The sequence below is a fragment of the Kaistella sp. 97-N-M2 genome (genome assembly GCF_021513235.1).
Taxonomy (GTDB): Bacteria; Bacteroidota; Bacteroidia; order Flavobacteriales; family Weeksellaceae; genus Kaistella.
In genome coordinates this window covers 806,500-921,842 of record NZ_CP090976.1, presented here as the reverse complement: position 1 = coordinate 921,842, position 115,343 = coordinate 806,500, and the positions used below count along the sequence as shown (strand labels likewise).

The 115,343-nt window shown below is 41.3% G+C and carries 84 protein-coding genes, 4 tRNA genes, 3 rRNA genes, 1 other RNA gene and 3 pseudogenes (2 of these 95 only partly in view); 58 read left to right on the top strand and 37 right to left on the bottom strand.

Going from position 1 to position 115,343, the window contains the following annotated elements; genetic code table 11:
• The 8 genes and pseudogenes from L0B70_RS04450 to glk form a co-directional block, all read left to right on the top strand.
• Nucleotides 1–1,034: the 3' portion of a RagB/SusD family nutrient uptake outer membrane protein gene (locus tag L0B70_RS04450; RefSeq protein ID WP_235143090.1), read on the top strand. The gene continues 403 nt to the left of window position 1, outside the view; 1,034 of the gene's 1,437 nt are visible here — the last part of the coding sequence; its start codon lies beyond the left edge, outside the window; it ends in the stop codon at nucleotides 1,032–1,034.
• Nucleotides 1,035–1,340: 306 nt separating this feature from the next.
• Nucleotides 1,341–3,260: a putative porin gene (locus L0B70_RS04445; protein ID WP_235143089.1), complete on the top strand. Its 1,920-nt coding sequence runs from the start codon at nucleotides 1,341–1,343 to the stop codon at nucleotides 3,258–3,260.
• A gap of 6 nt (nucleotides 3,261–3,266) precedes the next feature.
• Entirely contained in the window at nucleotides 3,267–4,853 is a 1,587-nt protein-coding gene (gene bshC, locus L0B70_RS04440; protein ID WP_235143088.1) for a bacillithiol biosynthesis cysteine-adding enzyme BshC, read from the top strand.
• Nucleotides 4,854–4,891: 38 nt separating this feature from the next.
• Nucleotides 4,892–6,829: a LysM peptidoglycan-binding domain-containing protein gene (locus tag L0B70_RS04435; RefSeq protein WP_235143087.1), complete on the top strand. Its 1,938-nt coding sequence runs from the start codon at nucleotides 4,892–4,894 to the stop codon at nucleotides 6,827–6,829.
• A 92-nt stretch (nucleotides 6,830–6,921) separates the two neighbouring features.
• Nucleotides 6,922–7,797, top strand: coding sequence for an ACP S-malonyltransferase (gene fabD, locus L0B70_RS04430; protein WP_235143086.1), 876 nt, complete (start codon nucleotides 6,922–6,924; stop codon nucleotides 7,795–7,797).
• 5 nt (nucleotides 7,798–7,802) lie between these two features.
• The gene (locus L0B70_RS04425; RefSeq protein ID WP_235143085.1) at nucleotides 7,803–8,714 is read left to right on the top strand and encodes a GYDIA family GHMP kinase; all 912 of its coding nucleotides are present in this window, start codon (nucleotides 7,803–7,805) and stop codon (nucleotides 8,712–8,714) included.
• Nucleotides 8,715–8,840: 126 nt separating this feature from the next.
• Entirely contained in the window at nucleotides 8,841–10,445 is a 1,605-nt protein-coding gene (gene pckA, locus L0B70_RS04420; protein WP_235143084.1) for a phosphoenolpyruvate carboxykinase (ATP), read from the top strand.
• Nucleotides 10,337–11,700: pseudogene (gene glk, locus L0B70_RS13520) on the top strand (glucokinase). Before pckA ends, glk begins: the two are co-directional and overlap by 109 nt.
• Before the next feature lie 85 nt (nucleotides 11,701–11,785).
• Here the strand turns inward: glk and pgl are convergent.
• The 6 genes from pgl to tkt all read right to left on the bottom strand — a co-directional run bounded on the left by pgl (nucleotide 11,786) and on the right by tkt (nucleotide 19,257).
• Nucleotides 11,786–12,517: a 6-phosphogluconolactonase gene (pgl, locus tag L0B70_RS04405; RefSeq protein ID WP_235143081.1), complete on the bottom strand. Its 732-nt coding sequence runs from the start codon at nucleotides 12,515–12,517 to the stop codon at nucleotides 11,786–11,788.
• On the bottom strand, nucleotides 12,510–14,039 hold the full coding sequence (zwf, locus tag L0B70_RS04400) for a glucose-6-phosphate dehydrogenase (RefSeq protein ID WP_235143080.1): 1,530 nt from the start codon (nucleotides 14,037–14,039) through the stop codon (nucleotides 12,510–12,512). Before zwf ends, pgl begins: the two co-directional genes overlap by 8 nt.
• Nucleotides 14,040–14,077: 38 nt before the next feature.
• Complete coding sequence (gndA, locus tag L0B70_RS04395) at nucleotides 14,078–15,502, bottom strand: NADP-dependent phosphogluconate dehydrogenase (RefSeq protein ID WP_235143079.1); 1,425 nt, start codon at nucleotides 15,500–15,502, stop codon at nucleotides 14,078–14,080.
• 74 nt (nucleotides 15,503–15,576) lie between these two features.
• Nucleotides 15,577–16,677 (bottom strand): transaldolase, encoded by a 1,101-nt coding sequence (tal, locus tag L0B70_RS04390; protein ID WP_235143078.1) that lies wholly within the window; start codon nucleotides 16,675–16,677, stop codon nucleotides 15,577–15,579.
• A 56-nt stretch (nucleotides 16,678–16,733) separates the two neighbouring features.
• Entirely contained in the window at nucleotides 16,734–17,198 is a 465-nt protein-coding gene (locus tag L0B70_RS04385; protein WP_235143077.1) for an RpiB/LacA/LacB family sugar-phosphate isomerase, read from the bottom strand.
• 49 nt (nucleotides 17,199–17,247) lie between these two features.
• Nucleotides 17,248–19,257: a transketolase gene (gene tkt, locus L0B70_RS04380; protein ID WP_235143076.1), complete on the bottom strand. Its 2,010-nt coding sequence runs from the start codon at nucleotides 19,255–19,257 to the stop codon at nucleotides 17,248–17,250.
• 17 nt (nucleotides 19,258–19,274) lie between these two features.
• On the opposite strand from tkt, the gene L0B70_RS04375 reads away from it, so the two are divergent.
• On the top strand, nucleotides 19,275–19,511 hold the full coding sequence (locus L0B70_RS04375) for a hypothetical protein (protein ID WP_235143075.1): 237 nt from the start codon (nucleotides 19,275–19,277) through the stop codon (nucleotides 19,509–19,511).
• 118 nt (nucleotides 19,512–19,629) lie between these two features.
• On the opposite strand, the gene ssrA is transcribed toward L0B70_RS04375, so the two are convergent.
• Nucleotides 19,630–20,028, bottom strand: a transfer-messenger RNA (tmRNA) gene (gene ssrA, locus L0B70_RS04370).
• Nucleotides 20,029–20,593: 565 nt separating this feature from the next.
• Between ssrA and L0B70_RS04365 the strand changes: the two genes are divergently transcribed.
• The 3 genes from L0B70_RS04365 to L0B70_RS04355 all read left to right on the top strand — a co-directional run bounded on the left by L0B70_RS04365 (nucleotide 20,594) and on the right by L0B70_RS04355 (nucleotide 23,026).
• Nucleotides 20,594–21,391: a hypothetical protein gene (locus L0B70_RS04365; protein WP_235143074.1), complete on the top strand. Its 798-nt coding sequence runs from the start codon at nucleotides 20,594–20,596 to the stop codon at nucleotides 21,389–21,391.
• Nucleotides 21,391–22,155: a carboxypeptidase-like regulatory domain-containing protein gene (locus L0B70_RS04360; protein WP_235143073.1), complete on the top strand. Its 765-nt coding sequence runs from the start codon at nucleotides 21,391–21,393 to the stop codon at nucleotides 22,153–22,155. The genes L0B70_RS04365 and L0B70_RS04360 overlap by 1 nt, the downstream gene beginning before the upstream one ends.
• 139 nt (nucleotides 22,156–22,294) lie before the next feature.
• Nucleotides 22,295–23,026 carry an SIMPL domain-containing protein gene (locus L0B70_RS04355; protein ID WP_235143072.1) on the top strand — a complete coding sequence of 244 codons (732 nt, stop codon included), beginning with the start codon at nucleotides 22,295–22,297 and terminating at the stop codon, nucleotides 23,024–23,026.
• Nucleotides 23,027–23,102: 76 nt separating this feature from the next.
• Here L0B70_RS04355 and L0B70_RS04350 read toward each other — a convergent pair whose 3' ends face one another.
• The 3 genes from L0B70_RS04350 to L0B70_RS04340 form a co-directional block, all read right to left on the bottom strand.
• Complete coding sequence (locus tag L0B70_RS04350; protein WP_235143071.1) at nucleotides 23,103–23,618, bottom strand: N-acetyltransferase; 516 nt, start codon at nucleotides 23,616–23,618, stop codon at nucleotides 23,103–23,105.
• A gap of 69 nt (nucleotides 23,619–23,687) precedes the next feature.
• Nucleotides 23,688–23,909 carry a PspC family transcriptional regulator gene (locus tag L0B70_RS04345; RefSeq protein WP_235143070.1) on the bottom strand — a complete coding sequence of 74 codons (222 nt, stop codon included), beginning with the start codon at nucleotides 23,907–23,909 and terminating at the stop codon, nucleotides 23,688–23,690.
• Between the two features lie 38 nt (nucleotides 23,910–23,947).
• Nucleotides 23,948–26,233 carry a GH92 family glycosyl hydrolase gene (locus L0B70_RS04340; protein WP_235143069.1) on the bottom strand — a complete coding sequence of 762 codons (2,286 nt, stop codon included), beginning with the start codon at nucleotides 26,231–26,233 and terminating at the stop codon, nucleotides 23,948–23,950.
• A 152-nt stretch (nucleotides 26,234–26,385) separates the two neighbouring features.
• Here L0B70_RS04340 and L0B70_RS04335 point away from each other — a divergent pair, with 152 nt between their 5' ends.
• From L0B70_RS04335 to L0B70_RS04310, 6 genes are all read left to right on the top strand, one after another.
• Nucleotides 26,386–27,003, top strand: coding sequence for a hypothetical protein (locus tag L0B70_RS04335; RefSeq protein ID WP_235143068.1), 618 nt, complete (start codon nucleotides 26,386–26,388; stop codon nucleotides 27,001–27,003).
• Between the two features lie 78 nt (nucleotides 27,004–27,081).
• Complete coding sequence (locus tag L0B70_RS04330; protein ID WP_235143067.1) at nucleotides 27,082–27,372, top strand: transcriptional regulator; 291 nt, start codon at nucleotides 27,082–27,084, stop codon at nucleotides 27,370–27,372.
• 66 nt (nucleotides 27,373–27,438) lie between these two features.
• Nucleotides 27,439–27,726, top strand: a complete 288-nt coding sequence (locus L0B70_RS04325) for a hypothetical protein (RefSeq protein WP_235143066.1) — start codon at nucleotides 27,439–27,441, stop codon at nucleotides 27,724–27,726.
• Between the two features lie 33 nt (nucleotides 27,727–27,759).
• On the top strand, nucleotides 27,760–29,115 hold the full coding sequence (locus L0B70_RS04320) for a DUF4173 domain-containing protein (protein ID WP_235143065.1): 1,356 nt from the start codon (nucleotides 27,760–27,762) through the stop codon (nucleotides 29,113–29,115).
• Nucleotide 29,116: 1 nt separating this feature from the next.
• Nucleotides 29,117–29,647, top strand: a complete 531-nt coding sequence (locus tag L0B70_RS04315) for a hypothetical protein (protein WP_235143064.1) — start codon at nucleotides 29,117–29,119, stop codon at nucleotides 29,645–29,647.
• Between the two features lie 141 nt (nucleotides 29,648–29,788).
• Nucleotides 29,789–30,292, top strand: coding sequence for a hypothetical protein (locus tag L0B70_RS04310; RefSeq protein ID WP_235143063.1), 504 nt, complete (start codon nucleotides 29,789–29,791; stop codon nucleotides 30,290–30,292).
• A gap of 292 nt (nucleotides 30,293–30,584) precedes the next feature.
• On the opposite strand, the gene L0B70_RS04305 is transcribed toward L0B70_RS04310, so the two are convergent.
• Both L0B70_RS04305 and tilS read right to left on the bottom strand, forming a co-directional pair.
• Complete coding sequence (locus L0B70_RS04305) at nucleotides 30,585–32,561, bottom strand: protein-disulfide reductase DsbD family protein (RefSeq protein ID WP_407929697.1); 1,977 nt, start codon at nucleotides 32,559–32,561, stop codon at nucleotides 30,585–30,587.
• A 38-nt stretch (nucleotides 32,562–32,599) separates the two neighbouring features.
• Nucleotides 32,600–33,901 (bottom strand): tRNA lysidine(34) synthetase TilS, encoded by a 1,302-nt coding sequence (tilS, locus tag L0B70_RS04300; protein WP_235143062.1) that lies wholly within the window; start codon nucleotides 33,899–33,901, stop codon nucleotides 32,600–32,602.
• Between the two features lie 87 nt (nucleotides 33,902–33,988).
• Here tilS and L0B70_RS04295 point away from each other — a divergent pair, with 87 nt between their 5' ends.
• The 4 genes and pseudogenes from L0B70_RS04295 (at nucleotide 33,989) to L0B70_RS04280 (ending at nucleotide 37,557) form a co-directional block, all read left to right on the top strand.
• A complete protein-coding gene (locus tag L0B70_RS04295) occupies nucleotides 33,989–34,825 on the top strand; it encodes an OmpA family protein (protein ID WP_235143061.1) in 837 nt (278 codons plus the stop codon).
• Between the two features lie 100 nt (nucleotides 34,826–34,925).
• Entirely contained in the window at nucleotides 34,926–35,573 is a 648-nt protein-coding gene (locus tag L0B70_RS04290) for an O-methyltransferase (RefSeq protein ID WP_235143060.1), read from the top strand.
• Between the two features lie 15 nt (nucleotides 35,574–35,588).
• Nucleotides 35,589–36,302, top strand: coding sequence for a C40 family peptidase (locus tag L0B70_RS04285; protein WP_235143059.1), 714 nt, complete (start codon nucleotides 35,589–35,591; stop codon nucleotides 36,300–36,302).
• Nucleotides 36,303–36,316: 14 nt separating this feature from the next.
• Nucleotides 36,317–37,557 (top strand): annotated as a pseudogene (locus L0B70_RS04280) (3-deoxy-D-manno-octulosonic acid transferase).
• A 21-nt stretch (nucleotides 37,558–37,578) separates the two neighbouring features.
• Here L0B70_RS04280 and L0B70_RS04275 read toward each other — a convergent pair.
• Both L0B70_RS04275 and L0B70_RS04270 read right to left on the bottom strand, forming a co-directional pair.
• A complete protein-coding gene (locus L0B70_RS04275) occupies nucleotides 37,579–38,190 on the bottom strand; it encodes a deoxyuridine 5'-triphosphate nucleotidohydrolase (protein WP_235143058.1) in 612 nt (203 codons plus the stop codon).
• The gene (locus tag L0B70_RS04270) at nucleotides 38,190–38,942 is read right to left on the bottom strand and encodes a glycosyltransferase family 2 protein (RefSeq protein WP_235143057.1); all 753 of its coding nucleotides are present in this window, start codon (nucleotides 38,940–38,942) and stop codon (nucleotides 38,190–38,192) included. Before L0B70_RS04270 ends, L0B70_RS04275 begins: the two co-directional genes overlap by 1 nt.
• Nucleotides 38,943–39,039: 97 nt before the next feature.
• Here L0B70_RS04270 and L0B70_RS04265 point away from each other — a divergent pair, with 97 nt between their 5' ends.
• The 13 genes from L0B70_RS04265 (at nucleotide 39,040) to rrf (ending at nucleotide 55,419) form a co-directional block, all read left to right on the top strand.
• On the top strand, nucleotides 39,040–39,573 hold the full coding sequence (locus L0B70_RS04265) for a lipocalin family protein (RefSeq protein WP_235143056.1): 534 nt from the start codon (nucleotides 39,040–39,042) through the stop codon (nucleotides 39,571–39,573).
• Nucleotides 39,574–39,724: 151 nt separating this feature from the next.
• Nucleotides 39,725–43,108: a DUF559 domain-containing protein gene (locus L0B70_RS04260; protein ID WP_235143055.1), complete on the top strand. Its 3,384-nt coding sequence runs from the start codon at nucleotides 39,725–39,727 to the stop codon at nucleotides 43,106–43,108.
• 258 nt (nucleotides 43,109–43,366) lie between these two features.
• On the top strand, nucleotides 43,367–44,236 hold the full coding sequence (locus L0B70_RS04255; RefSeq protein ID WP_235143054.1) for a MotA/TolQ/ExbB proton channel family protein: 870 nt from the start codon (nucleotides 43,367–43,369) through the stop codon (nucleotides 44,234–44,236).
• A 77-nt stretch (nucleotides 44,237–44,313) separates the two neighbouring features.
• On the top strand, nucleotides 44,314–44,916 hold the full coding sequence (locus L0B70_RS04250) for a biopolymer transporter ExbD (protein WP_235143053.1): 603 nt from the start codon (nucleotides 44,314–44,316) through the stop codon (nucleotides 44,914–44,916).
• A 7-nt stretch (nucleotides 44,917–44,923) separates the two neighbouring features.
• Nucleotides 44,924–45,493, top strand: coding sequence for a biopolymer transporter ExbD (locus L0B70_RS04245; protein WP_235143052.1), 570 nt, complete (start codon nucleotides 44,924–44,926; stop codon nucleotides 45,491–45,493).
• A gap of 31 nt (nucleotides 45,494–45,524) precedes the next feature.
• Nucleotides 45,525–46,358, top strand: a complete 834-nt coding sequence (locus tag L0B70_RS04240) for an energy transducer TonB (RefSeq protein ID WP_235143051.1) — start codon at nucleotides 45,525–45,527, stop codon at nucleotides 46,356–46,358.
• Between the two features lie 262 nt (nucleotides 46,359–46,620).
• Nucleotides 46,621–47,493 (top strand): PstS family phosphate ABC transporter substrate-binding protein, encoded by an 873-nt coding sequence (locus L0B70_RS04235; RefSeq protein ID WP_235143050.1) that lies wholly within the window; start codon nucleotides 46,621–46,623, stop codon nucleotides 47,491–47,493.
• A gap of 101 nt (nucleotides 47,494–47,594) precedes the next feature.
• Nucleotides 47,595–49,259: a hypothetical protein gene (locus L0B70_RS04230; RefSeq protein ID WP_235143049.1), complete on the top strand. Its 1,665-nt coding sequence runs from the start codon at nucleotides 47,595–47,597 to the stop codon at nucleotides 49,257–49,259.
• Nucleotides 49,260–50,014: 755 nt separating this feature from the next.
• A 16S ribosomal RNA gene (locus tag L0B70_RS04225) occupies nucleotides 50,015–51,531 on the top strand.
• A gap of 218 nt (nucleotides 51,532–51,749) precedes the next feature.
• Nucleotides 51,750–51,823 (top strand) — tRNA-Ile (locus tag L0B70_RS04220).
• A gap of 93 nt (nucleotides 51,824–51,916) precedes the next feature.
• A tRNA-Ala gene (locus L0B70_RS04215) sits at nucleotides 51,917–51,990 on the top strand.
• Between the two features lie 368 nt (nucleotides 51,991–52,358).
• A 23S ribosomal RNA gene (locus L0B70_RS04210) occupies nucleotides 52,359–55,124 on the top strand.
• A 187-nt stretch (nucleotides 55,125–55,311) separates the two neighbouring features.
• Nucleotides 55,312–55,419, top strand: a 5S ribosomal RNA gene (gene rrf / locus L0B70_RS04205).
• The 16S, 23S and 5S rRNA genes sit together here with 2 tRNA genes alongside, the layout of an rRNA operon.
• Before the next feature lie 181 nt (nucleotides 55,420–55,600).
• Here the strand turns inward: rrf and L0B70_RS04200 are convergent.
• The 3 genes from L0B70_RS04200 to L0B70_RS04190 form a co-directional block, all read right to left on the bottom strand.
• On the bottom strand, nucleotides 55,601–59,488 hold the full coding sequence (locus tag L0B70_RS04200; protein ID WP_235143048.1) for a hypothetical protein: 3,888 nt from the start codon (nucleotides 59,486–59,488) through the stop codon (nucleotides 55,601–55,603).
• Between the two features lie 26 nt (nucleotides 59,489–59,514).
• Complete coding sequence (locus tag L0B70_RS04195; protein WP_235143047.1) at nucleotides 59,515–64,392, bottom strand: hypothetical protein; 4,878 nt, start codon at nucleotides 64,390–64,392, stop codon at nucleotides 59,515–59,517.
• Nucleotides 64,393–64,611: 219 nt separating this feature from the next.
• Complete coding sequence (locus L0B70_RS04190) at nucleotides 64,612–66,216, bottom strand: hypothetical protein (protein ID WP_235143046.1); 1,605 nt, start codon at nucleotides 66,214–66,216, stop codon at nucleotides 64,612–64,614.
• A 211-nt stretch (nucleotides 66,217–66,427) separates the two neighbouring features.
• On the opposite strand from L0B70_RS04190, the gene nadD reads away from it, so the two are divergent.
• The 3 genes from nadD (at nucleotide 66,428) to L0B70_RS04175 (ending at nucleotide 69,995) form a co-directional block, all read left to right on the top strand.
• Entirely contained in the window at nucleotides 66,428–67,012 is a 585-nt protein-coding gene (gene nadD, locus L0B70_RS04185; RefSeq protein WP_235143045.1) for a nicotinate (nicotinamide) nucleotide adenylyltransferase, read from the top strand.
• Between the two features lie 74 nt (nucleotides 67,013–67,086).
• Entirely contained in the window at nucleotides 67,087–67,425 is a 339-nt protein-coding gene (locus L0B70_RS04180) for a DUF3817 domain-containing protein (RefSeq protein ID WP_235143044.1), read from the top strand.
• A 353-nt stretch (nucleotides 67,426–67,778) separates the two neighbouring features.
• The gene (locus L0B70_RS04175) at nucleotides 67,779–69,995 is read left to right on the top strand and encodes a TonB-dependent receptor domain-containing protein (RefSeq protein ID WP_235143043.1); all 2,217 of its coding nucleotides are present in this window, start codon (nucleotides 67,779–67,781) and stop codon (nucleotides 69,993–69,995) included.
• A 155-nt stretch (nucleotides 69,996–70,150) separates the two neighbouring features.
• Here L0B70_RS04175 and ctlX read toward each other — a convergent pair whose 3' ends face one another.
• Nucleotides 70,151–71,077, bottom strand: a complete 927-nt coding sequence (ctlX, locus tag L0B70_RS04170) for a citrulline utilization hydrolase CtlX (RefSeq protein ID WP_235143042.1) — start codon at nucleotides 71,075–71,077, stop codon at nucleotides 70,151–70,153.
• Nucleotides 71,078–71,150: 73 nt separating this feature from the next.
• Here ctlX and L0B70_RS04165 point away from each other — a divergent pair, with 73 nt between their 5' ends.
• Nucleotides 71,151–71,813: a copper homeostasis protein CutC gene (locus L0B70_RS04165; protein ID WP_235143041.1), complete on the top strand. Its 663-nt coding sequence runs from the start codon at nucleotides 71,151–71,153 to the stop codon at nucleotides 71,811–71,813.
• Between the two features lie 16 nt (nucleotides 71,814–71,829).
• Here the strand turns inward: L0B70_RS04165 and L0B70_RS04160 are convergent, their stop codons facing one another.
• Nucleotides 71,830–72,744, bottom strand: a complete 915-nt coding sequence (locus L0B70_RS04160; protein ID WP_235143040.1) for a dimethylarginine dimethylaminohydrolase family protein — start codon at nucleotides 72,742–72,744, stop codon at nucleotides 71,830–71,832.
• Between the two features lie 285 nt (nucleotides 72,745–73,029).
• Between L0B70_RS04160 and L0B70_RS04155 the strand changes: the two genes are divergently transcribed.
• From L0B70_RS04155 to L0B70_RS04140, 4 genes and pseudogenes are all read left to right on the top strand, one after another.
• Complete coding sequence (locus L0B70_RS04155; RefSeq protein WP_235143039.1) at nucleotides 73,030–74,541, top strand: Do family serine endopeptidase; 1,512 nt, start codon at nucleotides 73,030–73,032, stop codon at nucleotides 74,539–74,541.
• A gap of 564 nt (nucleotides 74,542–75,105) precedes the next feature.
• A pseudogene (locus L0B70_RS04150) lies at nucleotides 75,106–75,873 on the top strand (DUF899 domain-containing protein).
• 82 nt (nucleotides 75,874–75,955) lie between these two features.
• A complete protein-coding gene (locus L0B70_RS04145) occupies nucleotides 75,956–76,417 on the top strand; it encodes a VOC family protein (protein WP_235143038.1) in 462 nt (153 codons plus the stop codon).
• A gap of 218 nt (nucleotides 76,418–76,635) precedes the next feature.
• Complete coding sequence (locus L0B70_RS04140; RefSeq protein WP_235143037.1) at nucleotides 76,636–77,067, top strand: VOC family protein; 432 nt, start codon at nucleotides 76,636–76,638, stop codon at nucleotides 77,065–77,067.
• Nucleotides 77,068–77,110: 43 nt separating this feature from the next.
• Here L0B70_RS04140 and L0B70_RS04135 read toward each other — a convergent pair whose 3' ends face one another.
• From L0B70_RS04135 to L0B70_RS04110, 6 genes are all read right to left on the bottom strand, one after another.
• A complete protein-coding gene (locus L0B70_RS04135) occupies nucleotides 77,111–79,333 on the bottom strand; it encodes a DUF4838 domain-containing protein (protein ID WP_235143036.1) in 2,223 nt (740 codons plus the stop codon).
• Between the two features lie 8 nt (nucleotides 79,334–79,341).
• Nucleotides 79,342–80,205: a YaiO family outer membrane beta-barrel protein gene (locus L0B70_RS04130; protein WP_235143035.1), complete on the bottom strand. Its 864-nt coding sequence runs from the start codon at nucleotides 80,203–80,205 to the stop codon at nucleotides 79,342–79,344.
• An 18-nt stretch (nucleotides 80,206–80,223) separates the two neighbouring features.
• On the bottom strand, nucleotides 80,224–81,681 hold the full coding sequence (locus tag L0B70_RS04125) for a glycosyltransferase (RefSeq protein ID WP_235143034.1): 1,458 nt from the start codon (nucleotides 81,679–81,681) through the stop codon (nucleotides 80,224–80,226).
• Between the two features lie 4 nt (nucleotides 81,682–81,685).
• A complete protein-coding gene (locus L0B70_RS04120; protein WP_235143033.1) occupies nucleotides 81,686–82,672 on the bottom strand; it encodes a HEAT repeat domain-containing protein in 987 nt (328 codons plus the stop codon).
• Between the two features lie 73 nt (nucleotides 82,673–82,745).
• Entirely contained in the window at nucleotides 82,746–83,135 is a 390-nt protein-coding gene (locus L0B70_RS04115; RefSeq protein WP_235143032.1) for a PleD family two-component system response regulator, read from the bottom strand.
• Between the two features lie 123 nt (nucleotides 83,136–83,258).
• A complete protein-coding gene (locus tag L0B70_RS04110) occupies nucleotides 83,259–84,938 on the bottom strand; it encodes a hypothetical protein (RefSeq protein ID WP_235143031.1) in 1,680 nt (559 codons plus the stop codon).
• Between the two features lie 314 nt (nucleotides 84,939–85,252).
• On the opposite strand from L0B70_RS04110, the gene L0B70_RS04105 reads away from it, so the two are divergent.
• On the top strand, nucleotides 85,253–85,507 hold the full coding sequence (locus L0B70_RS04105; RefSeq protein ID WP_235143030.1) for an autorepressor SdpR family transcription factor: 255 nt from the start codon (nucleotides 85,253–85,255) through the stop codon (nucleotides 85,505–85,507).
• Between the two features lie 3 nt (nucleotides 85,508–85,510).
• Nucleotides 85,511–86,158, top strand: a complete 648-nt coding sequence (locus tag L0B70_RS04100; protein WP_235143029.1) for an SdpI family protein — start codon at nucleotides 85,511–85,513, stop codon at nucleotides 86,156–86,158.
• 77 nt (nucleotides 86,159–86,235) lie between these two features.
• On the opposite strand, the gene L0B70_RS04095 is transcribed toward L0B70_RS04100, so the two are convergent.
• The 3 genes from L0B70_RS04095 to L0B70_RS04085 are packed head-to-tail and all read right to left on the bottom strand — an operon-like array spanning nucleotide 86,236 to nucleotide 89,720.
• Nucleotides 86,236–86,694, bottom strand: a complete 459-nt coding sequence (locus L0B70_RS04095) for a hypothetical protein (RefSeq protein ID WP_235143028.1) — start codon at nucleotides 86,692–86,694, stop codon at nucleotides 86,236–86,238.
• Nucleotides 86,695–87,075 (bottom strand): RidA family protein, encoded by a 381-nt coding sequence (locus tag L0B70_RS04090; protein WP_235143027.1) that lies wholly within the window; start codon nucleotides 87,073–87,075, stop codon nucleotides 86,695–86,697.
• Nucleotides 87,076–87,128: 53 nt separating this feature from the next.
• Nucleotides 87,129–89,720 (bottom strand): putative LPS assembly protein LptD, encoded by a 2,592-nt coding sequence (locus tag L0B70_RS04085; RefSeq protein WP_235143026.1) that lies wholly within the window; start codon nucleotides 89,718–89,720, stop codon nucleotides 87,129–87,131.
• 55 nt (nucleotides 89,721–89,775) lie between these two features.
• Between L0B70_RS04085 and L0B70_RS04080 the strand changes: the two genes are divergently transcribed.
• From L0B70_RS04080 to L0B70_RS04065, 4 genes are all read left to right on the top strand, one after another.
• Complete coding sequence (locus tag L0B70_RS04080; protein ID WP_235143025.1) at nucleotides 89,776–91,071, top strand: N-acetylmuramoyl-L-alanine amidase; 1,296 nt, start codon at nucleotides 89,776–89,778, stop codon at nucleotides 91,069–91,071.
• Between the two features lie 60 nt (nucleotides 91,072–91,131).
• Nucleotides 91,132–91,203: transfer RNA gene (locus L0B70_RS04075), tRNA-Glu, on the top strand.
• Between the two features lie 89 nt (nucleotides 91,204–91,292).
• Nucleotides 91,293–91,547 (top strand): 30S ribosomal protein S20, encoded by a 255-nt coding sequence (rpsT, locus tag L0B70_RS04070; RefSeq protein ID WP_235143024.1) that lies wholly within the window; start codon nucleotides 91,293–91,295, stop codon nucleotides 91,545–91,547.
• Between the two features lie 22 nt (nucleotides 91,548–91,569).
• Nucleotides 91,570–91,641 (top strand) — tRNA-Glu (locus L0B70_RS04065).
• Nucleotides 91,642–91,991: 350 nt separating this feature from the next.
• Here L0B70_RS04065 and L0B70_RS04060 read toward each other — a convergent pair.
• Genes L0B70_RS04060 through L0B70_RS04050 form a run of 3 tightly spaced genes read right to left on the bottom strand, consistent with a single transcriptional unit; the run spans nucleotide 91,992 to nucleotide 100,338 of the window.
• On the bottom strand, nucleotides 91,992–92,936 hold the full coding sequence (locus tag L0B70_RS04060; RefSeq protein WP_235143023.1) for a YihY/virulence factor BrkB family protein: 945 nt from the start codon (nucleotides 92,934–92,936) through the stop codon (nucleotides 91,992–91,994).
• Nucleotides 92,937–92,950: 14 nt separating this feature from the next.
• The gene (locus tag L0B70_RS04055) at nucleotides 92,951–95,296 is read right to left on the bottom strand and encodes a BamA/TamA family outer membrane protein (RefSeq protein WP_235143022.1); all 2,346 of its coding nucleotides are present in this window, start codon (nucleotides 95,294–95,296) and stop codon (nucleotides 92,951–92,953) included.
• Nucleotides 95,296–100,338, bottom strand: coding sequence for a translocation/assembly module TamB domain-containing protein (locus L0B70_RS04050; protein WP_235143021.1), 5,043 nt, complete (start codon nucleotides 100,336–100,338; stop codon nucleotides 95,296–95,298). The genes L0B70_RS04055 and L0B70_RS04050 overlap by 1 nt, the downstream gene beginning before the upstream one ends.
• Before the next feature lie 147 nt (nucleotides 100,339–100,485).
• Between L0B70_RS04050 and L0B70_RS04045 the strand changes: the two genes are divergently transcribed.
• Genes L0B70_RS04045 through L0B70_RS04035 form a run of 3 tightly spaced genes read left to right on the top strand, consistent with a single transcriptional unit; the run spans nucleotide 100,486 to nucleotide 102,785 of the window.
• Nucleotides 100,486–100,896, top strand: coding sequence for a type II 3-dehydroquinate dehydratase (locus tag L0B70_RS04045; RefSeq protein ID WP_235143020.1), 411 nt, complete (start codon nucleotides 100,486–100,488; stop codon nucleotides 100,894–100,896).
• A gap of 5 nt (nucleotides 100,897–100,901) precedes the next feature.
• On the top strand, nucleotides 100,902–102,272 hold the full coding sequence (locus tag L0B70_RS04040; RefSeq protein ID WP_235143019.1) for an alpha-amylase family glycosyl hydrolase: 1,371 nt from the start codon (nucleotides 100,902–100,904) through the stop codon (nucleotides 102,270–102,272).
• Nucleotides 102,273–102,302: 30 nt separating this feature from the next.
• The gene (locus tag L0B70_RS04035; RefSeq protein WP_235143018.1) at nucleotides 102,303–102,785 is read left to right on the top strand and encodes a hypothetical protein; all 483 of its coding nucleotides are present in this window, start codon (nucleotides 102,303–102,305) and stop codon (nucleotides 102,783–102,785) included.
• A gap of 1 nt (nucleotide 102,786) precedes the next feature.
• Here L0B70_RS04035 and L0B70_RS04030 read toward each other — a convergent pair whose 3' ends face one another.
• Nucleotides 102,787–104,619 carry a monovalent cation:proton antiporter-2 (CPA2) family protein gene (locus L0B70_RS04030; protein ID WP_235143550.1) on the bottom strand — a complete coding sequence of 611 codons (1,833 nt, stop codon included), beginning with the start codon at nucleotides 104,617–104,619 and terminating at the stop codon, nucleotides 102,787–102,789.
• On the bottom strand, nucleotides 104,619–105,140 hold the full coding sequence (locus L0B70_RS04025) for an NAD(P)H-dependent oxidoreductase (RefSeq protein WP_235143017.1): 522 nt from the start codon (nucleotides 105,138–105,140) through the stop codon (nucleotides 104,619–104,621). The genes L0B70_RS04030 and L0B70_RS04025 overlap by 1 nt, the downstream gene beginning before the upstream one ends.
• Before the next feature lie 81 nt (nucleotides 105,141–105,221).
• On the opposite strand from L0B70_RS04025, the gene L0B70_RS04020 reads away from it, so the two are divergent.
• A complete protein-coding gene (locus L0B70_RS04020; RefSeq protein WP_235143016.1) occupies nucleotides 105,222–106,373 on the top strand; it encodes a hypothetical protein in 1,152 nt (383 codons plus the stop codon).
• Between the two features lie 3 nt (nucleotides 106,374–106,376).
• On the opposite strand, the gene recJ is transcribed toward L0B70_RS04020, so the two are convergent.
• Nucleotides 106,377–108,086, bottom strand: coding sequence for a single-stranded-DNA-specific exonuclease RecJ (recJ, locus tag L0B70_RS04015; RefSeq protein ID WP_235143015.1), 1,710 nt, complete (start codon nucleotides 108,084–108,086; stop codon nucleotides 106,377–106,379).
• Between the two features lie 293 nt (nucleotides 108,087–108,379).
• Between recJ and L0B70_RS04010 the strand changes: the two genes are divergently transcribed.
• Nucleotides 108,380–109,090 carry a ferritin-like domain-containing protein gene (locus L0B70_RS04010; protein WP_235143014.1) on the top strand — a complete coding sequence of 237 codons (711 nt, stop codon included), beginning with the start codon at nucleotides 108,380–108,382 and terminating at the stop codon, nucleotides 109,088–109,090.
• A gap of 26 nt (nucleotides 109,091–109,116) precedes the next feature.
• A complete protein-coding gene (locus tag L0B70_RS04005; RefSeq protein ID WP_235143013.1) occupies nucleotides 109,117–109,932 on the top strand; it encodes a ferritin-like domain-containing protein in 816 nt (271 codons plus the stop codon).
• A gap of 126 nt (nucleotides 109,933–110,058) precedes the next feature.
• On the opposite strand, the gene L0B70_RS04000 is transcribed toward L0B70_RS04005, so the two are convergent.
• Entirely contained in the window at nucleotides 110,059–111,681 is a 1,623-nt protein-coding gene (locus L0B70_RS04000; RefSeq protein ID WP_235143012.1) for an ABC-F family ATP-binding cassette domain-containing protein, read from the bottom strand.
• A gap of 167 nt (nucleotides 111,682–111,848) precedes the next feature.
• Here L0B70_RS04000 and smpB point away from each other — a divergent pair, with 167 nt between their 5' ends.
• From smpB to L0B70_RS03985, 3 genes are all read left to right on the top strand, one after another.
• Nucleotides 111,849–112,307: an SsrA-binding protein SmpB gene (gene smpB, locus L0B70_RS03995; RefSeq protein ID WP_235143011.1), complete on the top strand. Its 459-nt coding sequence runs from the start codon at nucleotides 111,849–111,851 to the stop codon at nucleotides 112,305–112,307.
• A 77-nt stretch (nucleotides 112,308–112,384) separates the two neighbouring features.
• Nucleotides 112,385–113,845 (top strand): OmpA family protein, encoded by a 1,461-nt coding sequence (locus L0B70_RS03990; protein WP_235143010.1) that lies wholly within the window; start codon nucleotides 112,385–112,387, stop codon nucleotides 113,843–113,845.
• Between the two features lie 92 nt (nucleotides 113,846–113,937).
• A complete protein-coding gene (locus L0B70_RS03985) occupies nucleotides 113,938–114,678 on the top strand; it encodes a YebC/PmpR family DNA-binding transcriptional regulator (RefSeq protein WP_235143009.1) in 741 nt (246 codons plus the stop codon).
• A 245-nt stretch (nucleotides 114,679–114,923) separates the two neighbouring features.
• Here L0B70_RS03985 and L0B70_RS03980 read toward each other — a convergent pair whose 3' ends face one another.
• Nucleotides 114,924–115,214 carry a GNAT family N-acetyltransferase gene (locus L0B70_RS03980; RefSeq protein ID WP_235143008.1) on the bottom strand — a complete coding sequence of 97 codons (291 nt, stop codon included), beginning with the start codon at nucleotides 115,212–115,214 and terminating at the stop codon, nucleotides 114,924–114,926.
• An 82-nt stretch (nucleotides 115,215–115,296) separates the two neighbouring features.
• A protein-coding gene (locus tag L0B70_RS03975) for an RDD family protein (protein WP_235143007.1) crosses the window boundary here: on the bottom strand, nucleotides 115,297–115,343 show its 3' portion. The gene runs 706 nt beyond the window's last position; 47 of the gene's 753 nt are visible here — the last part of the coding sequence; the start codon falls outside the window, past its right edge — the gene reads right to left on this strand; its stop codon occupies nucleotides 115,297–115,299.

The window sequence follows — 115,343 nt, the reverse complement described above, 5'->3', positions numbered from 1 at the left end:
ATTTTGAAGCTGAAGCCCGTGGTATTCGTGCAATATCTCATTTTGATATCGTAAGAAGTTACGCTAAAATACCAACGCAGTCTGCAGACGCGGGAAGTTCTTTAGGTATTGCTTACGTTGATACGTATGATCCCTTTCAACTTGTTACCCGTAATTTAACCGTGAACGAAGTTTATGATAAAATACTGGCCGACTTATTGTTCGCAGAGCAGAATATCACACAGTCAACAACCGTAGGTAAACTAAATAAAGCTGCAGTGCAAGGTTATCTTTCCAGAGTATACTTGTACAAAGGTGATTATGATAATACCATCCTTTGGGGACAAAAATCATTACAGTTAAGCCCAAGTGTTGGTTCAATCGCGAATTTCAAAAATATTTGGAATGACACTTCAAGTGATGGCGTTTTATTCAAAGTCCTAAACTCAAGTCTGGAGAATATCAAGACGGGATCCGCTTACAATCAAACAGTAGGAGGACAGATTAAAAGCGAGTATGTTGTTGATTATGATTTTTTCACAAAATTCGCTAACAACGATATCAGAAAAAGCTCTTACATCAATACCTCAGAATTTTCCGGTAATATCTATAACAACGTCATTAAATATAAACAAGCAACCGGAAAACCTGTTGAAGCAGTTGACGTTAAAGTTATTAGATCTGCAGAAGTTTTATTAAATGTTGCGGAAGCAATGTATAAGAAAAGCAATGAAGCTGGTGCTTTACTCTTATTAAACAAATTGCGTGCACAGCGTTACAGTGATTTTGTGGACGGAACGGAAGCTGGTGTCGCCCTTTTGAATGCAATTATGCTCGAGCGTCGTTTGGAGCTTGCTTTCGAAACGGATAGATTCTTCACCCTCAAAAGATTGGGTCTGCCGATTGAAAGATCCGCTTATGGTCCTTACGCAGATGGTAGTGGAAACCCTGCCAATGTTCGGAACCTGGAAGCCTCAAGTTATAAATGGCAGCTTCCGATTTCTCAAACAGCGATCGATAATAATCCAGGCATTGTTCAGAATCCTGGGTATTAAGTCTTGTACTATTTTTAGTTAATGACTAATTACTTGTCTAAACAAGGTTGCTCTTAAGCAGCCTTGTTTTTTTTGAATATAAGAAGGGTAGAATAGTGCAGTTGTAAATAATATTTTTCAGCCTGGATCGATGTATAAAGACAGCTTGAACATAAAATCTTGTGATCACTTACGGCTGAGTTGATAAATCATGCAAATCCTAAACAAAACTCTTATTAATTAATACCAATCGTAAAATTAAACCCTGCGCTGCGCAGGGGTTTTTATTTCCTCATAATTCTTACATTTGTACCTCAAAGCAAATAAATGAAATATATTCTTCTTTGTCTTTTTTTCTGCGCTTATTTTGTCCGCGCACAGGTTGTTAATAAAACCGATTCCAACCAGGTGGATAACGATAGTCTTGTTATCGACTCGGGCCGCAAAGATTCCCTTGCGATTTTTAAACCCACCATTTACGACTACACTTTTCAAACCCAGTTGTCCGAAAAGAAAATTTTCGACACGGCCTTTACACCGAATAAAACTTTTATTTTTTCGCAGTATAACAACAAAGATAATTTTGGTAAAATTCAGTTCGCCAACATCGGGTCCGGCTTTCAGGATCTGGTCTTCGATGTAAATACAGAGCAGAATCTTGCCCTGCTTCCTGCTAAAAAATCCCACTTCATTCTCGGGATTAATGATATTAAATATTACGATGTAAAAACGCCAACCGTCGCTTTTATTTATCATAATGCGGTGAGCAGCGGTGCTGCACTGCAATCTACCTACACGCAGAATATTGGCAAAAACTTTAATTTTGCGGTGGAATATATGGGTCTGCGTTCTCTCGGGTTATATCAGAACTCCCTCGCCTCCAATAATACGGTCAGCTTTTCGGGGCACTATACCTCTGCAAACTCAAAGTACGAGGCTTTTGCGCATTATATCCATCAAAATGTAAACAATCAGGAAAATGGCGGTGTTGCGGATGTCACGCTTTTGGAGAGCGACGATTTCGATAACCGCTTAAATCTTCCCGTGAATCTTACGGCTTCGGATTCGCGTTTTGCGTACCGCCGTTATTATTTCAGCCATCAGTTTCGGCCTTTTGCTTCGGAAAAATTTCCCTTCAAAATTCGTCATACTATTTTTCATCAAGCCAATAAATACTACTATAATCAATCCGCAGCGGAACCTTTCTACTTCGATGTTCCAGCCGATCTCATCGATTATCCGCTTTCTTCCAAAAAATACTCCACAAATTTAAGCAATACAGTAAGCGTGCTTTTCGATAAAGAAAATTTTAAGCTGGACGCCGGCGTTCGTTACCAGAACATCAAACTCGGCCTCGGAAGAGCCCTACCGGATTATATTAACATTCCGCAGGAACTTTCGGAAAGCCGAATTGGCGCCGTCGGAAATCTTCAAATTAACCTTTGGAATAAAGTAGCGCTCAACTCCAATCTCGAAATATCGGGCGGCAGCGAATTTGGCAGTTATTTCCGCTCTCAGAATTTGCTGAAATTCGAACCCGTGAAAGATTATTTCGTGCAGGCAAAAGTAAATTTCCAAAGTGCTTCTCCCAGTTTTAATCTGCTCCTGAATCCGTCGGTGTACCGAAAATTTAATTATTATCTGGAAAATCCAGACAATGAAACTGTGACGCAGATTGGCGGCGACGTTAATTTGAAATGGTTCAACACGATTCTTTCGGGTACCTATTTTCGGATCGATCATTACACCTATCTGAATGCAGAGGCGCTTCCCCGGCAAAGCAGTGTCGCTTTGAATATTTCTCAGATCGGTGGCGAAGCAACCTTTTCTTACGGCAAGTTTCACTTGAATCCGAAAGTGCTGTTCCAAAGTGCCATCAACAATAAAGATCTTTTGCCCATGCCCAATTTTATCGGCAGAGCAAACCTTTACTGGCAGTCCAAAGCCTTTAAGGACGCCGCAGAAATCCAGGCCGGGATTAAGGTTTATTATTTCACCAAATTTGCTTCGCGCGAATATTTCCCCGTGTTGAACGAATTTATTTTACCGAATTCCTCCTCTACGTCTATCGGTGGGCAACCTATCGCCGATGTTTATTTCAACATGAAAGTAAAGCGCATGTTCTTTTTTATCGAAGCGCAGCATATTAACAATACGTTTATGAAAAACAGATCCTTTACCGCACCTAATTATCCAATCTACGATTTCCGCCTGAATTTGGGAATTGTTTGGTACTTATTCTCCTAAATTATTTTGAAAAAAATTTCCACCATATCTTTTTTAAATATTGACGGCATTCCGAAGCTCATCAAAGATTTCCTGACGCAGAAAATTCCGGCTTTTGAAGAGCAAGTTTTTAATCTTAAAAATGTTGAAAACCAGTTTCAGAAGAAGGAAAACTCTTTTTCTGCCGCGAAAAGAGAATTATTGTCCGCTGTTTTAAAAAAGCAACACTCCACTTCGTCCCTGTCCGAAAAGCAAAATGCAAATTTGAACTTTTTGACGGATCAAAATACCTTCACGGTGACAACCGGTCATCAGCTTAATCTTTTCAGCGGTCCCGTTTTCTTTATTTATAAAATTCTGCAGACCATCAAACTGGCGGACTTTCTCAACGAAAAGTTTCCCGCAAGAAAAACGGTTCCCGTGTTTTGGATGGCGTCCGAAGATCACGATTTTGAAGAGATCAACCATTTTAAAACGGAAAGCCAATACTACGAAACGCATGCAAAATCGGGCGGCGCTGTTGGAAATATTACCGTGGACGATCAGTTTTTTATTACGCAGTTCGAAGAAGAATTTAAAGATTCAGTTTTTGGGACGGAATTGATTTTACTTTTAAAGAAAGCCTACAAAAAAGGAAATTCCCTTTCGCAAGCTACGCGCATTTTAGTGCAGGAATTATTTGCGGAGCACGGTTTGCTCATCATCGATGGTGATGATGCTTCCTTAAAAGCGCAGATGAAAGATACTTTCAGAAATGAACTGCTGCATCAAAATTTGTTCGAAACCACAAAATATACGGTCGACCACCTCGCCACCGAATATGGAAAAGTTCAAGTAAATCCGCGGGAAATCAACCTTTTTTACCTCTCGGAAACACGCAACAGAATTGAATTCGCCAACGATAAATATAACATTGTTGATACAGAAATAAAATTTTCGCCGGAAGAGCTCTTGCGCGAACTGGAAGAACATCCCGAAAAATTCAGTCCAAATGCTTTAATGCGGCCCGTTTATCAGGAAACTATTCTTCCCAATCTCGCATACATTGGCGGAAATGCCGAAATAATGTACTGGCTGGAACTGAAAGATTATTTTAATTTCCTGGCTCTTCCGTTTCCGCTTCTTATTCCCCGGAACTCCATGCTTTTTGTAACGGAGAAAACCATATCAAAAGCGCAGAAATTAGGTTTAGAAATTGAGGATTTTTTCAAAAATTTTGCGCAAGTCACCAAAGAGATTTTACTGAAAAATAACGATCTGCTTTCGTTGCTGAATAAAGATGAATCTTTTCTGAAAGAACATTTCGAGGAACTGGCCTCGAGCGCCGAAAAAACCGATCCAACCTTTGGAAACCTGGTAAAAGCGGAGAAAACAAGACAGTTAAAATCTTTTATACGGATGCGAAAACGCCTTTTGCGTGCGGAAAAAATCAAGCAGAAGGAGAAACTACAGCGCTTGGAAAATCTGTTTTTAACCATTCATCCCGGGAAAAACTGGCAGGAAAGGAGTTATAACTTTTCGGTATTCTACAGCGATTACGGTAAAGAATGGCTTCAAAGTTGTTATGAGGGCATCGACGTGCAGAATTCGGAATTAATTATTTTCACGATTTAATATTAAAGCACTATTTTTGTAAATATTTTCCATAAAAGATGATCAAAAAACTTTTCATAATATCCAGTTTAATCGCGTTCTCGGGCATATACGCACAAAAAACGCATACCGTAGTGAAGGGTGATAATCCTTACAATATTTCGAAGAAATATGGGATGAGCATGGACGAATTGTACCGCCTTAATCCCCGAACAAAAGACGGAAAACTGGCAATCGGAGATGTTTTGGTTATTAATACAACGTCCAAAGCCTCAACTTCAAAAACCGTAGCAACTCCCGGAAAAAATGCCGCTTCTACGCAAGTGGGAAAAATTGTTTTGCAGCCGAAACAAACGATTTATGGCCTCACCAAACAATATCAGATTTCCGAAACAGAGTTGCGCCGCTTAAACCCGGATTTGGATTCGCACATGAAAATTGGCGATGAAGTGGTTTTACCCTTAGAAAATCTAAATAAATATGGCAGTTCGCAGGTTGCATCAGCAACAGTGAATGAAGTAAAAACAGACGCTGTGGAAACCGAAGTTGCCCAGTCGACCGCGGTTAAAACTGCCGTTGATCCTGATTCTTACGAAATTCAACCTAAAGATAATTATTACAAATTAAGCCGAAAGTTCAATATCTCCCAAGCTGAGCTTTTTGCCATGAATCCTGGTTTGGAAGCCAAAGGATTACAGCCGGGTGAAACGATAAAAATAAAAGGACCCACAACTGCCGCTGTTTCTGCTACTGAACCGCAAGCAATACCAACTTCCTCGACAGACGCCGCGAATACCTATACTTCAACTGCGGTTGCTGATGATTATGTAACGTACACGGTGCAAAGTGGTGATACCGTTTTTGGGATTTTAAATAAGTTTGGTATCGATCTGGACCAACTTCTTACGCTTAATCCCAGTCTTTCCGCAGGATTAAAATCCGGCATGGTTTTAAAAATTAAAAAACTGGATGCAGCTTATGTGAAAAAATCCGGCGATGCGCTGAATGTAGTCATGATGTTACCTTTTGGTTTTGATACGAACGATTCGAAATATAGAAGCATGTCGCTCGACTTTCTTTCCGGTGCAAAGCTAGCCATCGAAAGAAACGTGAAAAAAGGTCAAAAACTCGACATAAAAGTGATTGATGCGGGTAATGAAGGCAGTTTTAAAAACTCTTTAACGCAGATTAATGCAGATAATACCGATCTTATTATCGGCCCCTTCTTCAAATCAAGTGTTTTGCAGGTGCTCGATTATGTAAAAGGTAATAAAATTCCGGTGGTAGCTCCATTTGCAAACACGCCGGATTTGCTGAACTTTGAGAATCTCATCCTTATCGAAACCAACGAATCGGTTTACGCCGAACGCATCGCAAAGGAAGTGAAAGATGTCTATTCCGATCAAAAAATCTATATCGTCGCGGATGCTGATCAAACAAAAGCCAACATTTTAAAAACAAAGCTGGAAAAAGACCTTAAAAATCCTGTCGTAGTTTTAGTGAAGTCACCGGCGGATATTCAGTTAGACCAAAATATGATGACGGGCCAAAGTGCGCCTGTAATCGCCATTTTAGCTAATGATAACGATTCGGTTGGCGAGGCTTTTGGAAATAAAATGATCGCTTTATCGAAAGAAGTTGCCAATGTAAAAGCTTTTAGCATGTATTATTCGCCTATTTTCGAGAAGAAAGTAGATGAACTGAGCCAGGCCAATCTGGTTTATTTAATGGACAGAAAAATTAATACGGAGGGCGACTTCGAAAAGGAAATTCTGGCAGAATATAAAACCAAATATTGTAAAACACCTTCAAAATATTCCGTAATTGGGTTTGATGTGGTAAACGATATGCTCAGTCGCGAAAATAAAAAAGGCGAGATCTTCAAACAGATGAACAAAGTGCAAACGCAGTTAGCCACCAAATTCGAATTTGAAAAAACAAAGAACGGCGCATACGTTAATACGGGTTACAGAGTCGTGCGGTTAGTGCCGAACTAAAATGTCTTCCTTCAAATTAATCTCATTATTCAAGACAAAAAATTAAGAAGGATTTTTATTCTTCCAAAAAATTATATTTCTAAAAAACGATTATGAAAGCACTTGTATTTCCTGGGCAGGGTTCGCAGTTTGTCGGCATGGGAGAAGAGTTGTACAACTCCCGCAAAGACATTAAAGACCTTATGCAGTTTGCTAATGAAGTTCTGGGTTTCGACATCCTTTCTCTTATGTTTAAAGGTACTGATGAGGATTTAAAGAAAACCGAAGTTACGCAGCCTTCTATATTTATCCACTCCGTTGCAGTACTGAAAACCCTCAATGGGCAGGGCGCAGAAATGGTCGCGGGACATTCTCTTGGCGAGTTTTCTGCCTTGGTGGCCAATGGCGTTCTTTCTTTTGATGACGGCTTAAAATTGGTTTCAGCGCGTGCAAATGCCATGCAGGAGGCGTGTGACGCCAATCCAAGTTCCATGGCTGCTATTTTAGGACTTGCCGACGAAAAGGTGGAAGAAATTTGTTCTCAGATCGACGGAATTGTTGTTCCTGCCAATTACAACTGTCCCGGACAACTTGTTATTTCGGGCGAAACATCAGCTGTAGAAATGGCCTGCGAAAAAATGAAAGAAGCCGGCGCAAAAAGAGCTTTAATGCTTCCTGTAAACGGAGCCTTTCATTCCCCGTTGATGCAGCCTGCACAGGAAAAGCTGGCCGCTGCCATCGAAAATACAAAGTTCCGCAATGCCACTATTCCCGTTTATCAAAATATAACCACAACAGGAGTTTCCGATCCGGAAGAGATCAAGAAAAATTTGATCAAACAGCTAACCGGACCCGTAAAATGGATACAATCTGTCCAAAACATGATCAAAGACGGTGCAACACATTTCGTCGAAGTCGGACCCGGAAAAACATTACAGGGTTTGATTAAAAAAATCAACGCCGAGGTTATGGTCTCATCTGCAAATTAAAAAAAATGAAGGGTAAAATTTTTTCCCCCGGAAAATTGTTGCTCACCTCCGAATATGTCGTTCTCGACGGCGCTTTAGCTCTTGCAATTCCCACCAAATGGGGGCAGGAGTTTTTTTTTGAAGAAATTATGGACGGGCAGTCTCGTGTCCACTGGACCGCGCTTCACGAAGGTCAAACTTGGTTAAATGCGGAGATCGATTATGAAAAAGGAAGCCTTATATCTGCCAATCTTCCCGAAGCTGCGACTTTTATTTTAAAGGTTTTGATGAGGGTAAAAGAACGTTCGGAAGTCCGGTTCAAAAATAATTCTTCTTATTCCATCACGACCAATCTACAGTTTCCCGCCAATTTCGGTCTTGGAAGCAGCTCGACTTTAATGACGAATATTGCAGAGTGGGCCGGTATTGATGCGTTCGACCTGAACGAAGCCTGTTTAGGCGGAAGCGGTTACGATATTGCCGTGGCAAAAGAGAAATCGGCTCTGCTTTACCGAAATTTAAAAACGGATAGAAACGTGCAAACCGTTAAGTTTGATCCTTCTTTTAAAGATGACCTTATTTTTGTCCATCTCAATCAAAAGCAAAACAGCCGTGAAGGCATCGCTCTTTACAGAAGCCGGGAGAAATCGTCGGACCTCATCGCAGAATTTTCTGCCCTTACAGTAGAGATCTTCGAAACCGATAATTTAGAAGATTTTTCGCGTTTGATGACGCTTCACGAAAAGAAATTAAGTTCGTTTCTGAAAATCGAAACGGTGAAAGAAAAATATTTCGAAAACTGCCCGGTTTTCGTTAAAAGTCTCGGCGCTTGGGGCGGCGATTTTGTGCTGAGCAGAAAATTTCCCGGTTTTGAGGCGTATTTTCGGGGCAAAGGTTTTTTAACACTTTTTGCCTGGGACGACCTAATTTCCTCATAACTAGCTCCTTGCCGAATTTTAATTTTCTTGGTAATTCTGACGAATATCAGTATTTTTAAGCAATCATTAATACACATTAATGTTTAGATTTGTTTTTTAGTAAAAATCAGAAAATAAAAAGTCGTTATGAAGAATATCAAAATTATTCAGCAATTACATGATTTAGGAATTACGGGTTACCAGGAAGTGGTTTACAATCCATCTTATGAAGAACTCTTTAAGGCGGAAATGTCCGACAAAAACAAAGGTTTCGAAAAAGGAATGCTTACCGAGTCAGGTGCTGTTTCTGTAAAAACAGGCATTTTTACCGGCCGTTCGCCAAAAGACAGATTCATCGTAAAAGATGATGTAAGCGCAGATACCATTCACTGGGACGGAAAAGTAAATTTACCAACCACTGCTGATATTTTTGATAACTGCAAAAATTTAGTTTTAAAACAGCTGTCTTCCTCGGAGAAATTATATGTTGTTGATGCATTTTGTGGTACCAATCCGGATATCCGACTTAAAGTAAGATTTATTATGGAAGTGGCGTGGCAGGCGCATTTCGTTACAAACATGTTTATCCGTCCGTCCAATTATGAACTCGAAAACTTTGGCGAGCCGGATTTTATGGTCATGAACGGTTCCAAAGCAACCAATCCAAACTGGAAAGAGCAGGGTTTAAATTCCGAGAATTTTGTTATGTTCAACCTCACGCAGCGAATCCAAATCATCGGTGGAACGTGGTACGGTGGGGAAATGAAGAAAGGCATGTTCGCCATAATGAATTATTATCTTCCTTTGAAAGGTATGGCCTCCATGCACTGTTCTGCCAACGTGGGCGAAGAAGGCGATGTTGCGTTGTTTTTCGGGCTGTCCGGAACAGGGAAAACCACACTTTCTGCAGATCCAAAAAGATATTTAATAGGTGACGATGAGCACGGTTGGGACAACAATGGTGTGTTTAATTTTGAAGGCGGCTGTTACGCAAAAGTTATCGACCTTTCCGAAGAAAAAGAACCCGACATTTTTAAAGCCATCCGCCGGGATTCTTTATTGGAAAACGTAGTGGTGAACGAAAACGGAAAAGCAGATTACACCGATAATTCCATCACCGAAAATACACGTGTTTCTTATCCAATTTACCACATCAGCAAAATTGTTTTGCCTTCAAAAGCGGGACATGCGAAAAAAATAGTTTATTTATCTGCCGACGCCTTCGGTGTTTTGCCGCCGGTTTCACTTTTAAATGAAGATCAGGCGCAATATCATTTCCTGTGTGGCTATACCTCAAAATTAGCCGGAACTGAAAGAGGAATTACAAAACCCGAACCTTCGTTCTCTCCGGCCTTCGGTGAAGCCTTCTTAACGCTGCACCCAACAATGTATTCGAAAACGCTTATTGGGAAGATGAAAGAGCACGGTGCGAAAGCCTATCTCGTTAACACGGGCTGGAATGGCACCGGAAAAAGAATTTCCTTGAAGGATACGCGCGCAATTATTGATGCGATTATCGATGGCTCTATTGATGCTGCCGAAAAGACGACCATTCCTATTATGAACCTGGAAATTCCAACGGCTCTGCCAAATGTTTCGGAAGGTATTTTAGATCCGCGAGCAACGTATGCCGACGCTTCGGAATGGGAAGAAAAAGCCAAAGATCTGGCTGCGCGCTACATCAAAAACTTCGAGCAGTATTGCAACAACGACGAGGCCAAGAAATTGGTGGCTGCCGGTCCGCAACTTTAAGACATATTTTAATTAGAATTCAAATCCTCAATTTTATAGTTGAGGATTTTTTGTGGTCCATGGCAGTATCTTTGCACTTGAAAATTGCGTTAATCTGCACAACACCTTGTAGAAAGTTCGTTCCCGAATCTGCAGATTTTAAACTTGCGAAAATTAACATCTCCCCTAAGATAATTACGATGGAAAACTTTAAACCCATTTCCTTGCCCGATATTTCCGATGCTGAAATACCGATGGCCTATCCGTGCGACAAAAATAAGTTACCAACTTCCGGAACCGTTTTAGCCGCAGACGTTGGCGGGACGAAAACGCATCTGGCCCTTTTCGAAATTCGAAATAAAAAACTGGTCTCCATTAAGGATCAGGTTTATCCCACCAGCGATCACGATTCTTTTGTAAAAGCCATCCGCGAGTTTCACGGCGATAAATCCTCTACGATCGACTGTGCATGTTTGGGCGTGGCGGGGCCAGTGGAAGGCGATAAAGTTCGCGGCGTAAATTTCGCCTGGGAAATAGATGCAAAAAAATTGGAAAAACAGCTGGATATAAAAAAGTTTTGCTCATCAACGATCTCGTAGCGAACGCTTTCGGCTTGTCTGCCCTGGACGGAAAAGATTTAAAAATTCTGAAAGAAGGCGAGGGTGGGGCAAGAAACGCCGCCATTATTTCTCCCGGAACAGGCCTCGGCGAGGCCGGAATGTTTTGGGACGGTACAAAGTATCAACCATACGCGACCGAAGGCGGACATTGCAGCTTTTCCCCAAGCGATGAAGTAGATATTGAACTGTTGAAATATTTAAAGACAAAAATGACGCACGTCAGTTGGGAGCAGGTGATTTCCGGCCAGGGAATTCATCATATTTATCAGTTTTTAAGAAAATTTCGTGATGTAAAGGAACCCAATTGGCTCACGAAAGAATTTGAAAAAGAAGATCCTGCTATCGCCATCTCCGCGGCGGCTCTGGAAAAGAAAGATCCGGTTTGCGAAGAAACGATGCAGCTTTTCCTGAAATATCTCAGCATCGAAGCCGCACAACTTGCGCTGAAAGCAAAAGCGACGGGCGGAATTTATATCGGCGGCGGAATTGTACCGAAAATTCTTGGCTTGATCGACCAAGACAAGTTTTATACTAACTTTATCAGCTTCGGCCGGATGGAACATTTATTAAAAACGATTCCTGTGCATATCGTTCTCAACGATAAAACCGCGCTTATGGGTGCGGCGTACTACGCTGCCATGGGAATTGTGGAGTAAAAAATATATTGATCCGAATGGTTTCAAAACGTATTGCTTTAAAGTATTCGTTGATCTTAAAACATTCATCAAAAATCTTTTCTGCCTATCTCTTTAGGTCAGAAGCCGCTGCTTCTTCCAGAAACCACGTCACTTTTTTCTCGTCTGTCGTAATCAAACGCGCAGGATATTCATTTGCAGTGCCGGATTTATCTTCTAAAACACGAAAAACTGCTTCGGCTTTGCCTTTACCAAAAACCAGGAACGTAATATGTTTTGACTGGTTAATTAAAGGCGCCGTCATGGTAATGCGGTACATATCAACTTCTTCCACGTAAACCGCTTTCACCGTGGCTTCGCTTTCCTTTAAGATGGACGTATGGGGAAACAATGAGGCTGTGTGCGAATTGTCGCCAAGTCCCAGAAGATTAAAATCAAATTCCACAGGTTGATCCTGAAAGTGCGCCGCGATAGTTTCGGCATACTTCTGCGCCGCTTCTTCGGGAGAACCGGAAGTATCCACTTCGAAGATTTGTGCTGCTTTAATTTTTAATGGTTTAAACAGGGCGTCTTCGGCCATCACGGAATTCCGCTGCGCATCATTTTCCGGCACAAACCTTTCGTCGCCAAAGAAAAAATAGGTTTTATCCCAGTCGATCCTGTTTTTGTAATCTTCAGAAGCCAGTAATTCATACAGTCTTTTGGGCGAGCCGCCGCCCGACAGCACGAAATTAAACCGTCCGCGCTCCCGGATCGAGTTATCCGCCACATCGCAAATATAATCCGCTAAAGCGGTCATCAAAGCATCCACATCCGTAAAAATCCTCAAATTATCCATCTGTTCTTTTGTTTTTTTCCGGAAGATTAAACCAATGAAAACCATCTTTCGCGATGAGTGCTTCTGCATTTTCCGGTCCCCAGGAATCTGCCGGATAGTTCGGGAAGTTGGACATCCTGTTCTTTTCCCAATATTCAAGCACGGGCATAATGACTTCCCATGCGGTTTCCACCTGATCTGCACGCATAAATAAAGTTTGGTCGCCGGAAATAATATCGAGCAAAAGCGTTTCATAAGCTTCGGGCGAATCTACTTTCGTTTTCCCGGCATAATCGAAAACCATATCAACGGTATTCAGGCTCATGTCCAGACCCGGCGTTTTGCTCTGCAGCTGAAAACTGATGGCCATATCCGGCTGAATGCTGATAACCAGTCGGTTCTGTTTCGGAACATTTCCTTCTCCTTTATTGAAAATATTGTGCGGAACTTCTTTAAACTGGATCGTAATCGCAGAGGCAGATTTAAAAAGCCTTTTTCCCGTGCGAAAATAGAATGGAACTCCTTGCCAGCGCCAGTTATCGATGTAAAACTTCAAAGCTGCATAGGTTTCTGTATTCGAGTTCGCATCCACATCTTCTTCTTCGCGGTAACCCAAAACCTCTTTCCCCTGAACCCAGCCCGGACCGTACTGGCCGCGTGCCGACATCGTATCCACTGTGCCGGGAAGAATTTTTTGAACGGCTTTTAAAACATCAACTTTTCGGTCGCGCACCTCATCCGCTTCAAAATTAATGGGCGGTTCCATGGTGATGATGCAGAGCAGCTGCATTAAATGATTCTGAATCATATCGCGTAAAATTCCGGCTTTATCGAAATAATCGCCACGCGCTTCCACACCGATCTGTTCTGTGACGGAAATCTGTACGTGTTCGATGTGATTGCGGTTCCAAAGCGGTTCCATGATCGAATTGGCGAAACGGAAAGCCATTACATTCTGCACAACCTCTTTGCCTAAATAATGATCGATACGGTAAATTTGATTTTCATTAAAAATCGTGAGGAGCCTCGCATTGAGATCTCTGGCACTTTCTAAATCGCGGCCGAAAGGTTTTTCAATAATAATGCGCGTCGTCTCCGGATCGTTTTCGATTTTACTTTTATTGATGTTCTCGGCGATCGTGCAAAAAAAGTTCGGCGAAACCGCGCAGTAGTAAGTGACGGAGGGGATCTGCTTCCATTCTTTTTTCAACGATTCGATTTTTTTACCGAATTCTTTGTATTCGGCGGCATCTTTAATATTCGCAATTTGATAAGTAATATTGGCGGAAAACGTCGACCATTTTTCTTTGTCTGCTTTTCCCGTGCGCGAAAATTCGTTAATCCCTTCCAACAGAGCGTTTTGGTATTTGGTGTCGGTTAACGTGCTCCGTCCCGTTCCGATGATCGCAAATTTTTCGGGAAGTTGGTTGTCCAGAAATAAGTTATAAAGCGCAGGAATAATTTTTCTTTTCGTCAGGTCGCCCGTGCCCCCGAAAATGATAAAAATGGCGGGAATGTTTTCTTTATTGGATGTTTTGGTCATAATTTTTTAAATTTTAAATCTGAAGACGAGCAATTATTTTAAATATTGTCTGCTTCCCAGTCGGTGTGAAAGACGCCGTTTTTGCCTTTAAGTTCGTAGGTATGTGCGCCAAAGAAGTCGCGTTGTGCCTGAATGAGGTTTGCAGGCATATTTTCCGTCCTGAAATTATCAAAATAACCTAAAGAAACAGAGAAAGCCGGCGCGGCAATGCCGTGTTTTGCCACATCGGATACAAAAGTGCGGATTCCCGGAATGCTTTTCACAAGGCTTTTATGGATTTTATCATCCAAAAACAAGTGCTGAAGTTCCGGATTCTTTTTATACGCCGCGTAAGTATCTTCCAGGAATTCGGAACGGATGATACAGCCGCCCCGCCAGATTTTAGCAATCATGCCGAGGTCAAGATTGTATTTGTAGTCTTCGTTCGCGCGGAAAAGCAAGTGCATTCCCTGCGCGTAGGCCGAAACCATGGCAAAGTAAAAGGCTTCTTCCATGCTCGCGATGTACTTTTCGTTATCGTCGGAATACTTTTCTGCTTTTGCATTGGGAAAAACTTCAGAAGCTTTGGTCCGCAACTCCTTATACTTCGAAAGATCGCGCATCGACACGGAAATATCGATGATCGGGATTGGCAAATTAAGATCCATCGCAGCCTGCGAAGTCCATTTTCCCGTTCCTTTTGCTTTGGCTTCGTCTTTAATATCGTTTAAGAGTAAATGATCTTCGCCATCATTTTTAAAGGCAAAAATATCGCGTGTAATTTCGAGCAGATAAGACTGCAAACGGCCGTCGTTCCATTTTTTGTAAACTTCGTGCATTTCCGGGTCGCTTAGTTTCAGCCCATGTTTTAAAACTTCGTAGGTCTCTGAGATCAGCTGCATCAAAGCATATTCAATTCCGTTATGCACCATTTTCACAAAATGTCCCGCGGAACGCTCGCCCATATACGCAACGGTAGGGTCGCCGTTCACCTGCGCCGCGATTTTTGTTAGAATGGGTTTGACGACTTTGTACGCATCTTTATCGCCGCCGGGCATCATGCTCGGACCTTTTCTTGCGCCTTCTTCGCCGCCGGACACGCCCATGCCGATAAAATGAAATCCTTTTTCTTCTAAATATTTGAAGCGGCGGTCGGTATCCACAAAGTGGGAATTTCCACCGTCGATAATAATGTCGCCTTTGTCGAGAACTGCCAATAATTCTTCAATTACGCTGTCGACAATCGGTCCCGCAGGCACGAGCATCATCACGATTTTCGGGCTATTCAGGCTCATCACAAATTCTTTCATATCGGTAAAGCCGTGGATTGCGTCCGGATTTAACAGGTTCAGCGCGACAACTTTATCAGGACTGATGTCGTAACCGGAACAGGTGTATCCGTTATCGACAATATTGAGGAGGAGATTGGAACCCATTGTTCCGAGGCCGATCATTCCGAAGGCGCTTTTATTTTCTTCTTTCATTGTTTTAATATCTGTTTAAAATTTACAAATGCATACTTTTTTGGGAAATATCCGTGAAATAAATTTCTGCTTTTTTATTTCTCGTCAGCTTTTTCGCGGATTTGGTCGCGGATACTTTTGAGGAGTTTTTCGTAAGCTTCGTTGAATTTCTCAATTCCCTCGTTTTCCAGCTTCTGCGTGATTTCGTCCATATCGATACCTTTTTCTTGCACTTCTGCCAGGATTCGGTCGGCTTCGTCGAGATTTGTGGTTAATGTATCCGTTGCTTTCCCGTTATCGCGAAACGCATCGATGGTTTCCAAAGGCAATGTATTAATGGTGTCTTTTCCGATAAGACTTTCTACATATAAAACATCACTCAGCGCCGGATCTTTCGTGCTCGTACTGGCCCAAAGCACGCGTTGGCGCTGTGCGCCCTGTTCTTCGAGTTTCTTAAAGCGGTCGCTTGCTATCATTTCAAGATAAATTTGATAGGCTTTTTTCGCAGAAGCGATGGCCACCTTACTTTTTAGATTTTGCGCGCCTTTTTCTTCGAGGAGCGGATCGACCATTACATCAATTCGGCTGAGGAAGAAACTTGCAACTGAAGAAATATTTTCAATCGAATTTCCATCTTTAAGCCGGTCTTCGAGGCCGCCCAAATAAGCTTCCGTGATCTCTTTATAGCGCGGAAGTCCGAAGAGCAGCGTAACATTAATGTTGATGCCTTCGCGCAAACATTCCCGAATGGCCGTTAAACCTTCTTTGGTTCCGGGGATTTTAATCATCACATTTTTGCGGTCCACTCTTTTCCAAAGATCCCGCGCCTGTTCGATCGTACCGTCGGTATCCCGCGCTAAGAAGGGTGAAACTTCCAGACTCACAAATCCATCTTTTCCGCCCGTTTTGTCGTAGACCGGTTTGAAAAGATCCGCGGCCCGTTGAATGTCTGCGATGGCTAAATCCAGAAAAATAGCCGGATTATTATCTGTTTCTTTGGATAATTTCAGGATGTCTGCATCGTAATCTTCACTGCCGCTGATGGCTTTTTGAAAGATAGATGGGTTTGAAGTCAGTCCGCGCAGGTCGTCGTTATCGATTAAATTTTGAAGCTTGCCCGAGTTCATTATTTCGCGGTCGAGCAGATCGAGCCAAATGCTCTGATCAAGTTGTCGTATTTCGTTTAATGGATTCATTTTCTTTTATTTTTAAAATTTTATTTGAAAAGAGCAGCACTGCTGCGTACTTTTCACTAGCTTATTTCGAGGTTCTGAATTTTTCGCAAGCGCCGCAGATGTCTTTCGGCACCGATAAATTTAGCATTCAAAAAAGCCAAAACCAATTCTTCTGCGCTCGCAAATCCCGTAATTCGGCCGCCGAGACAGATTAAATTCATATCATCATCTTCCACGCCCTGGTGTGCAGAAAAATGCTCGGTGATCAAGGCTGCGCGTACGCCGGCGATCTTGTTCGCTGCAATACTCGCGCCGACGCCGCTTCCGCAGATCGCAATTGCACGAAAAACTTCCTCCGACGCCACTGCTTTAGCGAGCGGAATCACATAATCCGGAAAATCATCAGCATTATCTAAAGTTTCAGCCCCAAAATCCACGACGTCAAAGTTATTTTCCTTTAAAAAAGATTTGATCTTTTCTTTCAGGTCGAAACCGCCGTGATCTGCGCAGATGCCTATTGTGTTTAATGATTGTTGGGACATTTTTATTTTTGTTTGAAAAGTTTTAAATGAAATTTAATTTCACCGGAATTTAAACTTTTAAAGAAAGGAGTGCTTTGGCGCGCTTCACTACATTTTCAACGGTAAAACCAAATTCTTTCATCACTTCTTCTCCAGGCGCCGATTCGCCGAATCGATTAATGCCAATAACATCGCCGTCATCGGTCGTATATTTCATCCAACCGACAGGCGAGCCGGCTTCTACGGCTAATCTTTTCCGGATGTTTTTGGGAAAAACCTCTTCTTTATAGGTGTCGTCCTGTTTATCAAATAAATTCCAACTCGGCATACTTACCACGCGCGCCTGAATGTTGCTCTTCTTTAACTCTTCCTGCGCTTCTAAGATCAAATGAACTTCCGAACCTGTCGCGATGAGAATAATTTGCGGTTCTCCCTCTGAATCCGACAGGATGTACGCGCCTTTTTCCAGGTTTTGGGCACCCGAATATTTCTTTTGATCGATGATGGGAATTCCCTGCCGCGTCAACGCAATTACCACGGGTCCATCGGTATGTTTAATGGCGACGCGCCAGGCCTGTGCGGTTTCATTGGCATCAGCGGGGCGGATGACCGTTAAATTGGGCACGGCTCGCAGTCCAATCAACTGCTCAACGGGTTGATGCGTTGTGCCGTCTTCGCCCAAACCAATGCTGTCGTGCGTGAAAACCATAATTGTCCGGACTTTCATAATGGCAGCCAGGCGCAGTGGCGGGCGCATATAGTCAGAAAAAATTAAAAACGTTGCACCGTACGGGATGAGGTAATTACTCAGCACCATTCCGTTAAGAACGGCTCCCATGGCATGTTCTCTGATGCCGAAATGAAAGTTTCGGCCCTCCCGGTTTTTGGGGGAGAAAGATTTATACGCTTCGAGATTGGTATCCGTAGAAGGTGCCAAATCAGCAGAACCGCCAATGAGTTGTGGAAGAAATTCGGCAATAGCATTTAAAGTTTTACCGGAAGCTTTACGGGTCGCCAGTTCCTCCCCGGCTTCGAAGACGGGCAGTTTTTCCTCCCAACCTTCAGGCAGTTTGCCGGAAGTTATGGTTTCATATTCTTTCGCAAGATCGGGATGTCTTTCCTTATACTTTTTGTAGAGTTCGTTCCAGTCGCTTTCATTCTTGGCTGATTTTTCCGCGACAGTATGGTAATAACCGAGAACTTCTGCCGGAACATCAAAATCCTTATCCCGATCGAAGCCGAAATTTTCTTTTACCAATCGCACCTCATCTTTTCCCAGAGGCGAACCGTGGGCGTCGGCGCTGTTGTGTTTGTTTGGACTTCCGTAGCCGATAATGCTTCGAACTTTGATGAGAGACGGCCGGTCGGTTTCGTTTTGTGCATTTTTAATGGCTTCCGAAAGCGCATCGAGATCGTTGATGTCGGGCAAATTTTGAACATGCCAACCGTAAGCTTCAAACCTTTTCGAAACATCTTCGTCGAACGCAAGGTCGGTATCGCCTTCTATCGTAATGCTGTTACTGTCGTAAAAATAAATCATATTTCCCAAGCCCAGATGTCCCGCGAGAGAAGCGGCTTCCGCGGTGACGCCTTCCATAATGTCACCGTCACTGCAGATGGCGTAAATTTTATAATCAAAAAGATTAAAATCCGGTTTGTTGTATCGCGCTGCCATATATTGCTGTGCGATCGCCATTCCGACGCCGTTTGCGAAGCCCTGACCTAAAGGACCCGTTGTAACTTCAATTCCGGGGGTTAAACCATATTCCGGATGACCGGCGGTAATGCTGTGGAGTTGTCGGAAATTTTTGATGTCGTCCAGGGAAATTCCGTAACCGGTAAGATAAAGGAAGCTGTACTGGAGCATACAGGCGTGGCCGCAGGACAGGACAAAACGGTCGCGGTTAGGCCAGTCGGGATTTTTTGGATTGTAATGCATTGTGTCTGCCCATAAAACATGGCCGAGCGGCGCGAGCGCCATGGGTGTGCCGGGATGTCCCGAATTTGCTTTTTGAACGGCATCGGCGGACAATACCCGTACGGTATCGATACTTTTCTGAATTAAATCTTTGTTTTCCATGAGAAGGGTTCTTTATAGTGAGTTCTTCAATTATTTTTAAGATTTGGCTCGATATCGAAACGGGCTGGCAATGGGCCTATCCCATTAAAACAATCGAAACGACTGAAGAAGTTATGATGAGTTTCTGCGGCGAATGTTTAGTTGATTTATACAGACAGAAATGGTACGCTTTGCAGAGTTTAAGACCTAATAAATATGCAAATATCTCTCCAAAAAATAAGAATTTTGGAAGTGCGTCATCAGGTAAAAATTAGGGTAAAGATTGCCGGAAAACATTACAGTAGAAGGAAACCATATCGCTCTTCATAAAAAAGTAAAAATGGTATTGTTATCATAAAAAAAACCCTGTAAATATTTGATTTACAGGGTTTTAAGTGGAGTTGGAGGGATTCGAACCCTCGTCCAAACAAGCAACACATAAGACTTCTACATGCTTATTCTGCAATTAATTTTCGATGGCAAACAGAGCACAGACACCCAATTTACCACTTAACTTCTTTGGTTTTCGATCCCGAACCGAAGTCTTTCGGGACTTATTTCCGCATTGCTATGCCTCAAAATCAAACGCCGCAGAACGAAGCATTTGGGAGACATCTTGCTTCCGTACTATCTTCGGGAAAGCGCTGAATCCTACTGTAATTCGGATTAAGCTGCAAGAGCAAACTCTTGGTCGCCAGTTAAAATTTTGTGACAAGGGATTAAAGAGATCGCGTCACGGTTCTCTGCATGCTACCTTACCCATTGATCTTGCTGTCGAAACCAGTCAACCCCAATTTGTAAGACCACAAAGATACAGAATCGCAACCATATTCACAAAAGGAAACATTCAACAACTCATCCACTCAAGCGCTCATCCACTCAAGCGCTCAACAACTCAATAACTCCACCACTCAATAACTCAACAACTCAATTTGGGCGTAACCCTCAGTCGGTCATTACGGCTCGTCTTAAAACGAGCCTCCGTTTCCTCCTTCAGGTCGGGCTTTCCGTTGCAATTCCTCATTCCGCTTTGCTTCATTCCGGGATTTCCACTTCAATCCCTTACGCAGATCGCGCTTCTTCATAATTTTGTGATCAATATCAAACTCCCAGTTCTTTCTGAGCATTTTCAAAATTCAAATCCCCATCCAACCTTGACAAGGTTCCCAAAATCCACAATCTTTCGAAGAATTTGCGGAAAAAATCTCCCACGAGAATCGAAAATTTTAACAAAATCAAAAAGCAAAAATTCCAAAAAAATCATAAAACGCGTTAAAGTCAATTAAAATTTTAAAAACTCAAACCCAGAAGCGCGAAAGCGCTGCAATTACAAATTACATTTACTCAAATATTCTGTATGAAAACAAAACTACTATTTCTTCTCTTTTTTCAACTTTCAATGCTGGCCTCTGCGCAGGAGTATATCTTCGGCAAGGTTTCCTCGGACTTCGGGACCGAACTCTCCGGCGTCGTTATCCTCAACGTACGCACCGACGAAAAAACCCTTACGGATAAGGACGGAAATTACATGATCGCCGCACGGAGATTCGACGAACTGCGCTTTGTGAAAAGTGGCTACGACCGAAACAGTATCAAAATTTCTGCGGAGAGTTATTCCAAACCGCTGAATGTTGCGCTTCTTAAATCGCCTTATCTCATTCCCGAAGTTCAGCTCGCTTTTCAGGCCACGGGAAATTTAAAAAAAGACATCAAAGCGCTGGAACCTGCCAAGCGGGTAGTAGCGCTCAATTCAACAATGACGTCCTATATGAAATCGAAGCCTACCGAAGTTTATCCGCAGCTGCGCACACCTTCGGCATTTGCAAATCCGAACATGAATGCAGGTCAGGTTAACATGCTCGGCATCGCCTCGGCTTTATCCGGACTATTTGGAAAAATAAAGAATCCACCGCTCACGACGGCCAATTATGCAGAAACGCAGGATTTTTACCGCCGAATAAAAAATACTTTAGATTTAAGTTTCTACACGTCGCGTGGTTTTGACGAAGAAGAGATCGACCGCTTTCTGATTTACGTCGACCAATCTTATTCTTTGGCCAAAAAATACCGCAAAAATTTTGATGTCGCCGCCATTACTGCCGATATGAAAATGGCTTACATGGAATATATTAAAACGCATAAAGTAGGATCTTGATGAGGCGGTATTTTGTTCTTTTATTTCTAAACTTTTCAGCCTTTCTTTTGTCTCAAAACGTCTCCGGTGTTGTAACCGACGAAGATGAAAATACGCTTCCTGCCGTAATTGTTTTTAATATGCAGACGGGAGAAAAGGCCTACACCGATACCGGCGGCAAATTCAGCATTAAAGCTGCGGCTGAAACTGAATTGCGGTTTGTACGGAAAGGTTTTGAAAGAAATTTTAGAGTAGTAAATCAAAGTGATTTCAAGAATGTTTTCAATGTTGTTTTAACACGACGGCCGGAAGAAATAGAAGAAGTGGAAATATCGCATATTCCTACAGGTGTTTTAGACCAAGATCTTAAAAATGTTGGAGACAAAAAACCTACTGCAAAACTAAAAGGGGAAACCGCAAAATACATCCGTTCAGATTCTGCACCGGAAGTTCTGGCGGCAAAACCAGGCGAATTTGTGCAACCGGTCGGCTCTGGTTTTTTTGTTGGTAAGATTGATAACCAATGGGATGACGTTGATTTTATGAACTTTCTGGTGGCAAATATTCATCCATCTTTTTTTCTGGAAGATTTGAAATTAACGCCGTCGGAGATTCAGCCTTTCATTTATTACATTTTTCGCAACTTCGACCGGAAGGAGATTTTGTTTCGCGGCTACTGCACCTCTTACGATCTTTCGCGTTTTATGCGCGAGTGCTACCGGAAAATTGAGGCATATCGAAAAAACCTGCCCAATGAACCATCAAAAAAGAAAAGTAGAAAATAGATGCGTCAATTTTAGAACTAAAGATATATTAGAATTTTAAATATGGTCTTTAGGGCAATTCGAAAGGAAAGCCGTCAGGAAAAAATTCAGCTACAGAAAAAATAATACTTAACTTTAATTTTTAAAGACAAAAAAAATTATGAACAGAAATATCATCGCCATCGCCATTGCTGCCGCCGGATTTATCATCGGTTTGGCTTTTCTCGGGAATGCCATTAAAAACAGAAATAAAGCCGACAATACCATTTCCGTCACGGGTTTGGGCACGAATAAATTTACATCGGATCTCATCGCCTGGAGCGGAAATTTTTCGCGAAACAGTTTTGAGTTGAAATCCGCTTACGACGAATTGGCCAACGATAAGAAAGTCATCGAAAACTATTTAACTTCAAAAGGAATTCCGAAAAACCAAATGGTTTTTTCCGCAGTGGATATTCAGAAACAGTTCAATTACGGCAGCGATGCCAATGGTCGAAGCACGCAGACTTTCGCTGGATATCAGCTTTCTCAAACCGTGTCCATCGACAGCAAAGATGTCGCAAAGGTGGAAAATCTTTCCAGAAATATTACAGAAATCATCAATTTAGGCATCGAATTTACGTCCTCGCCCCCGAATTATTTCTACACCAAACTCGCCGACGTGAAGCATCAAATGATCGCCGACGCCACAAAAGATGCGAAACAGCGTGCCGAAAAAATTGCAGAAAATGCCGGCGCAAAATTGGGGAATCTGAAAAAAGCCACCATGGGAATCACGCAGATTACCGCGCCCAATTCGACGGAAGAATATTCCTACGGCGGAACTTTTAATACTTCCTCCAAAGACAAGGAGGCAAGCATTACCATCAAGCTCGAGTACGAAGTTGATTGATTATTTCTTTCGTCAGGGATTTTTTAAGTAAAAAAAAGTGAGTAAAAATTAGAAATTTTCTAAATAAAAAAGATATTTAAAAACAGTAAACAACATCATAAATTTCTTCCTTCACAAACTGCACATTATCAGGTTCCCAGTTCGCGAGAAGCCAAAGATCCAAATCGTTTTTTCCATGCTCGTAACACGGCTGTACGTAATTTTCGTCGATGATGTGGAAGCCGTTCCGTTCGTAAAATCCAATTCTTCTTTTGGCGTCCTCACCCTGACTTTCGGGCTCAACTTCCAAAACGATGTGGGAATAATTTTTAAAAAGGTCGCCAATGATTTCCGAACCGTACTTTAAACTGCGGAACTCAGAGAAAATTTCGAAATGCTCCACAAATACAAAGTTCGTGAGTTCCCAGGAGACGAGATAACCAATATTTTTCAGGTCCTTTAAAACTGAAAAAACTTTGGCTTTCGGGTTCGTCAAAAGACTGCGGAACTGCGCTTCGCTGCGTCTTTCATCTTCGGGAAAAGTCTCGCAATAGGATTTGAAGATTTCCGCTGTGCCGAAATCATCGAAAGAGGTCACCTGAATATATTCCATGAATTGCTTTTCAAAGTGTTAATGGAAACTTCCAAACAAATTTTAAGCCGTTAAAACCAAATTTTTTAGCTACAGATCGAAAACACTCGGTCGTCGCGTAATAAACATATCTTTGATCCAAAGGGTAAAGGCAAGACCCAAATAGATTAAAAAGAAAACGCCGGCGGTCGCGAAAGTGGAGTAGATGAAAAAGACGCGCAGTTTCGACACGGGGATGCCGAGTTTTGCGCCCATGCGTGTGAGGACGCCAAACCATTGCCTTTCCATTTTATGACGAAGATTGTTCAGCATTGTTTTATTTGAGGGTCAAAGGTAATTATTTTAAAATATTATTTTGAATGTTTTGAGCTCATTATAAAAACGATTTCGCCGCCATTCGCGATATCTGCATGCTTCAAAATGTGATTTTTGACTTCTTTCCCATTTACCGTTATTTTTGAAACGTACACATTTTTCTCCGCCTGGTTTTGGGTTTTGATGGTTAAAATTTTGCCGTTTTCTAAATTGATCTTCGCCGATTTTACGTTGGGCGAGCCGAACTGATATTCGTCGGAACCCGGCAAAACGGGATAAAATCCCAGCGCTGAAAAAATATACCACGCGCTCATTTGTCCGGCATCATCGTTTCCGCAAAGTCCGTCCACGCCGGACGAATACATTTTCTGCATAATGTTTCTGACGCGCTCCTGCGTTTTCCACGCGTCATTTGTATAATTATAAAGGTAAGGAATATGATGGCCCGGTTCGTTGCCGTGAACATAATTCCCGATAATTCCGTCGCGTGTAATGTCTTCGTTTTTTTCGATATATTTTTCTGCAATTTCGGTGGTGAAAATTTCATCCAGATGTTTGGAGAATTTTGCTTTTCCGCCCATCATTCTGATCATTTCGGGAACATTTTGCGGAACATACAAGCCATAGTTAAAAGCATTACCTTCAATAAATCCCTGTCCGTGCGTATCCATGGGATCGAATTCTTTTTTAAAAGTTCCGTCGGCAAGTTTCGGATGCATAAATCCGGATTTTGGATTGTAAACGTTTTTATAACTTTCACTGCGTTTTAAATATTCCGCTTCCGTTTTTAGATCGCCGGATTTTTTCGCCAGTTGCGCAATACACCAGTCGTCATAAGCATATTCCAAAGTTTTGGATACGGAAGCATCGCTTTTATCTTCCGGAACGTAACCGTACTTCAGATAATCTTCAATTCCATCATAATATTTCAAATTGGAAGAAGTGCGGCTTGCTTCCAGCATTTTATTTAAATCTGCGTCGGTTGTGTTTTTTGCGACAGCATCTGCTAAAACTGAAACCGCGTGATAACCGATCATGCACCAGTTTTCGTTTGCATAATGACTCCAAATCGGCAAAGCTTTATGAACGCTGTGCCGGGAATGCGAGAGCATGGACTTGATGAAATCGTTGTTTCTTTTCGGTTGAATGATGTTGTACAGGGGATGAAGCGCACGATACGTGTCCCACAGGGAAAAGATGGTATAATTGGTAAAATCTTTCGCGTTGTGAATGTTCTGATCAATGTCCAGGTATTTTCCATCGACATCCTGATAGAGCACCGGCGACATCATGGTGTGATACATTGCCGTGTAAAAAGTTCTTTTATCGTTTTCCGTGAGAGTTTCAACTTCAATTTTCGACAGTTCTTTTTCCCATTTGGCAGCACTTTCCTTTTTAACCTGTTCAAAATCCCAACCCGGAATTTCAGCTTCCAGGTTTTTGAGTGCGCCGGACGTAGAAACGCCGGATAATGCGAACTTAATAAGGATTGATTCATTTTCCGCCGTGTCGAAATCGAAGTACGCGCGGATCTGTCTCCCTGCAAATTCCGGAAAATTTTCATTTTCGTTGAATTTTCGGTAAAAGCCGTTGTATTCTACTTTCTCGTAACGTTTTCTGCCGTAACTTTTAAAGGGTTTAGAAAATTTCATGGCGAAAAATACTTTTCGCGTTCTGGCCCAACCCGTCGTTTCGCGGTAACCGGTTACAGTAGAATCGTTTTCCACCCGAACAAAAGTCCAGACATTTTTAGAATCATAGTTGTAAATATTTGACATCAGATCTAAAATAATATGCGAATCTGAAGATTTCGGAAAAGTATATTTGTGAAAACCAACGCGTTCGGTGGCGGTGAGTTCCGCTTTAATTCCATGATCCTTCAAAAAAACTTCATAAAATCCCGGACTTGCTTTTTCGGTATCTTTCGAAAATTGAGAATGATAACCGCCTTTTGGTTCCTCAGCTTTTCCAGGTTCTAAACGGAGTTCCCCTACTGTTGGCATCACTAAAAAATCGCCCAGATCCGAATGTCCCGTTCCGCTGAAATGCGTGTGCGAAAATCCAAAAATCGTTTCGTCTTCGTATTGATAACCGGAACAGTAACGGTACGTTTCAGGATTGTATTTTCCGTCGATGGCATAAGGTTCCTGATTCGTTTCGGGAGAAAGCTGAACCATTCCGAACGGCGTTGTGGCGCCGGGAAAGGTGTGGCCCATGTTTTTCGTGCCGACAAAAGGATTGACATAGGAAGTCAGATTTTGAGCATTCATGCTTGGTACGGTGAAACAAATGAACGGGAGAAGATAGTTTTTTATTTTCATGAACAGGAAGTTTATAAGTATCTGCGAAAGTAACGTTGTGATTTGCAAACAATACTATAAAGATATATTTTTTAAAATTTTTTTGCTTCAGAGCTTAATTTTATTTTGTTAATTCAATTTAATTTATAACTTTGCAGTTCAAAGTTCTTTTTATGGAATCAAAAAACTATCACGAAGACCTCTCGCATATTCGCTCCATGATGGAGAGAAGTTCCCGCTTTATTTCCCTGAGCGGACTTTCTGGAGTTTTCGCCGGCTTGGTGGCGCTGGCCGGGGCGGTTTATGTGTATTTTGTTTTTCAGCGGGAAGGCATCAGTTATTTTGAGGGAAACAGAAATGTTTTTTCCCTAGGTCTCGTTAAAGAATTGTCTCTTATCGGATTCGCGATTCTTGCGTTGGCGCTCTTGTCGGGATATTATTTTACCGCCAGAAAAAGTAAAGCGAACAACCTAAAAATTTGGGACAAGACCACGCAGCGGCTGCTTTTTAATTTTGGAGTGCCCTTGCTTACGGGCGCATTGTTTTGTTTAGGTTTGCTTTATCATCATCTTTTTGTTTTAATTGCGCCGGCAACTTTAATTTTTTACGGGCTGGCGTTAATCAACGCCGAGAAATATACGCTCACCGATGTGAAATATCTGGGTTATTGCCAAATTATTTTGGGTTTGCTCGCATTTTTCTTTTTGGGTTGGGGCCTGGTCTTTTGGGCCTTCGGTTTTGGCGTGTTACATATTGTGTATGGATTAATGATGTATAAAAAGTACCGGTAAACACATTTTAAAAATATCTTTGGATAAATAATCAAAAAAAATAACGCGGAACTAAAGATTTCTGTGTCTCACTTTCAGATGATCAATATTAATAATCTCAACAAAGAATTCGAAAGCCGCGTCAGGTTGGGCATTATGTCCGTTTTAATGGTGAACGACTGGGTTGATTTTACGGAAATGAAAAATCTGTTGGAGGTTACCGACGGCAATTTGGCGAGCCACAGCACCGCGTTGGAAAAATCGAAATATATTGAGGTGAAAAAAGAGTTTGTGGGAAAAAAGCCCAAAACATCATACCGCGTCACACAGAATGGCAGAAAAGCCTTTGCAGAACATCTTGCGGGCCTGGAAAAACTCTTGGGAAATTAATCCTATATTTTTTTGAAAATTAACTTTGAATCTCAAAGAACTTTATAATAATTTAAAATTTACCTTATGAAAACCACGAAACAAACCCTGCTCATTTACGCAGTGCCAGCAGCAGTGTTAAGCGTTCCGCTCATCGCCATGCAGTTTACAAACGAAGTCGTGTGGACAGCTTCGGACTTTGCCATCATGGGTTGCTTACTGTTTTTTACCGCTTTCTGCATCGATTATATTTTAAGAAAGATGCCAAGTGCAGGGAAGCGGTTTTTCTACATCGCCTTGTGCCTTCTCGTGTTGCTTTTGGTGTGGGCAGAACTGGCTGTCGGGATTTTCGGAAGTCCTTTTGCCGGCAGTTAATTTTAAGAATTCTGAAACCTTAAATAAAACATCATGAAAAAATACCATTTAATCCTGCTCTCAACCGTCCTGTTTATTACGCTGTTCTACGGCGAAACGCCCGGCATTAATGTTGGAATTCTGGGTGTCGTTTACACGGTGCTTACGTTTTTTAAAACATGGAATGAACGCCGGACAAAATCTTTTTTCGCCGTTTTTGCGCTGAGCATTTTATCCAGTTTTGCCTTTGCGTATTATGGCGACTTGGTCTCTCTGGTCGCCGTTTTGACTTCTCTTTTTCTGCTCGCTTTCCTGTCTGAAAAAGGAGATTTAAAATCTATTCTAGTGATTCCGGTGTTTATTACCAATTTCATCACGTTTATCTACTGCGTTTTTCAGGTGCAGGAGTGGCTGCCGAAAACGACCACATCCGCAGGCTGCCAGAAATTTGTTTCGGTTGTCTTGATTCCCGTCCTCTTTCTTCTCATCTTCTTCGGGATTTATTCCCTCGGCAGCGACCATTTTTCAAACCTTTTCACCGCTTTCGAATTCGATTTTGATTTTTGGCAGTTTCTCGGTATCGGCCTTGCGGGATTTTTTCTGGGTTTCAACTTCTGGAATTTTAAAATTTACCGCTTTATCTTTACGGCGAACCATCATTTAAAAAACGACTTCGTGAACGAAGACAAAATTCGCTCTTCCACTTATGCTTTTCTACCGGCAGATGCAGAGCGGAAAAGCGGAATTATTTCTCTGTTTATTCTGAACGTTCTGCTTTTTATTTTCATTCTCACTTTTAACTATGAACAGTTTGTCGAGGTTGCAAAAACACCAAATCAGCTTTCTGCTGAAACCCATGAACGTGTAAACGCCGTCATTCTTTCGATCATCATGGCCATCGTTGTCATCCTTTTTTACTTTAAAGGTAATTTCAATTTTGATGAAAAGGCGGGACTACTGAAAATTCTGGCTAAAATCTGGATCGCCATGAACATCATCCTCGTGCTTTCCGCCGCCGCCAAAAACGCCGAATATATTTTGAAGCTGGGCGTTACGTACAAACGTTTGGGCGTGTATGCCTTTCTTATTTTATGCGTGATTGGCTTAATAGTTACTTTTTTAAAAATTCAACGCCAAAAAACAAACGCTTTTCTTTTTAACCACATGATTTGGTATTTCTATGGAACAGTTTTGGTTTGCAGTTTTATAAATTGGGGTGGAATTGCGACGCGTTATAACCTCGACGCCGGCAAAGGAACTTACGATTTCCTTTCCACTTTTAATTTTAACGATGAGATTTTAAGGCAAAAATTCCCCGATAAAATCGATTTGAATTTTCGCGCAAGAGAACCCAAATACGGAACTTTTCTGTCCGAAAATCTCTATAACCAAACCTTAAAAATTCCCTAAAATGAAAAAATTATTTTTGCTGATTCCCGTTCTTTTATTTTCCTGCACGAAAAAGGAAGTGGTCGCGAAAACCGCAGCCAACAGCGATTCCACCGAAGCCATTGATAAAAACGTGGTCGAACACTCCAGAGATTCCGTCCGTGAAGGCGTACTTTCCATAGACAGTGTTCAAAATTCAAAGGAAATTTCGCAGACATTCCGCGCCGTCGACGGAAATAAAATCATCAAAACCCTCAACGGCGATATGCTGCCCCTGAAAATCACAGACGAATTTACGAAGGCTGACCAGCAACTGATCTTGAAAATCAAGAATTTCAAAGGTCCTAAAATCTCCGGAACCATCGTGCCCGAAAACGCCAAAATGAACATCCGTTTCACCCAGATTAAGTTGGCAAACGGTGATTACGACGGACCCTTTGGCCGCGACATCACGTATGAAATCAAGGAAAACGGAGAGATCTGGTTGCTGGTCGGGAAAAGCAATATGGCTTCGGGCGAAACCACAGGAAAATTCACGGTTAACCTCCGATAAAGGTAGTTTTCGAGCTGATCCGTTCAAATCTATTTCCCTGCGAAACCCTGTCTACACGGGTAAACCAAAAGTTAATCTTGTGTTAATTAATTCAGTTGGTACAATATCTGAATGTAACCTTTTCAATTAAAATTTAAGATTATGAAAAATTTATTCTTCTCCGCAGTCGTTGCCACGGCAACTCTGGCAAGTTGCTCCACCGTATCCTCCATTTTACAAAATACATTTCCGTACAACGCCACCGTTTTGGTAGCTGCCGGTTCGCCAGCAAATATTGAGCTTTCCAGTGTTTCGGCTGCGCAAAGTGTGAATCAGTTAACCGGATCCGGTGCGAATGTAAAAGATATTACGGTTTCTAACGCGACGTTATCGGTTGGATCTGATACCAGTATGGGCGTTTTCAAATCGGTGAAAGTTTATCTCTCCAACAACGGCAGCAATCAGGTTTTGGTCGCCTCGCGGGAGTCTATTCCCGATAACGTGGGAAATTCGCTTTCTATGGATGTTAACACCTCTCAGAAACTCGACAACATGATGAAATCCGGTGCTGTACAGGCAAAAATAGTTTATGTCTTGAAACAGTCGCCGACTTCAGATATATCGCTGAAAGCCTCCGTAGGTTTCAACAGCGTGCCCGTAAACTAATTCTTTTTTGAGGAGCGCCAAATTTTCTGCTCTCTCGACAGATCCTCCGGCTCTCCGCTGCAATCTTTTTTGCTTGCGCAAAAAAAGGATTTCCGCTGCGATCCGGGCTAGAATAAAGGAAAGTTATTCTCCCAAAAAAATAACCAACGGCAAATCGTTGGTTATTTTTTATTAAAATAGAAAGTCAAGTCTCGAAGCATTTATCATCTCTTCGTCTTGAAAAAGCTGATTCCGCATTCCAGAAAGCTTTTGAAATCCTCTTTCGGCATATAGCCCGAAACCGGTCTGTTGATCACTTTTCCCTCTGGAGAAACCAAAACATAATGCGGCTGCGAATTATTATTAAAATTAATCTGCTGGAACAAACTCCATTTATCACCAATTGTTTTGATCTTTTTTTCTGCCCGTTCCCCATGTCGATCGACGTTTGCTCGCTTTCCGGCAGGGCTTCTTTATCATCAACGTAAAGAGACGCCAGGATAATTTCGTTTTGTAAGATCGGCAGAATGTCGGGTTCGCTCCAGACGAATTCTTCCATTTTCCGGCAGTTTTCGCAACCATATCCCGTGAAGTCGATAAGGACAGGTTTATTTTCTTTTTTCGCCAGTTCGATGGCTTCGAAATAATCATGCGCCGGATGCATTCCTAAAATTCCATCTTTTTCGTCGTGCAGATAACTCACGTTGATGGGCGGCAAAATGCCACTTAAATATTGCAGTTTCGGGCGTTCTGCGGGAAATAGTCCCTGAATAAGATAAATTACAAACCCAATTCCGAGGACGCCCACTATTTTTCTCGTTAAAGAAATTTTAGCTTTTTTATCATCGTGCGGAAATCTGATTTTTCCGAATAAATAAAGCACCAAGGCGATAGAAATTAGAATCCAGATCACGATAAACAGTTCTCTTTTCAGGAAAAATGTTTTCGACACCAGATCGGCTTTCGACAAAAATTTCAGTGCTAATCCCAGTTCAATGAATCCTAAAACTACTTTCACTGTATTCATCCAGCCACCGGATTTCGGTAAACTTTGCAAAGCCTGCGGAAATAAAGCGAGCAAGCCAAAAACAATGGCCCAGCTTAAGCCAAATCCTGCCAAAGCGAACGTCAACAACATCGGAACATTGGAAGATCCCGTGACGGCGCTTCCTAACAAACTTCCTAAAATTGGGCCCGTACACGAGAAAGAAACGATAACCAAAGTTAACGCCATGAAGAAAATTCCGATAATTCCGCCCGCATCTTCGGCGCGCGACGATTTATTCGCGATGGAACTCGGCAAGGTGATGTCGTAATATCCAAAAAAGCTTCCCGCAAAAAATATAAAGATGATAAAGAAGGTGATGTTCAGCCAGACGCTTGTGGAGATCTCATTAAAAATATTCCCCGCAATTCCATCGATAATATGGAAGGGAACGCTGAGCAAAACAAAGATTAAAAGGATGAAAAAACCATAAATAATGGCGTCTCTTTTCCCTTTTGCTTTGTCGGTGGAACCTTTCGTAAAGAAAGAAACCGTTAACGGAATCATGGGGAAAACGCAAGGCGTGAGCAACGCGATCAACCCGCCGAAAAAGCCGAGAAGCAGGTACATCCAAAGATTTTCGGAATTTTGCTCCTGTACAATGCCACAATCCGTTTGGGGGCTGGCGAAATCCAAAGATGCGACTTTCAGACCTTCCTGTTTTGGCGCAGCAGCGGAAACAGAATTCACATTTTCCGGTGCTGCAGAAGACATTGCACTATCTGAAGTTGGAGCGATGTTTTCCGCAGCGGTGTTTTCTTCTGAAGTTACAGGAGCCGATGCGGCGGCGCTCACTTTCTGCTCAAATTCCAACGTATTCGGCGCCAGACAAACGCGGTCGTTACAGGTTTGATACGTTATTTCAGCCGTAACATTTGCTGCTTTTGCGTTATTTTTAAGTTTGAATTTCTGTTTAAACTGGACCAGATCCGAATAGTAAACGATCTGCGCACCGAATGCTTCCGAGAACTCATCGTGTTTCTTTCCTACTTCCAGCACCTTTCCAATGAGGTCAATGCCTTCTTTGGACGTGAGTTTCATTTCAGTTGGAATGCCGGAATCCGGCGGCAGATCTTTCGAATAAATATGCCAGTCCTTCTCGATGGTCGCCGTTAAAACGGCTTCATATTCGTTATTCGGCAGCGAATTGATGTTATACTTGAATTTAACGGGATCTTTAATTTGCGCCGTAATTCCCTGAAAGAGAAAGAGAACAAGAAGGATAAGCCAGTTTTTGAATTTCATTTTTACTTTTCTTTTTGAGCGTTGGTCCAAATAGAACGCTATAATTTTACTCTGATAACCTGTGCAGTTTTTTGATCTGCTGCAAACCTTCGGTCCTGACGAAAGGGAAGAATTCCTAAAACTTCATCCTGCGCGTCGCAAAGGAGCCAAATTTTTTGCTGCGCAAAAATAGGGATTTTTTCATCCTTAAAAAACTTCGAAATTTTTTTCCGGCCCTTCATGCCGCGGGGATAAAAAAGGTCGCCAGTTTTTTTTCGCCGTAATTTTAACGGAAACTGAACTTTATCGGCATCAATTTTCCACGTACAGGTTCCCAAGACTTCGATTTCGGTTTTCTGTTCTTCCGGGAAAACAATTTGATGGGCTTCATTTACCGTTAAAACAACTTCTTTTACAGAATCTTTTCCACCGGTATTATTTAATCTTTTAAGACATACGATTTCGCGATCGATGAGGATTTGCCAATCGCGGCTGATAAAAATTTTGCCTGTTTCGGCTTCTTTAATCTTGTTGATTTCTTCCAAACTGTTAAAGCCAAATTTGCGCAGGATTTCGAACTGCACAAAATCGCTTTGACTAAGGAAGTTTTTCTTTTGAATAAGGAAACTGTCGTCTTTTGGTTTAATGATGTCATTTTCGATCGCCAAGATTTTTTCCTGAACAAATTCTTTGGTTTGATTCAAATAGGAGAGGCTTTTCGCGAAATTTTCTAAAAAATTTTCGTTGATTTCCGTCAGCGACGGCACGATCTCGTTTCGGATCCTGTTGCGCAAATAATCGCTCTTTTGGTTGGAAGCATCTTCGCGAAATTCAATTTTGTTTTCCTTCGCAAACGCGTAAATTTCTTCCTTAGAAAAACGCAGAAGCGGACGCAAAATGTTATTGTCGTTCGCCGGAATTCCGCTTAAACCTTTAATCCCCGCGGCTTTTGAAAGATTGATTATAAAGGTTTCCAGCTCGTCATTTAAATGATGGGCGGAGACTAGAAACTTCAGCTTTTCTTCTCGCTGAATTTTTCTGAAAAATCGATACCGCAGATCTCTTGCCCATTCTTGGATGGAGTTTTCGGGTTTTTCCTCGTTGTCTGAAACTTTGTAAAGATGAAAGGGAATCTTGTTTTTTTTAGAGATTCTCCGCACGAGCTCTTCATCTTCCTCGGAATCATCTCCGCGTAACTTATAATTAACGTGCGCAACTTCAAAATTTAAATTTGTCGCTTTAAATAAGTGTAACAATACCATCGAATCGGCGCCTCCGCTTACAGCAAGCAGAAATTTTTCTTCACGGAACGATGGCTGAAGTTGCGCCAGAGATTGCTGAAAAGTCCTGTTGTTTAGCAATTTTTAGGTTTTTTAAGATACATTTAGCAAAGATAATTCTTCTGTTCAAAATCGTTTCCCTATTTTTGGCTGAATAAATAGAATATTATGAACATAGGAAAAATCGGAGCAATTTTGGGAACGGCAGTCCTGCTGACCTCCTGCGTGAGCCAGAAAAAGTTTGACGCGCTGAACGAAAACTACAACCAGTGTATCACCAATGTTGGCGAAAGACAACGTGAAATTCAGGATTTAAAAGGCGTGAATTCAGGTCTTGCGAGCGAAAACGCTTTGCTGAAAGGCCAAAACGATGCGCTGAAAACCTCGCTTGATGCCTGTTTATCCAACAGCGGAAAAGGTTCTGCCAATATCGATAAGTTAATTGGCGAAATTAACTCGTCCAACAAATACATCAAACAACTGATTTCTACAAATTCGAAAAACGACAGTTTGAATTTGGCTTTATCCAACAAGTTGAAACGTTCTTTGGATAACATCGCAGATAACGATGTTCAGGTGAAAGTTTTGAAAGGAGTGGTTTTAATTTCTCTATCCGACAATATGTTGTACAAAACGGGAGATTACAATGTTTTACCTGCAGCGCAGGATGTTTTAGGAAAAGTTGCGAAAGTAATCAACGATTATGATACGTATTCCGTATTGATCGAAGGAAACACCGATAATGTTCCTTTGAATTCCAATACTTTACCAAAAGACAACTGGGATCTTTCTGCCTTGAGAGCAACATCGATGGCGAAAATTCTGCAGACCAAATTCGGTGTGAATCCTTCCAGAATTACCGCGGGCGGACGTAGCGAGTACAACCCGAAAACGACGAACGCTTCAGTTTCCGGAAGAGCGGAAAACAGAAGAACAGAAATCATCATCATGCCAAAACTTGATGAATTTATGAAATTGATGGATATTGCACCGGTGAAAAACTAAGCACATATTCTTTAATACTATAGGCAGCGCTGTTGGAGCATTAAGTTCCAACAGCGCTTTTCTTTTAAAAATGTTTAAATTTGACTGAAAATAGAAGTCCATGAGTTTTTTTGAAGAGCAATGCCCGGAAATGGATCGGTACCTCGAAAATCGCGCGTCCGCAGAACCTGATATTTTGAAAAGACTCCGCAGAGAAACTTTTCAAAAAACCACGCAGCCACACATGATTTCCGGATATCAGCAGGGACGATTGCTGACGATCATTTCGAAAATGACGCAGCCCAAAAACATTCTGGAAATAGGAACTTTCACGGGTTACGCTACTTTATGTCTGGCAGAAGGTTTATCGAAAGAGGGAAAGATCACGACTTTGGATGTGAACGAAGAGTTGGCTTATTTGCCCCGAAAGTATTTTAGAGAAAGCGAGTTTGCCACCCAAATCGATTTTCAGATGAAAGATGCGAAAACTTTTTTGGAGGAAACCGAAGAAATTTTCGATCTCGTATTCATCGATGCGGACAAAGAAAATTATCCGGAATATTTTAAACTCATCAAGCCCAAAATAAAATCCGGCTCTGTTATTTTATTTGATAATGTGCTGTGGTACGGAAAGGTTTTGGACGAAAATTCAAAGCAGATTTCCACGCAGAAAATACAGGAACTTAACGATTCGGTGGCAAAAGATGAGGATTTCGAAAATCTTATTTTACCTTTGCGCGACGGCGTTAATTTAATCCGGAAAAGATAATCTTCAGACCACAGAATGAATAAAGGAATTTGTACAGTTTCAGTCGCACCGCTTCGTGCAGAGAATTCGCATCAGTCCGAAATGACGTCCCAACTTCTGTATGGAGAAACTTTTGACTATATAAAAATTCAGGGCAGTTTTGCGAAAATAAAAGCGGACTTCGATGCGTATGAAGGTTGGATTTCCACGAATCAAATCACAGAAATTTCCGCTGAAGATTTTGCACACAGAACGACAAACATACTTACAAATACGGTTGGATTTTATGATCTGGTGGAAGGCAAAACGCTGCTTTCTTTGGGAAGCGAGCTCGCCACGGGAAATAAAAAAGAACTGAACGCGCCCACATCTGAAAATATCGGCGAAACAGCCCAGCTTTTTCTGAATGTGCCTTATCTGTGGAGCGGCCGAAGTTTTTTCGGAGTCGACTGCAGCGGTTTTGTGCAGTTGATCTATAAAATTCACGGCATTGCTTTACCGCGGGATTCTGCACAGCAGGCGGAAATTGGACATGTTTTGAGTTTTGTGGAGGAAAGCAAACCCGGCGATCTGGCTTTTTTTGAAGATTCGGAGGGCATTATAACGCATGTTGGACTGCTGTTGAACCAGGAAGAAATCATTCACGCTCACGGAAAAGTGCGCATCGATCTGCTGGACTCCACTGGTATTTTCAATAGAGATTTGAATCAGCACACGCACAAGTTGCGCTTTTTGCGAAGTGTGTTTTAAGTAAAAATTTCTGCATGATTTCTTTATACAATCTTTTTATCCGTTTAATGATCGCTGCCATGAGAGTGGGTGCGGTTTTCAACTACAAATTAAAGAAAGGTCTGGCGGGAAGACGGCAAAGCTGCGGTCTGGTGAAAGCAAAATTTTCGCCCACTGATAAAGTCATTTGGATGCACGCTGCGAGTTTAGGCGAATACGAACAGGGACTTCCCGTTTTGGAAAAGCTGAAAGAAAAATTTCCGCAGCACAAGATTCTCCTTACCTTTTTTTCGCCGTCGGGGTATGATCAGGTCATAAAAAAAATACAATTGCCGACGTGGTCTGTTATCTGCCTTTCGATACCGAAAAGTGGGTTGAGGAATTTACGATGAACTTTAAGACCGAGCTGTTTTTCACGGTTAAATACGATTATTGGTATCATCTTTTAGAGGATTTGAAGAAACAGGGCGCAAAAGTTTACGTAGTTTCCGCACTTTTTTATGAAACGCAGATCTTCTTTAAAGCTTACGGAAAGTGGAATGTAAGTCAGTTAAAGAAAAATGTCGACTGGTTTTTTCATCAAACAAAACATTCTACCGCTTTGGCGAAAGGAATTGGACTGAAAAATTCTTCCACGTCCGGAGATACGAGGTACGACCGCGTAAAGCAACTCCGCGAAAACGATCGTTTTGTCGAATTTATCGATGATTTTAAACAGGATGAGCAAACCATCGTTTTCGGCAGTTCCTGGGAATCGGAAGAACGGTTGGCAGAAATTATCGCCTCGAAAAACAGGGAGGTAAAGTTAATCATCGCGCCACACGATTTGAAGCGGGTTGCGCACTTAAAGACAATATTTCCGCGTGCGCTTCTGTATTCGCAAATATCGCAGGGCCAGCAAAGCCACTTTTTTAATCCGAAAGTTTTAATTATCGACTGTATCGGTTTGCTGTCGAAACTGTATTCTTATGCTGATCTGGCCATTGTTGGCGGAGGTTTTCATTCGAAAGGACTTCACAATGTTTTAGAAGCAGCTAATTACGGAATACCCGTTATTTTCGGAAATCAGTACACCAAAAATCCCGAGGCCGACGAACTGATAGCGCGCAATGGCGGAAAATCTTTTGAAGACGAGTTCTTTGCGGCGCCCTATATTTTAGGTTTGCTGAACGATCCGGCTGTTTTAAAGAAAATGGGCGAAAATGCACGGCGTTTTATCGATGAACAGCCAAATGCTTCCCAGTTTATCGTCGATCAAATCTCCAAAGGCGTTTAGAAGACATTTTTTTGTCCAAACTTAACGCAACAATCCTTCTGCTTTAACGTCTTTTAATATCCGGTCGATGTGCTCCGGAATGTTATCGGGTTTAAACCAACTCAAAAATATTCCGTTGTGCAGGGTGAGATCTTCCAGTCTTTTATTGTCCATGATGAGGTCGTGCACCGCTTTGTAATCCTCTTTCAGTTCGAGGTAATAATCCGGATCAAGTTTTCTCGTTAAAATGAACGACCTGTAAATTTTGTTGAGGAGATAAATGTACAGTTTGTAATGGTCGCCGGTTTTAGGCATGTTTTTTAAAACTTCAGCAATCAGAAGTAAGGTTAAAGAAACTTCGCCAAATTTATCTGTCGTTATCTTTACATGCTCGGTAATTTTTGCACTGATCTTTCGAATGTTTGGCAGAAAATATTTGGTTCGTCCGTATCTTTTTGCCGCTGTTTCCACTTCATTTTTGACAATAGTTTCCATCTGGCTGCGTTTGTCGTCTTCCGTTTCCTCATCGATCAATTCAAAATAAAGCCGGTGCGATAAAATACGGTCTTTTTTGAGGAGGCGAATGATGAGTTTATCTTTTTCCTGCGACGTGAAATTGGAAATTGCAGCCTTAAATTCTTTCGAATATTCCATCAGTTAAAAATTTTTGAGTATTTCATAAAGCCATTCAGCGCCCAGTTTCCCGTGTAATACCAGGATTTTATAGTTGAAAATTTCATATAATCTTTATAAACAAGGTATTGATCTTTCATAATATTCGTTTTCCTGCGGGAAACACTTGTTGCGTGCATGCGGTATTTCGCCATGGTTTTGGGCAGCGGTTTTCCCACGGGAATTTTCTTCAGCAGATTAAGCCACATCACATGATCTTCACGTTTGCTTCCCGCAGGGAAAAATTCTTTGCCAACCCTTTCCGAATCGTACATGGAACTCAGCAAAGAAAGGCGGCAGGTCTTTAACAGGTTATCGAAAGTGACTTCTTTATCTGCTTTAAAGTCTGCGATTTTCGGTGTTAAATTTTCGTCGCACCTCGCATAATTGGAGTAGGCGAGTTCGGCGTTTTCTTTTTTCATGAAAGCAATCATTTCGTCCAGAAAATTGGCTTCCCAAAAATCATCAGCATCCAAAAAGGTGATATATTTTCCGGTGGCTTTTTCCAAAGATTTATTTCGCGCATTGCCGGCGCCCTGATTCTTGTCCAGAACAGAAAGAATGATTCGCGGGTCATCGATTTTTTTGATGATTTCTACGGAATTATCGGTAGAATTATCGTCCGTGATGAGCCATTCCCAATCCGTAAAGCTTTGACGCAGAACAGACAGGATTGTTTCTTCCAAAAAAGGAGATGAATTAAAACAGGGCGTAATAATAGAAATTTCGGGCATCGAACGGCATTTGCACAAAGATATAAATCTGAAATATCTTATTGCTATTTATGGCATAGAACTTGAAAAGGTTTAACATAATCTAAAAAATAAAGTTATGAAATCACAAATCCAAAAATTATTGGGACGCAAAAGCAGACTTTCGGGAACATTCGTCTGGCTTTTGCCGATTTTACTTTTATTTGTAACAGTATCCTTACAATCCTGCCGACTCGACGACGATAAAAACAACAATATGGAAGACCCGAATTTGGTGGGAATATGGCAGCCTTACCGTCTAAATCAGAAAGCCACCTTAACGACCGGAGCCTATGATCAACCCACCGAGTTTAGCACTTGTCAGCAAAAAGGACGCATCACGTTCAGCGACAATAATACAGGAAGTTCCAAGACCTACGCCGATGTGAATGATGCTTGTTTCCTACAGGACGAAACAAATTTTACATACACTTATGACACCAATTCTAATATTTTAACCATTACAAATGAAGACGGTACAAGCCAATCCGGCAGCGTTGTAAAACTAACACCTTCGGAACTGGTTTATGAATTGGTAGGAAATTATGATTTCCAGGGAGAAACAAACGTGCAGGTGAAAACTACTTTTTATGCCCGCAGAACGAAAGATTAACTGCATTTAAAATCGGCTTTTTCAGGCTGAGAACAGTCAAAATCATCCTCGCTTGTTTTAGTGAGGATTTTTTCATTTCAAAACCTTAAATTTGTCAATTATTCATCTGTTTTGAATACAGGGCAGATTTAACGGAAATACAATTTAAATAATGTTTTACGACCATCAATCGATCGAAAAAAAGTGGCAAAAATTCTGGAAAGAAAATCAGACCTATAAAACGCCGAACACCACCGATAAGCCTAAGTTTTATGTTTTAGATATGTTCCCATATCCGTCGGGAGCGGGGTTGCACGTGGGACATCCTTTGGGATACATCGCTTCCGACATTTATGCGAGATACAAACGTCACGAAGGTTTCAATGTGTTGCATCCCATCGGCTACGATTCTTTTGGTTTGCCGGCAGAACAATATGCCATTCAAACCGGCACGCACCCCGCGATTACCACGGAAGCTAATATCACGCGGTATGAAGAACAGTTGCGAAAAATTGGCTTTTCGTTCGACTGGAGCCGTGAAGTAAGAACTTCCGATCCCGCCTATTACAAATGGACGCAATGGATTTTTGTGCAGCTCTTCCATTCCTGGTACAACAAAGCGACGGACAGCGCGGAACCTATTCATACTTTAATTCAGCATTTCAGAGATCATGGAACGGATCAGCTATCCGCTTCCCAAAATGAACCGCTCCGTTTCAGCGCGGAGGAGTGGAGCACTGCTTCAGAAGCCGATCAACAGGACATTTTACTGAACTACCGTATGGCTTACAGAGCTGAAACTACCGTAAACTGGTGTCCAGGATTAGGAACTGTTTTGGCGAATGATGAGGTGAAAGACGGAAAATCTGAACGCGGCGGATTTCCTGTTTTTCAGAAAAAAATGATGCAGTGGAGCATGAGAATTACTGCTTATTCCGAAAGATTATTGCAGGGTCTTCAGACCTTAGACTGGCCGCAGCCGCTGAAAGATGCGCAGGAATACTGGATCGGGAAATCTCAGGGAGCGCAGGTTTCTTTTGAGGTCCTCACCCCAACCCTCTCCAAAGGAGAGGGGGCCGCTTCAGAAACACACTCGAAGCCTCAATTTTTGACAGGAGGTGACCATTCTAAAGTTCTGCTGCAGTATGCGAAAGGGATGCGGAAAGAACCTACAAAAGCTGAAGATATTTTATGGCGGTCGTTAAGAAACAGAAATCTTGGTTATAAATTTCGACGACAGCATATCATTGCAGATTACATTGCGGATTTCGTTTGTATAGAGAAAAAATTGGTGATCGAAGTTGACGGAGGATCTCATCAAGAACAGACTAAAAAAAACGCTGATGATTTAAGAGCACAGTATTTAGAGCTTTATGGCTTTAAATTGCTTCGTTTTTCCAATAAAGAAGTGGAAAAAAATACGGGCTCTGTTTTAGAACAAATTAACCATCATTTAGAAAACACTCTAACTCCCTCTCCTTTGGAGAGGGTTGGGGTGAGGATTTCTGTCTTCACCACCCGCCCCGATACGATTTTTGGCGCCACCTTTATGGTTCTCGCACCGGAAAATCCCTTGGTGGAAAATTTGACGACCGAGACACAAAAATCCGAAGTCGAAAATTACATTGAACAAACATCGAAAAAGACGGAAAGAGACCGCATGTCCGACGTTAAAAATGTTAGCGGTGCTTTTACGGGAGCGTATGCGTTAAATCCTTTCACGGAGGAACAAATGCCGATCTATATTTCAGATTATGTTTTGATGGGTTATGGAACCGGCGCGGTGATGGCTGTCCCGGCGCATGACGAGCGGGATCACCGCTTTGCGAAAAAATTTAATTTGCCTATTATCAATGTCATCGATAATGAGAAAGATATTCAGGAAGAATCTTTTGACTCGAAGGATTCGGTGTGTGTGAATTCGGAATTTTTGAACGGACTGAATTATACCGATGCAAAAACAAAAATAATCGATGAGATCGAAAACCGCGGCATTGGTCATGGAACTACCAATTACAGACAGCGCGATGCGATATTTTCCCGCCAGCGATATTGGGGCGAACCTGTTCCGATTTACTATAAAAACGGCATGCCGTATTCGCTTCCGCTTTCTTCGCTTCCTTTGGAACTGCCGGAAGTGGAAAAATACCTACCCACCGAAGATGGCGATCCGCCGTTAGGAAATGCAAAAACTTTCGCGTGGGATATAATCAACGAAAAAGTTGTTTCTACAGATCTGATCGATCATGTGAACGTTTTCCCCCTCGAACTTTCCACCATGCCCGGCTGGGCCGGAAGCTCCTGGTATTTTCTGCGCTACATGGATCCTCACAATACGGAATTTCCCGTAGATAAAAGTCTTTCGGATTATTGGGGTCAGGTGGATTTATATATTGGCGGCAGCGAACATGCAACGGGACATTTGTTGTATTCCAGATTTTGGAATATGTTTCTGAAGGATCTGGGCTTAACCAATCACGAGGAACCTTTCAAGAAACTGATCAATCAGGGGATGATTTTGGGGATGAGTGCGTTTGTTTATCGTCCTGTTTGTAATACCGGAATCTTTGATAAAGAATTAAATGAATATAGAGACTTCAAATTGCCAAATATATTCATCTCTTATAAGCAGTGGGAAGAAGGTGTAGATTCATATAAAAATTTAATTCCTTCTAGTTTAATTGATAAATATGGAAATGACTTAATTAAAGCTTTAGAATATTCAGATTTACAAAAAATCCACGTTGATGTCTCTTTATTAAAAGGAACTTCTGATGAATTGGACACGGATAAATTTAAAAGTTGGCGTTCAGAATATGCTGATGCAGAATTTATTTTAGAAGACGGAAAGTATATTTGCGAACGAGAGGTCGAAAAAATGTCGAAGTCCAAATACAATGTGGTAAATCCGGATGATATTTGTGAGGAATATGGAGCAGATTGTCTGCGTTTGTATGAAATGTTTTTAGGACCATTAGAACAAAGTAAACCCTGGAATACACAAGGCTTAAGTGGAGTTTATGGGTTTTTAAAGAAATTCTATAATCTTTTTTATGACGGTGAATCTTTACATATTTCTGAGGAAGAACCAACAAAGGAAGAATACAAAATCTTACATACTTTGATTAAGAAGGTAGGTTATGATATTGAAAATTTCTCTTTTAATACCTCCGTTTCTCAGTTTATGATCGCTGTAAATGAATTTCAAAAGCTGAAAACGAACAAAAGGAAAATTCTGGAACCTCTTGCTGTTTTAGTCTCTCCGTATGCGCCTCATATCTCCGAGGAATTGTGGAGAGAATTGGGCCATCGAACCACCATCGAGTTTGAAAAATTCCCGGTGTTTGAGGCGAAGTATCTTGTTGAGGATGAGGTGCAGTACCCCGTAAGTTTCAACGGAAAGATGAAATTTAAAATGGCCTTAAGTTCCGACTTGTCGGCAGACCAAATTGAAGAAATTGCGATGAAGGACCAGCGTGTAATCGATCACCTTGCAGGAAATACGCCAAGGAAAGTAATCATAGTCCCGAAAAAAATCATTAATATTGTTTTTTAAAGAAGAGGTCGAAAAATCTTTATCCGTAGGTAATCGTAAAAATAGGTCTATTATATTTCTGAATTTTTAACGCAGTTTTTAAAAGCCGAAATTATCATCAAAATATATTTCATATTTTACCGATTCTGTAATGTTAACGAATCATAACGTTAATAAAAATTAGGAGTAATAGTTTTGAAAGACTTGTGGGATTAAATATTTTGACTTTATTTTACAAATCGAAAAATTAAAAAAATAACAATTATAATTTAGTTTAGTATGGAAATGAATGTTTCAAACAACGAGGAGCAAGTAGTTGCTAAAAAAGTAGGAGGATTGAATCCTGCGTTAATTATTCCTATTCTTATCTTGATAGGTATTGCAATTTATCTATTTGTCTTGGGTAATCCAGGGAATTTTAAAGCAGATCCAAGGCTTAACGGTCTTTCATCAGTTGCATTTTCCGGTTTAGAGACCAAAGAATTGCATCCGGGAGATGGTTTTATGGGTGTTATTTACATGGGGGGTCCAATTGTACCAATTCTTATTTCATTTATGATCATCGTGATCGTATTCTCTATTGAAAGAGCTTTAGCTTTAAAGAAAGCTTCCGGAAAAGGAAATGTAGATAGTTTTGTTTTAAACGTAAGAAGATTACTTAATCAGAATAAAATTGATGAAGCAATTGAAGAATGTGACAGACAAGAAGGTTCAGTAGGAAATGTGGTAAGAGAAGGTTTAACTACCTACAAAGCATTGGCGCATGATACTACAATGAATAAAGAGCAGAAAATGGTTGCTCTAAACAAATCAATCGAAGAAGCAACAACTTTGGAGATGCCAATGTTAGAAAAAAATATGATGATTCTTTCCACTTTAGGTACTGTTGCCACGTTGGTAGCTCTACTTGGAACAGTAATCGGGATGATCAAGGCATTTAGCGCATTAGGTTCAGGAGGAGGAACTCCGGATTCTGCTGCATTATCAATTGGTATTTCTGAGGCGTTAGTAAATACTGCTTTAGGTATTGGTACATCTGCTGTTGCAATTATTCTTTATAACTATTTTACTTCTAAGATTGACGGATTAACGTTCAAAATTGACGAAATCGCAATGTCAATTCAGCAGTCATTTGCAGAATTCCACTAAGAATTCTCCCTTGATTGGAAATCATTTAATTAAGAATGTATTTCACAAAACTGAAGTTTAATAAAAAATAATTTACAATGGCGAGAGTCAAACCAAAAAGACATAATATAAGGGTAGATATGACGGCCATGACCGATGTGTCATTTCTACTCCTTACATTCTTTATCCTCACGGCTCAATTTGCTAAACCGGATATCGAGACCATAACCACGCCATCTTCTATTTCAGAGAAGCTTCTTCCAGACGGAAGTTTAATGACTATTTTAGCTACCACTGACGGGAAATTTTATTTCACACCGGTGGAAAATGGAACCGAAAGAATAGCTTTGTTAGATGCAATGGGAAAGAAGTATGGAATGACGTTTACTGATAAAGAGAAAGTTGCTTTTTCTAACGCTCAGTCAATCGGGGTTCCAATGAATCAACTGAAAGGATTTTTAGACCTATCTGATGAAGATCGTAAAGCTTATAAAAGTCCAAACGGAATTCCTATGGACAGTACAAAAAAGGAATTAATTGATTGGGTACAGCAAAGTTTAACCGTTAATCCGGATTACAAATTAGCAATTAAGGGTGACGTTCAAACAAAGTATCCTAAAGTTAAATCATTATTTGAAGGATTAAGAGACATTGATTTCTTGAAGTTCTGGTTAATAACAAGTCAAGAAACGGCACAATAATTAAGAAATGGCAGAAGTACAAGTAAAAGACAGTGGCGCAAAAGGCGGAAAAGTACGCTCCAAAAAACAGGTGCCCCACGTAGATTTAACACCTATGGTTGATTTGGCGTTTCTTTTGATCACTTTCTTTATGTTAGTGACCACTTTTAACAAACCAAATGTGATGGATTTAGGACTTCCGGCAAAACCGAAAGACAAGCAAGTAGATCCGAAAACAGAAATTGATTTATCAAACTCTATATCATTAATTATAGGGAAAGACAATAGAATTTTTTATCATCAGTTAGACCAAGCAGGATTGAATGATCAGACCTTACAGGAAACAACTTTTGATAGAAATGGAATTACAAAAGTAATTGAGCAGGCAAAAGCCAAAGCAAAAGATCAAACCAAATTTACGGTGATCATTAAGCCTACGGATGATGCTGTATATAAAAATTTCGTAGATATGTTAGATGAAATGGCAATTACCAAAAATGAAATTTATGGTATTACAGAAGTTAAGCCATGGGAATTAGCAATTTATGAGAAAAAAGTAGGAGGTTCTGGTGCTGCACCAGCAACGCCTACTAACTAATAGCAACTTTTAATTATTAAAAGAAAGAATAATGGCAGATGATAACACTTACAAATCAAATCCTACTTTGGACGAGATTGTATTTGAAAATAGAAACAAAGCTTACGGAGCATTTGATTTAAGATCCGGATATCGTTCGATTCTTACTAAGTCATTTCTTTTAGGTACCGTATTATTCATGGTTTTTGCAATTACACCTTTTATCATCATGAAGATAAAGGAGATGAATGCGAAAGATACCACAGAAGTTAATGCTAATTTGATCGAAATTTTACCAGATGAAGTAATTATTGAGGAGCCGGTGGAAGAAGAACCACCTCCACCACCTCCACCGAAAGAAGAGGTACAGGAAGTGATTCAAAACGTAGTTCCAGAACCAGTGAAAGCGCCGAAAGTGGAAACTCCACCGCCGCCAATTTCTAAACAGTTAGAAACAACCACAGGTGTTGTAGCGGTAGAAGGAGTAAAAACTCCTAGTTATTCTCCCCCTCCACCACCTCCTGGACCGAGTAAATCTACAACAGTTGAAGTTAAACCTCAGGTTTCTGAAACTCAGGTTTATACAGAAGTTGAGCAGTTGGCAGAATTTCCGGGCGGAATTAACGCTTTTAGAAGTAAAGTAAACGGTAACTTCGATACGTCTGTAATGGATAGCGACGCCGGTACCGTTAAAACCGAAGTAATATTTGTTGTTGAAAGAGACGGAAGTATTACCGACGTGAAAGCGAATGGTTCTAACAGAGACTTTAATGCAGAAGCGGTAAGAACCGTGAAATCAATTAAGAATAAATGGGCACCTGCAAAAATTAATGGGCAAGCAGTTCGTTACCGATTCAGAATGCCGCTTACAATGCAGTTTGAATAAACTGAACTCATTGATATATTTCTACAAAAGAGAAGCAAATGCTTCTCTTTTTTTAATTTTTTGTATTTTTGCTTTATGATGTTTAACTGGCTATCCTTAATTACAGGAATTTTCTATATCGTTCTGGGCATTGCTGTAATCATATATAAATTTTTCGTAATCTTTTTGGAACCTAACATCGCTTACCCTTTGGGTGGCTTATTAATTCTATATGGGATTTTCAGAATCGGAAGGGCGATATACAGAATTAGACAAAAAAGAGATGAACAATAAAATAAAGTTAGCAATCCTGTGTTTTTTTACAGTAATCTTTTCATGTAAGAAAACAGATAAGGTGATCGATGATCCTCAACAGGGCACCATTACCTTAGCTGCAGACGAATCTTTCCGCAGCGTTTCCGAAGCGCTTACCCAAAGGTACATGGCCCTTAACCCCAAAACTAAAATCAACCTGTTGATTGTAAAGGAAGATTTGGCCTTTTTGGATCTGTTGGAAAATAAAGTTCGCGTAATTGTGATGTCACGCGAATTGAGCACCAAAGAAAAGGAAGCTTTTAAATCTAAAATCGATCTCGATTTGCAGCCGGCGAAATTTGCGGCAGATGCGGTGGTTTTCATTGTGCCGAAGAATTCCCCGCGGGAGTCGATTACAATTGAGGAAATTCAGAAGGAATTACAATCCGACGAAAAGAAAATAATTTTCGATGGTACAAATTCCAGTAATTTAAATTTCGTCGCCCAAAAACTGAAGACAAGTCCCGCCAAACTCAAATTCTCAATCATCAGCGGAAATAAAAATATTGTTCAGGAAATTAATAAATATCCCGATAAGATTGGCGCGATCAGTTTAAATACGATGAGCAGACCTTATGATAAAGAATCGGAAGAGATTCGAAATTCAATAAAAGTACTTCCCGTAGTTTCCGGAACTACCTCGTATGCTCCGAATATAAATAACGTGCGGGAAATGACGTATCCGTTTACAAGGGTTCTTTATTTTCTTACGAACGAAGCCTATTACGGTCTCGGTAACGGATTTATACGGTTTTCCTGTCAGCAATTGGGCCAGATCGTGGTTGAAAAAGAAGGTCTACAGCCTTACAATATATTTAAAAGAGAAGTTCAAATGCGTTAAATTTATATTAAAAAAGGCGCTGAATTAAAGAAGGGTAGTTTTTTGGTATAAAAATTGGGTGCTAGCCAAAGTAAAATATTTAAAAATAATAATCAATTAAAATGAAAGATATAATGAATTTATCAAAAAAAGTTGCTTTAGGTGTTGCAGTAGGATTTTTTTCGAATATGGCATTTGCGCAGACATTGCAGGATGGTGTCGCCAGTGCAGATAGTCACAAATATGCTAAAGCAAAAGAAGTGTTTCAAAGTATGATCGCGAAATCGCCGTCTGCAGAAAACTATTTCTATTTAGGAAACGCTTATCTTACACAATTTGAACCGAATTTCGATTTGGCTCAGGAGAATTTTAATAAAGGTTTAGCTGACGATAAAAAAAGTTATTTAAATAAAATTGGTTTAGCATCTGTTAAACTAGGAAAAGGAGACAAGTCGGCAGTTGCAGAACTTCAGAGCATCGTTAAAGATTCAAGAGATAAAGATGCGGAAGTATTGTACAGAGCTGCAGAAGCCTTAACATTATTTGGTGGTGCTGCTAATGCGGATCTTGCTATTGATTACTTAAACAGAGCTGTAGAAAAATCCCAGCGTGGTGGTACGCCGGCTTATTATTATTATACTTTAGGAGATGCTTACAGATTAAAACTGACAAATAGTCCACAGGTTGCAGGGTCAGCCATGACGGCTTACGATAAGGCTCTTCCAGTCGCAAAAAATAAAGCTTCAGTTTACACCCGAATTGGAACCCTTTGGATGCAGGCTCAGCAATGGCAAAAAGCAAAAGAAAGTATCGATAGAGCGATTGCTTCCGATGCAACATACGCTCCGGCATATAAAGCGAAAGCAGGTTATGATATTAAATATCAACAAAATGCTTTAGCAACGCAGGATTTGGTTAACTATGCGAAATATGCTGATGAAGATCCGGATACACAATTGGAAATCTCCAAACTGTTTTTCACGAATGAAGATTATGCAAATTCAAAAATGTATTTGGATAAAGTTTTCGATAAGGTGAACGATCCAATTAAATACAAGTTACGTGCATATCTATTATACGCAGATCAGGATTATGATAATGCCAAGATGAACATGGATAAATTTATTTCACAGGCGGAAAAATCCCGTGTTCAACCCGCTGATCAAGGATTGCTTGGTGTAATAGCTGCCGGTCTTGCGCAAAAGGAAACTGATCCTGCTAAAAAAGCGGCACTTATGACAGATGCACAGCAAAAAATAGCCATTGCAAAAGCAGCCAAAGATGAGACGTTGAATTGGGATGAAGAACTTATAAAGATCAAAGGCGGTGGCGGAATTACCCAGGCGAAAGTTGACGAGGCAGGTACGACCCCAGAAATCGAAGCTGCAAAAGTTAAAGTAGCTGCAAATCCACAGGATACAAATGCTTTATTTGAATTAGCCAATGCTTACCAACAAGCTAAGAATTACGAAGGAGAAGTTCAAACCTGGAAAAAGATGAGCGGTTTGTTGCCAGATTGGGCGCCATCTTATTATAGTCAGGGAATTGCCTATCAACAGTTGAAAAACTATGATTTGGCAAATATCGCTTTCGAGAAATATGTGACGGTAGTTAATCCGGCAGAGGTTGAAACCAATAAGAAGGCTTTAGCTTATGCTTATTTCAGCATTGCAAATTTTGTAAAAGATACTGACCCTGCAAAAGCCAAGGAATATGTTTCTCGCTCAGTAATGTTTGATCCTACGTCTCCGAATGCAACTAAACTTCAGGAGGAATTAAATAAGTAATTTAAACGTATATTATATAAATCTCACCTTAAGGTGAGATTTTTTTTGTATAAAGATATTGATTTTGGTAAAATGCTTAAATGTTGCTTACTTCGTTTCTATATCGGTCTGCGACAAAGTAAACTTTGATACTTTTTCTTTTTACGGCTTAAAGTTAAACTCATCCAGTTATAAAACCTGCTGTTTTACTCATCTTATCCGTCTTTGAAGGTTCCTTTTTAGCATGTTTTACAAATACAAACTAATTTTTTTTCAACCTATTATCCTGTCAAAGAGTTTCTTAAGCGTTGCATGCAGTTTTATATTGAGAAAACTTCAGAAAAGGCTTGTGGTATTGGTCATGTCGTCTTATCTTTGCCGAACCTTAATAGGTAGCGAAGTAGAGGTAAGAATTGCATAGATGGGAAAGATGGAAAATATATTTTTATTTTTTTGTTTATAAAGCTTGCTAATTAGGAATAAGTTCTTATCTTTGCAATCCCAAATCGAGAGAGGAGGGGAGCGCAGGAGAGGATTTGGATTGGGTGTTATTAGGGATTGGGATTGAGGCTTACAAGAAAAAGTTTCAAATTTCTTTCAAAAACATTTGGTCATAATAAAATTAATACCTACTTTTGCACTCGCAATTCGGAACAAACGACAGAAGAGATTCCGGATATAAAGCGAGAAGCACAGAGATCATTGACATACAAATAACAACCAAAAAGTAAGAAAAAACTAAAGCGTTAATAACTTTGAGTGAGTCAGACAAACATACAATGGAGAGTTTGATCCTGGCTCAGGATGAACGCTAGCGGGAGGCCTAACACATGCAAGCCGAGCGGTATTTGTTCTTCGGAACAGAGAGAGCGGCGTACGGGTGCGTAACACGTGTGCAACCTACCTTTATCAGGGGAATAGCCTTTCGAAAGGAAGATTAATACTCCATAATATATTTGATGGCATCATTAGATATTGAAAACTCCGGTGGATAGAGATGGGCACGCGCAAGATTAGATAGTTGGTGAGGTAACGGCTCACCAAGTCTGTGATCTTTAGGGGTCCTGAGAGGGAGATCCCCCACACTGGTACTGAGACACGGACCAGACTCCTACGGGAGGCAGCAGTGAGGAATATTGGACAATGGGTGAGAGCCTGATCCAGCCATCCCGCGTGAAGGATTAAGGTCCTACGGATTGTAAACTTCTTTTGTACAGGAATAAACCTATTTACGTGTAAATAGCTGAAGGTACTGTACGAATAAGCACCGGCTAACTCCGTGCCAGCAGCCGCGGTAATACGGAGGGTGCAAGCGTTATCCGGATTTATTGGGTTTAAAGGGTCCGCAGGCGGACTGATAAGTCAGTGGTGAAATCTCATAGCTTAACTATGAAACTGCCATTGATACTGTTGGTCTTGAGTAAATTTGAGGTAGCTGGAATAAGTAGTGTAGCGGTGAAATGCATAGATATTACTTAGAACACCAATTGCGAAGGCAGGTTACCAAAATTTAACTGACGCTGAGGGACGAAAGCGTGGGTAGCGAACAGGATTAGATACCCTGGTAGTCCACGCCGTAAACGATGCTAACTCGTTTTTGGATTTTCGGATTCAGAGACCAAGCGAAAGCGATAAGTTAGCCACCTGGGGAGTACGTTCGCAAGAATGAAACTCAAAGGAATTGACGGGGGCCCGCACAAGCGGTGGATTATGTGGTTTAATTCGATGATACGCGAGGAACCTTACCAAGACTTAAATGGGAAATGACAGGTTTAGAAATAGACCCTTCTTCGGACATTTTTCAAGGTGCTGCATGGTTGTCGTCAGCTCGTGCCGTGAGGTGTTAGGTTAAGTCCTGCAACGAGCGCAACCCCTGTCACTAGTTGCTAACATTAAGTTGAGGACTCTAGTGAGACTGCCTACGCAAGTAGTGAGGAAGGTGGGGATGACGTCAAATCATCACGGCCCTTACGTCTTGGGCCACACACGTAATACAATGGCCGGTACAGAGGGCAGCTACACAGCGATGTGATGCGAATCTCGAAAGCCGGTCTCAGTTCGGATTGGAGTCTGCAACTCGACTCTATGAAGCTGGAATCGCTAGTAATCGCGCATCAGCCATGGCGCGGTGAATACGTTCCCGGGCCTTGTACACACCGCCCGTCAAGCCATGGAAGTCTGGGGTACCTGAAGTCGGTGACCGTAAAAGGAGCTGCCTAGGGTAAAACAGGTAACTAGGGCTAAGTCGTAACAAGGTAGCCGTACCGGAAGGTGCGGCTGGAACATCTCATTTTTGAGACTCTTCGTTAGGAGAGTATAAACAAACAACACGATACGCAAGTATCATTGGCTTTACTTAAAGTTAGCTTTAGTTTTTTCTTATTTGGACGGTTGGTATTTAAAAAATATACCCACTAGGATTAGTAATCAGGGAATAGAGATTGAGGATGAAGGAGAGGAAAGATAATATTCACATATTACTTATTACTCATCACCCATTACTCATAAAAGAGTCTCGTAGCTCAGCTGGTTAGAGCGCTACACTGATAATGTAGAGGTCGGCAGTTCGAGCCTGCCCGAGACTACTAATTTAGAGTACAAGAGTAGAAAAGCAGAAGAGTTAAGGAGTAGAAATACCCAAACACTCCACTGCGCACTTACTCAAAGACTCCACTAGCGGGGAATTAGCTCAGTTGGCTAGAGCGCCTGCCTTGCACGCAGGAGGTCAAGGGTTCGACTCCCTTATTCTCCACAAACTATAGCAGTATAGTGAGAAAAGTTGTAGCGATACAGCAAAAAGCTTTAGAAATAAAGCAAGAACAGAAGATATTTATATTTTAAGATTGAAGAATGATGCCAGAGAAGGCAAAGTAAACATAAGAATGTTTATTAAAGAGGAGCGATACCTCGATTATTCACGTATTAGGACTTTAATTTAAAAGTGACGGAAAGAGCCAAAAACAATTTCTGTTTATTAAGGAACTAATAAGAAAAAAGATCATTGACATTAACGATAAGAACATCACAAAGAGAAAACCGCGCACTTTCGGGTGCCGAGTTTTAAAAATATCGTTTAACAGCAATGTTAGACAAAAAATACTGAACTAATTTTATATTAGGAAAGAAATCGTTAAGGGCGTATGGCGGATGCCTAGGCTTTCAGAGGCGAAGAAGGACGCGGTAAGCTGCGAAAAGCTGCGGGGATCGGCACACACGAATTGATCCGCAGATGTCCGAATGGGGCAACCCGGCTGGTTGAAGACCAGTCACTCTATTTATTTAGAGAGCAAACCCGGAGAACTGAAACATCTAAGTACCCGGAGGAAAAGAAATCGAAGAGATTCCGTAAGTAGCGGCGAGCGAAAGCGGATTAGCCCAAAAGTCTTTATATGTTTAGAAGAACGTTCTGGAAAGAACGGCCATAGCGGGTGATAGCCCCGTATTTGAAAGGCATATTTGGATGATAAATGAGTAGGGCGGGACACGTGAAATCCTGTCTGAATATGGGGGGACCATCCTCCAAGGCTAAATACTCCTGAAAGACCGATAGTGAACAAGTACTGTGAAGGAAAGGTGAAAAGCACTTCGAATAGAAGGGTGAAAGAGAACCTGAAACCGTACGCCTACAAGCGGTCGGAGCCCACAAGTTGGGTGACGGCGTGCCTTTTGCATAATGAGCCTACGAGTTAATTTTACTAGCGAGCTTAAGTACTTCAGGTACGGAGGCGGAGCGAAAGCGAGTCTGAATAGGGCGCTTAGTTAGTAGGATTAGACGCGAAACCTTGTGATCTACCCATGGGCAGGTTGAAGCTTTGGTAACACAAAGTGGAGGACCGAACCGGTTGACGTTGAAAAGTCTTCGGATGACTTGTGGGTAGGGGTGAAAGGCCAATCAAACTGGGAGATAGCTCGTACTCCCCGAAATGCATTTAGGTGCAGCGTTGCAATATAGTTTATTAGAGGTAGAGCTACTGATTGGATGCGGGGGTTTCATCACCTACCAATTCCTGACAAACTCCGAATGCTAATAAATGTTCTGCAGCAGTGAGGGCATGGGTGCTAAGGTCCATGTCCGAGAGGGAAAGAACCCGGACCAACAGCTAAGGTCCCCAAATCTATACTAAGTTGAAATAACGCGGTTGAACTGCATTGACAGCTAGGATGTTGGCTTGGAAGCAGCCATTCATTTAAAGAGTGCGTAACAGCTCACTAGTCGAGCGGTTCGGCATGGATAATAATCGGGCATAAGTATAGTACCGAAGCTATGGATTTATAACTTTAGAGTTATATCTGGTAGGGGAGCATTCTGTTTGCACAGAAGCTGGAACGTGAGTTCTGGTGGAGCGTACAGAAAAGAAAATGTAGGCATAAGTAACGATAAAGCGGGCGAGAAACCCGCTCACCGAAAGACTAAGGTTTCCTCAGCCATGCTAATCAGCTGAGGGTTAGTCGGGACCTAACGCGAACCCGAAAGGGGAAGTGGATGGACATAGGGTTAATATTCCCTAACTTGCTCACACTAAAAAGGGGACGGACTGCCGTACTTACTGGAGACTGACGGAATAGTCAAGACCTAGCCTTCGGGCGAAGTTGTTGTAGGGAAAGCGGTTCCAAGAAAAGCCGAAGTGAAGCAACCCGTACCAAAACCGACACAGGTAGTCGAGGAGAGAATCCTAAGGTGCTAGAGTGAATCATGGTTAAGGAACTAGGCAAAATAGTCTCGTAACTTCGGAAGAAGAGACGCCAGCAGCAATGCTGGCCGCAGTGAAGAGGCCCAGGCGACTGTTTATCAAAAACACAGGACTCTGCTAAATCGAAAGATGCTGTATAGGGTCTGACACCTGCCCGGTGCTGGAAGGTTAAGGAAGGTTGTTAGCCGCAAGGCGAAGCAATTAACTGAAGCCCCAGTAAACGGCGGCCGTAACTATAACGGTCCTAAGGTAGCGAAATTCCTTGTCGGGTAAGTTCCGACCTGCACGAATGGTGTAACGATCTGGGCACTGTCTCAACCATGAGCTCTGTGAAATTGTAGTCTCGGTGAAGATGCCGAGTACCCGCAATGGGACGAAAAGACCCTGTGAACCTTTACTATAACTTCGTATTGACTTTGAATAAACAATGTGTAGGATAGGTGGGAGACTTTGAAGCTGGCACGCTAGTGTCGGTGGAGTCAACGTTGAAATACCACCCTTTGTTTATTTGGAGCCTAACTTCTTAACAGAAGGACATTGCGTGGTGGGTAGTTTGACTGGGGTGGTCGCCTCCAAAAGAGTAACGGAGGCTTTCAAAGGTACCCTCAGCACGCTTGGTAACCGTGCGTAGAGTGTAATGGCATAAGGGTGCTTGACTGTGAGACCTACAAGTCGATCAGGTGCGAAAGCAGGACATAGTGATCCGGTGGTTCCGTATGGAAGGGCCATCGCTCATAGGATAAAAGGTACTCCGGGGATAACAGGCTAGTCTCCCCCAAGAGCTCATATCGACGGGGAGGTTCGGCACCTCGATGTCGGCTCGTCACATCCTGGGGCTGGAGAAGGTCCCAAGGGTTGGGCTGTTCGCCCATTAAAGTGGCACGCGAGCTGGGTTCAGAACGTCGTGAGACAGTTCGGTCTCTATCTATTGCGGGCGTTAGATGTTTGAGAGGGCTTGAATCTAGTACGAGAGGACCGATTTGAACAAACCTCTGGTGTATCTGTTGTATTGCCAAGTGCATCGCAGAGTAGCTACGTTTGGAAAGGATAAGCACTGAAAGCATATAAGTGCGAAACCTGCCTCAAGATGAGACATCTTTTAAGGGTCGTTGGAGATGACAACGTTGATAGGCTATAGGTGTAAAGGCAGTAATGTCATAGCCGAGTAGTACTAATTACCCGTAGATTTATAGCTTAATATAGGCACTCCGAAAGTGCAACACGGTCTTCTCTTTGTGAACGTTTTTATCGATTTTTTAAATCAGACATAAGATTTAAAGACAAGAGATAAGAGACTTAAAGTCTATTATCTATCCGTCTATTATCTACACTCGTCTTTTTTAATAATAATATACTGTACAACCTTTTGTACAAAACCAACTTAGGGTGGTTTTAGCAGAGGGGCTCACCTGTTCCCATTCCGAACACAGAAGTTAAGCCCTCTAGCGCCGATGGTACTGCGAAAGCGGGAGAGTAGGTCGCCGCCAGTCTTTTTAAAGCTCATCAATTATTTTGATGAGCTTTTTTTGTATCCGGAAAGCAGAGGTATTAACCTGGATAACAGTAATTCCGGAGCTCAAATATCGATTCCGGTCCTTCCCTTAAGCAGATACTGAATCGAAAAATATGCGGGTCAAAATAACTATAGCTTTATCTCACGTTCCCAAATCTCTAACAATCTTCGCAACAAACCTCCAGTATTTTCGTAAGTTTTGAACTGCGGTAAATCCGGTGTTGTCCCAATAAATCCGTCAGCGGATTTACTTGAGATCTGTTTTGCAGGTAGGCATTAATATAAGAAGATTCGGGAATTTCCCGTTGTTTCTTCCAGTCGAACTGCCAACGGTTATCCATCGGGAAGATCTCCACTGCTATGGCACTCAAATTATTACTTTTAGGTAAACCCAAAGATTCTAATTTTTTGCCGATTTCTTCCAGACCCAGTCGTGCAGTACCATATTTATTTCCACTTTCTTTAATATACAAATCCTGATTGGTTTTAGACCGTTGTGGCTGGTAATACATCGGACCCGAATCGATAAGTATATTTCTGAATGATTTACCATCCGCCTGCATTACCTGTGTATATAAACAGTACCAAAGTGACGTATTTGGTGGAAAGGCAGTAATGTTTTTACCGTTTAATACCGCATTGGAATGTGCAGCAGAAATCTCAATGTATTTCTTAACAAACAGTGGAGATTTTATTTCTGATCTTATGGCAGAACAAATCAGCTCCGGTGCCGGATGCTGAATACCATTTACTTTAAGCGGACGGCCATAACGTCCCTGCGCTGTACTCCAGGCTTCTTTTTTATGTCCTACCCGAATTTCATACGTAAAAAATCCAAACAATTCATCACTGTCTGCGTGCAGACCGTTCGGCAAAGGAAGCAGAAATGTTTTGGAGTCCGTACCATTTTCCGGGATCATTTCCTGCATGACGCCGATTCCCGCAAAATCATTACTCATTCCGGGAATGATCTCTCGAATTTCTTCCGGATTCAAGTTGAATGGTAAATCTTCACTTAAAGATGAAACCAATTCCATATCCATCCGGCAGAGATAGGGATCTGGAGCAGATGCTAATACTCTGCAGAAATAAGTGTCTTCCGGATCAGTTGGCGGACTGTCAAACTCCAGCCAGATATATTTGCTGCGAACCTCGGAAAACTGGTAATTTTCGCGGTCGTAGCCGTACGGGCTCAAAGCCAGCCCTGCAGAAACCAGCTTAGGAATCTGATGCGGAATTATTGTAATTGGCAGATCGATAATCACAGTTTGGATCTCGTCTGCTTCTGTGAGTTCATTTGTAAAGTTTGGTGTTAAGGTATAAGTCACATTAATTTCCCGCGGGAACTCCTTCTGAAATTTCTTTGGATCAATGCTGTCGAAAAATATAATGCGACTTTCCGTGCGGTCCGGGTTATTAAGCATGGTCATATTTGCGACATCTTTCAACTGAATACTCCCAATTTCACCTAAGGTGTCCTCAAATCCCTGCACACTTCTGCGGACGGTAAAGCTGTCGTTCTTCAGTCCCTGCCACGCCCAATCGCGCAGAAGGCTGAAATCTACCGAAATAATCCACCGGTTAAAAAGTTCCTTAACTGAAGAAATTGCGACTGAACCGCTTTCGGGTGCGAGGGAATGCCGCAGCTCATTACTTACGCCAAACTGTACACGTTCTCCTTTCTTACCCTCGACCGTAAGTTCGTGCGCATTCAGGTCCAGGGCTGCTGCTAGTCGCTGAAGTTCTGTCGACGTGTTACTTGGAAAAATTTTTACTTGCTCAAGTTTTCCCTTCGAAACTGAAGAAAGATCCGGCTTTAATTCAGGTTGTAAATAAAAAGCACGTAATCCTCCTTTTATTGGAGATAGAAGGTGGTTTTCTTTTTGGGCTGTTTTAAATGAAGTCAACAGCAGAGGATTTCCTTTAGCCACAAATTCGGCAGCGTAATCGTCGTCCGCAAAATCCAGGAGTGGTACAAAAGTTAATCGCAGGTGCCGGGAAGTGGGCAAAACAAGATCGTTGCTGTTTGGGTCGTCAGTAAAATTGTTTTCAAAATCAATGTTTTCAAAATCACGGTACACAATATTAATTGTAGCTTCCAAATCATAATCTTCTGCAGGCACATTTGCAGGCAGTTTATATTTCTTTTTTTGCCACACGATGTATGGATCACGGCCGCTTTCGGAAAGAACGTTATCCATTTCCAGAGATTTTACTTCAACAATAATTTCAAAGCTGTTGACGTCGGGATCCGGCAAACCGATATTGTATTGGGACCTCTGCGCAGGATCTTCGGGTGTTGCGATCGCTTTGATCTTATCTTTTAGAAGTTGTGCGGCGTCCGTATATTTTCCGGTGTACACCACTCCGGGATAGCCAAGATCCGGTCTTTTAATCCGTAAAATATTTCCCTCTCCCAATATATTTTCCAAAACGCTGGTGTCTTTAACTAGTTCTGAAGGTTGACTTTCATAAAATTCATGGACGTTTAATATATTCAACGGTCCGGCTTTAACGTTCCTGCGGAAATGGACATCGGCAATAGGTTTTTGTCCACCGTTTAAAGGTTCGCTTTCCGGTTTGGGCGAGCCACCCGAAATATCCATGAGCCGCACCCGAAACTGATAATCCCAGCCGTACCGCAGCTGAAGGTGATGGTTTTCATCTTGTGAATACGGGTTAAATGTTTTCTTTGGACTTAGGTTCACCGCGTTTGCCGGATCCAATCCCGGCACGGGAACACGGTCGCTTGAAAGTAAATGTATTTCATCGGCTTCTTTATCCGGAATAACCATTGCATGTCCATTCCAGGCAGCGAAATACATCGGCAGCCAAAAACCTTCTTCCATGGTGTTACCGTGGGAAGACGGGTGAACTTCGGTCGGAAGCTCAAAAGACTGATCTGCTGCCGCGAGGATCTCGCTGTTTTGCATGACGATATCCTGATTTGCACGAACCATATTTTGGGAGAACCATTTCAGATCTCCCAGTTTTCGCACATCTACTTTATATCCGAAAACGCCGAGTGGAGCGTCAATCGGCAATTCGGTGATTTCGTCTTTTTGCCTAAGCTGGCGGTTTCCCCAAATGGTGAGTTGCTCGTCGTCCCAACCTAACCTTAAACCGACATCTTTTACCGGCGGATTACTCGTATCTTTTTCCTGCAGCAGATCCTGATTGACAGGTTGGTTCGCATGCACTATTTTAGCAAAACCATCATTGTAAAGAATGGATTCCTGCATCACCGCATCATATGTTGCGTTGTTATCAGCACTGTCTTTTACGGGAAAAAGAACCGGTGCAAAAAGAATCCGGTCTTCCGTCAACGCCGGAATGCGTGCCGCATAAACCGCCGTCATTACACTACCAAAAGCAGATCCTGCGGCAAATCTCGTAAACAGCCAACCGCCTTTTTTCAAAAGCTCGGCCTCGACCGGAATACTTGCCTTATAAATTAAGCCGGCTTTTTCCGCCAACAAAGGGTTACGCAAGATAAAAGCGATAAGTTTCCCCCACGAAATGTAAGATCGGTCCGTAAGCGCATCGGTGAATTTTTTATCTTTATTTTTAATAATGCACTCATACTCGTCGTCGGTTACGGCGAACCTCGTTCTGGCGCTGGTAAAATTAAAAGAATCGCGATACGTTTGAGGAAGATATTTTTTAATGGCAACATTTTTTAAAGCGAACTGTTCCATTGGTGCTTTTGCACCGCCATCATTATTTAAAGCAGTGTCGTCACTTATTTTCAGCTTGTCATGCTGTTCCATTTGTTGAATGATCTCTTCGATAACCGCCTTTTTATTATTTGGTACAAAGGGAATTTCCGGGGAAAAGGTATCGGTTATTGCTGGAAAAACAGGCAAACCATCCAGTCCGTCGATAATGTTAGTTTCAAACTGAAAATCTGCATCCAGAAAAGACGGAATATTCGCACCGCTCGGTTTCCGCAGATTAATGTTTCTAGGTAACAGTACAATGTTAAAATTAAGTTTTCCCGCTTCATAATTCTGTGGAAAGGTCAGGAGACTATATAAGGGTTCCATGGTATTTAAATTTTGAAAGTTGAATTTTAACTGATTTGTCTTGTTTCTTCCCAGGTTTCCGTGAAGTTGATGTTAATGACGAACGCGATTGAAATGTCAAGGGCAAACGTACATCTGGCAATGCAGTTCGTTGGTCCGTTGCCGATTTTTTTCTGGACCTGTCCGGCAGCTTCTATGGAAATGGTAACTGTAACGATGCCTCCAAAAATTTCTACCCGTCCGCGGAAATAAATAAAGGCACCTACGATGAGTTCGGTGGTATTTATCTTCATATCAATTCCCACCATATAAGTAACTGCCACGGAACCGACAACAGGCAAACCAACAGCGAGCTCGATGCCGAAACCGAATTTAAAGTAAAGCGTAGGTGGCGTTGAAAGATCCGCTGCCACGCCAACTTCTGCGCGGCCCATGGCATAAACGGTTGCGGCCGCCAAACTTACGCACATCACACGGATGTCTGCGCCCAGTTCCAGATATGCACCAACAGAAGGTTTCAGCTGATCGATCGTGTTGGGAATTTTTATTGGCTGATTGAAGTACACGCCCAATTTGAAATACGCATCCAACTTCAATGGTGTTGTAGGCGAGTTGTAATTAATCGGATCAAAAGGAAACTTCACGAGCGGGATTTCCTGATCTGCTTTAAATTTATATTCCCAGCTGTCGGCAGAATTGCTCATGGCGACTTTCAAACCTTTCTTGATGGCTTCCGCAGGTTGTGTAGGATCCAGACTGTTCAAAAACACCAAAATGTCATAAATGGTCTGCAGGGTTTTGTCGAGTTTCAGTTGTGGACCGGTGCCCATATCGATGCCCGCATCTTTTTTCTTATCATTGCTAAAGTTTCCGGAAATGTACATGAGCGGCTTGAAACCCGCCAAGTCAACAGCAACCGTAATATTATGCATTTGGTTTGCCCATTTTTCCAGCGAACCCGTATCCGTAACGTAGTCGATAACTGAATTGTTGGTATTGTTTCCTTCAGAGTCAATCGCGACATATTTTAGATAAATACGGAAAGATTCGCCCTCTTTTCCTACGATATTAAATGTAAAATTGTCCGGAACTTTATAGTTAAAGACTTTCTTTACGCCTTCCGGAAGCAGATTCATGGCAGTTTTTGCTACATCATCGATCTGAATTGCATCGTTGAGATTAGGGAATGGACCCTTCGAATTCATTAGCCGGAAACAGTCTGCCAGCAGCGCTGGGTCGGAGAGGTATTTTTCCGCGTCGGTTTTGTTAAACTCAATTGTTTTTAAAAGTAACTTCTGCGTATCGGTATTTTGCAAAAAACCATAGGTTTTATCAAAAGTCGCGGTGGTGTTTTTTAAGGCATCGGCATAGGCGAGCAGAGTTTTGGTAGTTCCCAGATTGAAGGGATTACCATTTTCTTTCGGCCGCAAACCATCTTTAACCAAACCTACAGAGGTACCTGTTTTCAGATTTTGTACGCTGCCCGAATTTTTTTCTACTTCGACCACACTCCAGCTTCCGTCGGGCGGAAGGATTGGCGAACCTTTAACCGAAGCCACGAAAATGGTGGAGCTTTTATTGTCTCCCTGATACGAGGCGGACATTTCGACGGCATTGGTTTTAAATTTCTGCAGCGTTTTTTCCACTGGAACCAGTGCCTCAATCCGTCCGCTGACGGGATTCTGGCTTTTTTTAATGATATCTTTTAAAACGCCTGATGGTACGGGAACGCCCTGCGGTTTTATCTGCAAATAACCTTTAAATTCTTTCCCGGTAATATTTTCATCGGTGCAGTCCAGATCTACATCACAGTTGAAATAAACCGCTACAAATTCGAAGGCAACTACCTTACCGGCGGCATATTCGCTGACGGTTTGTGTTTTTTCATCTAAATAATAATCACCATCATTTGTTGTATATGTACCGCTTACAACATCGGTATAATCTTCGCGAATATTGTTGACCTTTAATAAACCCTGCACCATACCGGGATAAATATTGTAGGGATTTTTGAAGGGCTGCGCGACGCCGGGCCAGGCGAAACTAAAGTCAAAAAGGCCATCGCTCTGCGCGACCCAGCCACTGTCTTCCCGGAAAATTACAGCATTGTTGTTCCGCAGGAAAGTCACTGTACGCGTCACGCAAATTCCCCAGGGGTAAATGACGCTCACCGCCTGTACGATCTCGTGGGCTGTTCGCCCTTTCAGTATATCAAATTTAGCTTGGGAGATCGACGCAAATTTTACTGCCGGATTTATCCAGTTGCTAAATGTACTTGCGCCATAGCCGGAAAAATCGATGTGCGTAAGTGGTACGCCAAACTTCTTTTGAGGAGTGAAAACGTTATTAAATATATCTGTAACCGTTTTGCCCAGAATGCTGATGCCCAGCTGGTTCTGCAAGGTATTCATCTGTGTTGTCATCCCATATATTTCGGGTGGTACATCTGCAAGTGGTGATTTTTTTGCTGCTATTCTGAACTGCAGGCCGCCACGGTACTCTACATTATTATATTTAAAACCCGGTCTGATGAAATTAAGATGGTCCGAATTGTACATCACCTCATTTTTGTAAGGATATAAGGTGGCAATAGAATATTTACCGTTAGGCAGCGTAAAGAGAACCCTGCCCACGAGATTGTTTCCCTCTCCGTTTTTCAAATTAACACTGAACTGTTTCATGTAATCACGCGGATGAATGCGGACAAGATCCTTGCTGCTTTGGCTGAAAATAGTTGGGATCACGTTGGGCGTTTGATAAAGTATGCCAAGATCCGGCCCCGGAATATCCGGATCTCCCTGATTGATGCCTTTCTGCCGTGGCGTACGATTGTAAACCGGCTCCCAACTAACCTGCGGCAACGTAAGACCGCGCAGAAAGCCCATTGGTGCCTGCAGATAATTTCGGTTAATGGTTACCGCATTCTCGCCGGTAACCGATACTTCATCGCTATAAAGTTTTTGCATTTCCTGTCGGTTATCAAATGCAAGTGCAATTCCCCAATGGTCAGATTCGGTGCTCACATCAAACAGCATGAAACTGTTGATCATCAAAGGATTCTGCTGATTGTAAGCATAGGCTCCGACTGCACTTGGGTTTTGATAATTTTCATTTTCAAGATTGTGGTCCATTACAAAAGTAACTTCCGCCAAAGCAACATCCTCCGTAGTCTGCCATTTCGTGAGCGATTTTAGGGTGCCGTTGATGATTTCCCGCGGTTTAATTTTTGGCAACCGGTTCGATGTGTAGGGATGTGGCAGCGTGGGGAGAAGATTTAAAATGTAAAAGTTCAGCAGCAAAGAACCTTCATAAACCTGATTCGCTTCATTATATTTTCCGTTCAGATAAAGACCGCTTTCTTTGGTTGTGGTGAAATATGCGTTTTGCAAGGCGAACTGATATTTTTTGTAAACAGCATTTAGCTGATTGTTGAATATATTGGTCTGTTGCAGATCTTCGGTAAGCATGTCGTTGTCGATAATCAAAATGCTTCTACCTTCTTTCGTCAGAAGTTTTGCATACAAACTCTTTTTGGATTTCGGATGCACGGGCAGATTTTCTGCACGCAGCGGTTTATCGATCCGAAATTCTGTATCGGTGTACGAGTTCACCCCGTCCGCGAGATCACTTTGCGAGATCAGCTGCATCAATCCATAATTCATGAAGCGGACTTCAAGTTCCATGCGAGCAGTATTTTCTTCGGACTTTTGCCATAGGGTGAGGTAATCCCTCAAAAACGCATAGTCTGCGCTTTCGGCATAAATCGAGAACAACCCATTGAAAATCATCACTCTTGCCGCATTTACACGAATTAACGTGTCCTGATTGCGCAGTCCGTCCCAAGTCGCCTCCAAGCCTTTATCCAAATCCAGGCCCAGCACACCATTAAATTTAACTTCAACAGACTGATTCAACTGAAGCACACGGCTTTGGAGCATCCATAACGACCGCAGAATTTTCGCGTTGCCACTGACTTCATAAAGATCAGATTCACACTTTACGACGGTAAAATCATTTCGGGCGATGGTTAAGCTAAGGCACATATATTTTTTAGCTGCATCCCAACTGAATGTGGAATCTGTACAAGTAAAACTGTATGATGAACCTAATGTTGTAGCGGAAAAACTGTTCATTTCACCCGCCAGCAATCGCCCGGGACCACTTTTAAGTTTGAGATGGTCCGTTGGTTTAAATTCCGAATTCTTTCCGTCCTTGCCAATATCGGTACTGGAGTCGGCCACAAAGGAATTATCAAGATTAAGATCGATGGTTAAAAAAGAATTCGGCAGAATATGAACAGAATTGGAAGCGGGCTGATAGGAACCACCCAGATCGAAACTTCCCGATAAAATGCGGAGACCCACGTAAGTGTCGTTGGGCGCAAGAGGGTCGAGCAAATCTGCACGAATCCAGACATTACCTTTGATCATTGTCAATGTTTTGACCTTCGTATTGATCACTAAAATGCGCGTAAGCTTAATAGGAATTATGAAGGCAGCTCTGGTTTCTGTACCGAAGAAAATTTTAAAATCGTTGATGTACGTATAAAAATTGTAATAGATATCGGTACCGTCGATTGTGCGGAAAGGCCCGAGTCTTTTACTTGGAACCGTAAACATCTGATTGATATTTAAGTCACGGTTCAAACCTGTTTGAAGAAAAAGGTCTGGAGTCTTTTCGACTTCAAATTCCGGAAGCGTTTCTGTCCGCTCTGGGAGCGTGATTTTTCGCTTTTTGAACAAGGCATCAAGACCTTGTTTTGCGGTCGGAATTTTGGAGGCGGCAACGGTAGAAATTGGGGTGCGGGAAATACTGGATTTGTGCAGAGCGGAAATCAGGTCATCCAAATGTTGGGGTTGGTCTTGTTCCGCTGCCCTTAAATCCAAATCCTGCATAAGGTCGAGTGCGGAATCGGGAAGTGGCATCTTGTCGAATTTTGAGGTGGGTAGTTTTTAGTTTTTTTCAGACTTCTTTTTCAGAAGTAATGCATTGCTGCAGACCTGTCTCGCAACCACTGGTGTTAGTTGCCGCGTAATGCATTGGTATATAGGATATTACCGAATGCAAAACAAAGGTATAAGTTTTTGTCGAAAAATTTAGAAAAAAATGCAGACGTGATTAAAAAACGTGAAAATCACCTTTTTTTAAAAGCGGCTCAGAATGCCCCAGTGGATTTTTGTATCGCCGAATTTCACGGGATTTCCGAACTCATTCCCGTTTGAAATCTGAAAACTCATGAGGCCGATAGGCAGAAAAAAGTTGAAACCTAGTCCAGCGCTGTACAATTTGGGCTGAAGGCCGATGCTTTTGTTGTTGAGTTGGCCGTATTGTCCGAAGACATCAAAAAAAGCCTGATTCCCCACGAGATAACGGTACTCCGCGGTGCCGAAATAGTAGAAATCTGCCAACAGAGAGTTTTCGTTAAAGCCACGGAAAGAATTCCAGCCGCCAAAACGTAAAAGTTCGTTCGTCGCAAATTCGTTTTTTGAATTTAATAAGGCAGTTTCAGCCCGCAGGTTTAAGTAATGGTTGCCCGAAATATGAAAATTTCTTTCCGCCGAGACCAGAAAATTATTTTGCTGAACGTCGATATTTTCTTTCGTGTACTTCGTCGAAATATAATCCGCTTCTGCCCGGATCCGTGTTTTGTAAAGAAAAAGTTCTACGTCCGAAGGTTCTGTAATTTCGTACCACAATCCGATGCCTTTTTTATTAAAATCTTTTCCCTGAACATAAAGCGAATCCGTCACCGTGGAAGTTTCAAAACGTCCGCGAAGACCAAGTTTCTGGCGGTTGGTTAAATGAAGGTAAACGCTCGGCAATAATTTTACACTTGCAAAAGTGGAATCCTGCCGAAAAATATTGACGTTGATGTTGGTTCCGATATTGGACTTAAAGAGATACGGGATGTCGGTTTGCAGATCGAAAGTCTGCGCTTTATCCGGATTCCGCTGCCAGAAGATATTCACCGTTTCGAAGCTGTTGAACATATTTCTGAAATTCACGTTTAAACTTCCATTGAACGTAAATTTATCGGTTTTGTCGTTTCCAAAACCGATGACGCCGTCGAAAGAGTTGGATTTCTTTTTCTGCAGAAACAGAAAAACCTGCGTCGAATCTTTTGTAAAAAGCGTTTGCGGCGGTTTCTCCAGAAGGACAAAAGGATGATTTTGTAACGACTGGTTCAGCGCGACTAAATTCTTATCGTCGTAGGTTTTTCCTTTGAATTCTGTTTCTAAATTTTTGATGAAACGCGAGGGCACTTTTTCGTAACCTTTAATAACAAAAGCATCAATTTTTCTTTGTGCGCCTTCGATTACGGAAATCTCCACCTGCGGAATGTTGTTTTTCATCCCCGTAAATTTCGATTTCACGCGGTTAAATGCAAATCCCTGATTTCGGTACCTTTCGCTGATTTCTTTTTTAAGAGAGTCTAAATTTTTCGTAAAAAATTCGGTTTCGATCTTTGAAGTTTTGGCAATTTCTTGCGGAATTTTGACCTGAGCTTCGTTGAAATTTTTGCCTTTATCAAAATAAATTTCGGTAATGGCGCCATCCTTTTTAACGCTTAGAACTTCCGTTAAATAATAATTATTTTGAGAAAGTGAATCCAGAAACTTTACCGCGGAAACAGAATCCCGGACAATTGTTTTTTTATTCGTCGTTGCATCGATGAGTTGATATTCTTTTTCCTGAGCTTTAAAAAAAACACAGATGCACAGCAGAAATATGAGATAGAATATTTTCAATAATAATGGTTCACAATGTGAAACTCAATTTACGGAAGTTTATTATACAGACGAATTTTTTAATGAAAATAAAGATGATTTTCAAAATAAAATTTAAGAAACGAAATCAGACAGCCGCGGCTGGCGCGTTAATTAATTAATTTTTATCTTTAGAACATCATTATAAACTTTCAGGTAAAATCGGCTTTGAAAGATTGACAAATTAAAATTCATGAAAAAAATAGGCTTGTTTTTCGGGAGTTTCAATCCCATCCATATCGGACATTTAATTTTGGCGAACTATATTCTGGAAAACTCCGATATGGAGGAATTGTGGTTTGTAGTGAGCCCGCAAAACCCTTTTAAAGACAAAAAATCTTTGCTGAGCGATCATAACCGGTTAGATATGGTGCAGGTCGCGGTTAAAAATTACCCGAAAATGCGCGCTTCCAACGTGGAGTTTTCTTTGCCAAAGCCGAGTTATACGATTGATACGTTAACCTATCTGCACGAAAAACATCCCGATTATTCTTTTGCCCTGATGATGGGCGAAGACAATCTGAAAAGCCTTTCGAAGTGGAAAAACTCCGAAACTTTAATTAAAAATCATCAGATCATCGTTTATCCACGGACTTTCGAAGGGGAAAAGAAAGATCACGAATATCTTCAGCACGAAAATATTTCCTTAATTAGCGCGCCCATTGTAGAAATTTCAGCTACGGAAATCCGCAACATGATCAAAGCCGGCAAAAATGTGCGGCCCATGCTGCCGCCAGAGGTTTTCGAATATCTTGATGGCAGCAGCGCTTATAGGTAGAAATGTTCGGTTAAAGGCTTTTTAATCCGTAAATTTGGCGTTGATCTTTTCAGTAAAGCAATTTATTTCCCGATATGAACTTCATCGAAAACTTTTTTTCAAAATATTCTGAAGAAAAACTAATAAAATGGTTTAAGCAGATTTGCGTCGCAGAAGCAGTTTCCTGGTGTTTTCTCTTCAGCGCCATGATCTGGATCCGGTACGACCGCGATGCGCTTTTACCTACAATTTACATTATTATCGTCGGCAACATTCACGGACTCTTTTTCAGTCTTTATCTTTTGATGTTGATGTCTGCACGGAAGATCTTTCGGTGGGATGACGAAGACACCGTGTTTGCGGTGATTGCTGCCTTCTTTCCGTTTGCGACCATTTGGATTGATAAAAAACTGGCGCGTTTCGGCAGAGAATAATTTCTCCCTGCCCGATAATTCTAATTTTTTTTAAAAACTGGAGCGGATTTTTTCCGCTCTTTTTTTGTGTTCGGATGTAACACTTTCGGCTTTTCGTTTGTCTTTAGGGTACTGCAAATTTAGTTACGTAAATTTTTTAAGCTGGTTTTCAGTCATTTAAATATTGAAATCAAAATGTTACACTACTTTGTATTGCATAATACTAAAATAAATATATATCTTTGCAATGTAAGATCCAATAAAACTAAAACTACTGACCAGAGAAAAGAAGGAAGCAAAAACTAATAACCGAACTGATAACCAATCAAAACTAATAACCAAGCTTCCTTCTTTTTCTTTTTAAAACTTAAGCCATGAAAAAACTAATTACTACGCTCTCTTTACTTTCTGCCACGCTCGCTTTTGCGCAGGGAAATCAAAAAAACGACTCTGTAAAAGTTCAGAAAATTGAAGGAGTTGTTATGACGAAAAAGATCTTCAAAAAAGAAAGCGACCGTTTCGTGTATGACGTTGCCAATTCGCCGGTAGCGAAAGGAAATACGGCTTTCGGATTGTTGAAAGAAACACCTTTGGTTTCTTCTACGGATGATAAAACACTTACTATCGCCGGAAAATCCAACGCTGTAATTTATATCAATGGCCGCGAAACGCAGATGGATGCGGAATCGCTGGTGCAGTTTTTAAAAAATACACCGGCAGAAAATATTCAGAAAATTGAGGTCATCACCTTGCCCGGAAGTGAATTTAAAGTGGAATCTTCGGACGGGATCATCAACATCATTTTGAAAAAGAAAGTTGGCGACGGCCTGAACGGAAATATGCGCATGAATAATGAGCAGAGTTACAATAATTCTTCCGGCGCCGGCGTAAGTTTAAATTACAGAAAAGATAAATTAGGCATCAGCACGAATATTAACACGAACGATAATATTGAAGAACAGTATTATATTTTGCGAAACGGAAACAGCGCCGCCACTAACCAGTCCGAAGGCCGAATTTCCGATCCGAACAGAAATCTGGGCGGCTATCTGAACATCGATTACCAGTTTAACGACAACAACAGTTTGGCGCTGACCTATAATTCGCGTGCAAACCGAAGTTATGATTCCACCATCAACCTCTTCAATACGACCACCGATTTAGCCGAAAATACCACCGATTATACGTGGACCAGAAGCAAAGAAAACGCGAGATCGTATAATAATTCGGTTAATTTAAACTACGAAATGAAAACCGATTCGCTTGGCAGTAAACTGAATTTAAACGCCGCCGGCCTTTTGTACCGCAGATTTCAAAGTTCGAATAACTTCACCATTAAGTCCGACGCGAATAAAAATGATTTAGGAATACTGCAGAAGATTTATATGGAACAGCCGCAGTACATCGATAATTTTTCGGCTACCGCAGATTATATTCAAAAGTTTAAAAAAGACCTCACTCTTTCTTTCGGCGGCAATTTTAATAAAACAAAAACCGACAACGATACGAAATACGACACTTTTAATTACAGAAACGATTCGCTTACGCAGAAGCCCAATCATTTTTTATATGACGAAAATATTTACGGCGGTTACGTAACCCTTGAAAAAATCTTTTCGCCCAAATTCTCCGGAAAGATCGGTGCGCGATATGAACTGACCCAAAGTCTCGGAAAATCGGATAACGCACAGGACGAAAAACTGCGCAACATCAAAAGAGATTACGATAAATTTTTACCTTATGTAAGTCTCAACTACGCCGTTAACGATAACAACAATATTTCTTATGCCTTTTCGAGCAGAATGCGGAGACCGAGTTTTTGGGAGCTGAATCCCGTGCGAAATATTTTAACGGAATTTAATTATACCCAAAACAATCCTTTCGTGAAAGCTTCTTCCGTGTATAATCATGAGTTTACGTACATGTATAAAAATTCGTATTTTCTGATTTTGAAACATACTTTTACAAAAGATGTCATTACGCAGGTTCCGTTGCAGGGCGTGATCAACGGTAAAAATCAGTTGAGATATATCCGGACCAATTTCGGCGACCAGCAGGAGATGAGTGCCATGATCGGAATGCAGAAAAGCTTTTTTAAAGGTTACCTGACGAGCAACTTCAACGTTGGCGTTCAGCGCAATGTTAACGACGGAAGTTTAGATATGGATCCTTTAACCGGCGACATTTTTCCGCTTTACGAAAATCATATCAAATCCAACAGCTTCGTACTTCAAACCAACAACAACATCCGCCTCGACAAAAATAAAACCTGGTTTTTGGGTGTCAATTATTTCTACGTCGATAAACAGCGCTTAGATTTGGGAGAGTTGAAAAGCTTGATGAGTTTAGATTTAAATGTGAAGAAAATCTGGGATCAATGGACGTTTTCCCTCGGTCTTAACGATGCGCTGAAAACGAATTTGGTGGAAATTGAAGACTACCAGACAAATGGCAATTACAACTACATCAACCAAAATCGGTACAACCAAAGTCTGGAACTGACTATCGTTTACAACTTTGGAAATCAGAAAGTTAAAAAAGTACGCGACATCGACAGCGCCGACAAAGACATTAAATCCAGAACGCGATAAACTATTACTTCATTATATATTTTATTTTTCGAGAAAGCCCCCAGAATTTCTGAGGGCTTTTTTTATTTAAAATATTTTATGGTAAATTGGGATCGAGCAAATCGATTTTTTTCGGGTAAATTCAAATCTTCTCTTCCGTTTTTTTTCACTGAATTTTACAATGCTTTCGGTAAAAAAACTTCCGCCAACATGCATCTTGCGCTGCCGCCGCCGTTCGTTTCTATCGTGTTCAGATCTGCATGAATAATTTCGCAGTGATTTTCGATGCGTTGAATTTGGTCTGATGTTAAAGATTTGTAAGCCGTTTCGCTCATCACCAAAAATTTCTCGCCTGCTTCGTTTTGAACCTGCAGCATATTTCCCGCAAACTGCTGAAGCTGGTCTTCGGAAATTTCGATCAGTTCTTTATTGGTTGATTTGATGACTTCCTGAACTTTTTCCCGCTCCATTTCATCATCGATGCAGTCCAGACAAATAACCACAAACTCTTTCGCCACGCACATCATCACATTCGTGTGATAAATAGGTAATCTTTGATCGCCTACATTTTGAAAGGAGTGAAAAACAACGGGAGTAAAGCCGAATTCCGCGCAGAATTTTCTAAATAATTCTTCATCCAACCGCAGCGAAACCGACCCGTACGCGATTTTATAATCGTGGTCGAAAATCATGCTTCCGGTTCCTTCCAGATATTTTTCTTCATTTTCGAAATGGGAAAAATCTTCCACTTTCTCAATCGAAAAGCCTTCGCTTCTCAGCGTATCTAAAATGTCGGTACGTCTTTCTACGCGTCTGTTCGGCGCAAACATGGGATAAAAAACTGCTTTTCCGTTCTCGTGAAAACTCACCCAGTTGTTCGGGAAAATGGAGTCCGGCGAGTGCGGCTCCAAAGTATCCTGTACCGTAACAACTTTGACGCCCTTACTGCGAAGTTTGGCCGCAAAATCATTGAATTCCTGAAGCGCTTTTTCCTGAATGTCGGCATCTTTCTGTTCTACCTGGAAATAATTGTTTTCTGCAGTTTGAGAATTGTAGCCGAAAGCGATCGGTTCTACCATCAAAACGGTACTGGCTGTTTGCATTAAATATAAGTTTTAGTTAGCATTGATCTGCTATTGCGCAAAAATACTTAAATTTATAGATAATAAAAAACCCATGCTAGAAATTGCCTGTTTTGAAATCACTTCCGCCGAAACTGCCTTACATTCTATGGCGGACCGCATTGAATTCTGCGACAATATGGAACTTGGGGGAACCACGCCCGATTTTTACGAATTCCTGCACCTAAAACGCAATTATAAAACGCCGGTTTACGTTATGATTCGTCCGAAAGGTGGTCCGTTTTATTATTCCGCCGCAGAATTCATCCAGATGAAAAGCAGCATCATCACCTTCAAAGAAGCCGGCGCCGACGGTTTTGTATTTGGCATTTTAGATGCGCAGAACGAAATCGATGTCGCTAAAAATAAAGAACTTCTTACACTTGCGGGCGATACTCCGTGCACATTTCATCGGGCTTTCGACCGAACTTCAGATTTGGACAAATCAATTCAAACTTTAATTAAACTTGGTTTCCGAAGCGTTTTAACCTCAGGTGGAAAAGGCACTGCGATGGAAGGAAAGGACAACCTTAAAAATCTTGTCGAAAAGTATTCCCACAAGATTGAGATCTTAATTGGCGGCGGCGTGCGCTCCGGCAATATCGCGGCGCTGAAAGAATTTACAGGCGCAACGAGTTTTCATTCCTCGGCCATAAAAGATTATGATACATTCGTAACAGAGGAGGAAATTAAAAAGCTGAAACAATTGAGTTCCTGAAATTTTTGTTTTGAATTTATTCGCGCACTAAAGGAAGTGTAGAACATCGCAACAAACCACCCATTTTCGAGATCTCGCGATACGTAATTTCTTCTACCGTCATTCCCCATTCGTTCCGGAGGTGATCGTTCATTCTCGTAAAAGAAGAGTCCGACACTACAATTTCGGGAGAAATCGAAAAAATGTTCGGATTCATTTCAAACATTTCCTGCTGCGTCACGTGGAAACAGTTTTCCTCGCCAAAAATGTCGATCAAAAGCCGATAATCACTTTCGTCGACAAATCCGTCCTTATAGATAATGCATTTGTCTGTCCCGATGGGATTAAAGGTGCAGTCCAAATGAAGAATGCCTTGGTACGGGTCGATGTCGTTCTTTTTTAATTCCAGATCGATAATTCTTTTTTTCGGGAAGTATTCCTTTAAAACCTCAATGGCGTATTCGTTTGTGCGCGCGGTTTTAAAATTTCGGTAATCTTCGGAGAAACACGTGCCGATAAAGAGGAAATCATTCCACACGATAACATCGCCACCTTCGATATGAGCCGTATCCGGAAGATTGATGATTTTTTTCCAGCCAACGCGTGCGAATATTTTACGGTAAGCATCCTGCTCGTCATACCGATCCTGAATAATATTGGAGATAATCATTTTATCATCGATAACAAAAGCGACATCCCGCGCAAAAACCTGATTATAATCGTTGATCAGATTAGGGCGAAATACTTCCACATCGTGTTTTCTTAAGATTTTTTCGAACTCCGTCATTTCCTGAACAATGTGATCTTCCGTAGGATAGATGCCGTTTTGTAAGGATTGATAACTTTTCGCATCGTAACTGTCTTCTAAGGAATGAGGATGTCCCATAGAATTGGGCATGCCCAGCACGACTGATTTTAGTTTGGAGGTTTCGTTGGTAATGTTAAGATTCATATATTGGTGATTGTAACAAATTTAAACAAAGCAATCGAGGTGAGAAAATTTTATGAAAATTGCCTTTTAAAAAACGGCTTTTATGGCGGTTTCCAACATGACAAAATGACATTGCTGACAATGGCATTTTGGGAATAATTTTCTTTAATTTGGCTTATTTCATTAAAAAGTGGTAAATCTTGTTAATGTTACGTTAAATTTGAAACAATGCATTTTTTCTGTATACCTATCTAGCACTAAATTTGTTCTGATAGAAACAACAAAATTTTTTTAAATTTTATGACGATGAAGAATACTCTCAAAAAACTAATTCCCTTTGCCTTTGTAGGGGTAATCTCCGGCGCGACCACTTTCGGAGCAATCAATTATTTTAATCCTAATAACGGAAATTCAGATTTCTCTTATTTCGCACCCAAGGCCGATAATGCGCAGTATGCGTCCTTTAACATGACTGGCGTAGGCGATGATTTCGTGAAAGCCTCAAAAATGACTGTCCCGGCGGTTGTAAGCATAAAAAATTATTCCAACAAAACATCATCGAGAAGCAATCAGGATATGTTCGATCTGTTTTTTGGTAATCCTTTTGGCGACAGACAGCCGCAGCAGCAGCAGACCCCTCCCAACATGCCGTCGGGAATGGGTTCGGGCGTAATTATTTCGCCGGACGGATATATTATCTCCAATAATCACGTGATTGCAGGCGCAAATAAACTGGAAGTTGTTCTTTCCAACAAAAAATCGTACGTGGCCAATTTAATCGGTACCGATCCAATGACCGATATCGCTTTATTAAAAATTGAAGAGAAAGGTTTGCCCTATCTTAATTTTGCCAATTCTGATAATGTGGAAGTCGGACAGTGGGTTTTGGCCGTTGGTAATCCTCTCGGATTGAATTCGACCGTAACTGCGGGAATTGTTTCTGCAAAAGGACGGAGCATCGATTTACTGAGTCAGCAATCTAAAACACCTATCGAAAGTTTTATTCAAACCGATGCGGCCATTAATCCCGGAAACTCCGGCGGCGCTTTGGTGAATCCAAATGGAGAATTGATCGGAATTAATTCTGCCATTTCTTCCAAAACAGGATATTATGAAGGATATGGTTTCGCCGTTCCCTCCAACTTAGCCCGAAAAGTGGTTGAAGATATTAAGCAGTTTGGTTTGGTTCAGCGTGGATTTTTGGGCGTAATGCCTTTGGATTTATCAGATCCGCGGCAGGTAGCAGCATATAATCAACAGAAAAAAACCAATATTAAAGCCAGTGACGGTGTTTATTTAGCAGGCGTTGCCGACAAAGGTGGCGCAGAAGATGCAGGTTTAAGAACAGGCGACATCATCACAAAAGTGGACAACGTAGTGATTTCCAGTTATTATGATCTTTCTTTCGCGGTCGGTAGCAAAAGGCCCGGCGACAAGGTAGCGGTTACTTATTTACGAAATGGAAAAGAAAATACCGTTAACGTTACTTTAAAAGATCAGAAAAACGGTACCTCAACCAGAAGTAAGGAAGATTTGTCCGTATCGGAAAAAATTGGGGCAGATTTTGAGCCGTTAAGCGAAAAATTCAAAACCGATTACGGTCTTAACAGTGGTGTTATCGCAAGAAACGTACAGGATGGCAGCGAAATGTCGAAAATTGGCGTGGTTGATAATTACATCGTCATCGAAGTAAACGGCAAACCCGTAAACTCGCAGAAAGATGTAGAGAAAATTTTACAGGGGTATAAAGGAAATGTTCAGGTAAAATATGTCGATGAATATGGCCGGATTACGACTCGCGGATTCAAAATGCCATAACAGTAAATTTTTTATTAATACAAAACGCAACTTTTTTAGGTTGCGTTTTTTTTTGGAAAACAGAATTTCAACACATAGCTATCATACGTATTCAGCATCTGTAGCCTTATTTTGGGCTAAAATATTTGATTTTTTAAATATTGTTAAAATTTAGCGCACAATTTTCTCCGGCTTAAAATATTAAAAACAAAATATTCCTCGCGCTCCTGACGTTAGAAAATATACAGCACAGTTTCCTGTAACAAAATTTTCACCTGATATACTTATTTTAAATAATTTAAAATCCAGTGTGATGAAAACCGAATTACCTAAAAAATCCTCCCTTTTAATCGTAAGTGGACTGTTTATAATATCAGCTTCTCAAATCTATTCGCACTTCCTGGTCCTAAACGACATGGCGACGGGCTTACTTGCGGGTGTCAGTATTGGACTTCTTATTTTAGCCCTTCATATTTTGAAGTTGAAGAAAGTTTAAGTAAAAACTTGATCTTTCCCGCGCTCCGCGGATGTTAAATATCCTTCAGGTATAAATTGCATTAAAAATATTAACCTTAAAATGTAATTATGATGGAAACTACTCACTTTAAACTTCCTGCCATTGTTTCGCGCGAAGAATGGCTTACAGAGCGCAAAAAGCTGCTCCTTGAAGAAAAGGAATTCAGCAAACACCTTGAAGAGATCAGCATGAAACGGCGCGAATTGCCAATGGTCGAAATCAAAAAGGACTACACGTTCGATGGTCCCAACGGCAAGGCAAGTTTACTGGATATGTTTGAAGGGCGCCACCAGTTAATTGTTCAGCATTTTATGTTCGATCCTGAGTGGGAGGCTGGGTGCAAAGGCTGCTCGCTTCAAACGGACAATATCGGAAACCTGGCACATCTGCACGCCCGCGATGCCACTTAGGCGCTCGTCTCGAAAGCGCCTTTGAAAAAGCTCGAACAATTTAAAAAGAGAATGGGATGGACTTTCCCCTGGTATTCCTCCTTCGAATCTGATTTTAATTATGATTTTCATGTCACAATTGACGCCGCGCGCGGGTCGAATATTTACAACTATCAGGACGTAAGCACGCTGGGCGAAAACTGGAAGAAGTGGAAGGGCGAACAACCCGGCAACAGCATTTTTATCCGGCAGGGCGACCGCATTTTCCATACCTATTCCGCGTACGAACGTGGCTGCGAACTCCTTATGGGAACTTTGCACTACCTTGACCTTACGCCTTTTGGACGACAGGAAGATTGGGAAAAACCCGAGGGTCGCGGTGCGGACAAACCGGGCGGCTGGTGGCGGTTGCACGATGAGTATGACCAAAATCACAATGTTCTTTAAGCAGCTGTCCGAACGCTTATATTTTAAATGTCTGCATTCAAACGGCTTTCTACTAAATAATCTACCTAAAAACACAAATGCCATGCAAAAAATTATTCCAAATCTGTGGTTCGACGGCACTGCAAAAGAGGCCGCCAATTATTACCTGTCCATTTTTAAAGACGGTAAAATCGTAAATACAACGTACTATCCGGAGACTGAAGAAGAAGGTCTGGCAGATTTTCAGAGAGAGTACGCCGGTAAAGTTCTTACGGTGGAGTTCGAAATTTTAGGAATGTGCTTCGTCGGCATCAATGCGGGCCCGCTATTCAAATTCAATGAAGCCATTTCGTTCATGATTCCCTGCAAAGACCAAAAAGAAATCGACTATTACTGGAATGCCCTCACTGAAAACGGCGGTGAAGAAAGCGTGTGCGGGTGGCTCAAAGACAAGTATGGTCTCAGCTGGCAGGTTTGTCCCGAAAACTGGGAAGAACTTAACAAAAAACCCGGCGCTTTCAAAAAAATGATGAGGATGAAGAAACTTATTATTGCAGATTTTTAATGTTATTTCTCGCGCTTTGCCAAAATCTACGCCCGACATTTTACACCTTATAAAAGACTCAAAGAAAAGGGCATCAGGACCTTTTAAGCAGAAGTTATAATCACTCTAAGCACGTTGAAACTACATTTTTTTGACCTGGAGAAACTTTGGTTTTTTCTGGAAGCTGACGTTTAAAAAATACGCAATCGCAATAACCATAACTTTTAAAATTTAGCAGAATGACAAAACAAATCTTTATCAATTTGGCGGTGAAAGACCTGCATCAATCGATGGATTTTTACACTGCCTTAGGTTTCAGGAACGAACCGAAATTTTCCGACGACACCGGCAAATGCATAGTTTGGAGTGAAAGCATTTACGTGATGCTCCTCACGCACGAAAAGTTCGCTTCTTTTGCAACCAAACCTCTCGCCGATTCAAAATCGCAGGTAGCGGCACTTTTTTCTTTATCAATGGAAAGTATGTCGAAGGTGAACGACGTTGTTGAACGCGGACTTCAGGCGGGGGGCAAAGAAGTTGGCGAACTGAAGGATTATGGTTTTATGCAACAGCGAACGGTTGAAGATTTCGACGGTTATACCTGGGAAATTTTCTACATGGACATGTCACAAATGCCGCAAGAAACCGACGGGCAGGATAAGAAAAGTTAAAAAAAGATTTCGATCGTTACACAATTTATGAGTTTTGGAAGCTTTATTCTACCCAGATTTCGGCAATCGCGATAAGAGGTTTTTTAGATCTGGAGGGTTTCCACGCGGGTAAAGTTTGTAACGGTTCGGCAGAAATTTTAATGAACCGAACTTTGCTACCGACGGAAAAACGGGCTTTATGTGTTTCTGCGGTATCTTTCTCTTTCAAGGAGAAAAATACGGGCTGTTTCACTTCCTGAAAGGCATTTCCGTCCGTTGAAACGTGAATGATCACAGAAGCGGGCAGAAAAATCCAGTGTCTTTGATCTTCGAGAAAGTCGATGGTCACCTTTTCCACCTGTTTTTCCGCGGAAAGATCCAGCGTAGCTGAAAATCCATTTTCAAAGAGAAGCCAGTTATAACTGAAATCTTTAAAGCCATACATGCCATCGGTAAGTGTGGCTTCTTCTTTCGCCGGAAATTCGGGAACGAAGGGCTTGTGAAACTGCACTTTTGCTCCCAGTGCTTTATTTTTAATAAGTCCATTTTCAAAAACCTTTTTCCATTCCTGCAGATATTCCGCAGGTGCGATGCCGCCTTCCGATAGCGCCTTTACGCCTGCGGCTTCGGCCTTTTTAACAAATCGTTTTACCCGTAAAGGCAAATCTTTTCGAACACTTAATTTTCCGGATCGGTTTTCGGTGAACGCGCCATGTTTTTCCAGGCCGTAAAAGCGTGCCTGCTGCAGGTAAGTAAAGTCAAATGCCAAGCGCAGTTTTTGGATCCTCTGTCGGATGACGGAATTTTCCGCGAGTTTTTCCGCCGCGTCAAACTGATTACTGAAATCTTCCATTTTATTCGGTGAGAGATAGGAATTGTACTCATTTACGGGATTACCATAAATATCCAAACGTCGGCGCGACTCCCCGAGCGATTTTTTTAAACGGAGCATGTAGTCTTTAATGAGCGGCGCTGCGTTTCCATAATATCCCTGAAGAAATTCCTCAAGCAGCTGTTCGTCGTTGAGGGTGGCATTCCAGAGTTTTCTGGAAAGTAGATACGTTTTCAATTCATTTTGATCAACGTAGGAATTTCCGCCCATCTGCGCGAAAACTCCTGTCACGCCAAGTTTTTTATAATAGTCGATATTTACGCCGATATTTCGTGCGTCCGGAAAAGGCGCTAAATAATTGGTAAACTGGGTGTAATAATCCCAAATAAAAATTCGCGAAGTCTGGTTAAGCCAGCCCTTTAAAATATTCCTGAAACGCGCGGCGGAAGGTTCTGTGGCGACCGGTTGATTTCTGTAGAGATCGATGTTGCTGAGAAAAATTATAACGTTGGCGCGAGGTTTCGTGTGTTGCGGTGGTTCGAGAGTCGCACCATACGCCAGTGTTGTAAAGGTTTTTTCGGGATAGTGCGCTGCGATTTTATTAACGAAGCGAATAAGGGATCCTTGCGGCCCGCCTTCTTCCTCATCGGTTTTTCGACAAAGTTCACATTCGCAGAAATTGTTATTGTCATTCGGACTTACAGACCAATATTTGGCCGCCGGATTATCCTTAAAATGTTGGCTTAAATTTTCTAAAGTAATTTTTAAAACTTCTTTATTCGAAAGACACAACTGATCGGTCCGGCGCTGACCATCGACCAGCGCAAAGTATTCGGGATGGGTACTGAAAAAATAAGTAGGCACGAGTTTGCTGAAGGAATGTCCCCACAACCCCCAAAGGTCATCAAGCCGGTGAAGCCCGTACCAATCCATATATTCCTGATCATTTTCGGCGGTGCTATAAACTTCACGATAAGCGAAAGCGGGTATTTCAACAATATTTAGGGGAAATTGTATTTTTAAATCGAGGATTTTGGGACATTCTGCTTTTTCATTCGGTGCCCATTTTTTGCAGTGCAGAAGCGTGCGTACAAAATAATAAACGCCATAAAGCATACCTGTCTCCGTTCCGCCTTTAATGACGATCTGCTTTCCATCATTTTTAATGGTAAATCCCTCCGCCGAACCTTCATCTTCCAAGGTTGAGTTTTTTTTGAGAGCAATATAAAGTTTAGCTTCTTCAGGTTTTCGTGCAATGGGCAATTTTACGCGTGTGACCTCGTAAAAATAATTTTGCAGCACTTCCGCTGCCTTTATTTCGGTAGAAGAAACATTTTCGGCCAGAAGGATTTCATAGGCGGAAACACCGCTCTTCGCAAGCTGCACCACCTGTGCGTCAGTTTTAGATGGGCTGAACATGGCAAAAATCATTAAGAATAAAAAAATGTAGCGCATGTGTTGGTTTAGAAATCATAAAACAAATTGAGATAAAAATCGACCTGATTAAATTTCCGCCCGATGCTGTAATTATTTCTGTTGTAAACCGTTGAGGCCGAAAGTTTAAAAGGTTTAATATTTTTTTCATAGCCCAAACCCACAAAGAAAGATTTGTTGCTTATAAAATCTGCCGCAAAATCGATGTTTTTACTGTCGGGTGCATTACCAAAGCCCGTCATTACCGAAAGATGATCTCTTTTCTCATTCAGAAAATTTTTCCAGGCTAAAGTGTTCGCATAATAGAAGTCGTTTTCGGTAAGCGTAAAGAAATTGCGGAACGTCACCAAATTATTTCCAAATTCCTTGCTCAACCCGAGAACAGGCGTAAAAAGACTAAAATTTTGGGCCGACAGATATTTAACACCGGTTTCCAGTTCATATCCTTTCTTTAAAGCGCTGTAAAAAGAGTAAGACGCTTCGAAACCCGGAAACATTTTTTCATCGGAAACGCTCGCGCTGAGAAAGGAATAATGCTTTTTACCGTGTTTTATATAGGTCTCCACATCATATTTGACACTGGAATTTTTTGCGCGTGTCCGCAGATTCGCTCTTCCTATGAGCGTCACTTTTTCATTATTCATCCGTCGCAGATACTGAACAGAAGTAATGCTCATCGTCGCCAGACCACTGCCATAAAGACCTTGAAGGTGCATTACACCAATCTGATTTTGCGGCCTGGGTGTAACCGAGTCGTGTACTGCAATGACTTCCGTTGCCGCGGGGGATATCGTACTGTTTTGGATAATCATCGTCGAATCAGCAGTTTTTTCTTGGGCGAAAACTGGTGCTGAGGTCAGCAGTACAAAAAAAAGAAGTGTTTTATAGATCATTATTTAATTTTATTTGAGTTATATGTTTTTGGTAAATCCTTTTCTCGGCATTTCGCCCCAGGCCTTCTTCTTGCCAACCAACTCCTCAAAATATCCCTTGAGTCCGCAATACACAATGAGCGGATGGTATAAAAGAGGTTCCAGAAAGGCCATCGCAGAAATGCCGAAAGTGGTGCGGCTGGATTTGTAGTAGTTAAATATTTTTCGGTCCATAAATACTGCCGAAAAACTTAGTGCGATGTAAAAAGTCATTATGGTAAATGTCATCACCAGCAATCCTACCAAAAGCGTTTTATAAATGAAAAAGAAATAAAGAAAAATGAAAACACCACCAATTTCGACGAAAGGCGACAGAAATTCAAAAAAAAGATTGTAAGGATAAATGATGAAGCCCATTTTTCCGTATTTTGGATTAAAGAGGACGCGGCGGTTCTTTCTTAGGATCTGAAATAAACCACGTGCCCACCGCACCCGTTGCCGCATCAGGATTTTAAGCGTATCCGGGCCTTCGGTCCAGCAAAGCGTTTGCGGAATGCTGCGTACACTGTACTTCTGCCCGGTTTCCTGCATGTAAATGACCATCCGAAAGACCAAATCCATGTCTTCGCCTAAGGAATGTTTATCGTAACCGCCTATATTTAAAACAATTTCTTTATCAAAAAGGCCCAAACCTCCGGAGATATTGGGCAGGGCATTCATGTAAGACCAGGCCATTTTCCCGAGAATAAACGAGCGGATATATTCGAGTTCCTGAAAACGGACCAGTATGTTTTTTGGTGCTTTAATGGCATCCAGCGTTCCACGATGCACGATACTGCTGTTGGACATCCGAAGCGTCGCACCTACGCCAACGCACCGGTTTTTTTCGTTCAAAACAACTTCCATCATCAGGTTTAAAGCATTAAAATCCAATATGCAGTCTACATCGATATTGAGAAAATAATCATATTTCGCAATATTTAAGCCCGCATTAATGGCATCTGCTTTTCCGCCGCCATTTACTTTATCGATGACCACAAGGCTTTTATAGGCTAGATCCCGCGAGCGGTAGATTTTTTTGATGGGTTCGCAAGGTATAAGGGTTTCGAAAATATAATGACTTTCCATCAGGTCGAATTCTGTAATCATTTTTTCTAAGGTATCATCCTTGCTTCCGTCGTTCACCACAACCAGTTCAAACTTATGATAGTTCAGCGATAGCAGGGAATGTACATTATCGATGATTGTTACCGACTCATTATAAGCACCTGTAATGATGCTGATGCCGGGCGCGTCGTTCATAACCGACAACTGCAAACCCTGGTTGAACTTCCGGATAAATAAAAACCGCCTGATCGATATATAAGACACCACATTGATGATTAATAAAGTGCTGAATAAAACAACTGCGATGGATGCAATCAGGTGAGAAAAAACCTCCGAAAATAAAACCTTTTCAACAAAATTCGTGAGATAAAAAATAAGGTCCTTCACCATAGTTCTACTGATTATGTTTTTGTAATTGCTTCTCCAGCGCGGGGAAGTTAACCGACGGAATTGTGGATTCTGATTTGGCTCTTTTTAAGGCAATAATTATTGCTTTTCTTAAATTGATTCCGCTCTCGTTTTCCAGGGTTTTTTCCAGAAAATCCCTCACCTGCACGGTTTGGTAAGTCATGTATCCAAGGCTTTTTATGATTTCTCTTTTACATCTCATATCTTCTTCGCGGTCATATAATTCCATTAATATCGGTGGCGACGCAGGGTAGTTGAGTTTTCCTAAATTATTAATCATTTCAAAACGGAATGCAGCATCCGGCGTAGTAAGCAGGGGGTGAATTTTTTCCGCGGCATTGTGCTGATAGTAGTAGGACGCTAAATCCATGGCCAGTTTAACCACTGTTGGTTTGTAATGAGGACTGATCCACTGCTGGAAATGGGGTTTTTTAAGATCGGTTCGGTTAATGATCAACTGAAAATAGGTGAGGTTCATCCATTTTGTAAACGCATCTTCATTAAAGGTGAAAAAATCGTAAATGTTATCCCTGTATATCGTTAACGTATAGGAATTAGCCAGTTCCTGAATCATGCTGTTCCTGCTTTTTTGCAACCGCACCATCACTTCGCGTTTTATGGGTACTTTAAATCTTGTAAGTTCGTCTAGCGCGTGGATGATGTTGGAATCGTAGATGCTGGAGAGTTCTTTTATTTTGTATTTCTCAAGACCAAGCAAACGGTAGATTTTTGTGATGTTTTCGGCCGCATCTCCATCCAGAAAACACGAATATTGGGTTAGGCTTTCAATAAAAATTTCCCGAATCCGTCTTTTACGCTGAACGCCCAGATCGATAAGTGGTTTCAGGTCTGCTAATTCGAACGCCGGTTGGTTTAATAAAAGCTCACGAAGTATTTTGATGAATTGCGCCTCTAACTCTTCGTTGCTTTTTTTATAAAAGGAAGAAGACAGGTTATATAGCGCAACCAGCATCCAACCTAGAAAAATGATCGAAAAGTTGAAAATGATCAAATACAAAAGATACCGGGGAAAGTTGGAGAGGAAACTATGCAAGATCAATTTTCTTTATGAGTTCTTTAAGTTTCGCAATCCGACAGATCATTTCCATGGGCTGAAACGGTTTCTTAATCATATCGTCGATACCCATTTGGTAAAGCCGGTACATATTGTCCGCCGTGAAGTTATTGGAGATGACGAGGATTTTTGTTTGATGAAGGTCTTGCCGGCCACGAATTAAACTGATAATTTCGAAGCCTGAATAATACTGCAGTAGGATATTTAGAATCACGATATCGAATTTTTCTGCCTGCAATAGGTCGAAAGCATTCTTTCCGTTCGAGACCGCGCTGGCATCGTAGCCTTCTCTTTTTAAAACATGTAAGATGGAGGATCTGATGATCTCATTTTTCTCCACAATTAATATTTTGTTCTTCATATAATTACACGGGTGCAAGTTGATAAATACACAAGGTAAGCAATTTTGTTTGTACCGGTACAAAGCAGAAAGAGAAGCCACTTTGAAGCAGCTTCTCTTTTTAGTATATATTTACTTTTGAATTTATAGTTTATTATTTGTATCCGTATAGGTTCCTGTAATCGTAGAAGTTCCGTTTTTGGTCACTTTTCCGTGGATGGTGATGACGGAACGGGTTCCTACAAATTCTATTTTAGCGCCATTATTCAAGGTAAGATCACCAAAAATGGTTACGTTTCCTTTTACTTTAAGCGATCCGTTGCTGTTTAAAGTCATGTTTCCGTAGGTCGTTAAATCTCCTTCCAGATTAAAGAGGGAACCGCTGTTGATATTTAAACCGTTCCAACGATTCTGTTGGCTCCCCTGATAGAGTTTTCCGTACATATTGAAGGTTGCATTACTGTTAACATTCACGCTTTCCGTCGCAGTTAATGCGCCACACCAGCTGAGGATATTGTTAACATTTATTCCTTTTAAGCTTTTTGTTCCTTTAAATTCGCGGATTTCTCCGGAATTCACATTCAGCCATTCGCCACCATTGTAATCTGCGTAAGAGGTGCAGTTTACTGTGCCATTATCCGGTGCAACATATTTAATGATTTTCAGTCCGCCTGTTCCGGTAGCAACAAAAATATAGTCGCCTTTACTCATCACGTAATTTGACGAACCCAGTAAATCTATGGATCCCAAAAGATCAAGCTGCTCTGCTTTGTTTTCGTATACAAATAAACCGGCGCCACCGTTGGCAACAAAGGCTTTGTCTGCATTCACAGATACGGCGTTGGTTACGATGTCTTCAGGATCTACACCGTTCACAGTGTCGGGTAAAGCCAAAGTTTGTATTTTGGCTCCTGTTGCCAGGTTATAAACACCAACACCATTTTTACCCTGAGAAACCAAAAGTCTTTCACCCATGAAATCGAGGGTTCTTTTGGATTCTGCAATGTCGGTATAAGCGGCAAAAGAAGAAACCGGGTTTAGTCCGTTGGCATCATAGACTTTAACACCGTTTGTTCCGCTTAAAATAACAATTTTATTTCCTGTACTGCCCACCGCTCTCAGATCCTGAACCGGTACGGTAAATTCGATATTGTTGTCTGCTTTATTAATTTGAGTTAAAGCTCCGGTTGCACCGGATACTGCATAATATTTAGAAGCCGTTGAGGTAACATCGGTTCCTACTTTCCCGGGAAGGGAAGTGGTGACAAAATTATCACTAAGCATCCCACCGTTAAGCGACATTCTTCCTACCAAAGCTGCAGTTTTGGCATTGGTTGCATCAACATTAGTTGCGCCGGCAATGTATAATTGTCCCTGATCGTACCGTACCGAACTGATATCTGTATTCGGCATGATCGCCTGCATCACCATTTGCGGGACATTAGGATTGCTGATATCGATGACCTCGATGGCTCCTAGATAAGCGTCACCTTCTGTATTGTAAGAAACATAAGCGAAATTCCCTTCAACCGCAACATGGGTAGCACGAAGTGTTTTTCCTTCATAGCTCGGAGCAGCCAATTCGGCCACCAAGACGAGCGGGAAATCTCCTGCGACGTCATTTTTTCGTCCCAACCCGTCATTAAGGGTTAAAATTCCGGAATTTTTATAATCAATTCTTTTACTTAAAGCATTCGCATCGGAGTTGATAATAAGATCATTGCCTCCCGCTGCGCCTTTTTCCAGGTCTGCACCGTCTTCTCTACAGGATACCGCAAACAAAAGAGCGGTTGCACCCAGGATATTCAGTATTTTTTTAATCATAATTCAATATTTTTATAATTTTTTTTTATAATAATTTACAACAGGAGGTTCTTTACGCTTTGCACCTTATACTGTGGTTTTGCGGTGGCAAAGGTACTGCATTTCACCCTGATGAACAACCTTTATTTTATCTGGAAAAATACCTGCTTTAAATTAATCGGTCAGTTAAAGAATATTTAGCCTGCTTTTCTATTTTTCAGGCCGGCATACAATGGGTTGTTTGCCTTAATTCTCTCAGACCTAAGTAGATAAAAATGATAAAAGTATTGCGTAAGTAAAAATTAATTTAGACATTTGTCTAAATAACTAATCAAATGAATGCGCTTTTTAAAGCTCTTAATGATGAAACGCGCCGACAGATCATCGATCTTTTGAAGGAAAAAGACAGAAATGCCGGCGAAATTGCAGATCATTTCAATATCTCCAAACCCAGCATTTCTCACCATCTGGACATATTGAAAAGAGCCGATCTCATCACCAGCGAAAAGAAAGGCCAGTTTGTAGAATATTCCCTCAACACAAGCATTTTAGAAGATTTATTAACCTGGATTCTCACCCTAAAAAAATAAGCCATGAACCTCAAAAAAGAATTACCCATTATTAGCATCGTCCTTTTGCCGTTTGTCTATTTAGCGATCATTTGGAATAAATTACCGCAGAAAGTCCCTGTACACTGGAACATCCGCGGGGAGGTAGACCGTTATGGCGAGAAAACAGAAATGATTTTGATACCCATTTTGCTGCCTTTGCTTGTTTACCTTATCTTTTTAGTGGTACCGAAGATCGATCCAAAGAACAAACTGAATAAAATGGGCAATAAATTAAATTCTTTAAAATTTGTGCTCACCACACTCATGTCCGGGTTAGCGTTGTTCCTGATCTTTTCAGCGCACCACCAAAATTTTACAAATCCAAATCTTATTTTTGTGTTTGTCGGTTTAATGTATCTTGTTTTTGGAAATTATTTCAAAACCATCAAAGCCAATTATTTTATTGGAATACGCACCCCGTGGACGCTGGAAAGCGAAACCGTGTGGAAAGAAACGCATCGGCTTGCAGGAAAATTATGGCTGGCGGGCGGTTTGTTGGTCATCATTTCTGCCTTGTTTCTGGACGACAAGATGAATGTCCTCACCTTCTTTATTATTACGGGAATCATCACCCTTGTACCGGCAGTTTATTCGTATTTTATTTTCAAAAAAGAAAATAAGGCTGCTTAATAAGTTCAGAAGAGGAGGTCGTCTACGGAAATTTAGAGAAGAGAAAGGCTGAAAAAGGACATAAAAAAACGCAACTTTTAGAGGTTGCGTTTTTCTTTGAGGAGTTTGCGTCGTTTTTTATTTTTTCGGTTGTAAATCACTTCCGTAATTTTTCCGCCCATCCAGGCAAAGGGGAAGAAGGTCAAAAAGATCAGGATCTTATAAAAAGTAGGGTGGTAAGGGAAAATGATAATATCGAGCATGCCGATAAAAAGCAGAATAAATCCGATCAGAATAGCATACGCCACTTTTGCATATTTTACGATAATCGCCGTGGCCACGCCGCCAACCGTTGCTGCGATGCCGGAAGAAATAAGAAGCGCTACAAAAAAGTAAGGTTTGTGTTCTACCGATTTCAAAAGTGTTTCCCATCTTTGGAACGGCGTGAAACCTTCGTAGGTAATCCAGGAAGAATTCAGTCGTACGCCTAAAGTAATTAGCAGTGCCGCAACACCAAGACCTACAAAAACGGCAAAAGTATTTCGAAGAAAGTTCATTTAAAATTGATGTGCAATCATTGAAATTTCAATATCTACATTTTTTGGCAAACAGGAAACCTGCACGGTTTCGCGCGCTGGAAAATGTTCTGCATCCAGATAAGAAGCGTAAATATCATTCATTACTGCAAAATCGTCCATATTTTTCAGAAAAATGGTTGCCTTTACTACGTTTTTAAAAGTCAATCCGGCTTCGGTTAAGATCGCTTCCAGATTTTTCATCACTTGGTGGGTCTCCTTTTCAATGCCTTCCACAAGCTTGCCTGTTTCGGAATTCAGGGGAATTTGTCCGGAGATATAAAGAATCCCGTTCGCGAAATTGGCCTGAGAATACGGTCCGATGGCGGCGGGAGCTTTCGTAGTAGAGATGAGTTTTTTCATATTGTCAATATTGGGCAAATATAAAACTTATGTTTTGTTTTTAAAAATGGAATTTAGAAAGGTGCGTTCGGCTGCGTGAAACTTCGGTCTTTGTACTTCAGCGCATCGCGTAAAATGTTGGCTTTGATGCCGATAAAGAAGTCGTACACCTTGTACGGACCATAAGGAATCCAGTTAAAATTGATGGTGAAACTCCGTTGATCTCGGGAAAAACCGATTCTTGTGTTGGCAATTTCCTTGGAAATAACATCGTAATAAAGATTTCCGTTGATGTTCCAAAAAGGGGTCAGTTTTATGCTCCCGTCCAGACCAACCGACGCCATTTTTCTGCCAAAACGCGTTAAATTTTTAGAATAGCTGTACTGTGCATTAATGTTTAAGGTCCAGGGTTGAGTGAAGCGCGCATAATCGTCGTCATCAAAATAATAATTTTCATTGCGGATCTCGCCTTTTTTGCTGTATTTTTTGGAGAGGTCTACCTTCTCTTTTCCGCTAAAAATTTCGCTGCTCAAAGGATAAGAGAGTTGCGCATTGAAGCCCTGGATGCTGAAGTTTCCGAAGTTGTCGGTTCGTATCCCCTGATTTTCCCCGGGCGCGAAAATAATCTTATACGGTTCCAGTGCAAGGCTGGTATTTAAATTTAATTTTTCGAAAATAGTGGTCTGACCGTTAAAGCTGAAAATGGACCACTTGTACTTCGGTGCCGCAAAATTATATCCCGTATTGAAATTCAAACTTTCGAAGATTTTAATTTTTTTCACGCCGGTAGAATCTTTTTTAGATTTCACTTTCATCTCCAGATTATTATTGATGGCGAAACTCAAGGTTTCCTGCAGACTGGAGTTTGGTGAGCCAATTATTCCCTTATCAAAAATAGAATACGGCGTGATCTCGCCGCGGTCGTTGGAGTAATTTTTATAATATCCGAAACCCGGTGCCGAAAAATCGGGGGAATAACTGAAACTTATTTGTGGCGTCATCATGTGCCGGATCGCCTGGATTCCGGAGCCTTTTTTGAAGTTAAGCATGCCATAAAGCACCGTCTGCAAACTGGCGCTCGTGGAAAAGGAAGAATAGCCGGCAATTTTTTTCGTGAAGGTATCTTCTACGATGTTTGTTACGGGATTGTAAAACCGGTTCAGCGCTTTTGTTGTTAAAGCGTTATCGATATTTGCGGAAAGTGAAAAGGTGAAATATTTGGCGATCGTCGAGTTTGTTCCGAGGGCAATATTGTTTTTTAACCCTGTTTGCAGCTTGTCCCACATGGCTTGCGTAAAAAGCTCGCCCTCATTCGTTTGTACGTAATTATTAAAATTGAGTCCGGTGCTTACCGTAATGTTTTCCAGAAGTCCCTGCCGCGTGCCGGTTTTTGGTTTGAAAAGATAGAATTGATTAATGGCGACATTTAAAACAGGCAACTTTAAATCGGCCAGTCCGGTGGAGAAATTCTGAGAATAAGACGACGTTCCTGTAATTGTAACCGGCAGTGTAAGAAATCTTTTCACCACACTGATGCTGGAATTCTGTTGCGCGTTCAGGTTGTTTTGGTTGAATGCGTAATTGTTGTTAACCGTGTTGTTGTAGAATTTATTACTCACCACATCTACCGACGCGGAAAAAGTAAGAAAAGGGTTCGCTTTTGTATCCTGCTGATGGCGCCACGCGATGCGGTAGGTTTTGCTTTTGGAATAGTCGGATAATCCTTTAATGCCGCGGACGGTTGTTCCAATGTCGGCAGAAAAATTCCCGGAATATCTGTAATTCTTTTTGTAATTCATTTCGGGACGAAGGTTAAAACTTCCCTTCGTATAAATATCGGTAAGAATTTTCAGATCGAAATGTTCGCCAATGGGCTGATAATAACCGAGGGAATTGAGGAAAAATCCAACATCTTCCCGTTCACCAAAACTTGGGATTAAAATTCCGGCACTTCGCTTATCCGAAAACGGCAAAATGGCAAAAGGCATGATGAGCGGAGTAGGAACCTCTTCGATATAAAGCTGAATGGGACCGGTTATGACCTGAGATTTTTCTTTCCCTTTAATAAGTTTAATGTTGGGTGCGAGCAAATAATAATCGGCAACCGTGTCTTTTTTTGCAATAAAATATTCGTCTGTTGTGTATTTTCCGCGGCGCATAAAGAAAACGGAATCGTTATATTTTTTTGTTTTTTCGGCCACAATTACGCCTTCGCTTTCTTCCGTCCGCGCATTGAAAGCGATTGCCTGCCGCGTTTTAATATTATAGGTAAACTGGTCGTACTCGTAGGTTTTGCCCGCCTGGGTTGCCTGCGCCGGTGTTTTTATCCTTCCTAGAGAATCCAGTTCGCCGCGTGCAAAGATTAAGGATTTATCCCAATCGATGGAGATGTAATCGGCTTCGATGAGCATATCCTGATATTTTACCTGCGCTTTTTTGTTCAGGTACGTCATCTTTTTCGGAATGTCGTTACGGATGTTATCGGCCTTGGTTTCTACCACGGCTTCAAGCTGTTCTTTCTTTGCGATAACCGTATCGGATTTCGGGATTTTATCCTTAATTATCACGTTTTTAGGCAAATTTTGAGCATTTAGTAATGCTAAAAAATTGTTAAAAATTAGGATAATAAGAATTAGTAATATATTTTTGAAGCCAGTTTTGACCAAAGCGCGTTTTTCTGTAATTTGTGGTCAAAATTAATACAATTTTTAAAATCTAAAGATGATTACCCACTGTTTTTCCATTAAAAAATATTTTTTACTCTTTTTTGTACTGGTATTCGCCTTTGGTGGCGCTCAAAAAAAATTCACAATAGTTCTGGATGCCGGCCACGGCGGCAGCGACATCGGCACCAACCGCAGATACAGCGATTTGGGCACGGTTCGCGAAAAAGAAATTACCTTGGCGATTGTATTGAAGTTGGGGCGCATGCTCGAAAAAGACAAAGATTACAAAGTAATTTACACGCGAAAGGTCGACGAATATCCCTCTCTAACTTCCCGAACCACGCTGGCAAACCGCAGCAAAGCCGACTTGTTTGTTTCCGTACACGTTAATGCCTCACCTTCCGCCTCCACAACAACGAACGGAACCGAGACTTTTATCCAGGGACCCAATCAGAACAGGACCAATTTGGAAGTGGCGAAAGCAGAAAATGATGTAATTTATCTGGACGAGAAGGATCGCGAAATGTTTGCTTCTTACGACCCAAAATCACCCGAATCTTTAATTGCGCTGAAAATTCAGCAAAGCAAATATTTAGAAAGCAGTCTGTTGATCGGAAGTCTTGTAGAAGAAAACTTTTCCAACAAAGATAAAAGATACTCACGGGGTATCAAACAGGCAGATCTCCATGTTTTACGGATGAATGCGATGCCGTCCGTTTTAATTGAAACAGGATTTGTTAATAATTATGATGATGCCAGTTATCTTTCATCAGAGCGCGGTCAAAATGATATTGCGGAGAGTATTTTTGATGCGATCGAGAAGTATAAGAAAGCCATGGAACGCAACGGCGGTGCTATTAGCCAACCGCGCGAACCCGAAAAGCCGGCAGAGAAGCCTTTGAAAAATGATTTCAGAATTCTGTTAATGTCTGCACCATCAAAATACAACAGCAACGACCCCGCATTGAAAGGCCTGAATTACGTTTTCACCATTAAAGAAAACGGTCTGTACAAATATTATTACGGCACAACAAACTTGGCTTCCGTGCGCGATGCGAACTTAAAAACCGCCAGAGACGCCGGTTTCCGGAACGCGACGTCGATCTCTTTCGTGCCGAATCAAAAGCTAGGTATTGGATATTACACGATTGAAATTGCACTTTCCGATCAAAAGCTAAGTTCGAATTCTTATATGCTCAATACGCTGAAGGATGTGAACCGCGAAAAGATAAACGGCAAGTTTTCTTACACTTATGGTAAATTCTTGAGTTTGGAAGAGGCGGTGAAAACACAAAAAGCCTTGGACGAGAAAGGAATTAAGAACACCGTTGTTCAAAAAGTTTTCAAATAAGAGTGGCAGATTGTTGCAGGATCAAAACATAATTGATATTTTTGCAGTCCTCAAAGCAAAGGCCTATTCGTCTAGTGGTAAGGACTCAAGATTTTCAGTCTTGCAACAGGGGTTCGATTCCCTTATAGGCTACTAAAATTGAAAATTTTGAAAAGTTTTTTTAAATATATTTTGTAATCAAAAAAAGATTGTTATCTTTGCACCCAAGTTTTTAGAAAGATATGGCAAATCATAAATCAGCGCTGAAAAGAATCAGACAAAGCGAAAAGAAAAGATTAAGAAACAGATACTACCACAAAACGGCGAGAACTGTTTTGAAAGTATTGAGAAGTGAGGAAGATAAAGCTGCTGCTACATTACAGTTGCCTTTAGTGATCTCTTTGTTGGATAAATTGGTGAAGAAAAACATCATCCACAAAAACAAAGCGGCCAACCTTAAAAGCAAGTTGACAAAGCACGTTAATAAATTAGCGTAATTTAAAATATACAAGACGCACTGGCCCGTTCGTCTATCGGTTAGGACCTCAGGTTTTCATCCTGGTAAGAGGGGTTCGACTCCCCTACGGGCTACTTAACTTCCGAATTTATTCGGAAGTTTTTTTGTGCTTTATTCTGAAAAACTAAGGCAGGACCAATAAATACTGAAAGGTATGCAGAGGGCTACGAGCGATTGCCCTGGAATAATTATCTGTCACGTGCAGCAGTGATTAAGAACCTTGTTCAAGACCTAAAAAAGCCGAGGTGAAAATTTTCCGCCTCGGCTTTTTAATAATTATCAAGTGATTGTTTTATCGTCTTTAGATGGTGGTGAAAGTTTAATTCCACGTTTGCGAACTCATCATTTTTGCCATTTTTTAAGCATATAATTGATCTTTCTTGATGAATGATGCGATTCGTGTTTTTTAAAGTAAAAAATGGTTCTACGAAACCGGTTTTGGCTCCGCGTCCGCTTTCTCCTTCTGGGCTTCCTCGTACAACTTTTTAGGGCTCCATTTCGCGTGTTTCGACGGAAGAATGCTGTAGCCTTTTTTCAAAGAGTAAACCTTCGTAAACTCCGCACCAAAAAAGATAAGCATGCAGGAATAGTTAATCCACATCATCACCAAAATGATGGTGCCGGCTTTCCCAAAAGCAGAGGTAGGTTTAAATTCGCCAAAATACAGACTGAGAAGAAATTTGCCGAGCGTAAATAAAACTGCCGTGAGAATGGCGCCTTTCCAGACCGATTTCCAGGAAATTTCGACATCGGGAAGAACTTTGAACATGAATGCAAAAACCAACACCACCAACGCAAAACCGAGAACGTAATTCACAAGTTCCATCAAAATATAAGTTTCCAGACCCAACTGATGGGTAATGAAATTATTAAATAAACTGATCACCGAAGAAAGTACCATGGTAGTCATCAATAAAAAACCCATCACGAGAATCATCCCTAAAGAATTTGCACGGTCTAAAAGGAATTTTACTAGGGCCTTTTTTGGCGCAGCCTCTACGTCCCACATATTATTCAGCGATTTTTGCAGCTGAAAGAAAATGGTGGTGGCACCGAAAACCAGGGAGAACACCCCCACGATCTTCATAAAAATATTTTGTTTGTCGATAAGTGCGCTGGCGATCATCTCTTCGATGCTTTTCGCCACATCTTCGCCCATCATACTGTTGATCTGGTTGCTGATCTCGCCCCGAATGGCTTCCTCACCAAAAAAGTAACCCGCGATCCAGATGATAATAATCAACAGCCCGGGGATAGAAAAAATGGCGTAGTACGCCAAACTCGCAGAGTCTTTTGTGGCAGAAGAATCGTTCCATTCCGAAAAAGTTTGCTTTAAAGTTTCCCAGAAAAAAGTTAAATTTTTCATCATGTGGAATATAAGTTTTAGAATGGATAACCAATAGCGATGTTCAAAATAAGATTGTCTTTTCTCCACGCGCCGCTGCCAAAATCGATGCGGTCAAAAGTCCAGCGGTCGCCCTCTTCGTAATACGGAATCCGAAGCGGCATTGCCAAATCAAGTCTCAGTATGAGGATCGAAAAATCCAAACGAAGGCCAACTCCTGCACCTACGGCGAGTTCCTTCGCAAAATCTTTGGAGAATTTTCCGCCCGGTTTGTCCGGATCTTCGTTAATGAGCCAAACATTACCGGCATCCGCGAAGATAGCGGCATTTAAAAATTTGTAAATATTTGCGCGATATTCAGCGTTGAATTCAATTTTAACGTCTCCGGACTGATCGTAAAAGAAGGTTGCCTGTTCATTTCGCGGATCATAGCTTCCCGGGCCCAAAGTTCTGGCGCGGAAAGCACGAATGCTGTTGCTTCCACCCACATAAAACTGCTTAACATACGGCATCGTCACAGAGTTTCCATAAGGATAACCCAAGCCAAAGATGGCGCGCGTTGCGATAGAACTTTTGGTGCCCACCTTTCGGTAATATCTAAAATCGTGTTCCATTTTCGCATACTGGCTGAACGGAATTCCAAATAAAGTCTTGCGGTTGTCGGCTTTCGCATCGGCACCGCTAACCAAACCGGTGATGGTTCCGGCCAAATCGACACTTCCTTTATAATAGATGGTGTTTTTTTTCGGCAGCATCGTGTTCGTGTAGGTGTAACTGTATGTGGGCCCGAAAATTAATTGTTTGTCCACCACGCGCTGTAAAGAAGGGTTTGGCTGGATGCCGTTTGCGATATCACCATCAATTTGTTGCCGGTACTTTTCAGTCACCTTTTGGGGTGCGACTACCGTAACATCCAAAACCTTTAAATCGTGCTCTTTCCGCTCGTTTTCTTTCCACAAATACCCGAAGGACGACGTAAAGTTGTGTAAAGTATAAAGTTCTGTGCGGCTCAAGTATTCATAACCAATATTAAAATTTGTTCTCGGCACAAAAGCGCTGGAAGAACGAAAGCGGAACGGCGCGACAATTCTCGGAATCGAAAGTTGTGCATTGGCCCCAAACCGGATAATATTATTGGCATCTTTTGGCCCGCCCACCTGAACGTCGAAAGCTCCGTAAATGGCAGCTTTCAGCTGTTCTGCGCCGCGGAAAAAGTTGCGGTGCGTCCAGTTTAAATTAACTTCACCACCCGTGTAATTTGCAGAATTTGTTTTTCCTAAAGTTTCTAACCGTAAAGATTGAAAAGGCCGCGGTGTTAAAAGATAATACGCGTCAAATTGGTGATTGAGTGAGTCTGAAACCACAAACTCATTTTTTACAAATTTAAAAACGCCCAGACTGATCAGTCGGTTCAGAGATAAATTATGATCGGTTCGGTTGTAAAGGTCGCCCTGCTCAAAATATAAAGCGCGGTCGAAGATTTTTGGCTTGAATTTATTTTCCGGATCGATGATGTAAAGGTTGTTGTAAATCTTTAAAGAATCGGTTTTGTAGGGGATTTCGTATTTACCCAATTTAGAATCAGCAATGTTGTAATCTGCAAAAACAATGGTTTTGTCGATGGTAAACTGTTCTTTGGAGAGCGCGGGGGTATTGTTTTTCAGTTTCACAAAAAGTTCCACTTTCGGTTCTTTCATTACGGTGGAATCTGCCTGAACGATAATATTATCTGCGCTGAAATAGTAAAACCCGCGGTTTTTTAAATGTTCGTCAATGCGGTCGCGTTCCGCTTTTATCACATCCAAATCAAAAGGATTGCCGGCTTTCAAAAAGGTTTTGTCCTTAATTGCCTGTATTTCCGAATTCACCACAGTAGAGTCTGCCGGGAAATTAACCTGACTGATGAGGTATCTGGCGCCCGGCCGCAGGGTGTACAAAACGCTTGCTTTTTTGTTTTTCGAGATCGTGTCCGATGATGCTTTTGCGTTAAAAAAGCCTTTGTTTTCAGAATAATTAACGATGATCTTTTTATTGAATTCGCGGTCCACATCACCTAACAAAACAGGTTTTTCCCCAATTTTGTACTTCAGCCAATAACCAATTCCTTTTTGTTTTTTGGGCTCTTTTGTAATATTATAAATGTAAAGGCGAGGTCTTAATCCTAAAAAAGAAGAGTTCGGCTTTGGCCGCAACTGATCCTGAAGCGCTTCTTTCAAATTTGATTTCTCTTTTTTCTTCAGCGTATCGTTTTTAATTTCGATTTTTGCGCCGGTGTAAAGCATTTGACCTTCCTGCAAAAATTTCGTGTTGCTGCACGAAGAAATCAGCACCACAAAAGAAAGTGCTGCGACTATTTTGTAATAGGGGGTATTCAGTTTCTGCATTATTTTGAGGACGTGTTTTGTTTTCTAAATTCTTTGTTCTTTCTGGACCTTTCGAATATTTCGCGGAATTTATCGTAATCCAAAGTGATGATAAATCCAACACCTGTCTCGATAATCTGCCCCTGCAAAGCGACCTGGTAATCGTTTTTACGGTAAGCGCGCAACATGTACCGGCCATCTTTAGACAAGCTGTAATCTAACGTGATGTCGCCGGCGATATTCGTGGTCTGCTCATTTTTACGCGCATCGCCTTCAATGGCAAAACTGTTTCCAACGGTTACTTTCAAGCGGTCGTCGAAGAGGTTTTTGCTCAAGCCAACATTTAAATCGGTTTTTTCGTTTTTGTTTCCGGTCGAATAGTCTTCCGTAGATTCCAGATCGAAGTTCAGTTCAACGCCACCGATGAGATCTTTCGCCAAATTATTCAGCTGTTCCGATAAAATTCGGCTGACACTTTGTTTCGCCAGTGTAGATGCCGATAAGCCGGTTTCGCTTTGGAAAGGATTTTCCCCAACAAAGCGGTTAAGGAGCAACAGGGCAAAAACCTGTTTGTTCATTTCGGATTCTTCACGACGTAACTGGTCGAGTTTTTCGGTGGTAAGATCGATTACTTCCGACGAAACCGAATTGTTTTCTTTAGAAGTCGTAATGTCGAAAGTAATAACGGGTTTCATGAGTTCTCCTTTCATAATCAATAAAGTATTGAACGGAATTCTCTGCTTATATTGATTGAGCGCGGCTCCGGTAACACCGGTTAACTGCTGTTGTACCAAATCGAGCGGGGCGGCATCGGTTTTGTAGATGGCCGTAAGATCTAAGGTCGCGGCCGTTGGTTCGCCCGTCCAGGTGATGGTGCTGCCCTTTTCGATCTCGAATTTTCTTTTCAGTAAACTTACCGACATTTCGTAACCGCCTTTTTCTACTTCATAAACGCCGACCAATGTTGTTTTTCCGGAGGGATCAACGCCGCCCGTGAGTTGTGCTTCACCCTGAAGTTCTACAAAATCGCCATTCGCCTTATCAATAATTAAAGAAATTTTGGCTTCTTTATTCACTTCAATATTCACGTTGACATCCATTCCTTTAATGTCACTTTGATTCGTCAGAGAGTCTGCTTTAATGGTTTGCTGCAGGGCAATCTGATCCTGATCAATGAATTCTACAATGCCGTCGCGGTCCTCCAGGGAGGGCGAAGACTGCGGCAGGACGAAAGTGAAATCAGTTTTATCGGTAACGGCTAAGTTTCCGTCTACTTTCGGCAAATCGAGGTCGCCACGAATCTGCAGGGCGGCATCGATCGCCAGAACGCCGTACATAATATTGTCGTTATTTTTTTCAGAATCTACCACTTTAAAGTTTTCTGCGTTCACATCCAAATTGAAAGCAAAATCCTGATATGTTTTTGTAAGAACGGCGCCGTCGATAACGATGGCGTTGCCGGATTCATCTTTTATTTTAAAATCGTTGAAATCGATACCACGGTTTGTAAATCTAATTTCGTCGTTAATGTTTTTAAATTTACTGCCCAGCTGCGCAATTCCTAAGCCGACCTCGTTAAATTTAACGCCGCCTAAAACACTGGGTGCTTTTGCATTGCCGCCAATCTTTAAATTTCCGGAGAGATAACCTTCCGCGTTTTCGATAGCGTTCATGGAGAAACCCTGAAGCGTCTGCATTTGAAGCCGGTTCATATCCAGGTTCATATTCAGCGCACTGGAAGTGGTATTGTAAGTTCCGGCCAGTTTTACATCGTTGTTGAAGCCGGAAAGTGCAATGTCTGCCCGAATAAGCTTGGTGGTTTGGTTGTTCACTTTAACATCAAGATTTCCCACGGGACTTCCATAAACAAACAGATCAGTAACATCAACATCAGAGGTAAAGGTCATGTTGTTTTTTAGATCCCGCAGCTGCGCGGTTCCATTGATGGTTCCTTTGGCCAGTAAAGAATCTTTTTTAACCAGTTCTGTAATGGTTTCTATCTGGAAATTTTTAATGGAAATATTCAGCGGACTGTTCGGTACGTTGGATTCCGACTGAACCAGGATCTCACTTCCGGCATTCGAAATTCCAAAATTATTGGCTAAAATTCCGCCGCTGCTCAGCTGGATAAAATTGTCCGGAGTTACCTGCCAATTGGTGTAATTCAATTTCAAACCATCCGGATTCAGACTTATTTTCGTAAGATCGCCGAGTTTTTGTGCATTGCCCGCGATCAAAAATTTGGTCTCGTCTTTTTCGTCTTTCGTGGAGGCATTGTAGGTAATCACATTATTTTTAACATCACCATTCAAACCAACTTTCATTAACGCGATGCTCTCATTTTTAAATTCTGCCAGTTGTACGTCGTAGACCAGGGCGTCATTCAAATTATTAATGGTTAAGGTGCCGCCGCTGATTTTATTCGCACCATAGGTAACCTGCGGAATCTGGCCGTTAACTTCTAACCTGCGTGAGTCTGCGTCGTAACTTCCGGCTAAGGTGATGGGTTCAAACTCCGTTAGTTCCGGGACAAATCTCCGCAGCAGATTATCATCTTTCACCTTTGCATTAAACGTAAAAAATTGATTTGGATCTACTTTCGCCGTTTTTGTGCCGGCTTTTTGAAACTGATAATATTGATTAACCGTTTGCTGTAACGACCCGAAAATTTGGGTCAGTTTATATTTCCCGCTTAAATCCACATCTGCGATTTGGGATTGCAACGTAATTCGGTTGCTGTCCGCTGTCGAAAGAGCGGTGAGATAAACTTCCTGCAAGGGGAAAACATCTTTCGTATCTGAGATCGCAAAGTTGTCTAACCGCAGATAACCATTCGGCGCATCCGGATTTAAGCTGGAGAAATCCGCATCGATATCGCCGGCCAAAATCATTTGATCTGTATAAAAACCAAGTTTATTTAGATCTAATTTATTGATGCGTCCTTTAACTTTGATCGTGGGATTTTTTTCGGTAAAACTTCCCGAGGCAAGTAGTTTTAAATTCGCATTCGGATCTTTAGAATCTAGATTAATCACATAAGCACCGCGATTAACTTTACCGTTCAAAGCCATATTTCGGTACACGTAGCCATTGTAATACACGGCGGCGATATTGCCGTTGATGATTGCGTTTGCTTTTTCAGGATGGAAACTGGTGCCTTTAACCGCAATTTGTCCTGTAATGGAGCCCAGATCTTTATTTTGAATGATTTGTCCGATCTGAAGATTCTGTAGATTGGCCAAAATATCATAACGTTCTGCGTCTTTTCGTTTCATATCAACAGACGCGCGAACTGCGGCGTTACCTAAAGTTGAAGTGAGATTTAGATTTGCATTCACAATTTCCGTGGTTCCTTTCGCCGTTCCTGCTATCTTAAAATAAGAAGGAAGCGCAATGTTACTGGGAATCGTATTTTTCGGAACCAAATTAAAAATCGTTTTTGCCGAAGAAGATAATTCGCCAATCTTCAGATCGTAATATAAATTTTTCGGATCCATTGCGTTTTTGATCTTTCCGGAAGCGTTTACTTTCAGGCGGTCCAGTCCGGAAAGTTGCAGCGTCTGGATGTTCAGATCGTTGATGGTTCCTTTTAATCTGGTATTAACGTTTAAGATCGCGTTTGGATATTTATTAAAGGGCGCCGTATTTCTTAACGTTGGCACCAACATCAAAATATCAGCAAAACCTACTTTGGAATTTTCAATATTGGCGGAAATTTTTACCGCGCCGGGATTTGCAGAAAGCTGTTCGACGGAGTTATAATTCAACACCACTTCATCACGCAGTACCGTTTTTGGCGTCTGTAGGTAGAGATCTTTCAAATAAGCCTGTTGATCTTCGTACACAAAATCTGTTTGGAATTTTTGTATATCCAAACCGCGCTGTTCTTTAATTTGCGCGGAATTTACCGTCCCGGCAAAAGTGCCGTTTTTCATCTGGAAGTTGCGCACCTCAAGATTCATTTTGGAAAAATTTAAATGGTTAAAATCCATTCCGCTTCTCGTACGTGCGATGGCTGTATTGTCGTAAACAACTTTCACATCATCCAAAGTCATTTTTTTCAGCAGAAGCGCCAAAGATTCGTCCGGGCTGGAAGTTGCCGGATTTTCAGCTTTTTTTGGATTGGCATTCTGGGCGGGTAAAAAGAGTTTTGCATTAATATCGGCGCCTTTCAGATAAAGCTGATCGATGCCGAAATTGCTTTTTTTCAGATCGAGTTGGTTAATCTTTGTGCTGAGCTCCTTGAAAATAACTTTCGCAAAAGTTTTCGTGTTTTCATCGCCATAATCGATGTTGAAATTGGTAAGTTTAATTTTATTTAAACCCAGTTTCATCGGTTTTTGTTGGTTCAAAGAATCTACTTTTTCTTCTACTTTATCCGAAACTTCCTCCAAAAGATCCTGCTTTAATTTCAGGCGGAGACCATCCATATTAATGTCGTTGGCCGCGTAGGAATTATTTTGAAGATCAAAAGTTTTTACGCGCGTGTCGAAAGATTTAAAATAAAGATTAATGTCATTTCGGGATTGCTGGTCGATAAAAGAAATCCCAATGTCCTTTAAATTAATTTTATCCAAAGAAATAATAAAAGGTTTGGAAGGCGTTTCCTCTTCATCTTTGGTTGCAAATGCATCGATAATGTAGTCGAAATTAAAAGTGCCATTTTGGTTACGAACGACGTTTGCTTTCACGCCCTGCAGATCAACGGAGGTAATGTCGGCGGTGTTTTTCAGAAGTTTCGGGATGTTTAATCCTACATCCAGTTTACGCGCAAATAAAAGTGTATCTACTTTTTGGCCCTTTAAATAGAGGTTTTCCATAACCAGACTGTTCGGAAAATCGATATAAACCCGCTCTAAAGAAACCTCGGTGTGGATTTTTTCCTGCAGATAGTTAACAAGTTTTCCCTTGGCAAAGTTTTGAACTGCAGGTATTTGCAGACTGAAAACCAAGATAACCAAAAGCAGTAGCACCGAACCCAGAAAAATCCCGAGGTATTTTAAAATCCGTTTGTAAATATTCACGTGGTAGAAATAACAATTGTTGTAAATACAAAAATACATTTTTATACCATAAATGACGGTAATTTTGTATATTTTATATGACGTGCCCGCACAACAGCCGTTTTTAGATATTCATAATTAAGACCTCTTGCATAAAAAGCCGACTTTTGTTTTTCTTAAACCACTTATATTTGTAAAAATTTAAGCATGAAAATTTTAATCCTGAACGGTCCCAACCTCAATCTGCTGGGCCAGCGCGAACCTGAAATATATGGCAGTCTTACTATGGAAGATTTTCTTGAGACATTAAAAAATGATTTTCCCGCGCACGAAATTTTGTTCTATCAGTCCAATATTGAAGGCGAGATCATCAACCGGTTGCAGGTTAACGATTTTGAGGCTTTGATTCTTAATGCAGGGGCATTCACGCACTATTCCTACGCTATTGCAGATTGTCTGAAAAATATCGGGAAGCCGAAGATTGAAGTTCATATCAGCAACATTTATAAAAGAGAAGACTTTCGCCAGAAATCGGTGACCGCGGCTTACACAGACGGGATTTTAAGCGGTTTCGGCCTGGAAGGTTACCGCCTCGCCATTTTAAGTTTAAATAAATAAAAGGCATGAAAAACTGGTTTTTAATTTTAGTGTTGAGTGTTTTGGGAACGACGACCGCTAAAAGCCAAACCACAGATTCCCAGTATCAACCCAAAGAGTATGTAGAAATCACGCATCCGGAATGGAGCAAAAATGCGACAATCTACGAAGTGAATCTTCGGCAGTATACGCAGGAAGGAACATTTGCGGCCTTCGAAAAGCATCTGCCGCGTCTGAAAAAAATGGGGGTCGATATCATCTGGCTCATGCCGATTCATCCGATTGGGGAGAAAAACAGAAAAGGAAGTTTAGGCAGTTATTATTCTGTGAAAGACTTTAAAGCCATCAATCCGGAGTTTGGAACCATGACAGATTTTCAGCATTTGGTGGATCAAATTCATTCCATGGGGATGTATGTGATTATCGATTGGGTTGGAAATCATTCTGCCTGGGATAACCCGCTGGCAACCGAACATCCCGAGTGGTACACCAAAACAAGAGCCGGAAATTATCAGCCCACACCGTGGTATGATTGGGATGATGTCATCGATTTCGATTACGACCAGCCGGATTTTAGAAAATACATGACCGAGGCCCTGAAATTTTGGCTGAAAGAAGCAAATATAGACGGATACAGAGCCGATGTCGCAGGTTTTATTCCTGTAGATTTTTGGGAAAATGCCAGAAAAGAACTCGATGAAATAAAACCGGTTTTCATGCTGGCGGAATGGGAGAGTCGGGATCTGTTTAAAAAATCCTTCGACATGACGTACTCCTGGAGTTTGTGGGAGCAGCTGCGGATTGCTGTCAACCAGCAGAAATTGCCGGGGTTAGTGGAGTATCTTTCGCACGACGTCAATTCAGTTCCGCGGAATGCTTACCGCATGACTTTTACCGATAATCACGATAAAAATTCCTGGGAAGGAAATCCTTACCTCAACTTCGGCGAGGGCTTGAAAACGGCAATCGTGATGACCGGTGTTGTGAATGGAATGATGCTTTGCTACAGTGGACAGGAAGCCGGATTAAACAGAAGCTTAAAATTTTTCGAGAAAGATCCTATTGACTGGAAATACAATGAAAACGAAGTGTTATTCAACAAGCTGTTCCACTTGAAACACAAAAATCAGGCTTTGTGGAACGGGAAATATGGCGGTGAAATGATTCGCGTCGTCAATGATCAGCAGGATAAGATCATTTCTTTTCATCGCGAAAAAAATACCGATGCGGTTTTGCCAATTCTCAATTTTTCTAAGGAAACAGTTAAAGTAAATCTCGATACCAAGTATTTTCGGGGTAAATACAAAGAACTTTTTACAGGGAAATTATTTAATCTGAAAGACAAAACATCCCTCGAAATGGCGCCGTGGTCGTACCTCGTCCTGGTGAAGGAATGATTCTTGTTGCTCCTAAATTTAAAATAAATTATGAAAAAACTCCTTATATTAATGGTTTTCGCCGCTACGGTGTCCTGTAAAAAAGACAAGGGAACCATCACCAATCGAGAGGTTATCGATTCCGCGGCTTCAACGTTAGACAGTATTCAAATTCCAACTTTTCAGGATCCGGAGGTGGATGGTCCCTTTAAAATTATCCCACAAAACATTACCTCCAAGAAAGGCAGAGCGGTTTTTACGCAAAATGGCAAGGTTCTATTTTATTTTGATCAAAACTCAAATGAAGGTGTGATTACGATTGGCGACAAGTCCTATGCTTTGGACCGGTTCGAATTTACCGAAAACAACTATAAGATTTCTGGGGACGGAGTGGTAATCGATGCCGCAAATGGTGATTTTCAGGATGGATCGGGAGACTGCATTGCCGGGAGTTTTGCGCAGATCAAAGTCATTTTGAATGGTCAAACGCTGAATTTAGGCAATATCGAAGTTCAGGATTGCCCAAATTACTAAATTAAAACCCTTCATTTTCGTTCCATTGCGATTCATCGAAAGAGTGACTGTCCTGCGCCAAAAGTTCGGCTTCCCGTTCCAGATATTCCTTCATTGTAAAAGTGGTTTTGGTATCGCTGTTTTCGGTGGCTAATTTACGCGTTACCGCTTTATCAATGAGCATAAAGCGTTGCCCCAGTCTTCGGGCTGCATAAGACCGCATGCCTGTGGCGGTTAAAATATCAACGGCCATGTTGACGGCAGTTCCCAAAGTTTCGCGGTAAATATTATCAACGCCGTTATTGATAAAATCGTAGGCATCGATACGGTTCTTCGCGCGCACAAATATTTTCAGTTGCGGAAATTTTTCCTGCGCATATTCCACCACGAATTTATTTTTCTCGGGGCTGTCCAGGCAAAGGATCAGCAGATCCGCAGTTTCAGCGCCGGCAGAGCGTAAAATCCCGGGTTTCGCAGCGTCGCCGAAATAAACTTTAAAGCCATTGGATCGTAACAGATTCACGCGTTCGGGATCATTGTCCAAAACCGTCGCTTTAATGCCGTTCACCCGCAGCAATCTTCCGACGGTGCTTCCAAAATGACCGAAACCAACGATAATTATTTTCTGCTGTTTAACGGGTTCTGTAATTTCGTCGTCGTCGTTTTGGGGTTTGTGCCAGCGCGGTTCGATGAATTTATCGTTGATGATTAACAAAATGGGAGTCACACACATGGTAATCGCTGTAATAGCCAGTAACTGCGCGTTAAGCTTGGGATCCAGCAAATATAGATTTGTTGAATAATTAATCAGCACAAAGGCAAATTCACCAATTTGGGACAGCGCAAAGGCGACCATAAAGTTTTGATCTATCTTTAATTTGAAAAATTTTCCCACCCCAAAAAGAACTCCGAATTTTACTGCGAGAACAACCACCGTGGTGGTGAAGATAAACATGGGATCTTCCATGATCACAAAAAAGTTGATGGTTGCCCCAACGCTCACAAAAAATACAGCCAGCAGTAATCCCTTGAAAGGATCGATCTGGCTTTCCAGTTCGTGCCGAAATTCACTTGTGGCCAACATAACTCCCGCAATAAAAGCGCCCAAAGCGGGACTTAAACCCACGGCATCCATAAGTTCAGATACGCCGATAACAAGAAAAAGTGAGGAGGCGGTTAATAATTCGTTCATCCCGGACCGCGAAACATAGCGTAAAAAGGGCACAAATATATAACGTCCCAGAAATATCAGAAGAAGCACGCCCAAAATAATGGAGAACGGCTGCAGCCAATCCGGCAGATACTGCAAAAGGATCATTTTCTCCTGATCTTTCGGTCGCGATGCGATAACGGGTAACAAAGCCAGGATCGGGATCACCGAAATATCCTGAAAAAGCAGGATAGAAAAAGATGATTCCCCAGCTTCTGTTCGGAAAATATTTTTTTCTTTCAGCGTTTGGAGCACAATGGCCGTGGAAGAAAGCGCAAAACACAATGCCGCCACCAACGCCTGATCGGGTCGCCATTTTGCCACGTAAAAAATGCTGAAAAGGATCACCACGGTGAGCAGCATTTGGCTTAAACCCATCCCAAAAATTTTCTTTCGGATTTTCCAGAATTTTTTCGGTTCAATCTCCAGTCCGATCAAAAATAACAACATAATTACCCCAAACTCCGTGGTATGCATAATGTCGTCGGAATCGTGCCCCGTCAGTTTCAAAACAAAAGGTCCAATGATGATGCCCCCTAAAATAAAACCAATTACCGAACTCAGGCCCAACTTCCGGACGAGCGGCACCATAATGATGGCTGCACCCAAAAAAATAAGCGCGGTCATTGCAAGTGAATTTTCCATCATGGTTTTTGTAAGGTTTTTTGAATTTGGGCCGAAACTTCCTGAAGTTCTTCTTTTTCTAAATCGTCGGCATCATATACTGTAATAAAATCGATGACTTTGATGTTGTTCACGCGTAAAGAGAGCGTTAGAGATTTTAATAATTCTGAAATCTTTGTTTGATATAAGCCGTTTTCGGTGTAGTTTTCTTCCTTTCCGCCCACGGTTACAATAATTACGGCATCTTTGTTTTGTAGTGGATGATTCACGTTCGCCGTCCAGGTCATATCGAAAACCTCGTCGATCCACAATTTAAGCAGCGGCGGAATACTGAACCAGATGAGCGGAAAGTGAAAAACCAATCTTTCATACTGGCGGATTCTTTTCCGTTCCCGAAACGCAGGAATATGAAAATCCGGATATTCTTCGTATAAATCTTTAAAGTGCAAGTTTTCAATTCCCTCATAAATCTTTACCAATTCCAGGTTTGCCGTAGAATATTCGAAGTAAGGATGCGCAAAAATTACAAGGGTTTTTTTCAAAGTCATCAATTTCCCTAAAAATAATAAAAAAAACTAAAGACTCCAACTTTCTCAAAATAAAATAATCCTTATTTTTGAGACATGAAGGCAGTAAAAGTCGTTTCCGACGAACATCATCACCAATTTCTTAATTTTCCCGCCCAGATTTTTAAAAATGATCCGAATTATATCCGTCCGCTCGACAAAGATATTGAAGGGGTTTTCGACGATAAAAAAAATAAGTTCTTTAGATTCGGAGAATGTGAACGCTTTCTTTTCTTGAATGATAAAGGCGAAATGGTGGGCAAAATTGCCGTCTTCATCAATAAAAAATACCGCCAAAAGCAGCCAACGGGTGGAATTGGTTTTTTTGACTGCATCGACGATCAGCCAACTGCCAATTTTATTTTTGATTTTGCCAAATCGAAACTGCAGGAAAAAGGAATGGAGGCGATGGACGGTCCTATCAACTTCGGGGAACGCGATCAGTTCTGGGGTCTTTTGATCGAGGGTTTTTCGGAGCCTTTGTACGCTATGAATTACAATTTGCCCTATTATAAATCGCTTTTTGAAAACTACGGCTTCGAAATTTATTTCAATCAATTGTGTTTTGGCCGAAAAATTCACGATCCGGTAGCGGAAAGTTTTAGGGCGATGCACGCGCGCATCGCGAAGAACAAAGACATTTCGGCTCGGCGAATGAAGGCAAAACAGCTGGAAAAATATGCCGATGATTTTACCGAAGTGTATAATAAAGCCTGGGCCACCCATGGAGAAGGAAAACAGATTACAAACGCGCAGACGCTAAAGCTTTTTACGACCCTAAAACCCGTGATCAATGACCATATTTCGTGGTTCGTTTACGAAAATGAAAAGCCGATTGCCATGTGGATGAACATTCCCGATTTGAATCAATGGTTTAAATACCTGAACGGAAAATTTGGGTGGTGGCAAAAATTGAAATTTCTGTGGGTAAAGAAATTCACGAGAAATAAAAAGATGGTGGGCCTTGTTTTCGGCATTATTCCGGAGTGGCAAAGAAAAGGAATCGACGGCTTTATGATCTGGGAAGGCACAAAACATTTCAGCAAAGCCACTCATTTTGAAGATTACGAAATGCAGTGGATTGGCGATTTTAACCCGAAAATGATAAATATCGCCGAAAGTTTAGAAACAGAAGTGACGCGAAAGCTGGCCACCTACCGCTATCTTTTTGACCGCTCGAAAAAGTTTGAAAGACAACCGTTGTTATAGTTTTTAATTAAACTTGACGTCGCGGATGTTTAAAAAGTAAGTCACATTTCCTTTCCAGTGATTTTCTTCGGCGGTAAAAGCGATGTCGAAAGTTTTTTCCCGAAACTGATCGGAGTATTTGCCAAGTTTAAAGCCGACGCACTCAATATTTCGTCCGCTGGACTCCTGTTTGATGAAGAATTTTAAATGATTGCTGTCTTTACCCATCGTTTTTACGTACCCAGAAACCTTTTGATTTTTTAGAACTAAAACGGGTTTCATATTGTTCGGACCAAAGGGCGAAAGTTTGCGGTGAAAGTTGAAAAAATCTTTATTTAAATCATCCAGTTCCACTACGGAATCGATGGTTACGCTTGGTTCTTTTTGATGTTCCTGAATTTTCGCCGCTACCACACTTTCAAATTTATCTTTAAAAAGATCGAATTTATCTTTATCCATCGAAAGTCCGGCTGCAGCAGGGTGGCCGCCAAATTTTAAAAAAAGATCAGAACAGTTTTCCAGCGCATCATGTACATCGAAATCGGCGATTGAGCGCGCCGATGCTACCATTTCGCCGTTATTTCCGTCCGCAAAAACAATCGTGGGTTTGTAGAAGGTTTCGGTAAGGCGCGAGGCTACAATTCCGATCACTCCTTTGTTCCAGCCGGCGCCATATACAACGGTGGAGTAATTATTGAGCTGGCCGGTTGTTTCTACCTGTAACAGTGCTTCAACGGTGCTGCTCGTATCCATTTCCCGGCGCGAATCGTTCAACGTTATAATGTCGTTTACAATTTGATGCGCCTGTTTCAGATTGTCGGAAACCATTAATTCTACGGCAGCTTTACCATGCGAAATTCTGCCGGCAGCGTTAATTTTTGGCGCAATTTCAAAAACAATGTTGGAGATTTCGAAGGTGGCCAATTTATCTTCCGGGATCAACATTCTTAAGCCAAGGTTTCGGGATTTCCGCAGAACTTTGAGGCCCTGTTTGGCCAAAACTCTGTTTTCACCCGTCATCGAAACAATATCTGCGGCGATGGAGATGGCCAAAAGATCGGTCAGTTCAAAAAGTTCGGCTTCGGGAATTTTATAAATCGTATTTAATCCCTGGCAGAGCTTAAAGCCCACGCCACAACCCGAAAGTTCTTTAAAGGGATAGCGGCAGTCTACTCTCTTAGGATCTAAAACCGCTATTGCGGCAGGAATTTTTTCGCCGGGTAAATGGTGGTCACAAATGATAAAGTCTACGTTCAAGTTTTTCGCATATTCCACTTTATCGATCGCTTTGATGCCGCAGTCGAGGGCTATAATCAGGGAAAAACCATATTCTTTCGCAAAATCGATGCCTTCATTTGAAATGCCATATCCCTCAATATTCCGGTCGGGTATATAGTAGGTTAGGTATTTTTTATCTACAATTTTGCTGAGGTAAAGGTACATTAATGCGACGGCGGTAGTTCCGTCCACATCATAATCTCCATAAACCATTATTTTCTCCCCATTCTCAATTGCAGTGGCAATACGGTCGACCGCAAGCTGCATGTCTTTCATGAGAAACGGGTTATGGATGTCGTTGAGGTTCGGCTTGAAGAATTCGCGGGCCTTCTGATAATTATCAATGCCACGCATGACGAGGATTTTGGATTCGAATGTTCCAAAGCCTAGTGAAGAACTAAGTCCATCCACAATATCTTCATTGGGTTCGGGTTTGTAAATCCATTTTTGATTCATAATCTCACAAAAATAGAGAATTTATTTTGATTTTTTTGAACCGCTTTGGGATGGAATAATCGTTATGGTGAAGTGTAATAAAATAATTCTAATAAATAAATTCACTTCTCTTGGAAAATATCGTTTCGTTAACGAGTTTGAGTTTCTATTTGCTTTTATGTTTATTTGTTAAGATTTAAACAGCGGGAATACAACGAATTAAAGAATATTTTACATTTTGTATAAAAAAACAAATCTAAACCGATAATCTTCTCGTAATTAAGAGAAGAACCAAAAATTATAAAATATTTATTATGGAAAAACAAATTCACGTATCGAACAAAGGAGCAACTTTGGATACAAGCAGAAGGAATTTTCTAAAGTTAGGCGGTGTAGGTCTGGTAGTAGCAGGTCTTACGTTAGCTGGCTGTAGAGATGACGATTATCAGTATGTAGATCAGGACGGCATTTTCGATCTTGGCACCGGAGATGTAGGAATTCTCAATTATGCCTATGCTTTGGAACAGTTAGAAGCCGACTTTTATACGAAAGTAGTCAACAATTTTTATGGTGGGATTTCTTCTGTGGAGAAGCAGGTATTTACAGATATTTATAACCACGAGGTTATTCACAGAGACTTTTTCCAGGCTGCAATAACTGCTGCGGGTGCCATGCCCACTCCAAAGTTAGAATTTAAGTACGATGGCGTGGATTTTAATAGCAGAGCGTCGATTCTGGCAACTTCCAAAGCGCTGGAAGATACCGGTGTAGCTGCCTATAACGGTGCAGGAAAATATATTAAAAATTTAGATTACCTCGTAATTGCAGGTAAAATTGTAAGTGTAGAGGCGAGACATGCGTCAGCCATTCGAGATCTTATTAATCCTCGATCTATGGATTTTTCTGGTGATGATGTTATCGACGTGAACGGTCTGGACGTAGCGAAAGAACCAAAAGATATCGTCGCTGGTGCAGGTGTATTTTTCAAAACTCCATTTACCTGGAAAGAGCAGGGAATAGGATAAACTTATTAATTTTTAAAATATTTATTATGAATTTACTTACGATATTAGATAAACTTTCGGATGACAAGTTTTTTTCGACCGAAACATCACGTTTAGGAAGTCTCTCTCAGATTTCAAATTTTGGAAAAAAGGCTGCTCTTGCCGGCATCCCGCTTGGCTTGGGATCATTGATGGCAACTTCTGCAAAAGCAGAAACTACACAAAGTTCGGGTTCCGCTTTTGCCCCGGCGTCTGCATTAACTGATGCTTTGCAGTTAGCCTTGACTTTAGAATATCTCGAAGACGAGTATTACAGAGAAGGAGTGGCCAAACCAGGATTAATTCCAAGTGGTGACCGTGCCGTTTTTATGCAGATCAGTAAACACGAAACTGCTCACGTCGCTTTTTTGAAAGCAACATTGACTTCTTTAGGAACTACACCAGGCTCAAAGCCGAATTTCGACTTTACAGCAGGTGGAAATTTCCAACCCTTTGACGATTACGAAACTTTTATGACTCTTGCACAGGCTTTTGAAGATACCGGCGTACGGGCCTATAAAGGTCAGGCTGGGAACGTAGCATCAAACAAACCGGTTCTGCAGGCGGCTTTACAAATTCATTCTGTAGAAGCCAGACATGCCTCTCAGGTGAGAAGAATGCGTATGAACAAAGGCTGGATTGAGTTAAATAATGGCGGCAACATGCCTGCAGCAACCGACGCGGTGTACGCTGGTGAAGAAAACGTTCTGCAAGCTGGTTTCAATACCTCGAGATTATTTGGCGCAGCTGCCGGATCAGCTTCATTTGATGAGACAATAACTGGAGATCAGGCAGCAATGATCGCAGGTTTGTTTATCAGTTAATACAATCTTTATATTTTTTTTCCGCCCTTTCAGGATATTTTCTGAAAGGGTTTTTTCATGGCGGAAAAGAGCAAAACAAAACCGCTCAATTTTAGGAGCGGTCTTGTTTTATGGATGAAGGATTTCTTAAGAATACATTTGCACCTGAAGTTCTTTGACTTTTTTGTCCTCCAGATATTCGTCATACGTCATCTGTCTGTCGATAATTCCTTTCGGAGTTAGTTCGATTACTCTGTTACAAACTGTTTCCAACATTTCGTGGTCATGAGATGCGAGTAAAAGTGTTCCTTTAAAGTTGGTTAAAGAATTGTTTAAAGTAGTAATACTTTCCAAATCCAGGTGGTTCGTCGGCTCATCCAGTAAAAGAACATTGGCACGCTGCAACATCATTCGGGAAAACATACAACGCATCTTTTCTCCTCCGGAAAGTACTGTACAAGATTTTAATGCTTCATCGCCGGAGAACAACATTTTGCCCAGGAAACCGCGAATAAACTCTTCATGACGTTCTTCATCATTTTTGGTGAACTGGCGCAGCCAGTCAACCAAGCTGATATCTTCCTGAAAGAAAGGATTATTGTCCAACGGCATGTAAGACTGGTTGGTGGTAATTCCCCAACTAAAACTGCCTGCATCGGGTTCTGTGTTTCCGCCTAATATCTCAAAAAACTCCGTAATTGCCAAACTGTTTTTTGAAAGTACAGCTACTTTATCGCTCTTTTTCAGATTCAAATCGATATTGGAAAAGAGCAGTTCGCCGTCCTTAACTTTCTTCAACCCCTTAATTTCGAGGATCTGATCACCCGCTTCCCGTTCTGTATCAAAAATAATAGCAGGGTAACGTCTGGAAGAAGGTTTAATGTCGTCGATATTTAATTTGTCGATCATTTTTTTTCGTGCTGTTGCCTGTTTGGCTTTTGCAACGTTGGAAGAAAATCTGGCAATAAAGTCCTGAAGTTCTTTTTTCTTGTCTTCTGCTTTTTTGTTGGCCTGTTGTCTTTGTCGGGTTGCCAGTTGTGAGGCCTGGTACCAGAAAGAGTAGTTTCCGGTATAAAGGTTTAATTTGGCGTAATCCAAATCGGCAATGTTGGTACAAACCGTGTCTAAAAAGTGGCGGTCATGCGAAACCACAATTACCGTATTTTCATAGGTTGACAGGAAATCTTCTAACCAGGCAATCGTTTCGATGTCCAGATCATTCGTAGGCTCATCGAGGATCAAAACGTCTGGATTTCCGAATAAAGCCTGCGCCAGGAGAACTTTTACTTTATTTTGATTTTCGAGTTCACCCATCATCTGATAATGCATTTCATCTTTCACTCCTACATTGGAAAGCATCGTCATCGCATCAGATTCCGAATTCCAGCCACCCATTTCGTCGTAGACGACGCCGAGTTCGCCCGCTTTTATACCGTCCGCATCAGAAAAATCTTCTTTTGCGTAGAGGGCATCCATTTGTTCTTTAATCTCGAAGAGTTTTTTATCACCTCTTAAAACGGTTTCTAAGACGGTAAAATTATCGTACGCAAAGTGATCCTGTTCTAAAACCGACATTCTTTTGCCCGGTTCTAAAGATACCGTTCCGGTGGTTGGATCTTGCTGGCCTGTAAGTATTTTAAGAAAAGTGGATTTCCCGGCACCGTTTGCGCCAATAATTCCATAGCAGTTTCCTTTTGTAAACATAATATTTACATCGTCGAAAAGTATTCTTTTTCCGAACTGCAAAGATAAATTAGATACTGTTAACATATAGTTTTGTAGATTTGGCGCAAAATTACGAAAAGAAATTGGGTTTATAGTTTTGTATTAATTCTCGTTTTATTAAAAACGAGGGGGAGGTAGTTTAGTTTTAAGATAAAATTTAGTTAAAGCTATAAAATTTTAACATATCTTTAATAAGTGTAAATAAGAAGAACATGAAGATTGAAAAATCCGTAAATATTTTTAATAAAAGGGCTCGTTTTGAATATGAGCTATCTGACGAAATCGAGGCAGGAATGGTGCTTACCGGCACTGAAATCAAATCTTTGAGATCATCAAAAGCGAGCATTACGGAGGCGTTTTGCCAATTTATCGATGGCGAACTTTACATTATAAACATGATGATCGATGAGTACAAATTAGGTACCTTCTATAACCATAAGGCAAAAAGGGAACGGAAGTTGCTCCTGCACAAACGGGAACTTCAAAAATTTGAAAAGAAATTAAAAGACGTTGGAAATACGATTGTTCCTTTAAAATTATATATTACAGATCGTGGCAAAGCCAAGGTTCTTATCGCTTTAGGAAAGGGTAAAAAGCTGTTCGACAAGCGTGAAAGTATAAAAACAAGAGAAAACAAACGAAATTTGGATAGAATATTAAAGAAAAGTTAAAAAAAGACTCAAAATCTTTGTTTATAAAGAAAAATTATATTTATTTTGCATTATCAATTATTTAATCATTTAATTCTATGAAAAATCTAAAATTAGGAATTTCAGCATTGGCACTTACTATTGCCTCTACTGTTTTCGCTCAGACTACCAATAATCCGTGGTTAATCGGTGTTGGTGCTCACGGAGTAAATCATGCTGCGGCTGGAGGAGATGTGGGGAATGTATTCTCTACTGCTTTCGGTGGTGGAGACGGTGGTGAGTTGTACAGTATCAACAACTTCACAATTACACCTCCACTTTCAAAGCTAACTGTTGCAAGAAACTTAAGTAAGTATCTAGTTCTTGACTGGCAAACTTCCGTGGGGAATGTTGACAATAAGAGAATAGGAATGGGGAAAGAATTTTTCCTAATGACTGGTTTAGGTCTACAATTTAAATTCAACGGACTTTGGGACGAAGAGTCTTGGTTTGATCCATATTTAAGAGTTGGTGGAAATTACATGAGACATGATTATTCGGGTGTAGCTTTCCCTTTAACTGACACTAACGGAAGATATTACTCTGGATTCTCAGGAGAGCCTTTCACTCAAAGAAGAAAAGACCATTTTACAGTTTCTACTGGTTTAGGATCTAACTTCTGGTTAACTAAAAACTTTGGTTTAGGTGTACAAGGTGATTACGTATCTACTCCAGTTGATAAATCAGACATTGCTAACTTTTGGCAAGCTTCTGCTTCCCTATTATTTAGATTCGGTAATACTGACAGAGATAAAGATGGTATCTTAGATAAAGATGATTTATGTCCGGATACTCCAGGTTTAGCAGAATTCCAGGGTTGTCCTGATACTGACGGAGACGGAGTTCCAGATAAAGATGATCAATGTCCAGATGTTGCAGGACCAGTTGAAAACAACGGTTGTCCTTGGCCAGATACAGACGGAGATGGTGTTGTTGACAAAGACGATGCTTGTCCAGATGTTGCAGGTCCAGCGGAAAACAATGGTTGTCCTTGGCCAGATACAGACGGAGACGGAGTATTAGATAAAGATGATGCTTGTCCTACCGTATTCGGATTAGCACAGTATAACGGTTGTCCTAAACCTAAATCTGTAACAGCTACTGAAGTAGAAGGAGAATTGAAAAACATTTATTTCGATTTCGACAGAGCTACAATCAAAGCTGAATCAGGTGCAAGATTAGATGCTGCTGCAACGCTTATCAAAACTGACGGTGGTAACTATTTACTAGAAGGTCAAACTGATAAAAAAGGTGCTGAAGCTTATAACTTAGACCTATCAAGAAGAAGAGCTGCAGCTGTAGTTACTGCTCTTGATTCAAGAGGTGTTGATGCAACATCATTGAAATCAATTGGTGTAGGTGAAGCGAAAGCAGTAGTACCAGAAAATGCTTCTAACGACGAAAGACAACAAGACAGAAAAGTTGTTGTAAGAGCGATCGAAGATGCTGCTGAATGGGCTACTTATAAAAAATCTGACGTAGTTGTTAAAAAAGCAGCTCCGAAGAAAAAAAGAAAATAATTAAATTATTTTTATAAATCTGAAACACCCTCGGTTACGAGGGTGTTTTTTTGTGAACAAATTTGTATTTTTGCCTTCTAAAACAATATAATATGGGACGCGCATTCGAATATAGAAAAGCTTCAAAAATGGCCCGTTGGGATAAGATGGCCAAATCATTCTCGAAAATTGGAAAAGACATTGCATTGGCGGTTAAAGCCGGCGGTCCTGATCCCGATTCTAACCCATCTTTACGCAGATGTATTCAAAATGCCAAAGGCGCGAACATGCCGAAAGATAATGTGGAACGGGCCATCAAGAAGGCGAGTGGCGCAGACGCAGAACAATACGAAGAAATTACCTACGAAGGTTACGGGCAAGGCGGTGTGGCATTTTTTATCGAATGTACTACCAACAATCCTACGAGAACCGTGGCAAACGTTCGGGCAATATTCAATAAGTTTGATGGAAGTTTAGGTAAAAACGGTGAGCTGGCTTTTATTTTCGACCGCAAAGGGATTTTCTCTCTGGATAAATCACTAATTAAAATGGATTGGGACGATTTCGAAATGGAGATGATCGACGGCGGCGCCGAAGAAGTCGAGAGCGATGACGAAGAGGTAATGATCACGACAGCCTTCGAGGATTTCGGAGCGCTCTCTCATAAATTGGAAGAGTTGGGATTGGATGCGAAAAGTTCAGAACTAGAGAGAATTCCCAACAATACGAAGGAAGTGACCGAAGAACAGTTCAAAATCAACATGAAAATGTTGGATCGTTTTGAAGAAGACGATGATGTGCAAAATGTTTATCATAATATGGAGATCACCGACGAACTGATGAATTCCTTATAAAACGAAACAGCACCATTCACATAACATAATATTAAAAAGCTTTGAGTTCAGTCAAAGCTTTTTCCTTATCCGGGTGAAATATTTTCCACCCGAGAATATAACATGGCCTTTAATTCATCAAGTACACGAGAATTATCAAGCTCATAAGTCTTAATCTTCAACTTGCAAGAATACAGGTCGGAATGATTTTTCTGCAAATTTCATATTTTATGCAGGAGCTTTAATTTGGTCTAGGAACCGCCGTTTTAGCGTGTCAGTAAAATATCTTCCACGTCATTCATTCTGTTCATTACAGATCTCGCGTACGAACAGTGGGGGTACACTTTCCAGTTATTGTCCCGGGAGAATTTAATGGCTTCTTCTACTAAATATTTGCCCATTCCGCGACCTTCGAACTTTGGATGAACTAATACGAAGGAAATAATAAGTTTATTGTCGTCGGGGAAAATGGTGTAAGTTAAGCGTCCCACTTCCTCTTCTTCGTTATTTAGGGTAAAAACACCTCCGTTTCCGGATCTGTTATTTTCGTATCTCATTTTAAATTTTTTAGGTATTAAATTTAACCAATAAAAATGAAACCGCAATGTTGCTGCGGATTTTCTCTGTTTACTTCAAACATTACTGGTCTTTCCCAGTATAGAAATTATAATCTTTTATGATTACGC

Excerpts from the sequence above, each read along its gene's own strand:
- L0B70_RS04235 (WP_235143050.1), top strand. The coding sequence starts at position 46,621 with ATGAACAATAAAATAAAGTTAGCAATCCTGTGTTTTTTTACAGTAATC.
- L0B70_RS04130 (WP_235143035.1), bottom strand. The coding sequence starts at position 80,205 with ATGATCTATAAAACACTTCTTTTTTTTGTACTGCTGACCTCAGCACCA.
- L0B70_RS04435 (WP_235143087.1), top strand. The coding sequence starts at position 4,892 with ATGATCAAAAAACTTTTCATAATATCCAGTTTAATCGCGTTCTCGGGC.
- L0B70_RS04035 (WP_235143018.1), top strand. The coding sequence starts at position 102,303 with ATGAAAAAACTCCTTATATTAATGGTTTTCGCCGCTACGGTGTCCTGT.
- L0B70_RS04180 (WP_235143044.1), top strand. The coding sequence starts at position 67,087 with ATGAACTTCATCGAAAACTTTTTTTCAAAATATTCTGAAGAAAAACTA.
- L0B70_RS04055 (WP_235143022.1), bottom strand. The coding sequence starts at position 95,296 with ATGCAGAAACTGAATACCCCCTATTACAAAATAGTCGCAGCACTTTCT.
- L0B70_RS04345 (WP_235143070.1), bottom strand. The coding sequence starts at position 23,909 with ATGCTGAACAATCTTCGTCATAAAATGGAAAGGCAATGGTTTGGCGTC.
- pgl (WP_235143081.1), bottom strand. The coding sequence starts at position 12,517 with ATGGATAATTTGAGGATTTTTACGGATGTGGATGCTTTGATGACCGCT.
- L0B70_RS04350 (WP_235143071.1), bottom strand. The coding sequence starts at position 23,618 with ATGGAATATATTCAGGTGACCTCTTTCGATGATTTCGGCACAGCGGAA.
- L0B70_RS04360 (WP_235143073.1), top strand. The coding sequence starts at position 21,391 with ATGAGGCGGTATTTTGTTCTTTTATTTCTAAACTTTTCAGCCTTTCTT.
- L0B70_RS04425 (WP_235143085.1), top strand. The coding sequence starts at position 7,803 with ATGAAGGGTAAAATTTTTTCCCCCGGAAAATTGTTGCTCACCTCCGAA.
- recJ (WP_235143015.1), bottom strand. The coding sequence starts at position 108,086 with ATGAATCAAAAATGGATTTACAAACCCGAACCCAATGAAGATATTGTG.
- L0B70_RS04105 (WP_235143030.1), top strand. The coding sequence starts at position 85,253 with ATGAATGCGCTTTTTAAAGCTCTTAATGATGAAACGCGCCGACAGATC.
- L0B70_RS04230 (WP_235143049.1), top strand. The coding sequence starts at position 47,595 with ATGAAAGATATAATGAATTTATCAAAAAAAGTTGCTTTAGGTGTTGCA.
- L0B70_RS04270 (WP_235143057.1), bottom strand. The coding sequence starts at position 38,942 with ATGCCCGAAATTTCTATTATTACGCCCTGTTTTAATTCATCTCCTTTT.
- L0B70_RS04335 (WP_235143068.1), top strand. The coding sequence starts at position 26,386 with ATGGAATCAAAAAACTATCACGAAGACCTCTCGCATATTCGCTCCATG.
- L0B70_RS04250 (WP_235143053.1), top strand. The coding sequence starts at position 44,314 with ATGGCGAGAGTCAAACCAAAAAGACATAATATAAGGGTAGATATGACG.
- L0B70_RS04135 (WP_235143036.1), bottom strand. The coding sequence starts at position 79,333 with ATGCGCTACATTTTTTTATTCTTAATGATTTTTGCCATGTTCAGCCCA.
- L0B70_RS04265 (WP_235143056.1), top strand. The coding sequence starts at position 39,040 with ATGAAATCACAAATCCAAAAATTATTGGGACGCAAAAGCAGACTTTCG.
- L0B70_RS04090 (WP_235143027.1), bottom strand. The coding sequence starts at position 87,075 with ATGAAAAAACTCATCTCTACTACGAAAGCTCCCGCCGCCATCGGACCG.
- L0B70_RS04385 (WP_235143077.1), bottom strand. The coding sequence starts at position 17,198 with ATGTCCCAACAATCATTAAACACAATAGGCATCTGCGCAGATCACGGC.
- L0B70_RS04140 (WP_235143037.1), top strand. The coding sequence starts at position 76,636 with ATGACAAAACAAATCTTTATCAATTTGGCGGTGAAAGACCTGCATCAA.
- L0B70_RS04175 (WP_235143043.1), top strand. The coding sequence starts at position 67,779 with ATGAAAAAACTAATTACTACGCTCTCTTTACTTTCTGCCACGCTCGCT.
- L0B70_RS04355 (WP_235143072.1), top strand. The coding sequence starts at position 22,295 with ATGAACAGAAATATCATCGCCATCGCCATTGCTGCCGCCGGATTTATC.
- ctlX (WP_235143042.1), bottom strand. The coding sequence starts at position 71,077 with ATGCAAACAGCCAGTACCGTTTTGATGGTAGAACCGATCGCTTTCGGC.
- L0B70_RS04030 (WP_235143550.1), bottom strand. The coding sequence starts at position 104,619 with ATGGAAAATTCACTTGCAATGACCGCGCTTATTTTTTTGGGTGCAGCC.
- L0B70_RS04255 (WP_235143054.1), top strand. The coding sequence starts at position 43,367 with ATGGAAATGAATGTTTCAAACAACGAGGAGCAAGTAGTTGCTAAAAAA.
- L0B70_RS04020 (WP_235143016.1), top strand. The coding sequence starts at position 105,222 with ATGAAGGCAGTAAAAGTCGTTTCCGACGAACATCATCACCAATTTCTT.
- nadD (WP_235143045.1), top strand. The coding sequence starts at position 66,428 with ATGAAAAAAATAGGCTTGTTTTTCGGGAGTTTCAATCCCATCCATATC.
- L0B70_RS04125 (WP_235143034.1), bottom strand. The coding sequence starts at position 81,681 with ATGGTGAAGGACCTTATTTTTTATCTCACGAATTTTGTTGAAAAGGTT.
- L0B70_RS04275 (WP_235143058.1), bottom strand. The coding sequence starts at position 38,190 with ATGGAATATTCGAAAGAATTTAAGGCTGCAATTTCCAATTTCACGTCG.
- L0B70_RS04320 (WP_235143065.1), top strand. The coding sequence starts at position 27,760 with ATGAAAAAATACCATTTAATCCTGCTCTCAACCGTCCTGTTTATTACG.
- L0B70_RS04195 (WP_235143047.1), bottom strand. The coding sequence starts at position 64,392 with ATGCCACTTCCCGATTCCGCACTCGACCTTATGCAGGATTTGGATTTA.
- L0B70_RS04245 (WP_235143052.1), top strand. The coding sequence starts at position 44,924 with ATGGCAGAAGTACAAGTAAAAGACAGTGGCGCAAAAGGCGGAAAAGTA.
- L0B70_RS04155 (WP_235143039.1), top strand. The coding sequence starts at position 73,030 with ATGAAGAATACTCTCAAAAAACTAATTCCCTTTGCCTTTGTAGGGGTA.
- L0B70_RS04310 (WP_235143063.1), top strand. The coding sequence starts at position 29,789 with ATGAAAAATTTATTCTTCTCCGCAGTCGTTGCCACGGCAACTCTGGCA.
- L0B70_RS04340 (WP_235143069.1), bottom strand. The coding sequence starts at position 26,233 with ATGAAAATAAAAAACTATCTTCTCCCGTTCATTTGTTTCACCGTACCA.
- L0B70_RS04120 (WP_235143033.1), bottom strand. The coding sequence starts at position 82,672 with ATGCTGGTTGCGCTATATAACCTGTCTTCTTCCTTTTATAAAAAAAGC.
- L0B70_RS04365 (WP_235143074.1), top strand. The coding sequence starts at position 20,594 with ATGAAAACAAAACTACTATTTCTTCTCTTTTTTCAACTTTCAATGCTG.
- L0B70_RS04045 (WP_235143020.1), top strand. The coding sequence starts at position 100,486 with ATGAAAATTTTAATCCTGAACGGTCCCAACCTCAATCTGCTGGGCCAG.
- L0B70_RS04330 (WP_235143067.1), top strand. The coding sequence starts at position 27,082 with ATGATCAATATTAATAATCTCAACAAAGAATTCGAAAGCCGCGTCAGG.
- L0B70_RS04050 (WP_235143021.1), bottom strand. The coding sequence starts at position 100,338 with ATGTATTTTTGTATTTACAACAATTGTTATTTCTACCACGTGAATATT.
- rpsT (WP_235143024.1), top strand. The coding sequence starts at position 91,293 with ATGGCAAATCATAAATCAGCGCTGAAAAGAATCAGACAAAGCGAAAAG.
- L0B70_RS04260 (WP_235143055.1), top strand. The coding sequence starts at position 39,725 with ATGTTTTACGACCATCAATCGATCGAAAAAAAGTGGCAAAAATTCTGG.
- L0B70_RS03980 (WP_235143008.1), bottom strand. The coding sequence starts at position 115,214 with ATGAGATACGAAAATAACAGATCCGGAAACGGAGGTGTTTTTACCCTA.
- zwf (WP_235143080.1), bottom strand. The coding sequence starts at position 14,039 with ATGACCAAAACATCCAATAAAGAAAACATTCCCGCCATTTTTATCATT.
- fabD (WP_235143086.1), top strand. The coding sequence starts at position 6,922 with ATGAAAGCACTTGTATTTCCTGGGCAGGGTTCGCAGTTTGTCGGCATG.
- L0B70_RS04100 (WP_235143029.1), top strand. The coding sequence starts at position 85,511 with ATGAACCTCAAAAAAGAATTACCCATTATTAGCATCGTCCTTTTGCCG.
- L0B70_RS04325 (WP_235143066.1), top strand. The coding sequence starts at position 27,439 with ATGAAAACCACGAAACAAACCCTGCTCATTTACGCAGTGCCAGCAGCA.
- L0B70_RS03990 (WP_235143010.1), top strand. The coding sequence starts at position 112,385 with ATGAAAAATCTAAAATTAGGAATTTCAGCATTGGCACTTACTATTGCC.
- tal (WP_235143078.1), bottom strand. The coding sequence starts at position 16,677 with ATGAATCCATTAAACGAAATACGACAACTTGATCAGAGCATTTGGCTC.
- gndA (WP_235143079.1), bottom strand. The coding sequence starts at position 15,502 with ATGAAAGAAGAAAATAAAAGCGCCTTCGGAATGATCGGCCTCGGAACA.
- L0B70_RS04095 (WP_235143028.1), bottom strand. The coding sequence starts at position 86,694 with ATGAACTTTCTTCGAAATACTTTTGCCGTTTTTGTAGGTCTTGGTGTT.
- L0B70_RS04005 (WP_235143013.1), top strand. The coding sequence starts at position 109,117 with ATGAATTTACTTACGATATTAGATAAACTTTCGGATGACAAGTTTTTT.
- L0B70_RS04305 (WP_407929697.1), bottom strand. The coding sequence starts at position 32,561 with ATGAAATTCAAAAACTGGCTTATCCTTCTTGTTCTCTTTCTCTTTCAG.
- pckA (WP_235143084.1), top strand. The coding sequence starts at position 8,841 with ATGAAGAATATCAAAATTATTCAGCAATTACATGATTTAGGAATTACG.
- L0B70_RS04445 (WP_235143089.1), top strand. The coding sequence starts at position 1,341 with ATGAAATATATTCTTCTTTGTCTTTTTTTCTGCGCTTATTTTGTCCGC.
- L0B70_RS04200 (WP_235143048.1), bottom strand. The coding sequence starts at position 59,488 with ATGGAACCCTTATATAGTCTCCTGACCTTTCCACAGAATTATGAAGCG.
- tkt (WP_235143076.1), bottom strand. The coding sequence starts at position 19,257 with ATGGAAAACAAAGATTTAATTCAGAAAAGTATCGATACCGTACGGGTA.
- L0B70_RS04110 (WP_235143031.1), bottom strand. The coding sequence starts at position 84,938 with ATGATTAAAAAAATACTGAATATCCTGGGTGCAACCGCTCTTTTGTTT.
- L0B70_RS04290 (WP_235143060.1), top strand. The coding sequence starts at position 34,926 with ATGAGTTTTTTTGAAGAGCAATGCCCGGAAATGGATCGGTACCTCGAA.
- L0B70_RS04315 (WP_235143064.1), top strand. The coding sequence starts at position 29,117 with ATGAAAAAATTATTTTTGCTGATTCCCGTTCTTTTATTTTCCTGCACG.
- L0B70_RS04145 (WP_235143038.1), top strand. The coding sequence starts at position 75,956 with ATGCAAAAAATTATTCCAAATCTGTGGTTCGACGGCACTGCAAAAGAG.
- L0B70_RS04080 (WP_235143025.1), top strand. The coding sequence starts at position 89,776 with ATGATTACCCACTGTTTTTCCATTAAAAAATATTTTTTACTCTTTTTT.
- L0B70_RS04060 (WP_235143023.1), bottom strand. The coding sequence starts at position 92,936 with ATGATGAAAAATTTAACTTTTTTCTGGGAAACTTTAAAGCAAACTTTT.
- L0B70_RS04165 (WP_235143041.1), top strand. The coding sequence starts at position 71,151 with ATGCTAGAAATTGCCTGTTTTGAAATCACTTCCGCCGAAACTGCCTTA.
- L0B70_RS04295 (WP_235143061.1), top strand. The coding sequence starts at position 33,989 with ATGAACATAGGAAAAATCGGAGCAATTTTGGGAACGGCAGTCCTGCTG.
- smpB (WP_235143011.1), top strand. The coding sequence starts at position 111,849 with ATGAAGATTGAAAAATCCGTAAATATTTTTAATAAAAGGGCTCGTTTT.
- L0B70_RS04040 (WP_235143019.1), top strand. The coding sequence starts at position 100,902 with ATGAAAAACTGGTTTTTAATTTTAGTGTTGAGTGTTTTGGGAACGACG.
- L0B70_RS04115 (WP_235143032.1), bottom strand. The coding sequence starts at position 83,135 with ATGAAGAACAAAATATTAATTGTGGAGAAAAATGAGATCATCAGATCC.
- L0B70_RS04000 (WP_235143012.1), bottom strand. The coding sequence starts at position 111,681 with ATGTTAACAGTATCTAATTTATCTTTGCAGTTCGGAAAAAGAATACTT.
- L0B70_RS03985 (WP_235143009.1), top strand. The coding sequence starts at position 113,938 with ATGGGACGCGCATTCGAATATAGAAAAGCTTCAAAAATGGCCCGTTGG.
- L0B70_RS04160 (WP_235143040.1), bottom strand. The coding sequence starts at position 72,744 with ATGAATCTTAACATTACCAACGAAACCTCCAAACTAAAATCAGTCGTG.
- L0B70_RS04010 (WP_235143014.1), top strand. The coding sequence starts at position 108,380 with ATGGAAAAACAAATTCACGTATCGAACAAAGGAGCAACTTTGGATACA.
- L0B70_RS04240 (WP_235143051.1), top strand. The coding sequence starts at position 45,525 with ATGGCAGATGATAACACTTACAAATCAAATCCTACTTTGGACGAGATT.
- L0B70_RS04285 (WP_235143059.1), top strand. The coding sequence starts at position 35,589 with ATGAATAAAGGAATTTGTACAGTTTCAGTCGCACCGCTTCGTGCAGAG.